This window comes from Clostridium aciditolerans, from assembly GCF_016316925.1.
In the GTDB taxonomy this organism is placed as follows: Bacteria; Bacillota; Clostridia; order Clostridiales; family Clostridiaceae; genus Clostridium_AM; species Clostridium_AM aciditolerans.
In genome coordinates, this window is sequence record NZ_JAEEGB010000017.1 from 1 (window position 1) to 115,343 (window position 115,343).

At 31.1% G+C, this 115,343-nt stretch carries 107 protein-coding genes, 3 tRNA genes, 2 pseudogenes, 2 riboswitches and 1 other annotated feature (1 of these 115 running past the window's edge); of the genes and pseudogenes, 19 read left to right on the plus strand and 93 right to left on the minus strand.

All coding sequences use genetic code 11. From position 1 onward, the window contains the following. The 3 genes from sdaAA to I6U51_RS14905 form a co-directional block, all read right to left on the minus strand. A partial coding sequence (gene sdaAA / locus I6U51_RS14895) for an L-serine ammonia-lyase, iron-sulfur-dependent, subunit alpha (RefSeq protein ID WP_211143388.1) occupies nt 1–612 on the minus strand: 612 nt, incomplete at its 3' end. Between the two features lie 3 nt (nt 613–615). Continuing rightward, nucleotides 616–1,299, minus strand: coding sequence for an L-serine ammonia-lyase, iron-sulfur-dependent subunit beta (gene sdaAB, locus I6U51_RS14900; RefSeq protein WP_211143389.1), 684 nt, complete (start codon nt 1,297–1,299; stop codon nt 616–618). Nucleotides 1,300–1,844: 545 nt separating this feature from the next. Then, nucleotides 1,845–3,500, minus strand: a complete 1,656-nt coding sequence (locus I6U51_RS14905) for a nucleoside kinase (RefSeq protein WP_211143390.1) — start codon at nt 3,498–3,500, stop codon at nt 1,845–1,847. A gap of 142 nt (nt 3,501–3,642) precedes the next feature. On the opposite strand from I6U51_RS14905, the gene I6U51_RS14910 reads away from it, so the two are divergent. From I6U51_RS14910 to fba, 3 genes are all read left to right on the plus strand, one after another. Continuing rightward, nucleotides 3,643–4,329, plus strand: coding sequence for a DUF421 domain-containing protein (locus tag I6U51_RS14910; protein ID WP_211143391.1), 687 nt, complete (start codon nt 3,643–3,645; stop codon nt 4,327–4,329). A gap of 15 nt (nt 4,330–4,344) precedes the next feature. Next, entirely contained in the window at nt 4,345–4,725 is a 381-nt protein-coding gene (locus I6U51_RS14915; protein ID WP_211143392.1) for a DUF4363 family protein, read from the plus strand. Nucleotides 4,726–4,913: 188 nt separating this feature from the next. Further along, a complete protein-coding gene (gene fba / locus I6U51_RS14920) occupies nt 4,914–5,846 on the plus strand; it encodes a class II fructose-1,6-bisphosphate aldolase (RefSeq protein ID WP_211143393.1) in 933 nt (310 codons plus the stop codon). A 29-nt stretch (nt 5,847–5,875) separates the two neighbouring features. Here fba and I6U51_RS14925 read toward each other — a convergent pair whose 3' ends face one another. The 5 genes from I6U51_RS14925 to I6U51_RS14945 all read right to left on the minus strand — a co-directional run bounded on the left by I6U51_RS14925 (nt 5,876) and on the right by I6U51_RS14945 (nt 10,714). Beyond that, a complete protein-coding gene (locus I6U51_RS14925; protein WP_211143394.1) occupies nt 5,876–6,913 on the minus strand; it encodes a nucleoid-associated protein in 1,038 nt (345 codons plus the stop codon). Between the two features lie 167 nt (nt 6,914–7,080). Next, nucleotides 7,081–7,755, minus strand: coding sequence for an ABC transporter ATP-binding protein (locus I6U51_RS14930; protein ID WP_211143395.1), 675 nt, complete (start codon nt 7,753–7,755; stop codon nt 7,081–7,083). A 3-nt stretch (nt 7,756–7,758) separates the two neighbouring features. After that, on the minus strand, nt 7,759–8,943 hold the full coding sequence (locus I6U51_RS14935; protein WP_211143396.1) for an ABC transporter permease family protein: 1,185 nt from the start codon (nt 8,941–8,943) through the stop codon (nt 7,759–7,761). A gap of 64 nt (nt 8,944–9,007) precedes the next feature. Beyond that, complete coding sequence (locus I6U51_RS14940; RefSeq protein WP_211143397.1) at nt 9,008–10,102, minus strand: ABC transporter permease; 1,095 nt, start codon at nt 10,100–10,102, stop codon at nt 9,008–9,010. A gap of 264 nt (nt 10,103–10,366) precedes the next feature. Next, a complete protein-coding gene (locus I6U51_RS14945) occupies nt 10,367–10,714 on the minus strand; it encodes a hypothetical protein (RefSeq protein WP_211143398.1) in 348 nt (115 codons plus the stop codon). 556 nt (nt 10,715–11,270) lie between these two features. Here I6U51_RS14945 and I6U51_RS14950 point away from each other — a divergent pair. Together I6U51_RS14950 and I6U51_RS14955 are read left to right on the plus strand one after the other, a co-directional pair. Next, a complete protein-coding gene (locus tag I6U51_RS14950) occupies nt 11,271–11,843 on the plus strand; it encodes an accessory gene regulator ArgB-like protein (protein WP_211143399.1) in 573 nt (190 codons plus the stop codon). Beyond that, the gene (locus I6U51_RS14955; protein ID WP_211143400.1) at nt 11,840–11,980 is read left to right on the plus strand and encodes a cyclic lactone autoinducer peptide; all 141 of its coding nucleotides are present in this window, start codon (nt 11,840–11,842) and stop codon (nt 11,978–11,980) included. The genes I6U51_RS14950 and I6U51_RS14955 overlap by 4 nt, the downstream gene beginning before the upstream one ends. Here the strand turns inward: I6U51_RS14955 and I6U51_RS14960 are convergent. Together I6U51_RS14960 and I6U51_RS14965 are read right to left on the minus strand one after the other, a co-directional pair. Next, on the minus strand, nt 11,972–13,228 hold the full coding sequence (locus I6U51_RS14960; protein WP_211143401.1) for a sensor histidine kinase: 1,257 nt from the start codon (nt 13,226–13,228) through the stop codon (nt 11,972–11,974). The two genes, I6U51_RS14955 and I6U51_RS14960, sit on opposite strands and share 9 nt — an antisense overlap. A gap of 49 nt (nt 13,229–13,277) precedes the next feature. Further along, nucleotides 13,278–14,015, minus strand: a complete 738-nt coding sequence (locus I6U51_RS14965) for a LytR/AlgR family response regulator transcription factor (protein WP_211143402.1) — start codon at nt 14,013–14,015, stop codon at nt 13,278–13,280. A gap of 483 nt (nt 14,016–14,498) precedes the next feature. Here I6U51_RS14965 and I6U51_RS14970 point away from each other — a divergent pair, with 483 nt between their 5' ends. From I6U51_RS14970 to leuS, 6 genes are all read left to right on the plus strand, one after another. After that, the gene (locus I6U51_RS14970; RefSeq protein WP_211143403.1) at nt 14,499–15,059 is read left to right on the plus strand and encodes a class IV adenylate cyclase; all 561 of its coding nucleotides are present in this window, start codon (nt 14,499–14,501) and stop codon (nt 15,057–15,059) included. A gap of 33 nt (nt 15,060–15,092) precedes the next feature. Continuing rightward, on the plus strand, nt 15,093–15,971 hold the full coding sequence (locus I6U51_RS14975) for a DUF5685 family protein (RefSeq protein WP_211143404.1): 879 nt from the start codon (nt 15,093–15,095) through the stop codon (nt 15,969–15,971). Then, nucleotides 15,955–16,563, plus strand: coding sequence for a J domain-containing protein (locus I6U51_RS14980; RefSeq protein WP_211143405.1), 609 nt, complete (start codon nt 15,955–15,957; stop codon nt 16,561–16,563). The genes I6U51_RS14975 and I6U51_RS14980 overlap by 17 nt, the downstream gene beginning before the upstream one ends. A 17-nt stretch (nt 16,564–16,580) precedes the next feature. Beyond that, on the plus strand, nt 16,581–17,096 hold the full coding sequence (locus I6U51_RS14985; RefSeq protein ID WP_246517375.1) for a hypothetical protein: 516 nt from the start codon (nt 16,581–16,583) through the stop codon (nt 17,094–17,096). A gap of 116 nt (nt 17,097–17,212) precedes the next feature. Further along, a tRNA-Gln gene (locus I6U51_RS14990) sits at nt 17,213–17,287 on the plus strand. Between the two features lie 106 nt (nt 17,288–17,393). Then, nucleotides 17,394–17,604: a binding site (T-box leader), on the plus strand. A gap of 134 nt (nt 17,605–17,738) precedes the next feature. Beyond that, nucleotides 17,739–20,177 carry a leucine--tRNA ligase gene (gene leuS, locus I6U51_RS14995; RefSeq protein ID WP_211143407.1) on the plus strand — a complete coding sequence of 813 codons (2,439 nt, stop codon included), beginning with the start codon at nt 17,739–17,741 and terminating at the stop codon, nt 20,175–20,177. Nucleotides 20,178–20,198: 21 nt separating this feature from the next. Here the strand turns inward: leuS and yjbM are convergent, their stop codons facing one another. Beyond that, the gene (gene yjbM, locus I6U51_RS15000) at nt 20,199–20,987 is read right to left on the minus strand and encodes a GTP diphosphokinase (RefSeq protein WP_211143408.1); all 789 of its coding nucleotides are present in this window, start codon (nt 20,985–20,987) and stop codon (nt 20,199–20,201) included. A 243-nt stretch (nt 20,988–21,230) separates the two neighbouring features. Between yjbM and I6U51_RS15005 the strand changes: the two genes are divergently transcribed. Further along, nucleotides 21,231–22,037: a DUF2225 domain-containing protein gene (locus tag I6U51_RS15005; RefSeq protein ID WP_246517381.1), complete on the plus strand. Its 807-nt coding sequence runs from the start codon at nt 21,231–21,233 to the stop codon at nt 22,035–22,037. A gap of 51 nt (nt 22,038–22,088) precedes the next feature. On the opposite strand, the gene I6U51_RS15010 is transcribed toward I6U51_RS15005, so the two are convergent. From I6U51_RS15010 to I6U51_RS15040, 7 genes are all read right to left on the minus strand, one after another. After that, on the minus strand, nt 22,089–24,611 hold the full coding sequence (locus tag I6U51_RS15010; RefSeq protein ID WP_211143410.1) for a DsrE/DsrF/DrsH-like family protein: 2,523 nt from the start codon (nt 24,609–24,611) through the stop codon (nt 22,089–22,091). 39 nt (nt 24,612–24,650) lie between these two features. Further along, the gene (locus I6U51_RS15015; RefSeq protein ID WP_211143411.1) at nt 24,651–24,941 is read right to left on the minus strand and encodes an ArsR/SmtB family transcription factor; all 291 of its coding nucleotides are present in this window, start codon (nt 24,939–24,941) and stop codon (nt 24,651–24,653) included. 133 nt (nt 24,942–25,074) lie between these two features. Beyond that, entirely contained in the window at nt 25,075–25,761 is a 687-nt protein-coding gene (locus I6U51_RS15020; RefSeq protein WP_211143412.1) for a metallophosphoesterase, read from the minus strand. 11 nt (nt 25,762–25,772) lie between these two features. Beyond that, the gene (locus tag I6U51_RS15025) at nt 25,773–26,036 is read right to left on the minus strand and encodes an EscU/YscU/HrcU family type III secretion system export apparatus switch protein (RefSeq protein WP_211143413.1); all 264 of its coding nucleotides are present in this window, start codon (nt 26,034–26,036) and stop codon (nt 25,773–25,775) included. 289 nt (nt 26,037–26,325) lie between these two features. After that, the gene (locus I6U51_RS15030) at nt 26,326–27,990 is read right to left on the minus strand and encodes a hypothetical protein (RefSeq protein WP_211143414.1); all 1,665 of its coding nucleotides are present in this window, start codon (nt 27,988–27,990) and stop codon (nt 26,326–26,328) included. Nucleotides 27,991–28,257: 267 nt separating this feature from the next. Continuing rightward, nucleotides 28,258–28,881, minus strand: a complete 624-nt coding sequence (locus I6U51_RS15035; protein ID WP_211143415.1) for an ECF transporter S component — start codon at nt 28,879–28,881, stop codon at nt 28,258–28,260. Nucleotides 28,882–28,998: 117 nt separating this feature from the next. Then, nucleotides 28,999–29,115: riboswitch (FMN riboswitch) on the minus strand. A 72-nt stretch (nt 29,116–29,187) separates the two neighbouring features. Continuing rightward, a complete protein-coding gene (locus I6U51_RS15040) occupies nt 29,188–31,344 on the minus strand; it encodes a Tex family protein (protein WP_211143416.1) in 2,157 nt (718 codons plus the stop codon). A 132-nt stretch (nt 31,345–31,476) separates the two neighbouring features. Between I6U51_RS15040 and I6U51_RS15045 the strand changes: the two genes are divergently transcribed. Next, nucleotides 31,477–32,826, plus strand: coding sequence for a M28 family metallopeptidase (locus I6U51_RS15045; protein ID WP_211143417.1), 1,350 nt, complete (start codon nt 31,477–31,479; stop codon nt 32,824–32,826). Nucleotides 32,827–33,074: 248 nt separating this feature from the next. Here the strand turns inward: I6U51_RS15045 and prfB are convergent. The 15 genes and pseudogenes from prfB to I6U51_RS15115 all read right to left on the minus strand — a co-directional run bounded on the left by prfB (nt 33,075) and on the right by I6U51_RS15115 (nt 51,027). Next, nucleotides 33,075–34,182 (minus strand): peptide chain release factor 2 gene (gene prfB / locus I6U51_RS15050; protein ID WP_211143418.1). Its coding sequence is split into 2 segments (ribosomal slippage): nt 33,075–34,103 and nt 34,105–34,182, totalling 1,107 coding nucleotides; the frame shifts between segments, so codons are not numbered across the junction. Nucleotides 34,183–34,333: 151 nt separating this feature from the next. Next, nucleotides 34,334–36,844 (minus strand): preprotein translocase subunit SecA, encoded by a 2,511-nt coding sequence (gene secA, locus I6U51_RS15055; RefSeq protein ID WP_211143419.1) that lies wholly within the window; start codon nt 36,842–36,844, stop codon nt 34,334–34,336. A 319-nt stretch (nt 36,845–37,163) separates the two neighbouring features. Next, a complete protein-coding gene (gene hpf, locus I6U51_RS15060; protein WP_211143420.1) occupies nt 37,164–37,697 on the minus strand; it encodes a ribosome hibernation-promoting factor, HPF/YfiA family in 534 nt (177 codons plus the stop codon). Between the two features lie 370 nt (nt 37,698–38,067). Further along, a pseudogene (locus I6U51_RS25435) lies at nt 38,068–38,178 on the minus strand (hypothetical protein); the annotation flags it as partial. A gap of 189 nt (nt 38,179–38,367) precedes the next feature. Further along, nucleotides 38,368–39,816, minus strand: a complete 1,449-nt coding sequence (locus I6U51_RS15065; RefSeq protein WP_246517377.1) for a YfcC family protein — start codon at nt 39,814–39,816, stop codon at nt 38,368–38,370. A 356-nt stretch (nt 39,817–40,172) separates the two neighbouring features. Continuing rightward, on the minus strand, nt 40,173–40,484 hold the full coding sequence (locus I6U51_RS15070; protein ID WP_343069681.1) for an amidohydrolase family protein: 312 nt from the start codon (nt 40,482–40,484) through the stop codon (nt 40,173–40,175). 353 nt (nt 40,485–40,837) lie between these two features. After that, nucleotides 40,838–42,646 carry a sigma 54-interacting transcriptional regulator gene (locus I6U51_RS15075; protein WP_211143422.1) on the minus strand — a complete coding sequence of 603 codons (1,809 nt, stop codon included), beginning with the start codon at nt 42,644–42,646 and terminating at the stop codon, nt 40,838–40,840. A gap of 170 nt (nt 42,647–42,816) precedes the next feature. Further along, a complete protein-coding gene (locus I6U51_RS15080) occupies nt 42,817–43,884 on the minus strand; it encodes a M20 family metallopeptidase (RefSeq protein WP_211143423.1) in 1,068 nt (355 codons plus the stop codon). A 491-nt stretch (nt 43,885–44,375) separates the two neighbouring features. After that, nucleotides 44,376–45,056 carry a ComF family protein gene (locus I6U51_RS15085; RefSeq protein ID WP_211143424.1) on the minus strand — a complete coding sequence of 227 codons (681 nt, stop codon included), beginning with the start codon at nt 45,054–45,056 and terminating at the stop codon, nt 44,376–44,378. Continuing rightward, on the minus strand, nt 45,029–46,054 hold the full coding sequence (locus I6U51_RS15090) for a hypothetical protein (RefSeq protein ID WP_211143425.1): 1,026 nt from the start codon (nt 46,052–46,054) through the stop codon (nt 45,029–45,031). The genes I6U51_RS15085 and I6U51_RS15090 overlap by 28 nt, the downstream gene beginning before the upstream one ends. Then, complete coding sequence (recD2, locus tag I6U51_RS15095) at nt 46,023–48,275, minus strand: SF1B family DNA helicase RecD2 (protein ID WP_211143426.1); 2,253 nt, start codon at nt 48,273–48,275, stop codon at nt 46,023–46,025. The genes I6U51_RS15090 and recD2 overlap by 32 nt, the downstream gene beginning before the upstream one ends. 115 nt (nt 48,276–48,390) lie before the next feature. Continuing rightward, nucleotides 48,391–49,566 carry a methionine adenosyltransferase gene (gene metK / locus I6U51_RS15100; RefSeq protein WP_211143427.1) on the minus strand — a complete coding sequence of 392 codons (1,176 nt, stop codon included), beginning with the start codon at nt 49,564–49,566 and terminating at the stop codon, nt 48,391–48,393. A 70-nt stretch (nt 49,567–49,636) separates the two neighbouring features. After that, nucleotides 49,637–49,736, minus strand: a riboswitch (SAM riboswitch). Between the two features lie 217 nt (nt 49,737–49,953). Next, nucleotides 49,954–50,038 (minus strand) — tRNA-Tyr (locus I6U51_RS15105). Nucleotides 50,039–50,043: 5 nt separating this feature from the next. Beyond that, nucleotides 50,044–50,119, minus strand: a tRNA-Thr gene (locus I6U51_RS15110). A gap of 209 nt (nt 50,120–50,328) precedes the next feature. Next, complete coding sequence (locus I6U51_RS15115) at nt 50,329–51,027, minus strand: hypothetical protein (RefSeq protein WP_211143428.1); 699 nt, start codon at nt 51,025–51,027, stop codon at nt 50,329–50,331. Nucleotides 51,028–51,141: 114 nt separating this feature from the next. Between I6U51_RS15115 and yyaC the strand changes: the two genes are divergently transcribed. Beyond that, nucleotides 51,142–51,678 (plus strand): spore protease YyaC, encoded by a 537-nt coding sequence (gene yyaC / locus I6U51_RS15120; RefSeq protein ID WP_211143429.1) that lies wholly within the window; start codon nt 51,142–51,144, stop codon nt 51,676–51,678. Nucleotides 51,679–51,755: 77 nt separating this feature from the next. On the opposite strand, the gene mreB is transcribed toward yyaC, so the two are convergent. The 29 genes from mreB to I6U51_RS15265 form a co-directional block, all read right to left on the minus strand. After that, nucleotides 51,756–52,787, minus strand: coding sequence for a rod shape-determining protein (gene mreB / locus I6U51_RS15125; RefSeq protein ID WP_211143430.1), 1,032 nt, complete (start codon nt 52,785–52,787; stop codon nt 51,756–51,758). Nucleotides 52,788–52,885: 98 nt separating this feature from the next. After that, nucleotides 52,886–53,140 carry a sporulation transcriptional regulator SpoIIID gene (spoIIID, locus tag I6U51_RS15130; protein ID WP_211143431.1) on the minus strand — a complete coding sequence of 85 codons (255 nt, stop codon included), beginning with the start codon at nt 53,138–53,140 and terminating at the stop codon, nt 52,886–52,888. 108 nt (nt 53,141–53,248) lie between these two features. After that, nucleotides 53,249–53,971, minus strand: coding sequence for a M23 family metallopeptidase (locus tag I6U51_RS15135; protein ID WP_211143432.1), 723 nt, complete (start codon nt 53,969–53,971; stop codon nt 53,249–53,251). A 175-nt stretch (nt 53,972–54,146) separates the two neighbouring features. Beyond that, nucleotides 54,147–55,202, minus strand: coding sequence for a stage II sporulation protein D (gene spoIID, locus I6U51_RS15140; RefSeq protein WP_246517379.1), 1,056 nt, complete (start codon nt 55,200–55,202; stop codon nt 54,147–54,149). 158 nt (nt 55,203–55,360) lie between these two features. Continuing rightward, nucleotides 55,361–56,620: a UDP-N-acetylglucosamine 1-carboxyvinyltransferase gene (gene murA / locus I6U51_RS15145; RefSeq protein WP_211143433.1), complete on the minus strand. Its 1,260-nt coding sequence runs from the start codon at nt 56,618–56,620 to the stop codon at nt 55,361–55,363. 23 nt (nt 56,621–56,643) lie between these two features. After that, nucleotides 56,644–57,363 carry a YwmB family TATA-box binding protein gene (locus I6U51_RS15150; protein WP_211143434.1) on the minus strand — a complete coding sequence of 240 codons (720 nt, stop codon included), beginning with the start codon at nt 57,361–57,363 and terminating at the stop codon, nt 56,644–56,646. A gap of 266 nt (nt 57,364–57,629) precedes the next feature. After that, on the minus strand, nt 57,630–58,031 hold the full coding sequence (locus tag I6U51_RS15155) for a F0F1 ATP synthase subunit epsilon (RefSeq protein ID WP_211143492.1): 402 nt from the start codon (nt 58,029–58,031) through the stop codon (nt 57,630–57,632). A 181-nt stretch (nt 58,032–58,212) separates the two neighbouring features. Next, nucleotides 58,213–59,607, minus strand: coding sequence for a F0F1 ATP synthase subunit beta (gene atpD, locus I6U51_RS15160; protein ID WP_211143435.1), 1,395 nt, complete (start codon nt 59,605–59,607; stop codon nt 58,213–58,215). Nucleotides 59,608–59,622: 15 nt separating this feature from the next. Next, nucleotides 59,623–60,474 (minus strand): ATP synthase F1 subunit gamma, encoded by an 852-nt coding sequence (atpG, locus tag I6U51_RS15165; protein WP_211143436.1) that lies wholly within the window; start codon nt 60,472–60,474, stop codon nt 59,623–59,625. Nucleotides 60,475–60,498: 24 nt separating this feature from the next. Further along, nucleotides 60,499–62,013: a F0F1 ATP synthase subunit alpha gene (gene atpA, locus I6U51_RS15170; protein WP_211143437.1), complete on the minus strand. Its 1,515-nt coding sequence runs from the start codon at nt 62,011–62,013 to the stop codon at nt 60,499–60,501. Nucleotides 62,014–62,023: 10 nt separating this feature from the next. After that, nucleotides 62,024–62,563 (minus strand): F0F1 ATP synthase subunit delta, encoded by a 540-nt coding sequence (locus tag I6U51_RS15175; RefSeq protein ID WP_211143438.1) that lies wholly within the window; start codon nt 62,561–62,563, stop codon nt 62,024–62,026. 2 nt (nt 62,564–62,565) lie between these two features. Then, nucleotides 62,566–63,045, minus strand: coding sequence for a F0F1 ATP synthase subunit B (locus I6U51_RS15180; protein ID WP_211143439.1), 480 nt, complete (start codon nt 63,043–63,045; stop codon nt 62,566–62,568). 61 nt (nt 63,046–63,106) lie between these two features. Next, nucleotides 63,107–63,346, minus strand: a complete 240-nt coding sequence (gene atpE, locus I6U51_RS15185) for an ATP synthase F0 subunit C (RefSeq protein WP_374119124.1) — start codon at nt 63,344–63,346, stop codon at nt 63,107–63,109. A gap of 71 nt (nt 63,347–63,417) precedes the next feature. Next, complete coding sequence (locus I6U51_RS15190) at nt 63,418–64,098, minus strand: F0F1 ATP synthase subunit A (RefSeq protein ID WP_211143440.1); 681 nt, start codon at nt 64,096–64,098, stop codon at nt 63,418–63,420. A 33-nt stretch (nt 64,099–64,131) separates the two neighbouring features. Beyond that, nucleotides 64,132–64,497 carry a hypothetical protein gene (locus I6U51_RS15195; protein WP_211143441.1) on the minus strand — a complete coding sequence of 122 codons (366 nt, stop codon included), beginning with the start codon at nt 64,495–64,497 and terminating at the stop codon, nt 64,132–64,134. A gap of 687 nt (nt 64,498–65,184) precedes the next feature. Beyond that, nucleotides 65,185–66,333, minus strand: a complete 1,149-nt coding sequence (gene wecB / locus I6U51_RS15200) for a non-hydrolyzing UDP-N-acetylglucosamine 2-epimerase (RefSeq protein WP_211143442.1) — start codon at nt 66,331–66,333, stop codon at nt 65,185–65,187. Between the two features lie 61 nt (nt 66,334–66,394). Continuing rightward, a complete protein-coding gene (locus I6U51_RS15205; RefSeq protein WP_211143443.1) occupies nt 66,395–67,423 on the minus strand; it encodes an MraY family glycosyltransferase in 1,029 nt (342 codons plus the stop codon). Between the two features lie 72 nt (nt 67,424–67,495). Continuing rightward, complete coding sequence (locus I6U51_RS15210; protein WP_211143444.1) at nt 67,496–67,984, minus strand: deoxycytidylate deaminase; 489 nt, start codon at nt 67,982–67,984, stop codon at nt 67,496–67,498. Between the two features lie 178 nt (nt 67,985–68,162). Next, nucleotides 68,163–68,792, minus strand: a complete 630-nt coding sequence (upp, locus tag I6U51_RS15215) for a uracil phosphoribosyltransferase (RefSeq protein WP_211143445.1) — start codon at nt 68,790–68,792, stop codon at nt 68,163–68,165. 92 nt (nt 68,793–68,884) lie between these two features. After that, a complete protein-coding gene (gene rpiB / locus I6U51_RS15220; protein ID WP_178906300.1) occupies nt 68,885–69,334 on the minus strand; it encodes a ribose 5-phosphate isomerase B in 450 nt (149 codons plus the stop codon). Nucleotides 69,335–69,427: 93 nt separating this feature from the next. Beyond that, on the minus strand, nt 69,428–69,886 hold the full coding sequence (locus I6U51_RS15225; protein ID WP_211143446.1) for a low molecular weight protein arginine phosphatase: 459 nt from the start codon (nt 69,884–69,886) through the stop codon (nt 69,428–69,430). A 23-nt stretch (nt 69,887–69,909) separates the two neighbouring features. Then, nucleotides 69,910–70,962, minus strand: coding sequence for an L-threonylcarbamoyladenylate synthase (locus I6U51_RS15230; protein ID WP_211143447.1), 1,053 nt, complete (start codon nt 70,960–70,962; stop codon nt 69,910–69,912). A 61-nt stretch (nt 70,963–71,023) separates the two neighbouring features. Beyond that, nucleotides 71,024–72,253, minus strand: a complete 1,230-nt coding sequence (locus I6U51_RS15235) for an NAD(P)-dependent oxidoreductase (protein ID WP_211143448.1) — start codon at nt 72,251–72,253, stop codon at nt 71,024–71,026. Nucleotides 72,254–72,578: 325 nt separating this feature from the next. Next, the gene (locus I6U51_RS15240; protein WP_425489766.1) at nt 72,579–73,289 is read right to left on the minus strand and encodes a ZIP family metal transporter; all 711 of its coding nucleotides are present in this window, start codon (nt 73,287–73,289) and stop codon (nt 72,579–72,581) included. A gap of 102 nt (nt 73,290–73,391) precedes the next feature. Continuing rightward, nucleotides 73,392–74,009: a hypothetical protein gene (locus I6U51_RS15245; RefSeq protein WP_211143450.1), complete on the minus strand. Its 618-nt coding sequence runs from the start codon at nt 74,007–74,009 to the stop codon at nt 73,392–73,394. A gap of 29 nt (nt 74,010–74,038) precedes the next feature. Next, nucleotides 74,039–75,115 carry a peptide chain release factor 1 gene (prfA, locus tag I6U51_RS15250; RefSeq protein WP_211143451.1) on the minus strand — a complete coding sequence of 359 codons (1,077 nt, stop codon included), beginning with the start codon at nt 75,113–75,115 and terminating at the stop codon, nt 74,039–74,041. Between the two features lie 62 nt (nt 75,116–75,177). Beyond that, the gene (gene prmC / locus I6U51_RS15255) at nt 75,178–76,053 is read right to left on the minus strand and encodes a peptide chain release factor N(5)-glutamine methyltransferase (protein WP_211143452.1); all 876 of its coding nucleotides are present in this window, start codon (nt 76,051–76,053) and stop codon (nt 75,178–75,180) included. Between the two features lie 15 nt (nt 76,054–76,068). After that, nucleotides 76,069–77,013 carry a DUF1385 domain-containing protein gene (locus tag I6U51_RS15260; RefSeq protein WP_211143453.1) on the minus strand — a complete coding sequence of 315 codons (945 nt, stop codon included), beginning with the start codon at nt 77,011–77,013 and terminating at the stop codon, nt 76,069–76,071. Continuing rightward, entirely contained in the window at nt 77,013–77,636 is a 624-nt protein-coding gene (locus I6U51_RS15265; RefSeq protein ID WP_211143454.1) for a thymidine kinase, read from the minus strand. The genes I6U51_RS15260 and I6U51_RS15265 overlap by 1 nt, the downstream gene beginning before the upstream one ends. Before the next feature lie 179 nt (nt 77,637–77,815). Here I6U51_RS15265 and rpmE point away from each other — a divergent pair, with 179 nt between their 5' ends. Beyond that, on the plus strand, nt 77,816–78,025 hold the full coding sequence (rpmE, locus tag I6U51_RS15270) for a 50S ribosomal protein L31 (protein WP_178906291.1): 210 nt from the start codon (nt 77,816–77,818) through the stop codon (nt 78,023–78,025). A 79-nt stretch (nt 78,026–78,104) separates the two neighbouring features. On the opposite strand, the gene rho is transcribed toward rpmE, so the two are convergent. The 7 genes from rho to ypeB form a co-directional block, all read right to left on the minus strand. Beyond that, nucleotides 78,105–79,577, minus strand: coding sequence for a transcription termination factor Rho (rho, locus tag I6U51_RS15275; RefSeq protein ID WP_211143455.1), 1,473 nt, complete (start codon nt 79,575–79,577; stop codon nt 78,105–78,107). Nucleotides 79,578–79,987: 410 nt separating this feature from the next. Continuing rightward, a complete protein-coding gene (locus I6U51_RS15280) occupies nt 79,988–80,329 on the minus strand; it encodes a hypothetical protein (RefSeq protein WP_211143456.1) in 342 nt (113 codons plus the stop codon). 176 nt (nt 80,330–80,505) lie between these two features. Further along, a complete protein-coding gene (gene pyrG / locus I6U51_RS15285) occupies nt 80,506–82,110 on the minus strand; it encodes a CTP synthase (protein ID WP_211143457.1) in 1,605 nt (534 codons plus the stop codon). A gap of 222 nt (nt 82,111–82,332) precedes the next feature. Then, the gene (locus I6U51_RS15290; RefSeq protein ID WP_178906287.1) at nt 82,333–82,641 is read right to left on the minus strand and encodes a ribose-5-phosphate isomerase; all 309 of its coding nucleotides are present in this window, start codon (nt 82,639–82,641) and stop codon (nt 82,333–82,335) included. A gap of 176 nt (nt 82,642–82,817) precedes the next feature. Next, complete coding sequence (locus tag I6U51_RS15295) at nt 82,818–83,237, minus strand: YwiB family protein (protein ID WP_211143458.1); 420 nt, start codon at nt 83,235–83,237, stop codon at nt 82,818–82,820. A gap of 203 nt (nt 83,238–83,440) precedes the next feature. Beyond that, nucleotides 83,441–84,421 (minus strand): tRNA 4-thiouridine(8) synthase ThiI, encoded by a 981-nt coding sequence (locus I6U51_RS15300; RefSeq protein WP_211143459.1) that lies wholly within the window; start codon nt 84,419–84,421, stop codon nt 83,441–83,443. A gap of 803 nt (nt 84,422–85,224) precedes the next feature. Then, the gene (gene ypeB, locus I6U51_RS15305; protein ID WP_211143460.1) at nt 85,225–86,601 is read right to left on the minus strand and encodes a germination protein YpeB; all 1,377 of its coding nucleotides are present in this window, start codon (nt 86,599–86,601) and stop codon (nt 85,225–85,227) included. Nucleotides 86,602–86,891: 290 nt separating this feature from the next. Between ypeB and I6U51_RS15310 the strand changes: the two genes are divergently transcribed. Next, entirely contained in the window at nt 86,892–88,133 is a 1,242-nt protein-coding gene (locus I6U51_RS15310; RefSeq protein WP_211143461.1) for an MGDG synthase family glycosyltransferase, read from the plus strand. A 16-nt stretch (nt 88,134–88,149) separates the two neighbouring features. On the opposite strand, the gene spoIIR is transcribed toward I6U51_RS15310, so the two are convergent. The 12 genes from spoIIR to I6U51_RS15370 form a co-directional block, all read right to left on the minus strand. Beyond that, nucleotides 88,150–88,797 (minus strand): stage II sporulation protein R, encoded by a 648-nt coding sequence (spoIIR, locus tag I6U51_RS15315; RefSeq protein WP_211143462.1) that lies wholly within the window; start codon nt 88,795–88,797, stop codon nt 88,150–88,152. Between the two features lie 81 nt (nt 88,798–88,878). Beyond that, entirely contained in the window at nt 88,879–90,054 is a 1,176-nt protein-coding gene (locus tag I6U51_RS15320) for a Ger(x)C family spore germination protein (protein ID WP_211143463.1), read from the minus strand. Between the two features lie 3 nt (nt 90,055–90,057). Then, nucleotides 90,058–91,158: a GerAB/ArcD/ProY family transporter gene (locus I6U51_RS15325; RefSeq protein WP_211143464.1), complete on the minus strand. Its 1,101-nt coding sequence runs from the start codon at nt 91,156–91,158 to the stop codon at nt 90,058–90,060. Nucleotides 91,159–91,174: 16 nt separating this feature from the next. Beyond that, nucleotides 91,175–92,635, minus strand: a complete 1,461-nt coding sequence (locus tag I6U51_RS15330; protein ID WP_211143465.1) for a spore germination protein — start codon at nt 92,633–92,635, stop codon at nt 91,175–91,177. Between the two features lie 47 nt (nt 92,636–92,682). Beyond that, nucleotides 92,683–92,874: a CLC_0170 family protein gene (locus I6U51_RS15335; protein WP_211143466.1), complete on the minus strand. Its 192-nt coding sequence runs from the start codon at nt 92,872–92,874 to the stop codon at nt 92,683–92,685. Between the two features lie 180 nt (nt 92,875–93,054). After that, nucleotides 93,055–93,897 (minus strand): 4-(cytidine 5'-diphospho)-2-C-methyl-D-erythritol kinase, encoded by an 843-nt coding sequence (gene ispE / locus I6U51_RS15340; RefSeq protein ID WP_211143467.1) that lies wholly within the window; start codon nt 93,895–93,897, stop codon nt 93,055–93,057. A gap of 115 nt (nt 93,898–94,012) precedes the next feature. Beyond that, nucleotides 94,013–96,637 (minus strand): cyanophycin synthetase, encoded by a 2,625-nt coding sequence (cphA, locus tag I6U51_RS15345; RefSeq protein ID WP_211143468.1) that lies wholly within the window; start codon nt 96,635–96,637, stop codon nt 94,013–94,015. A 26-nt stretch (nt 96,638–96,663) separates the two neighbouring features. Beyond that, entirely contained in the window at nt 96,664–97,506 is an 843-nt protein-coding gene (locus tag I6U51_RS15350) for a cyanophycinase (protein WP_211143469.1), read from the minus strand. 130 nt (nt 97,507–97,636) lie between these two features. Next, a complete protein-coding gene (locus tag I6U51_RS15355; RefSeq protein WP_211143470.1) occupies nt 97,637–99,196 on the minus strand; it encodes a DUF3794 and LysM peptidoglycan-binding domain-containing protein in 1,560 nt (519 codons plus the stop codon). A gap of 361 nt (nt 99,197–99,557) precedes the next feature. Further along, nucleotides 99,558–99,794, minus strand: coding sequence for a Veg family protein (locus I6U51_RS15360; protein WP_178906273.1), 237 nt, complete (start codon nt 99,792–99,794; stop codon nt 99,558–99,560). Nucleotides 99,795–99,995: 201 nt separating this feature from the next. Then, nucleotides 99,996–100,856, minus strand: a complete 861-nt coding sequence (gene yabG, locus I6U51_RS15365) for a sporulation peptidase YabG (protein WP_211143471.1) — start codon at nt 100,854–100,856, stop codon at nt 99,996–99,998. A 134-nt stretch (nt 100,857–100,990) separates the two neighbouring features. Then, nucleotides 100,991–101,995 (minus strand): CotS family spore coat protein, encoded by a 1,005-nt coding sequence (locus I6U51_RS15370; RefSeq protein ID WP_211143472.1) that lies wholly within the window; start codon nt 101,993–101,995, stop codon nt 100,991–100,993. A 114-nt stretch (nt 101,996–102,109) separates the two neighbouring features. On the opposite strand from I6U51_RS15370, the gene I6U51_RS15375 reads away from it, so the two are divergent. After that, nucleotides 102,110–103,243, plus strand: coding sequence for a glycosyltransferase family 4 protein (locus I6U51_RS15375; RefSeq protein ID WP_211143473.1), 1,134 nt, complete (start codon nt 102,110–102,112; stop codon nt 103,241–103,243). Nucleotides 103,244–103,542: 299 nt separating this feature from the next. Then, complete coding sequence (locus I6U51_RS15380; protein ID WP_211143474.1) at nt 103,543–104,034, plus strand: YajQ family cyclic di-GMP-binding protein; 492 nt, start codon at nt 103,543–103,545, stop codon at nt 104,032–104,034. A 56-nt stretch (nt 104,035–104,090) separates the two neighbouring features. On the opposite strand, the gene I6U51_RS15385 is transcribed toward I6U51_RS15380, so the two are convergent. From I6U51_RS15385 to I6U51_RS15400, 4 genes are read right to left on the minus strand one after another with little or no spacing between them, the layout of a single operon-like run. Next, nucleotides 104,091–105,110, minus strand: a complete 1,020-nt coding sequence (locus tag I6U51_RS15385) for a CotS family spore coat protein (RefSeq protein WP_211143475.1) — start codon at nt 105,108–105,110, stop codon at nt 104,091–104,093. A gap of 12 nt (nt 105,111–105,122) precedes the next feature. Further along, the gene (locus I6U51_RS15390) at nt 105,123–105,884 is read right to left on the minus strand and encodes a protein kinase family protein (RefSeq protein WP_211143476.1); all 762 of its coding nucleotides are present in this window, start codon (nt 105,882–105,884) and stop codon (nt 105,123–105,125) included. A gap of 22 nt (nt 105,885–105,906) precedes the next feature. Then, nucleotides 105,907–106,107, minus strand: a complete 201-nt coding sequence (locus I6U51_RS15395) for a hypothetical protein (RefSeq protein WP_211143477.1) — start codon at nt 106,105–106,107, stop codon at nt 105,907–105,909. 24 nt (nt 106,108–106,131) lie between these two features. Next, nucleotides 106,132–107,139 carry a CotS family spore coat protein gene (locus I6U51_RS15400; protein ID WP_211143478.1) on the minus strand — a complete coding sequence of 336 codons (1,008 nt, stop codon included), beginning with the start codon at nt 107,137–107,139 and terminating at the stop codon, nt 106,132–106,134. Between the two features lie 162 nt (nt 107,140–107,301). Between I6U51_RS15400 and I6U51_RS15405 the strand changes: the two genes are divergently transcribed. Further along, entirely contained in the window at nt 107,302–108,420 is a 1,119-nt protein-coding gene (locus I6U51_RS15405) for a glycosyltransferase family 4 protein (RefSeq protein ID WP_211143479.1), read from the plus strand. 147 nt (nt 108,421–108,567) lie between these two features. On the opposite strand, the gene I6U51_RS15410 is transcribed toward I6U51_RS15405, so the two are convergent. The 8 genes and pseudogenes from I6U51_RS15410 to I6U51_RS15445 all read right to left on the minus strand — a co-directional run. After that, the gene (locus tag I6U51_RS15410) at nt 108,568–109,848 is read right to left on the minus strand and encodes an ABC transporter substrate-binding protein (protein WP_211143480.1); all 1,281 of its coding nucleotides are present in this window, start codon (nt 109,846–109,848) and stop codon (nt 108,568–108,570) included. Between the two features lie 37 nt (nt 109,849–109,885). Continuing rightward, nucleotides 109,886–110,632, minus strand: coding sequence for a nickel pincer cofactor biosynthesis protein LarB (larB, locus tag I6U51_RS15415; protein ID WP_211143481.1), 747 nt, complete (start codon nt 110,630–110,632; stop codon nt 109,886–109,888). A 31-nt stretch (nt 110,633–110,663) separates the two neighbouring features. Continuing rightward, nucleotides 110,664–111,875, minus strand: coding sequence for a nickel pincer cofactor biosynthesis protein LarC (gene larC, locus I6U51_RS15420; protein WP_211143482.1), 1,212 nt, complete (start codon nt 111,873–111,875; stop codon nt 110,664–110,666). 25 nt (nt 111,876–111,900) lie between these two features. Further along, nucleotides 111,901–112,773, minus strand: a complete 873-nt coding sequence (locus tag I6U51_RS15425) for a DMT family transporter (RefSeq protein ID WP_211143483.1) — start codon at nt 112,771–112,773, stop codon at nt 111,901–111,903. 192 nt (nt 112,774–112,965) lie between these two features. After that, the gene (locus I6U51_RS15430) at nt 112,966–113,295 is read right to left on the minus strand and encodes a hypothetical protein (RefSeq protein ID WP_211143484.1); all 330 of its coding nucleotides are present in this window, start codon (nt 113,293–113,295) and stop codon (nt 112,966–112,968) included. Between the two features lie 153 nt (nt 113,296–113,448). Beyond that, on the minus strand, nt 113,449–113,778 hold the full coding sequence (locus tag I6U51_RS15435) for a hypothetical protein (RefSeq protein ID WP_211143485.1): 330 nt from the start codon (nt 113,776–113,778) through the stop codon (nt 113,449–113,451). 135 nt (nt 113,779–113,913) lie between these two features. Further along, nucleotides 113,914–114,726: pseudogene (locus I6U51_RS15440) on the minus strand (mannose-1-phosphate guanylyltransferase); the annotation flags it as partial. Between the two features lie 29 nt (nt 114,727–114,755). After that, nucleotides 114,756–115,343: the 3' portion of a recombinase family protein gene (locus I6U51_RS15445; protein ID WP_211143486.1), read on the minus strand. 954 nt of this gene lie beyond the right edge of the window; the window shows 588 of its 1,542 coding nt (coding positions 955–1,542); its start codon lies beyond the right edge, outside the window; it ends in the stop codon at nt 114,756–114,758.

Consider the following 115,343-nt stretch of genomic DNA (forward strand, 5'->3'; position numbering starts at 1 on the left):
TATATTTTTAAATACTATAGCAGCTGCATTTAGAGCCTGTTCTGGTGTTCCACCCATCATTTCTACTACACCAGCTGAAGCCATAGCTGCTGCTGAACCACATTCAGCTTGACATCCACCTTCTGCCCCTGCCATAGTAGCATTCTTAGCTATTATTATACCTACACCAGTAGCTGTAAATAATCCTTTTACCATTTCATCTTCTGTTGAATTTAACTTTTCTCCAGCACTTATTATTACTGCTGGCATTATGCCACAAGAGCCTGCTGTAGGAGCCGCCACTATTTTACCCATAGCAGCATTTACTTCTGATGAAGAAAGAGCTCTCGCCATAGCCATAACCATAAAGCTACCTGTTAACGTTTTCCCATTTTTCGCATATTCATTTAATCTGTAAGCATCTCCACCTATTAAACCGCTTACTGATGATATTTTATTGTTTAAGCCACGTTCCGCAGCAGCTTGCATTACTTGTAAGTTTTTTCTCATCTTTTCAAAAACTTGTTCAGTAGTAAGTCCTGTTGCTTTTGCTTCTTCTTCTAAAGTATATTCCCATATACTTATATTTCTTTCTTTACATACTTCTAAAAGTTCATATCCGTGATTAACCATTTTTTATGCCTCCTCTCTTACAGGGTTTATTGCTCTAGCTTTGTGTATATTAGGTATTTCGCCTATTGCATTTATTATTTCTTCTGAAATAATATCATCTACCTCAAATACCATTGCTGCTGCTGATCCCTTACCACTTGTTCTATACACTCTCATAAATGCAATGTTTATTCCATACTCATATAGTATTGCACATACTTTTGCAACCATTCCTGGTACATCAATATGATTTATTAGTATAGTTGGATATGCTCCAGTAAACTCTATTTTATCTCCATCTACTTCTGTAACAACTATATTTCCTCCGCCTATTGAAGCACCAGTTACTTCTACAATTTTTCCATCAGGCTTAGTTATTACTGTTTTAACTGTATTAGGATGTACATCTCCAAGATCAGTTGGAATGAATTCCACTTCTATATCCTTTTCTCTAGCTAATTCCATAGAATTCTTTAAATTTTCATCCCATGGGTTCATTCCTAATATTCCTGCAACTAATGCCTTATCTGTACCATGTCCCTTATAAGTTGTAGCAAAAGAACCATGAAGGAAAAATTTCACTTTTCTAATTCCATCACCTGCTATAGTTCTTGCAATTTTGCCTAATCTTGCCGCTCCTGCTGTGTGTGAACTTGATGGTCCTATCATTATAGGGCCGAGAATATCAAATGCGCTGTATTCTCTCATATTGGTGCACCAACCTTCCTTTTTTCTATATTAATACAATTCACTACATATTGTATTGTAAGACTCTTAATATCGATTTTATTATACAATAAATTTAAATAAATTGTCACTTTTTTTTTGAAAGTTTTTTGTTTAAAATTATAATTATTGCTTTTAATAATTTCTTGTAATCTTGCATATTTTTTTATATTGAATAAAATCATGCTTAATTCTTTATTTTTACATTATTTAGAGCTTCAAAGGCCGAAAGTTAACTTATACCCCGGGCTATGTTTTCAAGCTTCAGTCCGTTAAAAACTTTTAGTCAGTCTAAAGCTTATGTTTTAGACGACCTAAGAACCTTCGATAAACTCGCTATGCTCAAACACATCTAAGGTTCTAAGGTTGTCTTAAAACACTTCACTAAGACTGACACAAAGTTTTTAAATCTACCTTCAGCTTCGAAAACATATCCCTTTGTATAAATTAACTTTCTAGTTGTTTTCCCTATATAATGTTTAAAATAAAATTAAGGTACCACCCCAAGGTAGTACCTTACTGTTTTCTTAGTATTTATAGAAGCAGCTTCCCCCTATAAATTCTCTTAATATTGAGTTATCTGGTACTAAGCTTACATCGACATCTTTAAAAAAGTGTAGAAAGCTTTTAAGCCTTAAGGCTTCGTAATACACTGGACTTTGCTCATTTATCTTTTCTAATTCTTTTAACGCATGCTTTTTCAGTACACAGAGTTCATATACTAAGGTAGAGTTAAACATAACATCTGCATTTTCTTGAAATACAAATATATTTTTCTCTTCCCCTCTTTTTATAGAAGGCCACATTTTTAACGTATCTTCACTGCCATACCCTCTTGAAAGATAGTCTCTAACCGCTCTTCTTATTATTCTAACATCTGTGGTAGCTATTCTATTATGATCATCTACATTTAATTGTGTAAGAGCACTAATATATATTTTAAACTTGTTTTCTATTGGTATGGCCGATGTTAACATCTCATTTAATCCATGAATTCCTTCAACTATAAGTATTCCGTTTTCAGGGAGCTTAATTTTTTGTCCTAACCATTCCCTACTTCCAGTTTTAAAATTAAAAGTTGGAATCTCTACATCCTCACCTTTTAGTATAGACTCCAAATTTTGGTTAAATAGTTCTAGGTCCAATGCATATATAGATTCAAAATCATAATTTCCATTCTCATCCTTAGGTGTGTGTTCTCTATTTACAAAATAATCATCTAGCGATATTGGTATTGGAATTAACCCATTTACCCTTAGCTGAATTCCAAGTCTCCTCGCAAAAGTTGTTTTTCCAGAGGAAGATGGTCCAGCTATAAGAATTATCTTTGTATCTTTTCTCTCACTTATCATGTCAGCTATATAGGCTATCTTTTTCTCATGTAATGCCTCTGCTACTCTGATTATATCTACAATTTCGCCACTTTCTACCTTATCATTTAAGGATCCAACATCACCTACACCAAGTATATTTCCCCATTGTTCTGTTTCATAAAATATTTTTCTAAGCTTTTTATGTTCTATAAAGTTAGGTAACTTAGATGGATCTGATTCTAAAGGGTACCTAAGTACAAATCCAGGTTCTCTATAGCAAAGATCAAAAATTTTTAATATACCTGTTGAATACGCCATAGACCCGTAAAAGTAATCATACCTGCCATCCAATTCGTACAATTTAACAATATCACTACTTACATGCTTTAATAATCGAACTTTATCATCCATGTTATAATCTGAGAAAATTTTTATTGCATCTTCTCTTTTCATACATACTTTTTTAATAGGGATATCTTTATTTATTAATTCCGTCATTCTAGCCTTGATTTTTAATATATCATCTTCGCTTAAGGATGTATCCTTATGGATTTCTCCAAATAAGCCTTTCCCCAAAGAGTGCTCTATGGTTATTTTAGTACTTGGAAATAAATCTAAAACAGATTTTATAAGTACAAATTGGAGAGTTCTTACATAAGTCCTACTTCCTAAGTTATTTGTTATATCAACGACTTCCAGGTTTCCCTCTTCCTGTAATCTATGTGTAAGTTCATAATAAACTCCATTTACATTAGCGAGTACTACTGGAATATTTCCTTCCAGATTATTATCCTTAACTATCTTATACAGAGTTGTGCCTTTTTCTATATCTAGTTCTTTATTTCCTATTCTAAGTTTTAGTTTATTCACTCTAAACACTCCCCAAATTTTTTGTGTACTATTATTATACGTCAAATTTACTAAAAATGTTCAAATTTTACTTATATTTTTTTTTATTAATGTAAAAATATATTGAGAGGATATATAATATTAATTTTTTATGAGGTGACTTATGTTTATTGTACTGATTAGAACCGTTATTTTATATTTATTAGTAATCTTATCAATGCGCTTAATGGGTAAAAAACAAATAGGCCAATTAGAGCCTTTTGAACTTGCAATAGCTATAATGATTTCTGAGCTTGCCTCACTTCCTATGCAGGATATTCGAATACCTATAATGCATGGCGTTATTCCCATAGTAACCTTATTAGTTCTTCAAACAATATTAGCATTAATTCAGCTAAAAAGCGAAAAAATGAGGGCTATTCTAAGTGGAAAGCCAAGTGTTTTAGTTAAATCAGGTAAGATAGATATCCTTGAACTAAAAAAAGAAAAATTTAATATAAACGATTTAATGGAGGAACTGAGACTTCAAGGTTATTATAATTTAGAGGATATTGAATACGCTATATTAGAAACTAGCGGACAGCTTTCTGTCATACCTAAAACAGAACTTTCCAATGTTACTAAGTCTGACTTAAAACTTTCAGTTACTCAAGACTCTCTTCCTATAACTTTAATCTTAAACGGGAGAATAAATAAGGAGAATTTAAAAATAATAAATAAGGATGAAAACTGGATTAAGGAACAATTAAAGAAAAATAAAATTTCATCCATAAAAGATGTATTCCTAGCACTTATGGATTCTAAAGGTAAGTTTTATTATCAATGCTATGAAAACAATGATGAAAAATAGATGGAGTGTGGTGGAATGAAGAATATTATAATTTCTTTTGCTATTTTTATTGTCGTAATGTTAGGCGCACTATTTTCAATAAGATATTTAAATAGTGTTTGTATAAAATTAGAGGGTTTAAGCATGCAGATAGAGAATAATGTACAAAGTGATGAGTGGAATAAGGCATATGATAATTCATTAAAGTTCTTAAATGAATGGGATAAATATTCGAAAAAAGTTTCTGTATTTACACATCATGCAGAAATAGATAATATTAATATTGAACTTTGGAAGCTTACTCAATATACGAAGGAAAAAAATAAAGATGAATCTTTAGCCTCTGCTCATGTAATAAAGTTCCTTCTAAAGCATATAGTTGAAATGGAGAAAGTTAATCACCAAAATATATTTTAAAAAACTCTAAAAATATTTTATAATTAAACTATAGAAAATATAAACTTAATCAATTATAATATAGTTGTAATTATTTTTGTCCCAGCGGGCTCAAAAAAGTCCCTATGCAGATTTAAATGATTGTCTTGTTATAATCAGTATTACTGTTTATAATTTAAAATATTTTAATGTGGAAGGTGGAATACACAATGGCATTAGTTACTACTAAGGAAATGTTTAAAAAAGCTTATGAAGGCAAATACGCTATAGGAGCTTTTAATATCAACAATATGGAAATAATTCAAGGTGTTATCAGAGGAGCAAAGGCTAAAAATTCAGCTGTTATTCTTCAATGTTCAACAGGAGCATTAAAGTATGCTGGTGCAAAATACTTAAAAGCTATGGTTGATGCTGCTATAGAGGAAACAGGAGTTGACGTAGCTCTTCACTTAGACCACGGTCCAAGTTTTGAAGCAGTTAAAGAAGCTATCGATGCTGGCTTTACTTCAGTTATGTTCGATGGTTCACACTTTGACTACGAAGAAAACGTAGCGAAAACAAAAGAAGTTGTTGAATATGCACACGCTCGTGGAGTAGTTGTTGAAGCTGAACTTGGAGTTTTAGCTGGAGTTGAAGATGACGTTGTTGCTGCTGAGCACATATACACTGATCCAGATCAAGCTGTAGATTTCGTTAACAGAACTGGTATTGATTCATTAGCTATAGCTATAGGAACTTCACACGGAGCATTTAAGTTCCCATTAGATTTCAAACCACAATTAAGATTTGATATATTAGAAGAAATTCAAAATAAATTACCTGGATTCCCAATAGTTCTTCATGGAGCTTCTGCTGTTGACCCAGAAGCGATTGAAACTTGTAACAAGTACGGCGGAAACATAGCTGGTGCTAAAGGTATTCCAGTAGATATGTTAAGAAAAGCTTCATCAATGGCTGTATGTAAAATAAACATGGATACTGACTTAAGATTAGCTATGACTGCTGCTGTAAGAAAAACTTTTGGAGACAATCCAAAGGAATTCGACCCAAGAAAATACTGTGGAGCAGGAAGAGATGCTGTTCAAAAGGTTGTTGAAGGTAAAATAGATAACGTTCTTGGTTCAGCTAACTCTATGCAATAGAAAAAATGTGGCTTTTATGCCACATTTTTTTACTTTTCAATATAATTTTTAACATGTTTTATAACAATGTTAATGCTTCCATCTCCAACTCTTTGTATTTCAAACTTACTATTATCATGATATGCTTCTTCATTTATATAAACATCAATATCCTTATCTATTTTAAGCCTTACTCTCTTAAGCTTTTTTTCTACCCATTGTTTATCTATATCTATCTGGTCGCCTACCCCTTTTGAAGATATGTATTCCTTAAAGCTCTGCTGTATTTCAGCATTATCTCCAAACATATCCTCTGACAGTGACTGTATATCTATACTATCTTCTTCTTTTAGTTTTCTTTTTATAGAACTTCTGATCATTTCTGCAGTATCCGCATTTTCCTCAAAGCTGGTTCTGGTCCATTCTTCAGCGGCCTTAACAAAGGTTTTAGTAATATCTCTTTCGTTGTCTATAACTGTACATCCAAGATATTTTCCTATAAAATAATTTGATCCATATTCACCATCGTCTTTGCTCTTGTTTTGCTTATCTATAACCATTAAATTGAATCCTTGGTCTTCTCTTATAGGTTTTATAAATGCACATTTTTGTATCTTTTGAGCGCTTACAGGAAGCCCCGTAAACTCTGGTACGATATTTATACCTATTTTATTGTCTACGAAGTCTATAGAATGAGTATAGTTTTTTATGTAATCCATCTTTAATATTGCTAGCATAGGCCCATATTCTGTAGATATAGATACTATAACTAAATCGCAGCAAGGTATATTGCTATCAGCTTTCATTAGGATAAACATCTGCCTCGCTAGTTCCTTTGATACTTCAACAATGCTATTTGCTCCATTTAAGTACTCTTGCGATAGCTCTTTTGCTATATTTCTTTCTTTATTGAAGATTGCATATTTTAACTCTTCATCTTTTAAACATCGTTCTATGTGTTTTAGTAAAAAACCATATATTTCTTCATTAAGTTGCAGAGTATATTCATTTAAAACAGGCTCATCAGCATTATTATCTAATATATGAACTATAGCTTCATTTATATATATTTCTTTTATGTATTCCAAGTTCTACTCTCTCCTTCATCTATAGTAAACCTTAGATATAATTATAACCTGTATTCTATTTATCAAACAACCTTATTTGTATGAAGGCTATTCTAAATTATTGCCTTTCTGCAAAAGAAAAAAGCACAAGTGGTATTGGATACAACTTGTGCCTTTTGCACAATTAATTATATCGTTTCCACTATTTTACCATATTCTAATTTTATAATTCTGTTACAGTATCTTGTGATATCAAGATTATGTGTAACCATTATAATTGTTTTTCCATCTTCATTTAACTCTCTAAGTAGCTCTAAGATCTGTTCAGCTGTATCCTTGTCTAATGCCCCGGTGGGTTCGTCTGCTAATATTATATCTGGATCATTAATTATTGCTCTAGCTATAGCAACTCTTTGACATTGCCCTCCTGATAGTTCTTTTGGAGTTTTATTAACTTTATCACTTAAACCAAGTCTTTCTAAAACATTTTTAATTTTAGCCTTCCTATCTCTTGTCTTAATATTTGCATAATTTAAAGGTATTTCTATATTTTCATAAACCGTATATTCTTTTATTAATGCAAAATTTTGCACTATAAATCCAAAATATTTGTTTCTTTTTTTAGCCAAATTACATTTATTAAATTCTTCTACACTCTCGCCATTTATTAAATATTGTCCACTAGACGGGAAGTCTAAAGTTCCTAATATATTTAGTAATGTCGTTTTCCCAGAACCAGAGGGACCAATAATAGCTATAAATTCACCTTTTTTAATTTCTAAATCTATATTGTTTAAGCCTTCAACTTTTCCCTCTTCTTTTCCATAGACTTTACATACTTTATCTAAATTTAATATAACCATATTTTATTCTCCTTTAATCAATTCAGAAATTTTTAAATTGCTTATTTTTAAAATCGGAATAAATGCTATTAAACAACTTAGTATTATCATTATAAAAAAGCTCATAATTACCAAAAATTTACTTTGAGAATGTTGAAACTTAAATATGAAAGGTATACTTATAATATAAGAAACCATTAGCATAATAAATATTTCCAGATAAATTATTATAGAAATATCTTTTAATGTTGCCCCATTTAATACATGAATAATAAATTCTTGTTTTCTGTTTATAATAGAATTTAGTAAAGATATTACAATTGTAATACTTACAAAAATTATTACAATAATAGAAGTACCTAATGCTATTTTATTTTGTTCTTTAAAAATTTCTTTTTCAGCACTTACATCATCATTTAAATTTCTAAGACCTACTTTAATATCCGCATTTTTCTCAAACACATTTTTTATATTTTCTGTTGACTCCTCTATTTGTTGTTTAGTAGCCTCCTTGTTAAAAAGCATATAGTTTCCAACAAATTTTTGAAAATACATTGACTTCTCACTTTTATTTACTGAATCTGTTGTAATGATATAATTATTTAGGTTTAGATACTTTGATTCTGCGCTCATCAAATTTCCTGGAATAACTTGATTTTCTTTTATTATTCCAACTATCTTTGCTCTAGCTAATACATTTTGGTCTCTATGATAAGTTATCTCGTCTCCTATATTAAAATATTTCTTATAGTTATAGCCAACCAAAATAGGTATTGCTTTATCATTTCCGTAACTTACTTGAAATTCTTCTTGTTGAAATCCTCTTCCTTCATATAATTTGATAGGAAACTTTTCAATAGAATTTTTATCTAAAATGTAATTTTTAGCACAAAATAATTCCTTTTGATTTTCATTCATATCATAATTTGTTTCTCTAAAAGGTTCCAAGTCACCTTTGAATTTTTCTATGTACAACCCCCATTTACTAATCCCACAGAAGCTATATTCCGGAGAGCATTGTAAATAACTAAAGCATTTTTCTAAACTTTCAGTTGGCTTATCTAGAAATTTATTTGGAGAACTTACTAATTCTAATTTATAAACTTTATATTCTCCAAATATCTTTTTAAATTGATCATAATCTTTTGATACCTTGTTTGTAAAATCTAAGTTTTGATATATGCAAATAAACGCAAATACCAATTGCATAATAATTAATACTGTGAAAATGAAATTTTTAGAAATTCCTTTATATGCATATTTAAGTTTCATGTTAATTTCCTTTCAGTATATTATTAGGTGTAATTTTATTTATCTTAATCATTGAAATTGTTATAAAAAATAAAGATATAATAATTTGAAACAATATACCTGTTCCAATATTTTTAAAAGTAATTAAATAATTCTCACACCCTAGAATTTTAAAATATATTAGTATCTTTTGGATTCCAATAGCTGCTAGTATAGAAATTAAAGAAATACTTATATACCTTCCCAACATATCAAATAACAAATCTCTATCATTAGCTCCAAATGCTTTTCTTATCCCAATTTCTAATCGTATGTTATCTAACCAAAAGCATATAGATCTCACTAGAGAAAAAAATACACATCCAATTATTAATAAGGAATTATATATTAAAAAATCAGAACTTCTTAAAGCGGATTCTAATGGATTGAATTGGCCTTCCTTGTATTTAAGCAGAATACGAACGTCCTTGTGCTCCTCATTTATTCCACATAACATATCTTGCAACTTTTTTTCTTCAGTACTTAAACTATCTAAGGTCCAGTTAGTATCACTAATAATATCCTTATTGTTTAGTTCACAATTTAAATTATATAATACTAAAATATCATATCGAGTTTGTACATTTTTTTTACCTATTACTCCTATTACTTCATATTCATCTGTACCACTTAAAATATACCTTTTCCCACTTTTTACATGAGTTTTATCTAAAACTCCTTTTCCTATAACTACTATCTTTTTATCTGATTCAAAGTCACTTTTATTAAAAAACCTACCTTGCAATAAATTGTATCCATTTTTATACTCTCCATTAAAATATATACCCTCTCCCATGGTACCTGGTTCAAACCGCATTCCATATAAATGAGTTATTATTATGTCTTTATTCTTTTTTAAACTATTTATAGTATTTACTCTTTCCAAATTCTCAATGTTTTCTCCTATAGAAAAGTTAACACTATTTTTTGATTTAAAATTATTTAGTTCTAATATGCTTTTTCTTTCTTTCTCTACATAACTTGTTATTAGAGACACAAAAATAGACATTGTTACAATACATATTATTATGAATTGAGTATGTCTAAGCTTTGAAATTATACTTCTTAATTTATTCATAAACTACCTCATAAAGTTAAATTAGCCCTTTCTAAAAGCTTACAAACTTTAACCGATAAGCTTTTTATTCTCTATTAAATGATTTTCACCAAAAGTCTATCCTTATTTGTAAGCATATAAAATGTATAGTGCAAACGAGCCTTTTGCACCTCTAAATTTTTATTTTCAAACTTTTTACTCAAATATTTCGCTAAATATATGAAAAAAAGATAAAGGATTACTTTATCTTTTTTTCATTTTAAATTTTCATGAATTGTCGCTACCTTAATGTAATCCGTGGGTTTCTCTTACAACAGCCTGTGATCCTACACACATAGTCTCACTTTGAGCCCAATTTGTCCCCGTTCCAATTAAAGTTCTACCACCAACATCTACTTGGGTGAATAAATCCCTACCATTGAATCCTACATAGGAAAGACCACAAGTTCCATATTGACTTTCTCGTCTATTTATCCCAACTCGGTGTGATCCAGGAATACTATCAGAATTACATAATGTCTCATTTGTGCCAGTTTGACCTGGTCCCATATCCAATCGACTTGCAAATGTTGTTGTTGTTGCTCCCATAATTATAAGAGCGGATAAAGCTAATGTTTTAAATTTTAATTTCATTTCTATTTGCTCCTTTGCATAATGTAGTTAGCCGCTTGCCCCATATCTTATTAGTATTCAAGGCTTTACAAGCTATATCAAAAAGGATTTTCCCCACTCGACGTCGAATATATATTATGAGGTAGCCTTTATGAACAATTTAAAAAATCAAATTCATTTTTACGACATATATGAAGAAACTATACTCCATTATTCCGAAAGAACTTAAATCCTTTTGTGAAGTTTAATTGGATTAACAGAGAAAATGGACGTTCTCCGAGAGTTGAGTAGCTATGTCCTAAATCCAAAAAATTAATTTCTTTTATACTTTATATCAACTATTTCTATATTCCAATGTCTTATAGTTAGGCTGCTTTACAGTTTTTATTATAAACGCCAAAAATGTAAATTCAATACAAAATGCACAAGAGGGAAAAGTTCGAGCATAAAAAGAATATTTTCGTGTATAAATTCCTTTCATGCTCATTTTTTTCCCTCTTGCGTCATTTATATTTACATTTCTACTTTTATGTGATATTTTTCGTACTAGAAAGCTACAAAGTAAGGTGGATTAAACATGTTAAAAAGCCTATCATACAAACTAACCTCTTATATAGAAAATAATAGCGATATTAAAAGTAATGATGATTTAGAAAAAATAAACTATTCTCTTCAGGCTATCTTAAATGAAACCTTTAAGATAATAGTATTAACAATACTATTCTTATTACTTGGAAAAATAAATTACTTCTTCTTTTCAATGATAATTTTATTTTCTATAAGAATTTTCTCGGGTGGCTATCATGCGGATACTACAATAAAGTGTTTGTTATGGACAACTTTATTTTTCTTAATTACTTCACTGATAGCTCCTATGCTACCTAAGCTAAATATTTTAATTTATAATACTATATCTTTATTAAGTATTATAGTAGTCTACTTTAGAACTCCTTACCCAAATAGCAACCGACCAATTAAAAATAAGAAAAGAAGATGGCATTTAAAACTAATCTCCACCTTCTTTATAACATTTTGGGTAACTATTTTATTATTTACTACAAGCGATACAAGATATCTAAATTGCGGTTTTCTAACAATTTTGTTACAAATACTTCAATTAATCCCCATAAAGAAAGGAGTATCGATATGAAACTTAAAAAGCCTTCAAAATCATTTTTTAACAAAATAGGATTATGCTTAATTGTATTTTCAGCCATGATAGTTAATACAACTGCCTGCTATGGATTAATAGGTGAACCAGAACCACCTAAAAGCCTCTTAGAGTAATATCCTAAAACAGATATAAGAGTCATCAAAAGATAGTTGAATTGCGCCATCGCTAGATTCAACTATCTTTTTTACATTATACAATCCGTAACCCCTGTTTTTCCCACTCTTAGTTGAAAACCCTCTATTGAATATATGCTTGATATTTTTTGGATTTATTGAGCTCCCACTGTTTTTCAATTCTATTATATTTTTGTTTCCATCTTTAAATATATTTAATACAACAGTTTTTTCTGAGCTATTTTCTACCGCTTCAAATGCGTTATTTAGGAGATTAGTCACTATATCAGATAATTCGTAATCCTTTATTCTCCATTTTAATAAGTCATTATTTACAAAATACGAAAAAATTATATGTTTTTTTTCAGCCTCACATAACTTGCTGTAAATTATTGCTCTTAGTATTAAATTATCAACATATATTATATCTTCAATATTTTTAGTAAAATAACTTAAAGATTTTATATATGTTGTCAAACTCTCCTTCAATTCTTCTTCTTTAGCTACTTGTACAATTCCATTAATAGTATTTAAGTGATTTTTAAAATCATGCTGTTTTCTCCTAGTTTCTTCTATGATATTTTCAATAATAGGGCTATATTTATTATGTATCTCTATTAGTTTTTTCTCTTCATTTATTTTTAGAATATTATAACAAAGAATTAAATTTAATGTGAAAATTATTATAAGCATGCTAGTAAACATAATTATATTATTTAAAATTAAATTTTTATTATACTCCCAAACTATTTTATAAACTAATATATATCCAATAAAATTTATTATGATATAAAATACTATTTTAAAATTTATTTCAACGATGTTGTATATCTTTTTATTTGGAGCAAAATAATATATTGATACAGAAATTAAAAGTATAATTGACTGTATACTGATATCAAAAATACATGAGCCTACATATTTAGCTGAAATCAAAAAGCCAAGTACATATATTAAAATTAATTGTAAAATTATTATTAATATCAATGTTATGCAAAATCCTAATAATGATTTTAGAAATTTTTCTTTATAAAAAAATGAGATTAGACCTACCGTGGTAATATAGCTTAAAATTATAGTGCAATTACTATGAATAGGATACGTTGTAGACATTACAACTGAAGAAATAAGCGCTATAGCTATATTTTTAAGTAACATATCCTCTGTTTTTAAACTAAACTTACACCACAAAATCATAAAGGCATTCAATTCAATAAATGTATTGATAAAATCCGTAACTATTTCCATATATCTTCCCTCATTAAAACTTAATCGTAATTCAAAGAATATATTAACTTTAAATATGTTGTTCAAACTTTTCCATTACAACATCCTTAAACTTATAACTTAAAAAAGCTTTTTCTTCACGATATCTAAAATTAAGCTCCCATACCTTGCTTGAAATATTCTCAATTTTATTAATATAATTCGTATTCACTACAAAAGATTTATGACTTTGAACTATGTTGTTACAATTAATCATTTCTAAGGCTTTATTTAATGAAAGGTTTTTCACTTCATAACTGGCATTTTTAGTATGCACAGTCATTATTCTAAAATTTACCTCAATAAAAATAATTTCATCCACATTTAACTTAATGTTAATACCATTTTTCAAATCAAAAATTACATGCTTGTCTTTTTTTTCTTGTTCCCTATGTATGTGACTTCCTTCAATAAGCTCTTTAGTCATTTTTATTACTTCGTCTTTGTCATAAGGCTTTATTATATAATCATAACAATGAATTTCTTTAAAGGCATGAAGCATATATTGAATATGAGTAGTTACAAAAATTATCCAATTAAACTTATACTTCTCGATTTTTCTAATTTCAAAAGCTAACTCTAAACCGGAAGAGTTTTTTAATGAAATATCAATATAAAAGAAATTTATATAAGTTTCCTGTAAAGTTTTTATAGCCTGCTCTTTAGATTCTGCTTCGTATACATTTAAATTTTCACCTATTCCCTGTATCATCTTTACAATATTTTCTCTCTGCTTGCTATCATCCTCAACTATTAATATATTAACCAAAAGAAATCCTCCCTATTATACCACAATATATGTATATTACCTTAATATTCCTTAAAATTCAACAAAGGTTCTACAAGAAAGAAAAGATTACACTTACTTTATATTGTTTTTTTGTAAAATTATAGCTGAATCATAAGGAAGCAAACTAGAAAATCGACTTACACAAAGGGATATGTTTCCAAAGCTGAAGGTAGATTTAAAAACTTTGTGTCAGTCTTAGTGAAGAGTTTTAAGACAACCTTAGTACCTTCGAGTTGTCTGAGCGTAGCGAGTTTCTCGAAGGTTCTTAGGTCGTCTAAAACACAAGCTTTAGACTGACTAAAAGCTTTTAACGGACTGAAGTTTGGAAACTTAGCCCGGGGTGTAAGTCAATTTTCTAGTTTGAACCCTATAATAATTTCCACTGAGAAATTTATACATATACCAAATGACTTATGATATAATTCAAATTAATGATATATTACAAACAAAAGAGGTGTTACCTTGAAAGAATTTGAAACAAGAATAATTAACATCAATGTAGATCAAATAAGAGCTAAGCTTATGCAAATAAATGCGATTAAAGTGAAACAAGAAAATCAGATTAACAACATATATGATTTTGAAGATAAAAAATTATTAAACAATAAGGGATATGCTAGAATAAGAATAGTAGAGGATTTAATTAATAGTCAAAATCACTATTATATGACTACAAAAAAATTGCTGAGTCAAGATAAATATAAAGTTATGGAAGAAAATGAAACAGAAATACTAGATTCTAAAGCTGGAGAAAACATATTTAAATCATTAGGCTTAAGTCTTGTACAATCTGTAAAAAAGTATAGAGAAAGCTATAAATACAAAAATACATTAATTGAAATTGATATAAACGAAAAATCCTTTTGCCCTTTTCCTTACATAGAATTTGAAACTAGTGACGATACTGAACTTGAAGAGATAGTTAACTTACTAGGATATACTATGAATGATACTACCTCTAAAACCATATTTGAGATATTAAAAGAAGTCAATTATTCAACTAATTGTGAGCCTGGACTTTAGCTAATGCTTCTTTATTAGAAATGGAGAATTTATATGTTTGGTTACGTTACCCCCTGTAAAATGGAGCTGAAAATTAAAGACTATGAAAAATTTAAGTCTTACTATTGCGGTTTGTGCAAATCTATTAAAACAAATATAGGAAACATTCCTAGAGCAGCTCTTAATTACGATATGACTTTCCTTGCTATACTACTAGATTCGCTAGACAACAGCAAATCAACTTATACAAAACAAAGATGTGCTATACATCCACTTAAGAAAAAAATTATTCTCAAAGATAATGATTATTTAAGCTATGCTGCATTTTGCAATGTAATTTTAAGCTATTATAAGCTTTTAGATAATGTAAATGATGATAACTCTGTTAAAAGTAGACTTTTTTCTTTATTCTTTAAAAGATATTTAAAAAAGATTCCTGTTAACTTAAAACGACACCTTATATATATAGAAAATACTTTAAATACACTATATAGCATAGAAAAAAATCCTAAAGGTAAATCAATTGATAGCATCTCACATCCCTTTGCTGAGCTTACTGGTTTTATTATATCTTCCTATAAAAATGGTGAAAATAAAGATTCCTTATATTGGCTTGGCTACAACCTTGGAAAATGGATATATATAATTGATGCTTGGGATGATTTAGAAAAAGATATGTTAAACAATAAATTTAATGTCATAAATTCTTGTTTCAATGAAGATAACCTTTCTTTTGAAGAGTTTTCAAAGAAAGTAGAAAACAGAATAGACTTTATACTAGGTACTTGCGCTTCACAATGTGCATACTTTTTAAGTAAGTTGCCTTTGAAAAAAAATAAAGAGCTATTATATAATATTCTACAATATGGCCTTTTGGAAAAAATGGATAAAGTATTTAAAAGGAGTGTTTGCGATAATGAGAAATCCGTATGAAGTACTTGAAGTAAGTAAAAATGCTTCAAAAGATGAGATAAAAAGAGCCTATAGAGAATTGGCTAAAAAATATCATCCAGATCAATATGGTAACAACCCATTAAGAGAATTGGCTGAAGATAAAATGAAAGAACTTAATGAAGCTTATGATTATCTAATGAAAAATTCTTCTAATGATTCCTATTCTACTTCTAGCTATGGAAATAATACATATAATAATCAAAATAGCTCTGATATGTATCGCTCTATTGAGATGGCTATACAAAATGGCAATCTCAGATATGCAGAAGAAAATCTAAGTAGAATTACAACTAGAGATGCCGAGTGGAATTATCTTATGGGGCTGCTTAATCTAAAAAAAGGCTGGTATAATGAAGCTTACAATAATTTAAGTGTAGCGTGTAACATAGATCCACACAATGGAAAATATAGAGATGCCTTCAATAGGCTAAATAATATGAATCAATCTTATAGGGAGCCCTACTATAACAATAGAAGAAGAGATCCTGATTTGTGTAATATTTGTGCTACTTTGTATTGCTTGGATTGCTGTTGTGAATGTGGTGGCGGAGACTTCATTGGCTGTTGCTAAAAATGGAGGTGTTAATATTGGATAGAGGAACTAACAAAACTTCAAACTTATCTAAAGGCGGCCTATTTACTGCACTGGGTGTTATTTTTGTATACCTAAGCAGTATAGTACCTGTAAATAAGCTTTATTTACTAGGTATAGCATCAAGCATTATTCCTTTATCCGTTGTTACCACTAATATAAAAAATACGCTAATAGTTTACTTTGCTACATCTGTAATTTGTTTGTTTGTTTCTGGCTCAAAAATTACAGTTATATCCTATATAATATTTTTCGGATTATATGGAATAATAAAATATTATATTGAAAGAATAAGAAAAATATACATTGAGTTTATATTGAAATTAGCTTTCTTTAATGTTGTTGTACTTATAATATTTTATGCTTATAAAGCTTTTTTCCCAGGCATCATTAGTGTAAATATGCCTTTATATATACTCATAGCCGGTTCTGAAATAGTATTTTTGATATATGATTATGCGTTATCTCTATTTATAAGCTATACAAATAGATATCTTCATAAAAAAATCTAATTAATAAGGTTATATCTATTTTAAAACAAAAACTCTTCTTTAACTAAGAGTGTTGAACTAAAATGCTATTATGGTATAATAATTGGTGTAGATTTTATATTGTTCGGTTACAATATTGCCCATTCGCCAAGCGGTAAGGCACCTGACTCTGACTCAGGTATTCGGAGGTTCGAATCCTTCATGGGCAGCCATTGAATTCAAAGACTCTATAGCTTTTATAGAGTCTTTTATTATCTTACCTTTAATATAACCCTTGACAAAGAATTATTGATATTATAAAATTTACAATAAAGTTAATAATACGCTTTGAAAAGGAATAGTAATATTTTATCCTCTTAAGAGAGCTGTTGGCAGGTGAAAAACAGTGTTGATAATCTATGAACTCGCCTTGGAGCTTATCTGCAGAAAAGCAGATACGGATAAAACCGTTATTTTATTGAGTGAAACTAAAGAATGCCTTTAGTTTAATAAGAGTGGTACCGCGGAATACAGCCTTTTCGTCTCTTTATAGAGAGATGAAAAGGCTTTTTTTATTAGCTAAGACTATTGTAATATTATTGCAGAATACCTGCAATTGATTATTTAATGTAGTTTTTGCAATAATAACAACTATATAATAAAACAAAGTAAAGGAGCGATAATATGAGCTTTTACAATACTAAGATTGATGAAAAGTGGCAAAAAAAATGGGAAGATTCTAATCTTTACAAATTTGATGAGAATAATTTAGATAACAAGCTATATGTGCTTGAAATGTTCCCTTATCCATCAGGAAGTAAGCTTCATGCAGGCCATTGGTTTAACTATGGACCAGTTGACTCTTGGGCAAGAATGAAAAGAATGCAGGGGTATAATGTATTCCAACCAATGGGATTCGATGCTTTTGGTCTTCCTGCAGAAAACTTTGCTATTAAGACAGGAATTCACCCTAAGGATTCAACAGAAAAAAATATTGAAACTATGGAACAACAGCTTAAGGCCATGGGTACAATGTTTAACTGGGAAAATGAGGTAGTTACTTGTAGCCCAGAGTATTACAAATGGACTCAATGGATATTTGTAAAGTTATTTGAAAATGGCTTAGCCTATAGAAAAAATGCACCTGTTAACTGGTGCCCTAGCTGTAATACAGTTCTTGCAAATGAACAGGTTCTAGATGGTGCTTGTGAAAGATGCAGCACTGAAGTTACTAAAAAAGATCTAACTCAATGGTTCTTTAAGATTACAGACTATGCAGAACAACTACTTGAAAAATTAGATGATTTAGATTGGCCAGAAAAAACAAAAGCTATGCAAAAACATTGGATTGGCAAATCTATTGGTTCTGAAGTAACTTTTAAAGTTGCAGACTCTGATTTAGAATTCAATGTATTTACTACAAGAGTTGATACCCTATTTGGAGTTACTTATGTAGTTATAGCACCTGAAAATGAAATTGTAGACAAAATTACTACAGATGAGTTTAAAACCTTAGTAGATGAATATAAAGAAGAAGCTAAAAAGCAATCTGATATAGAAAGACAGTCAATAACTAGAGAAAAGACTGGTGTATTTACTGGAGCATATGCTATAAATCCTATAAACGGAAGAAAAGTGCCTATCTGGGTAGGTGATTACGTATTAAACACTTATGGTACTGGTTGTGTTATGGCCGTTCCTGCTCATGATGAAAGAGACTTTGCATTTGCAACAAAATACAATCTTCCAATAGAAAGAGTAATTGAGGGCGGAGATTCTCTTCCTTATGTTGAGTATGGAAAGATGATGAACAGTGATGAGTTTGACGGACTTTCTGGCGACGAAGCTAAGGCTGCTGTTGTCAAAAAGCTTGAAACTATGACACTTGGAAAAGGAAAAGTAAACTATAGATTAAGAGATTGGTTAGTTTCAAGACAGAGATACTGGGGAGCTCCTATTCCAATAATTCATTGCGATAAGTGTGGAACCGTTCCTGTTCCTGAAAAGGATCTTCCTGTAATGCTTCCATACGATGTGGAATTTTCACCAGATGGAAAATCTCCATTATCAAAATCTGAAGATTTTATAAACACAACTTGCCCTGTATGTGGTGCACCTGCTAAGAGGGATATGGATACTTTAGATACCTTTGTATGTTCATCATGGTATTACTTAAGATATCCTGATAACAAAAATAGTGATAAAGCTTTTGATAGTGAGACAATAAATAAGATGCTTCCAGTAGATATGTATGTCGGCGGACCGGAACATGCATGCATGCATCTTTTGTATGCAAGATTCTTTACTAAAGCTTTAAGAGATATGGGTTATTTGAACTTTGATGAGCCATTCTTATCATTGAGACATCAAGGATTAATTCTTGGTCCTGATGGTCTAAAGATGAGTAAATCTAAAGGAAATACTATATCTCCTGACGATTATATAAAGGAATTTGGATCTGATGTATTTAGAATGTATCTAATGTTTGGATTTGACTACACTGAAGGTGGAGCATGGAGTGATGATGGTGTTAAATCCATTGGAAGATTTGTAGACAGAATAGAGAGAATCTTAGATTCTTGCAGAGAAGAAATAAATAATCCTAAAAATAATAAAGCTACTTTAGATAAAGCAGAGAAAGAGCTTAATTATATGAGGCATCATGCAATTAAGGCTGTAAGTGAGGACACTGCTAAGTTCCAATTTAACACTTCTATAGCAAGATTAATGGAATTTACAAATGCTCTTTCAAAATATGCTGGAGAAGATATTAAAAATTCTTCTTTCTTAAAAGAGACTATACTTGACTTTATAAAACTTATAGCACCATTTGCGCCTCACTTTGCAGAGGAACAATGGGAACTTTCTGGAATGTCTTACTCAGTATTTAATGAAAAGTGGCCTACATTTGACTCTAAGGCTTTAATAAAAGATGAGGTTGAAATAGCAATTCAGGTTAATGGAAAAATAAAGGCTAAAGTAAATATAGCTACAGGATTAACTGAAGATCAAATAAAAGAAGCTGCACTTGATAACGACGATGTAAAAGCTTCTATAGAAGGAAAAGAAGTTAAAAAAGTTATAGTTGTTAAAGGTAGGCTTGTAAATATTGTTGTAAAATAAAATTTGGGGCCCTATGGCCCCTTATCTATACATCTCTAATATCTTTTCTGTGGATTTTAAAAGACTAGCAAGTTCATTTACCTCACCCTCTTCAATGAGCTTATTCAGCTGTATTTGAAGTCTTGTAGATTCCGCAAGTTTTCCCATCGAGGATAAAGTCAATATATTATTCATTATGTCTGATACTAAGCTGGATTTCACTTCAAATAATTTTTGAGCATCCTTAATTTCATCCTTAATCTCAAGCATCTGCTGATCTAATTGAAAGGCTGCATCCGCTGCGGATTTTAATTTCAACTTTATATTATCAGGTATTTCATGCTTATATTTATAATTTAGCGAATGCTCTATAGTAGCCCAAAAGTTCATTGCTAAGGTTCTTATTTGGAATTCCGCTAATATCTCCTTTTCACCATCTGCCATATTTACTGGATACTTGATAACCATATGATAACTTCTATATCCGCTGCCCTTAACATTAGTGACATAGTCCTTCTCATAGAGAATCTTCATATCTTTTCTTCCTCTAACTATCTCAACAACTTTCTCAACATCATCAACAAACTGGCACATGATCCTTAATCCTGCAATATCCTCCATTTCATAACCAATTCTATCTAGAGGTATATTAAACTTATTAGCCTTTTCTAATATACTAGATATTTCCTTCACCCTGCCTGTAACAAACTCAATAGGTGAATATTCATTTTTTCTTCTATATTCTTTTCTTATGCTTCTAAATTTTATTTTCAATTCTTCAACTGCTTGTTCATACGGTATCAGAAATGTTTTCCATTCTCCTATTGCCATAACCATTCACCCCTACATATTAGTATATGCTGTCATTTATATTATACTACACTTTTATTATAGTATATTATTTATAAATAAATAATATAATTTTATTATAATTTTTGATATAATAGGATTATTCAAGAAACTATTAATATTGAAGGTGATGTTTTAATGTCAAAGGATATATTTTCTGGTTTAGAAAATTTAGGATTCGAAGATATTGATAATGTAAATTTGTATAAAAAAGAAGATGATAAGATGAAGCAGGACGAAGAAAAAATAGGACAAAGTGAGGAATACAAGCAAAGATCACTACTGTATGATATGCAAGTTACTTGCCCAGTATGTGAGGTTAATTTTAAAGTTCGTGCTGTTAAAACTTCAGCATCCAGAATTTTGAAAAAAGATTCCGACAGCTTTATTAGATATGGTGTTATAAATCCCTATTTCTATGATGTATGGGTGTGCAATAGCTGTGGGTATTCTGCTATGAAAAATGATTTTCATAAAATTAGAAGTTTCCAAATAAATTCAGTAAAAGAAAAAATCACTTCTAGATGGCGGGGAAAGAACTACCCTGACGTATATGATATAGATATAGCTATAGAAAGATATAAACTTGCTCTTTTAAACTATGTTGTAACGGAAGCAAAGTCAAGCAAAAAGGCTATGAACTGCTTAAAGCTTGCATGGATGTATCGTCTCAAGGAAGATGCTGATAATGAGATGACGTTTTTAAAACAAGCCCTAGATGGGTTTAGTGATGCTTATTACAATGAAGATTTTCCTATATATGAAATGAACAAGTTCACCATTATGTATTTAATTGGTGAACTTAATAGAAGAGCTCAAAAACCTGAGGAAGCTTTAGTTTGGTTTAGTAAAATTATAACTGCGCCTGGTGCTCCTCAAAGGCTTAAAGATAAAACTCGAGACCAGAAAGACTTAATAGAAGAAAGCCTAAAAAAAGAATCTGCGAGTAACGAAGATTTGACAGAAGGAATTTCTTTCGACGATGAGAATAAGAAAGATAAAAAGGGATTTTTCTCTAAATTTTTCAAATAAAGAAGGCCCATTAAGGCCTTCTTTAGGTTTATATACTGCTTAGCATTCTGTTTATATAAATAAATTTACATTGGAGTCCTCTGCTTCCCCTAGGTAGTAACCTACACCACCTATTTTTACCCCATCAATTAGCTCATCCTTTTTAAGTCCCATAACATCCATAGACATTTGACATGCTACTATTTCTATTCCACTATCTATAGCAGCTTGTATTAGCTCTTCAAGTGATGTAACATTTTTATTTTTCATTACCATTCTGATCATTTTAGGTCCCATTCCAAGCATATTCATATTAGATAATTTTAATCTTTTGCTTCCTCTTGGCATCATAAATCCAAACATCTTATCCATAAAGGCTTTTGGAACACTAACTTTTTCATGCTTCCTTAGTATGTTTAGTCCCCAGAATGTAAAAAACATTGTAACTTTTTTGCCCATGGAAGCTGCACCATTAGCTATTATAAAGGATGCTATTGCTTTATCTAAATCTCCGCTGAACACTACTAAGGTCTTATTATCCTTTTGAACAATTGCACCAGCACTACAACCAGTGTTATCTAGCATTATTTGTTTTTTTTTACCCTTTTTTATAAAAGCTATAATGTTTCCCTTATCTTTTTCTCTCTCTAATAGCTCGTTATCAGTTCTTTGGCACCAAGACTTTATATCTTCGAAAAATCCCGGATCTGACGCTGTAACCTTTAATATCTCTCCTTCCTTCATGTCCTGAACACTTGCATTAACCTGCATTAATGGACCTGGGCAGCATAGTCCACAAGCATCAAGTGTCTTATCAAAGCTTCCCTTCTTATATTCAATCTCTGCCTCTTTATACTCATTAATAGTACTTTCTAAGCTAACACTAGATTCTTTTTCCCTTAAGTCTATAGAGCCACCTTCACTGCCTTTGTTCATTACTACATCTTTAGGCTTAAACTTACTCATAGTATATGTCTTATAACCGCCAGTTAGGTTCTTCACTTTAAATCCACGTGCCATTAAAATTCTCGCAGCAATATATCCTCTAAGTCCTACCTGACAATGGAGTAATATTTCCTTATTTTTATCTAGTTCACCCACTCTATTTCTCAAATCATCTACTGGTATATTTAATGAACCTTCTATATTACCGTTTTTGTATTCTATCTCAGTTCTTACATCTATAAGTTGAGTTTTTTCTTTATCTCTATTGTCTATATCTTCTGGAAGTATTACTTCATGTCTTCCAATTAGAACATTTTCAGCAACAAAACCAGCCATGTTAACAGGATCCTTAGCTGAAGAGTAAGGTGGTGCATAAGCAAGCTCTAATTCAGCCAAATCATAGACTGTTCCTCCAAGCCTCATTGTAACTGCTATATCGTCCATTCTCTTATCTACTCCAACATAACCAAAAGCTTGAGCTCCAAGTATTTTTCCCTCATCATTGAAAATTAGCTTTATTGACATTGGGGCTGCACCTGGGTAGTATCCTGCACTTGAGCTAGGATGCACATAGATAACCCTATATGATATACCTTTTGATTTTAATGTTCTTTCATTATTTCCTGTACTTGCTCCAGTTAAGCCAAATACCTTTATAATAGCTGTTCCCATAGTTCCTTTGTATTTTGAATCTAATCCACATACATTATCTGCTGCAATTCTTCCTTGTTTATTAGCAGGTCCGGCAAGAGCTATAGCTGTTTTACTTCCATTTACAAAATCAACTACTTCTATAGCATCACCAACTGCATATACGTCTTTTATATTTGTCTCCATCTTATCGTTGACTATTATGTGACCTCTTGGTCCAAACTCTATTCCTGAGTTCTTTAAAAAGGTTACATCCGGCTTTACACCTATAGCAAGTATAACTATATCTGCATATAGGCATTTTCCGCTATTTAAGATAACATTAATGCCATTGTCTTCTTCCTTAAATGCCTTTACACCATCATTTAAAACAACTCCAACTCCGTTATCTTCGAGTTCCTTTTCCGCAAAAGTTACCATATCGGAGTCAAATGGAGCTAATATATGAGGTGCTGCTTCAATTAATGCAACATTTAATCCTCTTTCTTTAAGGTTTTCAGCCATTTCAACCCCTATAAAACCTCCACCTATAACTACTGCATTTTTGATGTTTCTATTATCTACATAAGCTTTTATTTTGTCTGTATCAGGCACATTTCTCAAGGTAAATATCTTATCATTATTTATACCTTCTATTGGCGGCTTGATAGGCATTGCGCCTGGTGATAAAATCAGGTAATCATAGCTTTCTTCATATTCACCTTTGTCTTTGCTGTTAACCTTTACTTTTTTATTTTTTGTATCTACATCAATTACTTCGCTATTTACTCTTACATCTATTTTAAATCTCTCATTCATAGCCTCAGGAGTTTGTACTAGTAGTTTTTCTCTTTCCTTAATAGTTTCACCTATATAATAAGGCAATCCACAATTAGCAAAAGATATATACTCTCCTTTTTCAAACATCACTATCTCTGCATCCTCATCAAGTCTTCTAAGTCTAGCAGCAGCAGATGCTCCACCTGCAACTCCGCCAACAATTAAAACCTTTTTCCCCATTTTAAATCCTCCTCTTAATTATCACATGATTTTACATAGTTATTGATCCTCTTTGTCAAACAAAGTTTCTATTAATCTTTTAACTCTCTCATCACAAACTCTGTAGTTTATTTCTAGTCCATTTCTTTCACCTTCAATTATTCCGGCAGTTCTTAGTTTTTGTAGATGTTGTGATATAGTAGATTGAGGCATATCCAAACAGTTTTGCATATGACTTACATTACATCTTCCCTTTTCCAATAGACCTCTAACTATACACAATCTAACTGGATGTGCTAGCACTTTAAGAAACTCTGCTGTTTCATTAAATCTTTCAAAATTATTATCCATCTCATACCTCTTAATTTTTTAGAATAATTTTCAGTAAATATTTTTCACTATTATGTTTAATATATTTATTCATCACTATATCTATATATTACGATATATGAATATAATTGTCAATAAATTATCCCATAAAAACTTATAAAATTTTTATGGGATTAAAATCTAGATAATCACCTGAAGTGAGTATATATTCTATGCCATCTTTTTCGCCATTTAAAGCTTTTGTTAGCGAAGGTCCATGTAAGTGTCCATAAACTACCTTTTCAACGCTATATTCTTTAAATATTTCTACAAAACCTGATTCTACAAGCTTCTCATTCATAGGAGGATAGTGAATCATTACAATAAATTTTTTGAATCCTTCTTTTACTGCCGCATCTAATGACATTCTTAATCTAGAAAGCTCTCTTGTATATATCTTTTCATCATGGGCCTTGAAGTTCTCGCCACCTGGACAAATCCAACCTCTAGTTCCACATATAGCATAATCCTCATATACAAAGAAGTTGTTCTGAATGAATTTCATATCTTCATAAAGATTATTTAGTTTAGTAATACTCACCCACCAATAATCGTGATTACCCTTAACCATTATTTTTCTTCCTGGAAGATTGTGAATCCATTGTAAGTCATTCATCCCATCTTCTATCTTCATAGACCAGGATATATCTCCAGCTATAAGCACTGTATCTTCATCCTTGACCTTTTTTACCCAGTTATCCTTTATTTTTTTATCATGTTGAAACCAGTTCTGCCCAAATACATCCATTGGCTTATCACCGTTTAAATCTAAGTGCAAATCAGATATTGCATATAAAGCCACCTTACCACCTCTTATTTGTTTAAATTTTTATCTACATCCATTACATAAGCTATCACCTTGGCTACCGCATTATATAATTCAAAGGGTATAGCGTCTCCTACATCTACATTACTTAAAAGACTTGAAAGTTCTTCATCGTAAACTATAGGAACATTATTTTCTTCAGCTCTTTCTATTATCTTGTCGGCCACATATCCCATACCTGCCGCAGTCACCACTGGTGCTGAGTATCCATGTTCATATTTTAATGCTGCTGCCTTTTTCTTTTTATTCATTATAACACCTCTTAAAAAAATGCGAAGCATTTTTTAGAGGACAGAGGACAATTGACAGAGGACAATGAAGGAGAATTTTTCTACGTTACACTACGAAAAATCTTTGATTATATTTATAAGCCGATGTTTCACATTAGTGAAACGAGCTCAAAAATAAATTAGTTTTCTGACGTAAGGAAGAAAACTCACCTTCACTGTCCTCTGTCCTCTGTCAATTGTCCTCTAAAAAATAATGCGTCGCATAATTCTTATTTTACAATCTCCACCCTGTTTAAAGCAAGAACTAAATTTATGCCTTAACATCTATAGCACTTAGATTACTGTCCCCGAAGAACTCTGAGCAATTTGTTATATTCATTTCTTTTTCTCTCTCACTTACATTAGCATAAACATTATAACCCATTTCATGCAGATTGATCATTATCTTTTCTTTTTCATTATCTAAAACTTTAATCCACTTCTCATCACACTTTATACTTAAATCCATGTTGTTGTTGTTAACTTTTATATAAGCATCTACAACTCCCATGTTAATAGTATTTACAGATGCTGCTATTTTTACATTGGTAGAATCAATTTTCTTTCCCTTTCTTCTTTCATCTTTTATCATAAGTTTACACTCATATTCATGCTTTTCTATATTTATAGGCAAGTCCAAGTAATAATACTGGTTTGATACAGAGTTAAATATTTTAAAATCATTAATGTTTTTATCTAATGCCTGCATTACATTATTATATACCTTAGGATCCAGTTCACTTTTTTGATCAATAAATGTTTTTATAGTATTTTTCAGTTCTTCTGTTTTAGCATTTATTTGCTCTTTAATTACTTTTGATATATCTTCTATAGTATTGTGTTTAACTAGTACTGTGTTTTTATCTTTTACGCTATCACCTAGCTTTAACTCTTGAGTAATTTCTATATCTTTTTCCGATAAAACCTTAGTTACTTCTTTTGAGACTTTTGTATTATTAGATAGATCCTCATTTTCATTATTTGATCCCTTTAAGTTTGTATTATTGAATAACTCCTCACTCTCATTACTTAACTCTTTTAAAACTGTTGTTTCTACTGGCAAATTGTTTTTACCTGATTTACTTAACTTTACTAGCTCTTCTGATGTGCTGCCTAAACCTATCTTTTCTTTACCTTCATTATTAGATAGCTCTTTATTATTTTGTGTAATGCTTTCTAAGTTGCTATCTGTACCTGCAAATTCACTATCAGTAGCAATACTACCTTGAAGTTGCCCCTCAACCTGCTTAACATCTTTAAATATGGTCAAATTCTCCTTAAAGACATTATTAAAGCTTTTAATATTTTCTTCCGTTAAATCTATATTGTTTTCAAAAAATGTAAATAAATCATCTGATTCTAAACTTTTCAATTCATTAAAAAATGACTTTAAAGTATTTTTTATTTTAATACCTTCATCACTTTCCAAACTGATATTTTTACTTTGTATATACTTATCAATAAAAGTATTTTCTTCTGTGTTATCAGATTTTATCTTATTCATAAAGTCTAAAATAGTTTTTACATCTGAAATATTTTCTTTTGTAAGAGTTATATTATGCTTTACCATTTTGTTCAAAATATCGTAATCTGAATCATTTAAATTTATACTTTTCTCTTTTAAAAATGCACTAATAGAATCTTTTTCTGATGATTTTTGTTTAGTATCTGAATTTAATATTTTAAGTTGAAGTTTTCCATCTTCAAAGCCTTCAACTACAAATCTTATAAGTCCTTCTGGCAGCTTTTCCATAGGATTTTCAAGTTTCGCTGAAAACTGCCACCCATCAAGAAGCTTTAAAAGCATCTCTCCAGTTAATTTATCTAAATTTACAATTCTAGCTAAAAAGTTTTGGCCAACTTCAAAAGATAATTTTCTAGAAACCGTTCTAGTATTAACATCATAAACACTATTTATATTCCATATACCAGCCATTTAAATCACTCCTTTTATTCTGGCCTATATATACATTATCGCATGGAACTGTTCATTTATGTAGTACTTACTGAGGAATATAAAAAAATGCGAAGCATTTTTTAGAGGACAAAGGACAATTGACAGAGGACAATGAAGGAAGAAAACTCACCTTCTCTGTCCTCTGTCCTCTGTCAATTGTCCTCTTAAAAATTTTGTATCACAAAATTTTTATATTACTAATTGCTATTAAACAAAAATAATCCGGATTTTTCCGGATTATTTCTACTAGTTATTTTTAACAAGATTGCTCTCTTTTTCTCCTTCTTTATGAAGTATTGGTGATACACTTTTGTACACTAACATAGTTAATACTGATACTAATATACCTTTAATTAGATTAAAAGGCGCAATTGCCCATACCACAAAGGAATTAAGATCTGTTATACTGCTATTAATTTTGTTTCCCATTTCAACGATGGCATTTATAGGGAAGTGTAGTACTGCTTCATATAAAGGTAAGAATACAAAGTAATTGAGAACACTAGCTACTACAGTCATAATCAAAGTACCTGCAATTAGTGAAGTAACTGCTGACCCTCTGCTTTTTCTTTTGTTATATATATATCCTGATACATATACCATTACTGCACCAACAAGGAAATTTGCTAACTCTCCTACAAAAGCACTTCCTCCAACAAATATACCATGAAGTATATTTTTAAGTAACTCTATTCCTACTCCAGCTACAGGACCAAGTGCAAAAGCCCCAATCAGTGCTGGCAAGTCACTTATATCGAATTTTAAAAAAGGTGGAAAAAATGGGGTAGCAACTTCAATAAACATAAGTATGAATGCTATAACACTCAACATAGATATTTTTACTAATCTGTTTAATTTTTGATCTTTCATATATACACCCTCCTAATATAATTGTTTCATAATCTTCTGCACATATTCATATTTAGGTATAAGGTGTTAGTATAATAAAAAAACCCTGACTATAAGTCAGGGCGAATTTACATTATACTTTACCTTCTTTCATCCAGACTTTACTGTCGGCTTCGGAATCTAACCGAATCATGCCAATTAAGGCTCGCGGGCTATACCGCCGGTGGGGAATTTCACCCCGCCCTGAAGATTACTACTCTATTAAGTTTACGCTTCAATTATAGTACAAGTTTTCTAAAAATTCAATATCTAAACTAAGCAAACATATTATTTTTTCATTGTTAAAGCTATTCTTTTTCTTTTTTCATCAACCTCGAGAACTTTTACCTCAACAATATCTCCAACCTGCACTACATCAAGTGGATGTTTTATAAATCTATCTGCTAATTGACTTATATGCACCAATCCATCTTGATGAACTCCGATATCAACAAATGCTCCAAAGTCTGCAACATTTCTTACAGTTCCCATTAATGCCATACCTGGCTTTAATTGAGTTATATCTATAATTCCAGTCTTTAGTATAGGCTTAGGTAATTCTTCTCTTGGATCTCTTCCTGGTTTTTTTATTTCTTTTATTATGTCATTAAGAGTTGGAACACCAACTGATAACTTTTCTGCTAGTTTCTCTATCCCTGACTCCTTAACTCTTTCTTCTATATCTGTAAGCCTGTTGTTTTTCAAATCATCTAAAGTATATCCTAAAGTAGTTAGTAGTCCTTTTGCTGCTTCATAAGATTCTGGATGCACAGATGTATTATCTAAAGGTTCTTTACTTTCCATTACTCTCAAGAATCCAGCACACTGTTCAAATGCCTTTGCTCCTAATCTTTTTACCTTTAAAAGTTCTTTTCTGCTTTTAAACTTTCCATTCTCTTCTCTATATATAACAATATTTTGAGCAATAGTTGAGTTTATTCCTGATATATATGATAAAAGAGATGGCGTTGCTATATTTAGATCTACTCCTACACTATTTACACAGTCTTCTACTATACCGCTTAGCGATTCATCTAACTTCTTAGGGGCAACATCATGTTGGTACTGTCCGACTCCTATAGACTTAGGATCTATTTTTACAAGCTCTGCTAGTGGATCTTGAAGTCTTCTTCCAATAGATATAGCTCCTCTTAATGAAACATTGATGTCTGGATATTCTTTTGCAGCCAATTCTGACGCTGAATACACAGAAGCTCCAGCTTCTGATACTACAACATAATAAAGATCTCTATTTTGTTCTGTCTTAACCTCTTTTATAATTCTTTCAATAACCTCTTCAGATTCTCTACTAGCAGTTCCATTTCCTAGCGATATAACATCTACGTTACATTTATGAATCAGTTCTTTTAAGGTTTTTACAGCTTCTTCAACACTATTTTGAGATGAGGTAGCATAAACTGTTGCAGTATCTAATAACTTTCCTGTATCGTCAAGCACAGCTATTTTACATCCTGTTCTGAATCCAGGGTCAAAACCTAATACTATTTTTCCCTTTATTGGAGCCTGCATCAACAGCGCTTTTAAATTTGCTTTAAATATTTTTATAGCTCCTTCTTCACCTTTGTCTGTAAGATCTGATCTTATTTCTCTTTCTATAGATGGATATATTAATCTTTTTAAAGAATCTTTAATGCTATCTTCTATATATGTATCAGTATTTTTATTATCTTTTAAGCACTTTTGCTTTAAGTACTCTATAATTTTATCCATATTCGCAGTTATTTTTACTGAAAGTATTTTTTCTTTTTCCCCTCTATTAATTGCGAGAATTCTATGTGGTGGTATGCCTTTTACAGCTTCTTTATAATCATAATACATCTCATAAGGAGTTGATTCCTCGCTCTCTCCACTTGTTTCTATTAAGCCCTCATTTTGAATAAAATTTCTAATCCATTTTCTATACTCAGCCTCATCTGATATTATTTCGCTAATAATATCCATCGCTCCTTGTAAAGCTTCCTCTGCTGTCTTTACTTCTTTTTCTTCATTTATAAATTCAGCTGCATATTTCTTAATATCACTCTTAAACTCACCATTCCAAATAACCTCAGCTAAAGGCTTTAATCCCTTTTCTTCTGCAATAATCGCTCTGGTTCTTTTTTTAGGCTTATATGGTCTATATATATCTTCTACTTCTGTTAAAGTGTCACATCTCATTATAGTTATCTTTAATTCATCTGTAAGCTTTCCCTGTTCATCAATAAGTCTTATAACATCTTCTTTTCTTCCTTCTAGGTTTCTTAAGTATGTAAGTCTTTCTGAAAGGGTTCTGAGAGTTATATCACTCATCTCTCCAGTCATTTCTTTTCTATATCTAGCTATAAAAGGAACTGTATTTCCACTGTCTAAAAGGTCAACAACAGTTTCTACATGTTTTTTATTTAAATTTAATTCTTGTATTAATCTTTCAACTATATTATTCATATTTACCTCCATGCTCATTAAATTTTAAAACAACTTTTGAAATTATTGGCTAAAAATTATTATAACAGTTATATAGTATTTTGCAAATTAATATATATTTTAAAGATATATTTTTCTTGAGGGGTTGTTACTATGAAAAAACATATGACTTATCTTTTCCTAATAATATCCTTTATTTTTCTAGGCTTTAGTTTTCATGTTTACTCTAAAGTACATGTATTTAATCACAATTCAGTTAAAAAGAATATAGAATATCTATCTTCTGATAACTTTAAAGGCAGACTTGCTGGAAGTATCGAAAATGCAGCATCTATTATATATATAAAGGATTCCTTCAAAGATGCTGGATTAAAGCCCTATAATGCTAGTTATCTTCAAAGCTTTGATACAATTTATCCTCATAAAATTTCTGGAAAACCTTACTTAAGCATTACTGATAAAAATGGATTTTTGATTAAAGAATTTAACTATGGAATAGATTTTAAAGAAGATTTACTGAACTTCAGAAAAAATAATTTAAACTTTAGCAAGTACGATAAAGTGGAAATTCTTGACGGCCATATTCAAATTAAAAAGGATAATGACTACTTTTTATTTTATGTACCTCAAGATAACACACTTAACTTTAGAAGCTCTTTTATAAGTTCTTCCCCTTATAGCATGTATATTATGATTACTAAAGACACTTTTAATGAATTAAAAAACTACTTAAGCAAAGATTATAACATAAATTGCTTTATACCTTTTGAAGCTAAAAAAACATCTCTAAATAATATAACTGCATATATAGAAGGTAAAGACCCATATTCTCCTCCGATTGTTCTTTCTGCACACTTTGATCATATAGGCTCGGATCTTTCTGGGAAAGTTTACAGCGGTGCTCTAGATAATGCTTCAGGAATCGCTTTTGTAATGGAAATGAGTAAATATATAAATTCTTTAGGAAAGCCTGATAGAAATATATTATTTATCGGTTTCAACGCTGAAGAATTTGGATGTCTAGGTTCAAAAGCTTTTGCAGATAAATATAAAGACAACCTTAAGGGTGCTAAAATATTTAATTTTGATATGATAGGTGGAAATAGTTCTATACCTCTTCACATAATGGGAGGAAAGCAGGATACAGCGGATAGCCCTCTTATAAAAGAAGCTTCACTAATTTGTAAAAAGGATAAAATCAGTTTTAATTATCTATTTGAAGATGCTAGTGACCATGAATACTTTAGAAAACAAAATATTGATGCTATAACTTTGACTGATGCAGATTCATCTAAAATTCATACCCCTAATGACAAAGCTAATTTCATAAACACAGATTCCATAGACAGATGCTTTAAAGTAGCATCCAAAGAAGTGATCAAATATGGCTTTAACAACAACTTATTTATTTTATATTATAAACAAATATTTTGGGTTTCTTTAACGTGTACTATTTTAAGCTTAGTGATTTTATTTAAACCTACGAATAAAATCAAGATATAGAATTAAAAGGCCTTTACTCAATTCGTAGTTTTAAAAAAATATGAAGCATTTTTTAGAGGACAGAGGACAATTGACAAAGGACAATGAAGGAGGATTTTTCTCCGCTACGCTGCGAAAAATCTTTAATTTATACTATGAAGCAATGTTTCGCCTTAGCGAAACGAGCTTAAAAATATAATAGTTTTCTGACGTAAGGAAGAAAACTCACCTTCACTGTCCTCTGTCCTCTGTCCTCTGTCAATTGTCCTCTAATTTGTATTTTGCTTTAAATATTCATTTATAAACTCATCTATTTCTCCATTCATAACAGCATTTATATTCCCATTTTCAATGCCTGTTCTATGGTCTTTAACTAAAGTGTATGGCTGAAAAACATAGGACCTTATTTGGCTTCCCCAGCCAATATCTTTTAACTCGCCAGTTAAATCTTCAATTTTCTCCTTATGAGCTCTTTCCTTTAGCTCTACAAGCTTGGATTTTAACATTTTCATAGCCTCATCTTTGTTATGATGCTGGCTTCTTTGATTTTGGCACTGAACTACTATTCCTGTTGGTATGTGGGTTATTCTAATTGCAGATTCAGTCTTATTTACATGCTGTCCTCCAGCACCACCTGCTCTATAAGTATCGATTTTAATATCTTCCGGTCTTATTTCTATGTCTTGATTTGCTGTAAGCTCAGGCAAAACCTCCACAGAGGCAAAAGAAGTTTGTCGCTTACCATTAGCATTAAAAGGTGATATTCTAACTAGTCTATGGATTCCTTTTTCTGCCTTTAAATATCCATAAGCAAATTCTCCAACTATCCTTAAATCGGCGCTTTTAATGCCAGCATCATCTGCAGGAATCAAATCTATAGTCTCTATCTTAAATCCTTTTCCCTCAGCCCATCTTGTATACATTCTTAGAAGCATCTCTGTCCAATCTTGAGCATCAGTTCCTCCAACACCTACATGAAGAGATATTATAGCATTGTTCTTATCGTATTCCCCTGATAATAATATTTCTATCCTAAATCTATCTACATCATCCTGTAATGCCTTTACTTCCCTTAATATTTCTTTTGAGGTCGTTAGGTCCGCTTCTTCTATTGCTAGTGTAGTAAGAACCTCAATATCTTCTATTCTTTCTTCTAATTCCTTATATCTATCCAATCTATTTTTTAAGAATTTTTCTTCTCCAGTTACCTCCTGAGCTTTGTTTACATCACTCCAAAAATCAGGTTCCTGCATTTTTTTCTGGAGTTCTTCTATTTTATTTTTGCTATTTTCTATGTCAAAGTGAACCCCTAATTTCGTTAATGGCTCCTCTTAAGCCACCTATTTCATTTAAGGCTTCTTCTAGCTGAAGTAGCATTTAATCACTCTCCTCTTAATATAAAGAATAAATAATTAGAATAAGACATCCGAAACAAAATAGTATACTCATTAGTTATTTTTTCAAGATGCCTAGTATTTAATTTTAGTAAACAAATGTCGTTTTGCTTAAGCAAAACGACATTAAAATATTATTCAAATCTTCCACAACAGTTTTTGTATTTTTTCCCGCTGCCACATGGACATGGATCATTTCTTCCTGTAGTTTTTTCCTTTTTTACAGGCTGTTTCTTTACTGAATCATCATCAGCTTGATTTGTATGAGTTTCTTTTACAACTCTTTCCCTTTCAGGAGCTTTTTGAATTTGAACATGGAATAAATATTTTATAGTCTCAAGCTTAATGTTGTGTACCATTTCTTCAAACATTTCACTACCTTCAAATTGGTAGGCTTGAGCAGGATCTTGTTGTCTATATGCTCTTAAACCTATTCCTCTCTTAAGGTGATCCATATCATCTATGTGATCCATCCATTTTGTATCAACTACTCTTAAAAGAACAACTCTTTCTATTTCTCTCATTTGCTCTGGAGTAAATTCTTCTTCTTTTTGTGAATAAATTCCTTGACCTATTTCCACAAACTTTTCTTTAATCTCATCATTTAGTAAGTTTGACAATTCCTCAACTGTAACTGAATCCTTTGGCACGTATAACTCTTCCATAAAGTCTATCAGTTTAGCTAATTCATTTTCAAATTCTTCTTCTACCCCAGAGATATGTGAATCAACTGCGGAAGAAGCTATATCGTCAAGCATTTGATAGATTTGATCCTTTAAGTCTTCACCTTCTAGAACTTCTGATCTTTGTTTATACATAATTTCTCTTTGTTTATTTATAACATCATCATATTGAAGTAATGTTTTTCTTATATCAAAGTTATTTCCTTCAACTTTCTTTTGAGCATTTTCTATAGCACCACTTACCATTTTGCTTTCTATAGCTTCATCATCACCAAGGCCAAGCTTTTCAACTATATCCTTTAGTTTATCTGAGCCGAATATTCTCATTAGATCATCCTCTAATGATACATAGAATCTTGATAGTCCAGGGTCTCCTTGACGTCCAGAACGACCTCTTAACTGGTTGTCAATTCTTCTTGATTCATGTCTTTCAGTACCTATGATTTTTAATCCACCAAGTTCTACAACATCTTCTCCAAGTTTAATGTCCGTACCACGACCAGCCATGTTAGTAGCTATTGTAACAGTGCCCTTTTCACCTGCACCAGCTATTATTTCAGCTTCTTGTTCATGATATTTAGCATTAAGAACCTGATGTGGAACTCCTTTTCTCTTTAGCATATCAGAAAGCAATTCTGATTTTTCTATACTTACGGTACCAACTAAAACTGGCTGACCTTTCTTGTAAGTTTCAACTATGTCTTCAACTATAGCTTTAAATTTACCTTTAGCAGTTTTATATACTACATCTGGCATATCTTGTCTTGCTATTGGTTTGTGAGTTGGAACAACAATTACGTCTAATCCATATATTTCTCTAAATTCGTTTTCTTCTGTTAAGGCTGTACCTGTCATACCTGATAACTTATTGAACATTCTAAAGTAGTTCTGATATGTTATAGTAGCAAGAGTTTTTGATTCTCTCTCTACTTTAACTCCTTCTTTAGCTTCTATAGCTTGGTGTAAACCATCGCTATATCTTCTACCTTCCATCATTCTTCCGGTAAATTCATCTACTATCATAACTTCGCCATCTCTAACCATATAATCCTTATCTCTCTTCATCATATAGTTAGCCTTTAGCGCCTGAACTACGTGGTGTTGTATTTCCATATTCTCAGGATCAGCGTAGTTTGTTAGCTTAAAGAAATCTTCTGCCTTCTTAATACCTTCATCTGTAAGAATTACAGCATTTGCTTTTTCATCTTTTGTGAAGTCCTTTTCTTCAGATAAAGTTTTGGCAAAGTAATCTGCTATTTTATAAAACTCAGTAGATTTTTCACCTTCACCAGAAATTATAAGAGGAGTTCTAGCTTCATCTATTAATATAGAGTCAACTTCGTCTACAATTGCAAAGTTTAGTCCTCTTTGAACTCTTTCCTCTTTATATATAACCATGTTGTCTCTTAAATAATCAAATCCATATTCACTGTTAGTTCCATATGTTATATCGCATCTATAAGCCTCTTGTCTTTGTGATTGATCTAATTCATGAAGAATTACACCAACTTTAAGTCCTAAGAACTCATATACCGGTCCCATTGTGTCTCTATCTCTTTTTGCAAGGTAGTCATTAACAGTTACTATATGAACTCCTTTACCTGTCAACGCATTCAAATATGCTGGAGCAGTTGCTACAAGCGTTTTACCTTCTCCAGTTTTCATTTCTGATATTCTACCTTGATGAAGAACTATTCCTCCGATTAATTGTTCTCTATAATGCTTTAATCCTATTGTTCTCCATGCAGCTTCTCTAACTACTGCGAAGGCTTCAGGTAAAATTGAATTTAATGTCTCTCCTTTTTCCAATCTTTCTTTAAATTCATCTGTCTTAGCTCTAAGTTCTGAGTCACTTAAACTTTGCATTTGAGAGTCAAATGAATCTATTTTATTTACAATAGGAATTATTCTCTTTACTTCTTTTTCACTATATGATCCAAATATCTTTTGAAAAATACCCATATTTTTTCATCCTCACCATATTAATTTTGTAACAATGCACTTTATAGATTATATCATCTAATTAAAAGCTATTCAACTTCTATGGATAATACTTTATCATAGTTTTAAAATTTGTTACAACTTTTAAAATTTAACTATGTTACAAATAATATTTTACAATTGTTATAAAGTTTTTACAAAGTTAATTATTTACAATATCCTGTATTTTAAACATCTTATTGGAAAAGTAGCTAGAAAGTTAACTGACTGCCTTTTACTTCTATAGTCACATTGAAATAGATCTTAACTTTAAAAGAGGAAGCATTTAGCTTCCTCTTTTCTAAAATTCAGGTTCTATTAAACCATAATTTCCATCTTTTCTTTTATAAACTACATTCACTTCTCCATCATCATCATCATTCTTATATACGAAAAAGTTATGTCCTAAAAGCTCCATTTGAAGTACTGCTTCTTCCGCTGACATAGGCTTAATTGCAAATCTTTTAGTCTTTACTATTTTGCTTTCTTCTGATGGTTCCTCTGGGTTAAAGTCAGGTATATATTGGAATCTTAGTGATTCCATATGATTTCTTCTTTGAAGTTTTGTCTTCTGTTTTCTTATTTGTCCTTCTAATTTATCTACAACTATATCTATAGATGCATACATATCATCGTGTGCTTCCTCTGCCCTGAATAATATTCCTCCAACAGAGATAGTCACCTCCATGATTTGTCTATTTTTTTCCACGCTTAATGTAGCGTGTGCTTCTACATCAGGGTTGAAATACTTCTCTAGTTTTGACATCTTTTTCTCCACGGTATTTCTTAAAGCCTCAGTTACCTCAATATTTTTTCCACTTACTGTTATCCTCATATTTCCAGCCCCTTCCTTATCTTTATGAATAACTCTACTGCTTAAAATCTATACCAAAAATATATTTTTATGGATATAGATTAAACTTTTGTTAACTCTATTTTAATACTATTTGAGGAAAATTACAATAGAATTATTGCGAATTCACATAATATTACACAAAATATTAATATTATTAATTAATATTATTTATTCTTTGCTTTTTCTTTACACTAGTATTATGTTCAAAAGTCAAAAAAAAATTAAAGTTCTTAATCCCTTAAGATTAAGAACTTTATTATTAAGTCAGTTGACCTGGTCTTTGATCCCACACTCGCCTTTTGATTCTTAGTTACTTATAATTATTCGTAAATTACTATAAGCTACGTAATTACAATGTTTTGTTACATATGGAATTTATTTCAATTATTTTTAATATTCCTAAAATCTTACCAGACTCTTTAATTCTAGTTGTAACACTAATATCGTCATTTGATGGACTTGGATCTCCTTAAGGATGATTATTTCCTAAAAAAAGAAAAAAGACAGCTCCAAACTCAATCAGAACCACCTTTTTAAATAATAATTAATTTTAATATCCTTTACCATTTATAATGCCCTATGGCATATACTTAATTAGACATTTATATCTAATAGTATATTTAGTTATTTTCTTTTGATTCTTAGTAAGCTATTTATATACGAACATAGCTAAGACTAAAAATGCAAGTGTGATAATAAATATTATTGCTAAGAGCTTCCATATAAATTTTAACCATCTATCATATGGTACTCTAGCCATAGCTAATCCTGCCATAATTACAGCACATGTTGGTGCAAATAAAGATAATATTCCATTTGCAGCTTGATAAGCAGTTATTACTATATGCCTTGCCACACCTGAAAAGTCAGCTAAAGGTGCCATAATTGGCATCGTAACAGTTGCAAGACCCGATGTTGAAGGAATAAAGAATGACATAGGTAAGTAGAATAAATAAGTAAATACAGTGAATGCTGCTGAGCTCTTTCCTTTAAGGCAAACTTCACCTAAATGCAAAACTGTATCGGAAATATGTCCTGCATTCATTACAACAGTAATACCTCTTGCCAAACCTATTATTAGAGCAACTCCTAACAAATCACGTGCACCGTCTACAAAAATAGGAAGAAACTTATCCTCTTTATACCCTGCTATTATAGCTATAATTATGCTAGATACAAGAAATAGCCCTGCAAGTTCACCAAACCACCATCCTAGTGTTGGAATAACTTTAATACCCAAATCACTAAACGGAATAATTCCTATTACCATTACTACGAAAGTTAATCCAAAGACAGCAAGTATAAGTTTTCTTCTACCTGTTAATTCAGGAATATCATTTTCGTTTCTATTTCCAAGAAAATGCTTCTTGTGTTCCTCATGCAAATCGTAAACCAATGATTTAGTCGGATCTTTCTTAACCATATCAGCATATTTCATAGTCCAGAATATACCTAAAGCTACAAAAACAATAAGAAGTACTACTCTTAATCCAATTCCTTCCCCCATAGAAATGCCGGCAAATTTACATGCTATACTAACAGCAAATGGATTAGTTAAAGATGCCATAGTAGCCATTCCTGAACCTAGCTTTATAACTGCAACTGCCGTAACCGCGTCATATCCAGCCGCAATAAATACTGGAATCAGTATTGGGAAGAATGCCAGTGTTTCTTCATCCATACCGAAGGCTACTCCTCCAAGTGTGAATAATAGCATTATCAATGGTATAAGCCAACTTTCCTTTCCCTCTAGTTTTTTAACAAGTCTACCTATACCTGCATCTATCGCACCAGTCTTCATAACCGTACCTAAAAATCCACCTATTACAATAACAAATACTATAACATCTATTGCATCATAAAAACCAGTTATAGGAGCTAAAACAACATCTTTAAAACTCTGTGGGTTTGACTGAACTGTGTGATAGGTTCCTGGAATAGGCTGTAATTTAGTTGCTTTTGGATTTACGTAAGCATATTGTCCCGCTGGTACTATCCATGTAAGAATCGCTACTATTACAATTATAGCAGCCAAAATAGTGTAGGCCGTTGGCATCTTGAATTTCTTTTTCATCTTTGTATTCGTATTTATATCCATGTATTCGTCCTCCTATTTTAAATAAATTTTAAATCTGATCTACAGATATTTCTTCTTCTATAATCCTCATTAAGCCAATACTTGCTTTAACTTCACCTTCTTCTAAAAACTCTTGATCAAAACTTGTAGTTAAATCCACAAATTCTCCCAACCTTGTAAACTGAATTCCAGACTGAAAAACTTTTTCGCTTCTATTTATAAGTGTCAGAACAACCTAAGCAAGAACGTTTACAAATTCATTAAAAGTACATTGCGAAGAGCTGTAATCAGATATTGCTATCTCCCCAGCTACTATAAACTTGTCTATAAAAATAACATCTGATCTTATAGTACCAGTTATAGTATTTACCGGTATCTCATAAGAGCCTGTGTATGTATGTTGTTATACCTTCTTCATCTAACGCTCTAGCTTTAGCTAATAATCTTTTAGTATCTCTACATACACCATCTGTTCCAAGGCAGCCTACTACAGTTGTTACTCCACCTAACAATAAATCAGATAGTTGTATTTCTGGCGCTCTTGTTTTAAAGCTACCTTCACCACCCCTTCCTAATATATGAACATGAGAATCTATGAAGCCTGGTAACACCAACTTTCCACTGGCATCTATAACATTAATATCTATAAAGTCTTTTGGAATATCAATGCTTTCATAAATTCCCTCAATTTTATCACCCGCAACTACTACGGCTTTCTTTCCTAAGCATTCTGGTGAATATGCTAACCATTTTTAATAGATTGCAATCATCATTTAGCCTCCTTGCTTTAATTTTCATTAATAAATAAGAGCAAAAAACATACCAACAATAAATAAAAGCAAAAAACATACCAACAACAACAAAATAACTGTAAATTTTAAATTTACAGTTATTAATCACATGAATTCACTTTAAATATACAAACTATGGCAAATCTTTTTATTTAAATACCACATTTCCGTAATTAAAAAATTTTATTTTAAATTTTAGTTTTAAAGTTATAAGTTTGTTTTGGTTGTTTTATTGGTTCTTATTGTACAGTTTAACCATTTTGTTTTAACCATTCAATACCCCTACTTGTAATTTTAGTTCCACTTTTCCCCTTACTTTTTGTTATAAACTCTAAGTCTTGTAGGTGATTTAATTTTGTTCTAATTGTTTGTTCACTAAAATTCAAACCTTTATCTCTTAATGCTTCTGATAAAAACTTTCTACCTATTACAATATTTTTATTTTGGTACTTATATATCTCTTCTAATATAGTTTTAAGTTCATAATCTATACTTTTTTTAATAGATTTATTAGAATGCGTTCTAGAATTCTTATAGTCTATAGGCAAATGCTCTTCTTTTATATACCCACTATCACAAAATTCGTATGCATATTCTAATGTGTTTATAAGTTCTCTTACATTCCCTCTCCACTGTCTAATGTTAAAAATTTCTGCGACTTCATCTGAAACCTTCATCTTGCTTCTCTTACGTATAAAGAATTCCTTTATTATATCAGCGATGTCCTCTTTTCTATTTCTTAAAGGAGGTATAACTAAATATCCCATTTTCAATCTATAATATAAATCTTCTCTAAACTTACCTTCATCAACTAATTCAATAAGACTTTTATTAGTAGCTGCAACTATTCTTACATCTATAGGTGTTATCCTATTTCCCCCAACTCTCATAATTTCTTTTTCCTGAAGTACTCTTAATAGCCTCATTTGCACTGCTAATGAGGCATCACCTATTTCATCTAAGAATATGGTTCCTCCCTTTGCCTGTTCAAATAAACCAATTTTACCTTCCTTTTTAGCACCTGTAAAAGCTCCTGCTTCATATCCAAACAACTCACTTTCAACTAAGTTCTCAGGTAAAGCACTAAAATTTACAGCAAGGAATGGCCCATCACTCCTTGAAGAATAATTATGTATTGCAGATGCAAAGAGTTCCTTACCAGTGCCACTTTCTCCTTCAATTAGTATAGAGAGATTTGTTCCTGCAAGTTTCTTTGCTATGTTTTTTACTTCGTTTATCTCTTTGCTTTCTCCTACTATATGTTCAAAGGTATATTTAGCATAATATCTTTTTTTATAAAGGTCTTCTCTAATACCAGATTTCATATTCTCTACCAAAGCAAGACTTCTTTGGAATTGTAAAAGATTTTTATAATCTTTTATTTGAAACTTATTTAACTGCAATAATACCCTTTCTAAGCCTCTATTCAATGTAATTACTTCATTATTTGTTATTGATAATTCCTCCTCAATTTCTATCATTTTCTCAACATATTTAGATGAAATATCATTTTCTCTTTGATCATAATATCCAACAGCATTCATTATCTCTATAAGACTACTCATAGCAATAAGCCTACTGCCTAAATCTATAATGGTTTTAACCCCTTTAGGAACCATGTCAATCTCACCAGGAGTTACTGCAATCTCGTAACATTTGTATTTGTCTATCCCTGGATAATAAGGTATAAATGTTATATGCTTTATTTCTAGTTCAATTAAATCTTCTATCATGTTATCAATTGATTCTTTTAAATCATTTACTAAAAGCACTTCACTTCCCGGCTTTAAAGAGAAAAGCTTGTTTATATTAGTAAAATTAAAAGTTCTTTTTGCAATAACAAAGGGAATATGACCTATGTCTATATTTATTCTATTTACTCTATCATACGCAGTTTTACTTGAAAAAACTAAAAGATCTCCACAGATATCATTTTTGTTAATGCCTTCATCTATGGCATAACTTTTTATAAATAAAAACTCCCCTAAACATTCTTGTAGCTGGTTATGTAAAAATTTTCTTGTAACCTCAGCACCTGTAATTAAAACTATAGTTTTCAATTTTCTCACCTCTGAGTTGTTTTCTAAGATATTATTTATTATATACAATTAAATGAAAACATCACAGTTATCATACAAAAAGTTTGTTATTTTAAAATATTTCTCCTACTTATCATATTATAAAAAGCACTAGGCATACCTAGTGCTTAATATCGTAAAAATAATTTCTTTTAATTATTTTTAAGGTTTAATATTAAATCTTTAATTATGTTTTTATATTTATAAATAGAATCTATAACAACATATTCGTCGTCCCCATGCCAATTTGCTCCTGATGGTCCAAACTCTACAGCAGGTATATCATATTTAGAATAATATACTGTATCTGCTGACCCATGCTGACCGAAGACCTGAGGATTAGTATTAATAACATTTCTTATAGATTCAGAAAGTTTCCTAACATATATATTATCTACTTTAGTCTTAACAGCATCATTAACTGAATGAATGTGTACTTTTTCACCAACAACCCCTTTTATTTGTCTTAATATTTCTTCAAAATTTTGTTCTGGCAAAAACCTTATATCAAGAGACATTTTACAGTAATCTGGAACTTTATTATATACATCTCCACCCTCTAATTTAGCTAAGTTGATAGATGGGCAATCGTAAAGTTCTGATTTTTCCTTAGTAAATGGCAGTTCTAAAATCTTTTCAAAGCTTTTATAGGCTTTAATTATAGCATTGTCTCCTTGCCACGGCCTGCTTCCATGGGCTGATTTGCCGAAAAACTCCATATCTACTTGCAGTACCCCTTTTGCTTGAACTCCAATCCCAAGTTGAGTAGGCTCACCACAAATTACAAAATCACCTCTGAAGCCCATATCAGCTAAATATTTAGAGCAGTTGTTTCCTCCCGTTTCTTCATCAGTTACTAATTGAAGTTCAACCTTACATGGAAGCTTTTCATTCTTCAATTCTATCATTGCAGCTATCATTGCAGCTGCTCCTGATTTCATATCCGCACTGCCTCGGCCATATAATTTCCCGTCTTTTTCGTTAGGAGTTAGTTGTCCTTCTTTAAAAGAAACTATATCTAGATGTCCATTTAATATTATCTTTTTCTCTCCTTCTCCTATAGTACATACTAAGATTTTAAAACCATTGTTTTCAATTAACTTTATCTCTAAACCATTTTTTGAAAGCAACTCTTTACAAAAATCTATAGCTGCATTTGCACCTTCTAAATTTGAGCTATCTATTTTAATTAGCTCCTTTGTAATTTCTAAACAATCCATAATATTCATCCTCCAAAAATAATTATATATATATCAACAAGCAAGAATCGTACCAAAATAAGCTCAATGAAGTAATATTATTAATTAAATTTGAAGTCATCAATCGAAACTAAAATCTGTTAATATCTTAGAATAGCTAGTTAAAAACTAACTTTTAAGTGGTATGAAGCCCACAGAAATCATTAACTTGAATAAAAATATAACATTATAAAAAGTACAATTGGAAAATAAATATAGCAGCCTTTAAAAGACTGCTATACCGCATTATTGCTATATATTAAGTTAGTTGACCTGGTCTTTGACCCCACACTCGCCTGCTGGAGCTTTTGCTACCCAGAATTACCCTCTCACTACTTACCCTCTCGTTTTTAACGGCAGGACTTACTTCTAAGCCGCACCATGCTCATTAAACATTTTTATTCAACTTACGTGGATCGTTTCGCCTGCGACTGGCATCGACTTTCAACCACAAACCTAACTCAATATAATAATTATACCTTACTTTTGGCTCCAGTCAACACAGTAATTTCTTCCGCTCCATTTTTTATAAGTTCATAAGCACAATAGAACGTTGTAGCTCCAGTTGTTACGACATCATCAATTATTAAAATTCTTTTATTCTTTATATTAATTTTATCAATAAACTTAAAGCATTCCCGCATATTTTCCCATCTCTCATCATGATTTAGTCCTATTTGATCTTCTGTTTGATGTATCTTTTTCAAGCAATCAATTATAGGTATATTTAAGCTATCACTTACTATTCTAGCTAGATATCTACTTTGATTATATCCTCTCTTTTTCATAGCACTTTTATTCATAGGAATATATGCTATGAAATCAAATTTTAGTTTTTCTCTTTTGACTAAATCTATCATATAGTTAGCTATAGTTTCTCCTGCCCTAAAATTACTTTTATATTTAAGTTTTAGGATCAGTTCCATCATTGCCCCCGAGTAGTATGATACACTATAACTTGTAATTTTTATATTGTTAAATTTTATATCAAAAGGATCATTACAGAATTTTATTCTCTTTTCACAGTCTGCACATATGTAATTGCAGTTGTACAGTTCCTTTTCACACAAAATACATTTCTCATCACCATCATATACTACTTGGAGTACACAATCCCACATAAACTTTAAAATCTTAATAATCCCATTTCCCATGCCTCTTTATTGAAATTTCTTGTTATATCTTTTGCTCTTTCCATATCTTCTGTTTCTTCATTAGCTAAAAATATAACTTCTCCTTTCGAATCTTTCTCCCCTCGTCCTACGCTTCCACAAAAATATATTAATTTTTTATAATTAAACTCAGGGTCATTAGCGAAGTATACCATAATATTTGAATCATTTATGTTACAAACGGTTTGCTCGAAATCATTTGTAATAAGTACCGTCTTTTTCATCTTCGACAGGTTTGTAATCAATTTTTTATTTAATTTATCTTTTGCAAAACATATTATATTTCTATTTAGAGTTCGACAATAATTGTTTATATAAGAATATACATTCTCTAATTTTTCTTCATCAGGGACGCATATAACAACTCTTTTATCACAATCTAAGAACCATTTTAGATATTCATATACTACAAATGGTATATCCTTATTTATGTTTATTCTTGTTACTATCGTCCTTGGTTCCACCATTGGACTTCTATTATCTTTTACGGGTAAAATTATTTCTCTTTCATTTTTTAATACACTCTCTATTGAATAAGCTATAAATTTAGTGTCCTCTTTAGATATTCTAGATACCAAATCTAGTATTTCATACTTATTATAAGTTGGGAAGCTTCTTATATCATCATAAATAATCAAGTCAAATTTTTCATCTATAGTTGAAGCATTTATAAAATTACATACCTTTAATCTTGAATTTAACCTTGCCTTTGATTTTCTTATATAGGCATAGTCCCTAAAATCTGTACGTTTTTTTATTAATTCTAATATATTAATACTTCCTGGCTCTTCATTTGTAATATAAATTACATTTTTCCCTCTTCTAACATAGTCCTGTATTGTTTTAAGAAATATCTCTGATGAATTGTAAGGAAGTGATATTACATTTAAGAAGCGTTCATATCCTCTACTCCAGTTCAATATCAAATTCCCAATTTTTTCTTTCTCATCATCTAGATTCTTCCTCTTTAACAAGAACATTTACTTCACTCTCCATTATATCCATTATTCTAAATTTTAATAGTGAATATCTTTCAAAACTTTTATTATTATTTATCATAAATTGCATAGCTTTCATATCTCCTACTAAAACAACCAGTTGCTTAGCTCTTGTGATAGCAGTATAAAGTAAGTTTCTGTTCATTAATAAAGGTGGTCCCATAAACATAGGTATGATGACTACTGGAAATTCACTTCCCTGGCTTTTATGTATTGTTATAGCATAAGCTAAATCAATCTCATCTAAATATATACTATCATATATAACTTTTCTTTCATCATCGAATACTACTGTTATTGTATCTTTTTCTTCATCTATATCATCTATATAGCCAACATCACCATTAAATATTCCTAAGCCTTCATTCTCACCTTCTCCTGCAACTCTAACCCATTTTAGTGAGTAATTATTCTTAGTCTGCATTATCTTATCCCCAACTCTAAATACTACATCTTTAAATTCCTTTTCTTTTTTATTTTCATCTTTTTTGTTTAAAATATCCTGAAGTTTTTTATTTAAGCTAGATATTCCTAGTACACCCTTTCTCATAGGCGATAATATCTGAATATGATGCATTTTATTCCAGAGTTTATTAAAATTAGGCAATCTTTTATCTATAAGCTCTATTACAGTATCACAAATTTTGTTTGGTTCTTCGCATTTTATAAAATAGAAGTCCTTATCTTTTTTATTAATAGCAGGGATTTCTCCTGCATTAATTTTATGAGCATTTACAACTATCATGCTTTCTTGAGATTGCCTAAATATATCTTTAAGCCTTACAACCTTTATGCATTTACTTTCTATTAGATCTCTAAGCACATTTCCTGGCCCAACAGAAGGAAGCTGATCAACATCTCCTACAATTATAAGTCTAGTCCCAAGGGATACAGCCTTTAGCAGATTATGCATAAGCGTAATATCTATCATAGATGCCTCATCAATAATTATAACGTCACATTCTAGTGGAGCATCCTCACCTCTTGTGAAAAGTAAATCATCATCACCTTCACTTACTCCCATTTCTAAAAGTCTATGTATAGTCTTAGCTTCCCTTCCAGTAGCCTCAGTCATTCTTTTTGCCGCTCTTCCTGTAGGTGCCCCCATAAATACCTTTAAACTTGCTTTTTCAAATATTTCAGTTATACAGTTTATTATGGTGGTCTTGCCGGTACCTGGTCCTCCCGTTATTATCTCTATCCCATTCTTTATAGCTCCACCTATGGCTTCTTTTTGTGATGCTGCAAATTCTATGCTGTTAGACTTCTCAAACTCCTCTATTTCCTTATCTATTTCAATTCCTATATCATCATACTTACTTAAGGCTAAAGTAAGTATTTTTTTAGTAACACCAAGTTCGCAATAATAATAAGGTAGCGAAAATACACATATTTCATCCTTCATCTTTTCTAACTTTATTTTCCCATTTATAGAGCTTTCATAAATGTTTTCTTCGAGCTCATCTTTTGAGACACCAAGCGTGTCTATCCCTTCTTTGATTAACTTTTCCATAGGCATGTATGTATTTCCTAAGCTGCAAAATTGACTTACCAAGTATCTTATTCCACTTTGTATTCTAAAAGGAGAGTTTGCTTCTACTCCTAAGCTTCTTGCTATTTTATCTGCTGTCTTAAATCCTATACCAGATATTTCTTCCGTTAAAATATATGGATTTTCTCTTACAAATTTTATAGAGTCTCCACCAAATCTTTTGTGTATTTTTACACATTGATTAGGAGTAACACCATAGGTCTGCAAAAAAACCATTATATTTCTTATCTCATGTTGCTTAGAATAGGATTCATTAATCAGCGCTATTTTCTTCTCTCCAATTCCCTCTATTTCTTTAAGTCTCTCTATATTATTATCTAATATATTTAAAGTTTCTTCCCCAAACTTCTCTACAATTTTTTTAGCCGTTACAGGTCCTATTCCAGCTATTATTCCTGATGACAAATATCTTTCTATGCCTACAATTGAGCTTGGCATTATTTCTTCACATAATTGTACTTTAAATTGTTGACCAAATTGAGGATGTAAAACCCATTCACCTATAATTTTCAAATTTTGACCTTCCGCTATGTAGGGTATACAGCCTACTATCGTTATTCTTTCATTTCCTTCTTTAACTTTTGCAACTACATACCCATTTTCTTCATTTTGAAAAATTATATCTTCTACAATCCCCTGTATTTCTTGCATAAAACCTCTCCTAATTTACTTTTTATTATAATTATAGCACATGATATTAATTTTTATAAAAAAAAAGCCCTTATGCTGCAAACATAAGAACTTTTTTATCTTTAATAATTATTTATTACATAAAACTTTTAATTTCTTCAACTTTACTTAAACCTTCCCATGGAACATTTACATCAGTTCTTCCAAAATGTCCATAAGCAGCTACCTGTCTGTACATTGGCTTTTTCAGATCTAAATCCTTTATAATAGCAGCAGGTCTTAAGTCAAATACCTTATTAACTATTTCAACAATCTTATCTTCTGCTATTTTTCCTGTTCCAAATGTGTCAACTGTTATAGATACAGGTTTTGCAACACCTATAGCATAAGCAAGTTGTATCTCTAATTTGTCAGCAACTCCTGCAGCAACAAGGTTTTTAGCAACCCATCTAGCAGCATACGCAGCTGATCTGTCAACCTTAGTTGGATCCTTTCCTGAGAAAGCACCACCACCGTGTCTTCCATATCCACCATAAGTGTCAACAATGATCTTTCTTCCTGTTAAGCCTGAATCTCCTTGTGGTCCTCCCACAACGAATCTTCCTGTTGGATTTATAAAGTACTTAGTAGCTTCATCTAATAAATTAGCTGGAATAACAGGCTTTATTACATGTTCAATCATATCTTTTTCTATTTGCTCACGTGTTGTTTCTGGATCATGTTGAGTTGAAATTACAATTGCATCTACTCTAACAGGCTTATCATCTTCATACTCAACAGTAACCTGTGTTTTTCCATCTGGTCTTAAATAAGCTAATGTTTCATTTTTTCTAACTTCAGCTAATCTTCTTGAAAGTTTATGAGATAAGCTTATTGGCATAGGCATATATTCAGCTGTCTCATTTGTTGCAAAACCAAACATCATTCCTTGGTCTCCTGCACCTATTGCCTCCATCTTATCCATTTGGCCCATCTTGGATTCAAGAGCCTCATCTACTCCCATAGCTATATCTGATGATTGTTCATCTATTGAAGTCATTACTGCACATGTATCACAGTCAAAACCAAATTTAGCTCTTGTATAGCCTATCTCTTCTATAGTTTTTCTAACTAGTTTAGGAATATCTACATAACAATTAGTTGATATTTCTCCCATAACCATAACCATACCTGTTGTAACCGCAGTTTCGCAAGCTACTCTACCATTTGGATCTTGTTCTAGTATTGAATCAAGAATAGCATCAGAAATTTGATCACATATCTTATCTGGATGTCCTTCTGTAACTGATTCGGACGTAAAAAGTCTTCTCATAATCTTATCCCTCCGTTTTATAAAAAAATAAAACCTCTTCAATAAGAAGAGGTTAAATTACTTAACTACTCTCTTATCTCGCAGACTCATACTGCAGGAATTGGCACCTTAGCTATAAGCCGGTTGCCGGGTTTCATCGGGCCCTTTCCCTCCACCTCTCTTGATAAGAGTTTATGTATTTAATTACATTCGTTAATGATATTAACATAGTTAAAACATGCTGTCAATATAAAATCCATAATAAAGTTTATATATTTTATGATATTTGAAGTATTTTTATTATATAAATAATGTTATGTGATAAATGTTATTAAAATATCCTATCACTACCTATATTGTATCACAAAAATATATAAAAATAAAACACTCCTATGAGTGTTTTATTTATGGTGGAGGAAGATGGATTCGAACCATCGAAGTCACTGACAACAGATTTACAGTCTGCCCCCTTTGGCCACTCGGGAATTCCTCCATATTTGGTGCTGGTTGCAAGAATCGAACTCGCGACCTACTGATTACAAGTCAGTTGCTCTACCTGCTGAGCTAAACCAGCATACCTTGTTTTGAAGTTTTTAACCGCTTCAACATGGATTAGTATACATTGTTATTATGTTATTTTCAAATCCAATTATAGCCTATTATGCGAATTTATAAGCACAATTCTCTATATATTTACGTTTTTCTCTATATTACTCTATAATTCAAATGCAAATTCTAGTTATGTGATTATACATTAAATATTACTTTTTACTCTCTTATTTCTTACTGCTCTACAACGTCCATATTAATGAATTTCTCTGCTACCAATTTAACCTTTTCATAGTCTTTATCAGATAACCTACTTTTGAGCAATTTTATAGTGTTTTTTATATCTTCATCACTTCCATTTTGAAGATATGTATTGATTTTTTCGTAATCTACAGCTGACAACTTTGCTGCTATAGATAACAGTTTCTCCTTGTCTGACAATGTAAGCTTATCCTTTATTTTCGACTTAGAAACCTTAAATACTGGAGTGCTGTCACTAGAATAATTAGCAGAATCTTTCTTTACATTTTCACTGGCAGTATCTTCTGAACTAATCTTTTTAGAGTTTTCTTTATCTTCAACTTTTTTAGCCTCTACAGCTTTGTCACTTTCTTCAAAAAATACCTTTTTATCCTGTTGAATTTTTTCACTTATTTCATTCATTTTGAAACTTTTATATGCGTCTGTTACTGCAATAGAATTTGCTTGATTGGTTTCATTTTTACCTTTATTCTCATCTTTACTTGCTTCTTTTTTTATATTGAAGTTTTGTTTTATGTTGTCATTTTGTTTTGAAGTATTATTATCGTTTATTACTTCTATTTTATCCTTATATATTTCTCCCTTTGTTCCTATTTTATCTGCAAATACCATTATTAAAACACAAACAGCCGTACACAAAATCGCTATAAAAGATAATATTGTTTTCTTCATAATATATACGCCCTCCTTGCACCTATATTATTATCTCTTTTTTTTCTTTTTTTATTCCTTTTTCTTAATATTTCTTAAGATAATTTCATATAAATTACTAAGGAGGTGTAGCTATTGAAAAGAGTGAAAGCTAACTATAAAAATCCGCTATCATACTATGATATTGCTTATTTTTTGAAAGATTATATTGATAAGAATACAATTGTAGTATGTATTGGCACTGATAGATGTATAGGAGACTGCCTTGGCCCTTTAGTTGGTACATTGCTTAAAGAGTCTAACTTTCCATTACCTGTATATGGCACAATCTCAGAGCCGATACATGCTTTAAATATTGATAAAAGACTAGATGAAATTAAACAGCTTCATCCTAATAACCATATAATAGGTATCGATGCCTGCTTAGGAGACTCTGATAGCATAGGAGAAATTCAAGCAAGGGATTACCCTGTTCATCCTGGAAAAGGTGTCGGTAAATCACTACCTAATGTAGGCGAAACCTCTATAATAGGTATAGTTGATTCTAACGATAATGATGAAATATTTAATAGTACTAGTATAAGACTAAGTTTAATTTTCAGTATGGCAAAGGTTGTAAGGGATTCATTAATTCATGCTTATTATCTATATAACAATGAAATAATAGTATAAAATAAAAAGCAAAATCTAGAGATTTTGCTTTTTATTTTATACTATTTATTTATATTCATTTAGAATAATTTTCTTCGCTAATCTATTAATGTTATGTCATCACCAGTAAAGGTAACTTCCATTTTATCTAAGTACTCCAATACCTTACCTGTTCCTAGAGCCACACAGGAAACAGCCTCTTCCGCAACATATACTGGAACCTTAGTTACTTCCTGTATTAGGCTACTGAGACCATTTAATAATGCTCCTCCACCAGTCATAACTATTCCTTTATCAGCTATATCTGCTGCTAATTCTGGAGGAGTTTTCTCTAACACTGAGTGAGTTGTTTCTGCTATTGCATTTACAGTTTCTCTTAATGCTTCCCTCATTTCATCTGAGGATACAGCTATATTTTTAGGAAGTCCAGTAATTAAATCTCTTCCTCTTATCTCCATAGTGACTTTTTCTTCTCTCTCAAATGCAGATCCTATATTTATCTTTAAATCTTCTGCAGTTCTTTCTCCAATCATAAGCTTGTGCTCTTTTCTTATATATCTCATTATAGCCTCATCGAACTTGTCTCCTGCAACCTTAATTGAAGCCCTTACAACGATTCCGCCTAAAGAAATAACTGCTACGTCTGTTGTACCTCCACCTATATCTATAACCATGTTTCCACTTGCCTTAGTTATATCAAGGCCTGCACCAATTGCAGCCGCCAAAGGCTCTTCTATTAAGAACACCTTTTTAGCACCTGCATTTTTAGCTGCATCAATTACAGCTCTTTTCTCTACTTCTGTAGCTTCACAAGGAACACAAACTACTACCCTTGGTGCTGACATTCTTTTTTTCCCACAAGCTTTAGTTATAAAATATTTTAACATTTTTTCAGTTATATCATAATCTGATATAACCCCATCCCTCAATGGACGAATCGCCACGATATTACCTGGCGTTCTACCTATCATTTGCCACGCTTCCTCGCCTACTGCTAAAACTTTATTTTTGCTTTTATCTATAGCAACTACTGAAGGTTCTTTTAATATTACTCCCCTTCCTTTAATATAAACGAGCACCGTAGCTGTACCTAAATCAATTCCCATATCGGTTCCTATACTGAAAAACATTCCTTAATTCACTCCTACTCTTCCCCAGAAATTTATCATTTTAATGACAAATTTGTCTATTTTATTATATCTTCATATTAATTATAATCGGAATGTTTTTAACCTTCAATAGCTTTATACTTCATTTTAGTTGCTTTTCCACCTCTTATATGTCTTTCGGCTTTATTATAATCTAATATAATTTTAGCCTCTTCAGCAATTTGAGGATTTATTTTAGGTAACCTTTCAGTCATATCTTTGTGTATTGTACTTTTGCTTACTCCAAAGACTTTAGCTGTTTTTCTTATTGTAGCTTTTGACCCTATAATATACCTTGCAACTTCTAAAACTCTTTCTTCAATGTAATCTTTCAAAGGTGGTACCTCCTTAACCCTTCTATATTTATAAATATGCTAATTTACATTTTTAAATTCATTGTATGGGCCATTTTCCGATAAACTCCTCGGAAAATGGCTAGAATTTTAATACTTTAAATACTTACTTGGATCAACAAAATCTTTTCCTTTTAAAACTGCAAAGTGTAAGTGATCACCATATTTTTCATAAGCTGCTCTTAGTGTACTCTTACCAACTACACCTATAGCTGTACCTTTTGTTACCGTCTGTCCTTTAGTAACCTTTACTTTTGGATCTAAATTTGAATAGACAGTTTTTATACCATTTTGATGGTTTATGATAACTTCCACTCCATCTTGTGTTGCACTGTTAACTTGCTCTACTTTTCCATCAGCAACAGCAAGAACCGGTTTTCCTAATTCTGCTTTTATATCATACCCAAGGTTAGGTCTATAACTTCCTGTAGAATCCCAAAATACAGGATCTTCGGAATAAGCTCTTGCTAAACTTCCTTCTACTGGTTTTTGAAATGCTACATTCACTGAATTGGAAACTCCTTGTGATTTAGTATCATTCTTAGGTACAACTATTTCTGGCTTAGTCTCTTTCTTTACCTGTAGAGCATTATCGTAATTTAAAGAAGGCTCATTTCCAGCCTTAGCTGTCTCCTTGTTTTGTTTTTGTTGTACTGAATTACTTTGTTGCACTGGCGTATTATCTGTATGTTTATTATTTCTAGCTGTTAAAGCAGCCACTGTAGCGACAATACACAAACAAACAAATAGTATTACGTAAAAGCCCTCTTTCTTTAAAAAGTTTAATGTTTTGTTGAAAAATTTTTTATCCATACGAACACCTCCTTTTTGTAGTTTGTCCAGACAATAGAAAAAAATACATATTTTTCATAAATTTTTTTCTATTATTTTCTATATTTTTTTACATTTTTTTCAAGACAAAAAGAAATAAAACAGATTAGAATCCTTATTAACTCTAATCTGCTTTTTAATAGCATTTTTATAAGTATTATTTCATTTTTGTAATTTCCACACCGCTATAATAGTGCTGTAATATTTCTTTATAGTTCTTGCCTTGTTTTGCCATTGCATTAGCTCCCCACTGACTCATTCCTACTCCGTGTCCATAGCCAGTGCAACTTATCTCCACATTGCTGGAGTTAAATTTAATTTTAAAGTTAGTAGAATTTAGTCCCATAATAGTTCTGAACTTCACCCCTGATATTGTTGTTTTACCGAGTCTGATTTCTTTTACAGATCCACTTTCGTTCCTGCTTTTTATTTCTATTTGATTTCTAACATTTAATAAGCTTATATCAGTGTTAGAATACTCCGCATTAATTTTTTTTATGAACTCTAAATAAGACATTTTTACAACACTTTTAAACTTTGGCGCAGCTTCTTCCCCAGGGCTTTCTACACTTTTCAAATAAGGCTTGTTATCTTTAAAAACATCTAATGCATTTTCTGTTTTGCCCCCACTTACTGCAAAGAAAAGAGGCTCATCTATAATCCTTCCATCATATACCAAAGCCTCTCCTGAAGTATCCTTTACGGCTTCAGTTATCTTATTCCAATATTCTTCTCTCTTACTTGCAGGCCATGTTTTTAACCTATCATCTTTATTTGTAAATACTTGACACTGCACTGTATCGCATACATTAGCACCTGTATTGCTTTTGTATTTTTTGCCTCCATACTCTTCCATATGTGCTAGTGCGAAGGTCCTAGCTGCTACAGCTTGTGCCTTTAGTGCCTCAATTTCAAATTCAACAGGCACTTCTGCAGCAACAACACCTCTAACATATTCTTCAAGATACATTTCAACTACTCTATTCTCTTTAGTTATATATACCTTTATCTTCGGTACTCCCACATTATTTTCGTTAAATGCTATGTCATTAGATTTCATTAAAAATCTAGGTATAATAGATTTCACTACATTGCCGCTTCCCTCTCCGAATCCTACTAATGCTAATGAAAGAATTATGATAAAACTTGTACTTATTAATATTAGCAAAAAAAATCTTTTCAAATGTATTGGAATACTCATGCCTCTTCTCATATATGTATCTCCTTACTTTTGTAAAATATAACATTATATTTTTATTACTTACATTTGAAAATTATTACTATATTTCATCTCTTAAATATTGGTAATAAAAAAGAGAAGATATTCGTTCTAATCTTCTCTTTTATCTCATATATTAATACCGTGGGAATTTACATCTTTGCTCTCTCAATGTCAGCACCTAACCCCTTCAGTTTTTTCTCTATGTTAACATACCCTCTATCTACATGGTATATATCTGTAACTTCTGTTTCTCCTTCTGCAGCTAATCCGCAAAGTACTAGCGCTGCACCTGCTCTTAAATCTGTCGCTCTAACTTCTGCGCCAGTTAATCTATCAACGCCTTCTATGACAGCACTTCTACCATCAATTTTAATATTAGCTCCCATTCTTTTCATTTCTGATGCATGCATAAATCTATTTTCAAAAATTGTTTCTGTTATAATGCTAGTTCCATGTACTGTACATAAAAGCCCTGAAAGTTGTGACTGCATATCCGTTGGAAATCCCGGATAAGGCATGGTCTTAATATCGATCGGCTTCAAGTCCCTATCTCCATCTATTACCATGCTATTCCCCTCTATTTTAATATTAACTCCTGCTTCTGTTAACTTAGCAATTACAGGTTTTAAATGGCGCTCATCTATCCCATTTATTTTAATTTTACTCCTAGTTATTGCAGCAGCAGTCATAAATGTTCCAGCTTCTATTCTATCGTATATTGGTTTATGTGTTGTTCCTTTTAAATTTTTTACTCCAATAATATGGATAGTACCTGATCCTGCTCCAATAATATTTGCTCCCATACTGTTCAAAAACTTTGCTAAGTCCTCAATTTCCGGCTCCTCAGCTGCGTTTTCTATAGTAGTTTCACCTTCTGCCATTACTGCTGCCATCATAATGTTCTCAGTGGCCCCTACTGAAGGAAAATCCAAGTAAATTTTGTTTCCTATAAGTTTTTTAGCCTGAGCTTCAACATAACCATGCCCAACGCTCACTTCTGCACCTAATGCACTGAATCCTTTCAAGTGCAAATCTATAGGCCTTGTTCCTATATTACAACCTCCTGGAAGTGATAATCTAAACTTGCCAAACCTCGAAATCATAGCTCCCATAATCAAAAAAGATGCCCTCATTTTCTTTACCAGCTCACTAGAAGCTTCGCAATCTTTAATATTTGATGAATCGATTAAGATTCTATTTGTTTTACTATCTATATCTATTTCTGTTGAAATAGTTCTAAGCACATCGCTAATAACAAAAACATCCTCAAGCATTGGAGCTGATTCTATTATACACTTATCACCACTTAGTATACTAGCTGCTATAATTGGTAATACAGAATTCTTAGCAGTACTTATGTTTACCTCACCCTCTAGCCTTTTTCCTCCTCTAACTATTATCTTATCCATAACTATCCTCCATTCTACAATTGCTAATATGTTACAATTATTTCCGGTGTTCCAATAATTATATAGCTACCTGAAGAGTATTTACAGACAGCATAATTAAAATCTATTGATTTACCATCACTTTGTGTAGAATCATAATTTCTTGTATATGCTGTTGTACTATATCCATTTTCTAATTCAATAGTATTTATGTTAGATGCCTTATATTTTTTTAAAAGCATTAATATTTCTTTATTTGCATCTGCTATGTTATCACTTGGAATTTTTGCTTTTAAATACTGAAAATATTTAGCATGAATTTGCTTATTCTTAAGACAATCGTGAATTTTATTTTTTAAATCCTCTAAATCATTTTTATCATCTTTTTTCACAATATTTACTGTTACAAAATTATGATTTTCATATGTAGTAGTTTCTATGTACCCACTTACATCATTTTTTTCAAATTCTACACAGTAAACCTTTCCGTTTTTCAATATGCTTTTATTCAATCCGTCATAGAAGTTTAGGCTCCGCAATATATAATCTGAGATTTCCTCACCATTTTCCTCTGTTGTAAAATTTGAAGTTATACCATACTCTACAGTTTTACCCTTAACCCTCATCAAAGACTCTTCAAATAGATTAGTATCTTTGCTTGCCATTGGAAAATCAGCAGAAGAAAATATAACTCCTACTATTGCAAGTATGATTATTAAAATAATCTTCTTTCTCATTATATTTGCTCTTAGGATAATACCCATAGAGCGCACCCCCCTTTTGTGTTATACCTAAATTATGTACAACTAACTAGAGGGTTATTCAATTACATTTAATTATTAACAATTTTTACATAAAACAAAGCAAATTTATCTATGGTCTACAAAATCAATAAAATCATACCTAAAGTTCGTCTTATTTTAATATATTATCAATATATAGAATTCTATAAAAAAATGTGCAAAAATTAAAAATACTTTATCGCAAAAATAACACGAAACAAATGTTTCGTGTTATTCAAATAGTTATCCTATTGCAACTTTAATCTAGCAAGAGCTCTTGATAAAGCTAACTCAGCTCTTCTTATATCAAGATTATCGTGGTTTTTATCTTTTAATCTTTCTTCTGCTCTTTTTCTAGCTTCTTCAGCTCTTTTAAAGTCAATTTCCTCAGGCCATTCGCATACATCACATAGAATTCTGACTTCATTATCTTTTACTTCCATAATTCCAGTTGAAGTGAATACTTTAATTTGCTTTCCACCTTTTTCAGTAATTTCTGTAACACCTGGTCTTAATGTTGTTACTAAAGGCATGTGATCAGCAAGTATCCCTACACGGCCTTGAGTGCTGTCTGTTATTATTTCTATAACTTCACCAGTATAAAATTCCTTTTCAGGAGTAAGGATATTTAACTTTAAAGCATCTGCCATATTAATCTCCTTCTCACAAGTAATGTGAACAACTCCAAAACTAGAGCTTCCTGTTTCTAAGAACATACACTTAAAACAAGACTATATTGTTCTCCACAGGCTTCAATTCGGGCAGTTCCTACCCTACTACACATATACATAAAGTTAGACAGTATATACTGTCTAACTTTATAATTAAATATTAACTTTCCATCATAGCCTTTGCTTTTTCTGCTACTTCTTCTATAGTTCCTGCAAATAAGAATGCTGCTTCTGGTAAATTATCGTATTTACCATCAAGTATTTCTCTAAATCCTCTTACAGTTTCTTTTATAGGAACATATGCACCCTTCATTCCTGTAAACTGTTCAGCAACAGTAAATGGTTGGGATAAGAATCTTTGAATTCTTCTAGCTCTTATAACTACTAATCTATCTGTTTCTGAAAGTTCATCTACACCAAGAATTGCTATTATATCTTGTAATTCTCTGTATCTCTGAAGTATATGCTTAACATCTGAAGCTACAGCATAATGTTCATCTCCAACTATTCTTGGATCAAGAATTCTTGAACTTGACTCTAGTGGGTCAACTGCAGGGTATATTCCAAGTTCAGATATAGCTCTTGAAAGAACTGTTGTAGCATCAAGGTGAGAGAATGTAGTTGCTGGTGCTGGGTCAGTCAAGTCATCGGCAGGTACATATACAGCCTGAACGGATGTAATAGAACCTTGCTTTGTTGAAGTTATTCTTTCTTGAAGAGCACCCATTTCAGTTGCAAGTGTTGGTTGATATCCAACGGCACTTGGTATTCTTCCAAGTAGAGCTGAAACCTCTGAACCAGCTTGTGTAAATCTGAATATGTTATCTATAAATAGAAGCACATCCTGACCTTGATCTCTGAAATATTCAGCCATAGTAAGACCTGTTAGAGCAACTCTCATTCTAGCTCCAGGCGGCTCATTCATCTGACCAAATACCAATGCAGTTTTATCGATAACTCCAGATTCCTTCATTTCATAATAAAGGTCATTACCTTCTCTTGTTCTTTCTCCAACACCTGTAAATACTGATAGACCACCGTGTTGTTTTGCTATGTTATTTATTAATTCCTGAATAAGAACTGTTTTACCAACTCCTGCACCACCAAATAGTCCTATTTTTCCACCTCTTTGGTATGGTGCAAGAAGATCTATAACCTTAATACCAGTTTCAAACATCTCTGGTTCTACAGATTGATCTTCGAAACTTGGTGCTGGTCTATGAATAGGATAAAATGTATTCGCAACAACTTCTCCCGCTTCATCAATTGGCTGTCCTAATAAGTTGAAAAGTCTTCCTAAAACTGGTTCTCCAACTGGTACAGATATAGGTGCTCCCGTATCAACAGCCTCCATATCCCTCTTTAAACCATCTGTTGCTTCCATAGATATTGTTCTAACGATATCGTCTCCAACATGCTGAGCTACTTCTGCTATAAGTTTTTTATCGCCTACATTTATCTCTATGGAGTTATATATGTTAGGAAGGTTTTCTGTGCTAAACTTTATATCTACTACAGGTCCTATAACCTGAACAACTTTGCCTACGTTTGGCATTAGTAGTGTCCCTCCTTACTTTTGAGCCTCTGCTCCTCCGACTATTTCGGATATTTCTTGAGTTATAGCACTTTGTCTTTCTCTATTGTATTTAAGGTTAAGTGCATCTAATAACTCATTAGCATTCTTTGTTGCTCCATCCATTGCAGTCATTCTTGAACCTTGCTCACTTGCCTTCGAATGAAGCATAAAGTTTAATATTTGTTGTTTTAATTGCATAACTATTACTTCATCTATCATTTCATCAATAGATGGTTCAAACTTAACAAAACGTTTTTTTACTTCTGAATCTTTACTTTCTAAAGGAAGTATTTTCTCTACAGTAACCACCTGTTTTACAGTAGAATAAAACTTCGTATATATTACATAAACCTCTCCAACTTCAGAATTGCGATACATATCTAACACTTTATATGTAATAGCACTTGCCTCTTGTAGTGTAGGAACATCCGGTATATCTACATACTCTGCGGTAGTTTTAAAGTTCAACCTATTAAAGTACATTCTTCCCTTTTGACCTACTGAAAGTAATAAAGAGTTTTCTTTATCTTTTGCTATTGTTTCTGCTGCTTTATTTACAACATTGGCATTAAATCCTCCGCAAAGTCCTGTGTCTGAGTTTAGTGTAATATAAAGCTTTTTTCTACCTTTATTACCATGTATATAAATACTGTTTTCCTCAGCACCGTTTACAAATTGACTAATAACAGCACTAAAGGATTGAGAGTATTTATCATTTAACTCAAGCTTATTTCTAACCTTTCTGAGTTTAGAGGTGGCAATAAGTCCCATGGCTTTTGTTATTTTCTGGGTACTGGTTATTGATTTAATTCTTCTCTTAATTGCAACAAGTCCTGCCCCTGCCATACTTCACCTCCCGCAAAGGAAAAATTATGCCTCTGCTAAAAATATTTTTTTATATTCTTCTATAGCATCACTAAGTCTTTTGCTTAAGTCATCAGATAGAACTTTCTTTTCTACTATTTCCTGACCTATTTCTTTATAGTGTGTATCCATATATTCTATGAAGCCTTTTTCAAATTCGCCAATTTTATCAACTGGAACATCCATTAGGTGTTCTTTAACACCTGCATAAAGAATCATTATTTGCTTTTCTACTGGTACAGGCTTGTATTGTGGTTGTTTTAATATTTCTGTAAGCCTTTTACCTTTTTCAAGTCTTCTCTTTGATTCTTTATCAAGGTCTGAACCAAATTGAGCAAAAGCAGCAAGTTCTCTATATTGTGCAAGGTCAAGTCTTAATGATCCTGCAACCTGTTTCATAGCTTTTATTTGAGCGTTACCACCAACTCTGGATACGGATATACCAGCATTAACAGCTGGTCTTTGTCCTGCGTAGAATAACTCGGACTCAAGGAATATCTGTCCATCTGTTATAGAAATAACGTTAGTTGGTATATATGCTGTAACGTCTCCTGCAAGAGTTTCTATTATAGGAAGCGCTGTAAGCGATCCTCCACCAAGCTTATCTGAAAGCTTTGCTGCTCTTTCAAGAAGTCTTGAGTGTACATAGAATACGTCTCCAGGATATGCTTCTCTTCCTGGTGGTCTACGAAGTAATAATGACATTGTTCTATAAGCAACAGCGTGCTTAGACAAATCATCATATACTATAAGTACATCTTTCCCTTGACCCATGAAATGTTCACCCATTGTACAACCAGCATATGGTGAAAGATATTGCAATGGAGCTGATTCTGATGCAGTAGCTGATACAACTATTGTATAGTCCATAGCGCCCATTTCTGTAAGGTTATTAACTATATGTGCAACAGTTGACTGCTTTTGTCCTATAGCAACATATATACATATAACGTCTTTACCTTTTTGGTTTATTATTGTATCTGTAGCTATCGCAGTTTTACCTGTCTGTCTGTCTCCTATTATAAGTTCTCTTTGACCTTTTCCAATTGGTATCATTGAGTCTATAGCTTTTAAACCTGTTTGCAATGGCTGTTTAACAGACTGTCTTGTTATAACTCCAGGAGCTATAAGTTCAACTGGTCTTGTCTCTGTTGTTTTTATTGGTCCTTTTCCATCTATAGGCTGTCCTAATGCGTTTACAACCCTACCAATAATTGCATCGCCAACTGGCACTTCAACAACTTTTCCAGTCCTCTTAACTATATCTCCTTCTTTTATACCTTTTTCAGAACCCAAAAGAACGCAACCAACGTTGTCCTGTTCAAGGTTTAGAGCCATACCATAAACATCATTTGGGAACTCTAAAAGTTCTCCTGCCATACATTCACTAAGACCATAAACTCTGGCTATACCATCACCTACTTGAATTATTGTACCTGAATCAACTGTCTCGATTTTCTTTTCATATTTTTGAATTTCTTGTTTGATAATTGAAGTTATTTCTTCAGGTTTTATGTTCATAGGCTCACCTCTATTCTCTCTTAAGCATTAATTTTTTCATTTCATCAATCTTAGATTTTACTGTTCCATCTATTACTTCATTGTTAACCTGAACATAGACGCCTCCAAGTATACTTGGATCCAACTCTTCTTCCAGTAAAATCTTCTTATCGAATTTTTTTTCAAGTTTTTCGATTAGACTATTCTTCTCATCATCTTGCAGTGAAACAACTGTTTTAACCTTAGCTATAACAGTATTATTTCTCTCAAGATTTATTTTTTCCATTTCCCTAAGTTTACCTTCGAGCTCTAAGATTCTGCCTTTATCTATTAATACAAGTAAAAAAGATAGTAAATCCTCATCTATTTTACCTTTAAATATATCAGAAAATAGTTTCTTTTTGCTTGAAGTACTAACTTGAGGATGTCTGATGAGCTCCATAAAGTCTCCATCATTATTCATAAGGGCTACAATATTTTTTAAGTCTTCTAAATACTGTTCTACTTTTCCTTTTTCCTCTGCAACTTTATAAAGTGCAAGAGCGTATCTCCTATCTAAATATTCATGCATAGTTAGATACCTACCTTAGCTATAAAATCCTTTATAAGTCTCCTGTGTTGTTCTTCATCAATAGATTCTTCTAAAGCTTTTGAAGATATTAAAACAGCTAAGTCTACAACCTGACCCTTTATTTCGTCAGCAGCTTTGTCTTTTTCTCTACCTGCTTCCGTTCTTGCTCTCTCGATTATAGTTGCAGCTTCTTCACGAGCTTCATTTAGTAATTCTGAGGAAACTTTTTCGGCTTTTATTTTATATTCTTCTACTATAGTCTTACCCTGTTCTCTAGCTTGTTTTAAGTTAGTTTCATTTTCTATTCTTAGCTCTTCAGCTTTTTTCATATCTTCTTCAGTTTTATTGATTTTATTAATTATTTCATTTTGTCTGCCATTAATAGTGTCATTAACTCTATTGAATAGAAAATGCCTTAGGATAAGGAATAGTATTCCAAAGTTTATTATAGTAGCAATAAGTTGAGGAATATGTATCTCCATACTATTATAAAAGCCTCCCTTCAGGCATAGATTTAAATAGTGCCCTGAGCACTATTTATTATTATGATTTAAATATTAATAATAATGCAACTAGTAACGCATAGATAGATGTTGCTTCTGAGAATGCAGCACCTATAACCATTGTACTAATTATTTTACCACTTGCTTCTGGCTGTCTTGAAACACCTTCAACTGCTTTTCCTGCAGCATTACCTGTTCCAATTCCTCCACCTAAACAACCTATTGCAGCTAATCCTGCACCTATAGCTGCCATTCCTGATATAAATGCTTTTGGATCAATGTTACCCATTTTTCTTCCTCCTTAAAAATTGTTTAAATTATGTTATATTAAATTAAATTGATAACTATAAATTAGTGATCTGCTATAATCTTTATGTTAACCATTGTTAACATCATGAATATAACCATTTGAATTGTACCATCAAACACATCAAAATATGCATGAAGAGGTACTGGTATACCAAGTTGTGCTACCCATCCTAGGTGTCCTAATGCTCCATAAACCATTTCCATAACAACAAATGCTGCTGTCATGTTACCAAAAAGTCTCAGTGTAAGTGATATAGGAAGCATAAATCTTTCTACAAGGTTTAATGGAAGCAATGCTGCGAATGGTTTGAAATACCCTCCAAAGTAATGTCCCATACCTATTTTTTTAATAGCATTCACTTGTACAACCACAAATGATATTAGTGCGAGTCCTGCAACTACACTAAAATCTAGTGTAGGTGGTTTAAGACCGAATAAGCCTAATAAATTCATAGATAAAAGAAAAATTGCTAGGGTTCCTATATATGGAACAAAAGCTGAATAACCTTCACCCATGTTTTCCCTGACAAGTGAATTAAATGTTTCCACGACGATTTCTACAACACTTTGTTTTCTATTTGGAACTTTATTTAAGTTCCTAGTGGAAATTATAGCTATTATACTAATTATGACTATTAATATCCACTGAAATAATAAACTTTCAGTGACACCGAATTTATATCCTAATAAATTCAGATAAAACAAAGGTTCGAACTTTTCCAAATAATCACTCCCTTTCATAAAATTATTAATAAATTATTGATTTTTTAGGTTTATTCCATATAATGTTAGAGATATAAAATGAGAACTATATCCCAACATATAAGCAATCACATTAAGTTTATTTTGATTGAATAATATTACCGCTATACCAGAAATGGTTACTATTTTTATTATATAAGATATAAGCGCAACTGTTTTATACTTACCAGTCTTTTTTAAAAGTATGTACTCAGTTATTATTCCATTTAAAACAAAACTTATGACAGCTAAACTTAAACCAAAAAGAACTACAAACACATAATTCTTAAAAAAATAATAGGTTGTACCGCCCAAAATTAAGGCTAGTATTATGTCAAAAAGTATAACTTTTCTGAACATATATTGAAGGTCATTTTGCACTTTCAATTCCTCCAGAATATTTACATGATAATCTATTATATAATCTTAGGAAATATAAATAAAATCCTGCATTCTCTCTATAATCTTAATATTTGGCCTTAATAGTCGATTTTTTAACAATATAATTCCATTTTATCTTCATTACTTTAAATTTATTTAGTTTACTTCAATTAACAAATATCACTCATTATCGATTCATTTTTCTAAAAATATTGAAAATTTTTAATATTAAGCTCAAACACTTTAATTCCTTTACTTATTTAATATTGCAATTATCTAAATAATTTAACTTTTTTGACACATTATTTGTATATACATGCATTATAAATGATATTTTTTCATAAAATTTAATAAATAAAATTACTTTTTCTTTAATTAGACTACTCTTTTTACATTTTTTACGTTATTTATCATTTACACTGTAGATTTATAAGTCATTTAAAAGAAGAATTTATACTTATTTAATATAATAACTCCTTTTTCCATAGGTTTCAATTAGAATTTTTATACTTAATATATATTTTTTATTTATAATATATCATAAAATTACAACAATATACTGCAAAATTATAATAATATGTCATAAAATTAAAACAATTCATCATAATGTTAGAATTAACACATAATAAAATTGAAATAATATGTCACAAAATTGCAATAAAAAAAAGAATAGCTAGAAATTACTTTCTAGCTAAATTCCTCATATTTCATTTTTTGAATCCCAAAATAGTTTAGTATTGCATGCACAATTCTTTCTGAAGCTTTACCATCACCATAAGGATTTATAGCTCTACTCATTTTATCATATTCTGCTGAATTTCTTATTAATTCATTAGCTGTATTTAGTATAGTAGTTACATCTGTTCCAACAAGCTTAACAGTGCCTGCCTTTACAGCCTCTGGTCTTTCAGTAACATCTCTTAAAACCAACACTGGCTTTCCTAAGTGCGGCGCCTCCTCCTGAAGCCCACCAGAGTCTGTCATAACCATAAAACATTTATTCATTAGATTATGAGTTTCCTTTGTATCTAATGGTGGTAATAAGTGCACTCTTGGTACTCCACCTAGAATTCTATAAACAACATCTTTAACTACTGGATTTAGATGAACTAAATATACTATCTCTACATCATTGTTCTCTTCAACAATTCTTTTTAAAGCATTACATATGTTTTCGATTCCATCTCCCCAATTTTCTCTTCTGTGTGCTGTAACCATTATTACTTTCTTTTTATTATATTCTATACCATTAAGCTCCACATTGTTAAATACATAACTATTCTCTACTGTAAATTCCATAGCATCAATAACAGTATTTCCAGTAACAAATATATCTTTTTCATCAATTCCTTCTCTCAAAAGATTACTCTTTGAACCTGCTGTTGGTGCAAAATGCAAATCTGCCATTGAACCTGTAAGTTTTCTATTCATCTCCTCAGGAAATGGAAAATACTTATCAAAGGTTCTGAGCCCTGCTTCCACATGTCCAACTTTTATTTTTTGGTAGAATGCTGCTAAAGCGCCAGCAAAAGTTGTTGTGGTATCTCCATGCACAAGAACTAGATTAGGATTTTCTTTTTCAAATATATCTTCGAGTCCCTCTAGTACTCTTGTAGTTATACCTGTGAGGGTTTGCTTACTTTGCATAATGTTCAAGTCAAAATCAGGAGTAATATTAAATAAATCTAATACTTGATCCAGCATCTGCCTGTGTTGTGCTGTTACACAAACCTTATTTTCTATATTTGGGTTTTTCTCAAGCTCCTTGACCAAAGGCGCCATTTTTATTGCTTCAGGTCTTGTTCCAAATATCGTAATAACCTTAACTTTTTCCATAAATATACCTCCATTTTAGCTCCAAGGCAACTATTCTTTGTTACTGTTACCTAGATACCAATTATTCTCTATGTTCAAAAAAACCAAATTTCCAAGCTATTATTACTAGAACCACCATGACAACAGCAAGAAGGAAATAGGCTCTCTGAGTGCTTATCTGCATTGCTATTATTGCAAAACTACCTAGTACAGCACTTATTAGGTACATGATTATAACTGCCTGCCTTTGATTAAGTCCCATGTCTAATAATCTATGATGCAGATGTCCTTTATCTGCCTGCATTATAGGCTTCCCGTTTATCTTCCTCCTAATCATAGCAAAAAGCGTATCATATATCGGTATTCCAAGTGCAAGAAGAGGTACAGCAATTGCAAAAGCTGTTGCAGACTTTATAGCTCCTTTTATAGATATAGCTGCTAATAAAAACCCTAATAATTGCGCCCCCGTATCTCCCATAAATATAGAAGCTGGATTAAAATTATAAGGTAAGAAACCTAGTATAGCTCCAGCTAATATTACAGTTAGTACCGCCGCTTCACCTCTACCATTTAGAAAAGCTATGATAAAAATAGTGACTGCAGAAATAAAAGCAACTCCTGCTGCCAAACCATCTAGACCATCTATTAAATTTAGAGCATTAGTAATACCAACCACCCAAATTATAGTAAGCGGAATTGAAAATAATCCTATGCTCATAGAAAGTTCTGCACTGCTTATTGGATTTGTTATATAAACTATTTTAACTCCATATATGGTTAATACCAATGCAGCAGTTATCTGAAATAAAAGCTTTTGCCACGGCCTTATTTCGAATTTATCATCCAGGAAACCACCTAAGGCTATAATCGTAGCACCTATTAGTATTCCCATTTCTGATTCAGATAACTTTCCTGTTTTCAACACTAAAGTTAATACAAAAGAAAAGTATATTGCTAATCCACCTAGAAGTGGTATAGGTTTTTTATGTACTCTTCTGTTATCCTTTGGAATATCTATAACTTTTATCTTTACTGCAAATTTTTTAATAACTGGTGTAAGCATAGCAGAGATTATTATTGAAACCAATGCTAAAACATATAATTTATTCATAAGTTAACCTTCCTTAATTTATATTAAGCAATATTTAGCTAGATTGAATAGACACAGTATTGTTGCTGCCACTTAATAACATCCATCGCCTTCTAGAGAATCGTCATTTTCAATCCATTCATCTACAATTATTTCTCTATAAGCTGTCTTAGTATCACGTATTATAACTTTCTCAATTCCTGAATTAATTATAAACCTTTTACACAGTGAACAAGGAGAAGCATTATGTACATATTCTCCTGAACTACATTCCCTGCCAACTAAATACATAGTTGAGCCTATCATATCTTGTCTTCTAGCAGATATAATAGCATTTTGCTCTGCATGAACGGATCTACATAATTCATAGCGTGTACCTCTTGGTACATTTAATTGCTCTCTTTTACAGTAACCTAAATCACAGCAGTTTTTTCTTCCTCTAGGCGCTCCTGTATATCCTGTCGACATAATCTCATCATTTTTGACTATTATAGCCGCAAAGTTACGCCTTAAGCAAGTTCCTCTCTCTAATACAGTCTCACATATATCTAAATAATAGTTATTTTTATCAATTCTATTCATAACTTCCTCCAACAGTTGCTGTTATTAATCCTCATTTTATTCTATAATAAAAATGATGTAATTAAAAGTATTCATTAAGATTATATATGAAAATTTAATATTATCCAGTTAACTTTTCGACTTGGTAATCTATATAATAAAAAGCAGTGAATTATTTCACTGCTTTTTATTATATAGATTATTTAGTTCCGTATAATCTGTCTCCTGCATCTCCAAGACCAGGTACAATATATCCCTTTTCATTTAATTTTTCATCTATAGATGCAATATATATATCTATATCTGGGTGAGCATCCATAACAGCTTTTATTCCTTCTGGTGCAGCTATAAGACACATTAATCTTATATTTTTGGCACCTTTTTGTTTTAAAAGAGTAATAGCATCTACTGCTGAACCACCTGTTGCAAGCATAGGATCCGTAACGATTACATCTCTCTCTCCTATATCCTGTGGAAGCTTACAGAAATATTCTACTGGCTTTAATGTTTCTTCATCTCTATACAGTCCTATATGTCCAACTTTTGCTGCTGGTATAAGTTTTGTCATACCACCAACCATACCAAGACCTGCTCTAAGTATTGGAACTATAGCTACTTTCTTTCCTGCAAGCATTTTACATTTTGCCTTACATATTGGCGTTTCTATTTCTACTACTTCAAGCTGTAAATCACGAGTTACTTCATATGCCATAAGCATAGCTACTTCTTCAACAAGCTCTCTAAAATCCTTTGAACCTGTGTTCTTATCTCTTATTAGAGATAACTTATGTAATATTAATGGATGTGCTATTTGTGTTACTTTACTCATTTATTTTATTCCTCCTATATAACACACAGAAATTAAGAATAAATTTTACTCTAAATTTCTGCTTTATACTTAATTTAAAAAACTATTATATACTATTTGCTATACTTTTTTTCAATTTCAGAAATTCCATCTATTCTTCTTTGGTGTCTACCACCTTCAAATTCAGTTTTTATAAATGTATCTACTATGTCAAGAGCAAGTCCTGATCCAACAACTCTCTGACCTAATGCAAGTATATTAGCATCATTATGCTCCCTGCAAGCATGAGCGCTGAAAGTATCACCACATAATGCAGCTCTCACTCCCGGAACTTTATTAGCAGCTATACTTATTCCTATACCAGTACCACAAACTAATATTCCAAGTTCATATTTCTTCCCTGCTACTTCTTCAGCAACTTTTAATGCAAATTCAGGATAGTCACAGGACTCTTCAGTATATGCACCAAAATCCTTAATTTCTACTCCTTTTGCCTCTAAATGTTTTATTATTTCATTTTTTAGCGGTAATCCCGCATGATCGCTTCCTAACGCAATCTTCATGTTAAAACACCTCCAAGATATAGTGTTATTATAATTAAATAATTTATTTTAATAAATTATAAACTATCAGATTACAAAAAAAAGATAATAGCATTATACAATGCCTATATCTTCTTTTAATTTGTTTAATAGCAATACAATACTGCTTTCTAATTGTCTATATGTATGTCTATAAGTTTCTATGTCACCACCAAATGGGTCGACTATATCCTTCTCCATAGAAATATACTCGTTTAATGTATAGATTTTGTGATTAAATCCCGGAAACTTGCCCCTTAAAAGATCTCTTATATATGTTGTCATAGTTAAAACAAGTTCTGAATTTTCTAACATGTCCTCAGTAAGCTGGACTGCATTTCTATTACTTAAATCTATGTTAATACTTTCCTTTGTAACAATTGCAGAGTTTTTTGAGGTTTTACTATTGTTTAATACAGCTATGCCCGCAGAAATAGCTTTAATATTATCTATATCACACTTATTATTAAAAATAGCTTCTGCCATACAACTTCTACAAGTGTTTCCTGTACAAACAAATAGTATATTTTTCATAACTAACCTCCTAAAACATAGAATTACACTTTAATAATATCAAATCCAGCAGATTTTTTAAGTCTATTCATAACAGCTACACCTACACCCTTTTCTTCAAAGGCTTCAGCAATGATTATATCAACTTCTTTATCATCAAACATTCTAAGTGTTTCAAATAAACTCTGAGATACACTTATCATATTTTTTCTACTTCCTAAAGATATTACTATGCCATTCTTATAATAATTTGCTGTTTCGTCTGTAGCCATTATTCCAACAACTTTATTTTCATCTATATAATTTTGCACTATTTCGTTGATTTTTTCAATAGTTTTTTTCAAATCTCCTTGAACTATTTTTACAGGAGCCTTTGGAGCATAATGCCTATATTTCATTCCTGGCGCTTTAGGCTTAAAATCTTTTTCTGGTTTTTTCATTATTGCTGGATCTATATATGTATCTTCGTCTACTTCTCTTAACATCTCTAAAGTTATTCCTCCTGGTCTTAAAACACAGGTAGGTTCAGTAGTGCAATCAATAACCGTCGACTCAAGTCCAATATCACACATATTACCGCCAATGATATAATCTACCTTTCCGCTTAAGTCTTCTATGCACCTTTGTACATCTGTAGGGCTAGGTTTTCCTGAAATATTAGCAGAAGGCGCAGCAATTGGAACTCCCGCTGCTCTTATAATTTCTCTAGCAACATTATTAGAAGGCATTCTAATTCCTACGCATGGTAGTGCTGCACTTGTCTCATCTGGTATGATTGAAGATTTAGGTAATATTATTGTCATAGGACCTGGCCAAAATCTTTCCATAAATCTTTTAGCCATTTCTGGGATTTCCGAAACTAAAGGCTTTATCTCTTCAATATCCGCAATATGAACTATTAGAGGGTTGTCCTGCGGCCTTCCTTTAGCTTCAAATATTTTTTTCACCGCCTCTGGATCTAATGCATTAGCGCCAAGTCCATAGACAGTTTCTGTTGGAAAGACTACTAGTCCACCCTGTCTTAAGACCGCCCCAGCCTCCTGCATGATGTTTTTGTCAAAGTTATTCTCATCAAGCATAATTATTTTTGTATCCATTTTATTTTATACCACCTTTTTGTTTATTACTAAATTATATCAAGTAGTTTTTCATACCTTATTACTTACATTTTTCAGTAACATACTCATCAATTGCTTGTGCCACCATTTTTGATAGCTCTACAGCCTTAACTACTGTTTTAGCCCCTGTTACTACATCTCCGGATGCAAACACACCTTCTCTTGTGGTTCTTCCAAATTCATCAGTGGCAACTAAGCCTTTATCCTTTAGCTCTATTCCCTTTGTACTTGATACTATATTTGCTCTAGGTCCTTGACCCACAGCTATGATAACAGAATCAGCTTTGAATATCTCCTCCATCCCCTCTATTGGCACTACCTTTTCTTTACCTTCTTCATCTTCTACTACTTTATTATTCACATATTTAATGCCTTCATCAACTATCTCTACAGGGGATTTATAAAATTCAAATTTAACTCCATCAATTTTTGCATATTCAACTTCAGCTCTCTCAGCTTGAATATTTTCTGGCCCCCTTCTGCACATTACATAGACTTCTCTTGATCCGTTTCTTAATGCAGTTCTTGCAACGTCCATTGCAACATTGCCAGCTCCTATTATGCATACCTTCTTCCCTAAGTCATATACATTAGGATTTTTTAGGTAATCTATTGCATAATGAACATGCCCTAAGCTCTCGCCTTTTATTCCAAGGGCACCAGACTTCCACACTCCTGTACCTATAAATATAGCTTTGTAGCCATCTCTAAAGAGATCATCAATTGTTATAACTGACCCAATTAAAGTATTAGGTCTTATTTTTATTCCCATGCTTATTAATTTATCTTTTAACTTTTCCAAAATATCCTTAGGTAATCTAAACTCTGGAATACCATATCGTAAAACTCCACCTATTTTATCATGAGCTTCAAATATGGTTATATCATAGCCCTTAGAAGCTAGGATAATTGCTATAGTAATTCCAGCTGGTCCAGACCCTATTATAGCTACTTTTTTATTAGTGTCTTTTACTACCTCTGGAGTTATAGAATTCAAATAATAATCCGATATATAATTTTCTATCGAACTTATCTTAACAGGACTATTCTTCTTTCCCATTACACAATGGCCTTCGCATTGCTTCTCATGAGGACATACAAGCGAGCACACTACAGAAAGCGGATTATTGTTAAAAAGCTTTTCTCCCGCTTCATTAATATTTCCCTCTAAAAATAACTTTATAACTTCATTAACTGGACATCCTTCTTTGCACATAGGTTTCTTACATTGAAGGCATCTTTTAGCTTCTTCTATTACAAATTGTCCCATTGCATTATTCCTCCTATATCTTAATGTTACAATGCTTATAGCAACGTTTTATTCTAATAACTTATTTTAACCTATAGAACAAATTTTACTAGTACTTTAAAATTAATAAATTATTTTCTAATATACAATATAATAAACTAATCAAATATACAAAATGTTAACTATACAAGTGTTATATATAATATACTATATTTCTATAAGCGAATACTATATTTTAATTGTTAATTATAGTTTAATATAAACAATATTTCAAGTTTTCCTACTAAGGCTAAAAACATAAAAAGACTGTAGATCAAATTAAACTCTCTACAGTCTAAAATTAGCACTATAACATTCTTACCATAAAAAGTCCCATCATAATTCCGCCTAGAACCCCAATAGTACTTGTTATCCCATCCCAAAGTTTTGATGACTCAGGTATCATTTCCCCACAGACTACATATAACATTATTCCAGATGCAAAGGACAGACATGCACCAAGAACATTTACCGATATATTTGCTATGTAAGCTCCAATCCATGTGCCAATGGCAGTAGGAAAAGCTGTTATAAAAGTATAGAATAATATCTTAGATATTCTAACTCTAGAAGCTATGAGTGGCGCTGATACTGCTATCCCTTCAGGAATATCGTGAATTGCTATTATTATACTCATTTTTATTCCTAAAGTACCTCCAGCAGCAAAGCCACACCCCATTATTATTCCCTCTGGAAAATTATGAATCATAAGTCCTAGTGCTGCCATAAAAGCAACTTTTGCATGCTTGTCCATGCTATTTATATTTATTTTGTTATCTATTATGGCTATAATTATAATTCCTAAGATACAAAAAACTAGAGTACCAGCGAAATTCCATTTTGTAAGAGCCTCTGGAATCAAATCAAACACTACTACTGCTAGCATCAGTCCTCCTGCAAAACCAATTATTCCTCCCAGCAGCTTATTAGAAGGCCTTTTTACTATAACTCCTAGTAAGGCCCCGGTCATTGTACCTATTAAAGATACTACACTACCAATTAATACAATAAGAATCATATTTTTACTCAAAACATCACCTTTATTTTAAATTACTTCTATATCATATGTATTTATATTGTAATGCATATATTCCAAAACTTTAGGAATGGATTTTAAGAATTATTTATTCCTATAATATTGAGAATTTTGACGATAAAATTTTATTTTTTCAATACATTCTTCTGTAAAGTGCGAATAGACACAGTTTTTGTATATAACATCCAACAAAGGATACTTATTAAGCTTCCCCCTTTTTATTATAGTATAGTAATATTGTTCCTCTGGGTGTATAATTTTTAACCTATTATATTGGTGAGCTACATATGGATGATTTTTTAAGAAATTTAAGTTCACAGAAATCATTCTTTCACTTCTAAACTTTGATGTTGCTAGAATAATTATTTTAAATTCACTTATATCATCTTCATCAGATAGAATCTCTTCAACATGAACTAATGAAACTTTTTCACAATTTATATTTATAGTTTTCTTTCTTATTCCAAGTGATATTTTTAATTTACTTCCAATACAAGCAAATCTCAATGTCTCCTTATCAATTCTTATTATTACAGCTATAAATATAAGCACTTCTATAATTACTAAATATGATATGTAAAATAAACTTAGTTTTTTAGATAAAAACAAAGCGATAGGTAAAACAAAAAAAATAAAGCACATAGATAGCAGAAATCTTTTATAAGATTTTTTTTGCTTTCTAATGGCTTTATCTATATTCATTCCTTACCCTCTTTTCTTGAATTAAATAATTAGTCGTTACTTCCAATAGCTTTCATTTTTTCTGCCTGTTCAGCAGTTATTAAAGCATCTAGAACTTCGTCTATATCTCCATCAAGATATGAATCTAATTTGTATAGAGTTAATCCTATTCTATGATCTGTAACTCTTCCCTGAGGATAGTTATATGTCCTTATTCTTTCACTTCTGTCTCCTGTTCCTACCTGACTCTTTCTATCTTCAGCTATACTCGCCGATCTTTCTGCTTCCGCTTTTTCAAATAGTCTGGATTTAAGAACTTTCATAGCTTTTTCCTTGTTTTTAAGCTGTGATTTTTCATCTTGACAAGATACTACTATTCCACTTGGCAAGTGAGTTATTCTTACCGCAGAGTCTGTAGTGTTAACACACTGTCCTCCATGTCCTGATGCTCTAAACACGTCTATTCTTATATCATTTGCATTAATTTCAATTTCAACGTCGTCAACTTCTGGTAATACTGCAACAGTAGCAGTAGATGTGTGGATTCTTCCACTTGATTCAGTGTCTGGAACTCTTTGAACTCTATGCGCTCCACTTTCGTATTTTAATCTGCTATAGGCTCCAGCTCCCTTTAGCATGAATACAATTTCTTTAAATCCACCTATATCAGTTGCATTAATGCTTATCGTTTCAATCTTCCAGCCTTTACGTTCAGCATATCTTGTGTACATTCTTGTTAAGTTCGCTGCAAATAAAGCTGCTTCTTCTCCACCAGCACCTGCTCTTATTTCAACAAATACATCTTTGTCATCATTAGGATCTTTAGGTAGAAGTAGTATTTTTAACTCTTGATGTTTTTCTTCTATAACTCCTGTAAGTTCCCTTATTTCTTCCTGAGCCATCTCTCTTAGTTCTTTGTCTGATTCCTCTTGCAACATTTCCTTAGCAGACTCTAAATCCTCTTCAGCCTTTTTATATTCTCTATATTTCATTACAACTGTCTCTAAATCTGCATGCTCTTTACATAATTTTCGCCATTCTTTTTGATCCGCCATAACTGTCGGATCACTTATTTTTATAGATAGTTCTTCGTATTTATTTTCTATAAAGTTAAGTCTTTCTAACATACTTTTTCTCACTCCGTATAAATATTTTCACAATAAATAATTATATCACAATTCTTTTAACACTAGCAACAAATTTCGATTTTTCCTTTTATAACCCTGTCTTTTCCAGCTAAGTCCTTTAAACACTCTACTTCAACAAATCCGTTTTCCTTTAATAGATTACTTACAGAGTCCTTTTGATCATATCCTATTTCAAATAATAACATTCCTCCATTGTTTAACAATTTCAAACTTTGAGAGGTTATTTCTCGGTAAAAATCCAGTCCATCTTCACCTCCGCATAACGCTTCATAAGGCTCAAAGTTTTTAACATCTTCCATTAATGTTCCTATAACATTCTTTTTAATGTATGGAGGATTTGACACTATCACATCAAATCTGTCCTTATTTTCTATAAACTTGCTTAGTAAATCACTTTCTACAACTTGAACTCTTTCACCTACATCCAGTCTTTTAATATTTTCCCCAGTCACCTCATAGGCAGTATGTGAAATATCAGAAGATTTAACATTTACGTCCTTTAATAGTTTTGCAATTGTAATACCTATTATTCCACTTCCACAACACACATCACAAATATCCTTAAACTTATTTTTTTTAATTTCCTCCATTGCACACTCTACTAAAATCTCTGTATCTGGTCTCGGAATCAATACGCCTTCTCTTATATAAAAAGATAGTCCCATGAATTCGCATTCACCAAGCATATACTTTATAGGCATTTTATTTTTTCTAAGCGTCAATAATCTATAAAACTCTTCTATTTCTTTATCATTTAATTCGTAATCTCTGTTGAGTAGTAAAAAAAGTCTGTCTTTTTTCACTACCTTGCCCAATAAAAGATCACAATCTAAAGCGTAACTCTCAATTCCTTCTTCTTTTAAAATTTGATAGCCTTCTTTTAAAAGCTCTCCAATTTTTGATTTATAATTTTTCATTAAAACTGCTCCATTCTAATATAAGGTATTACTAGTATCCTGTGATTCCTTTTCTTCAATACCTTCCGCATATTTAAGCGCTGTTATTGCAACTTGAATTTGATCATAATCCGGCTCTCTTGTGGTAAGCTTTTGAAGCATTAAGCCAGGATAAGCAGTAATTTTCGATACAGCACTATTACTTTTTCCCATCCATTTTATAAGTTCATAAGTCAATCCAGATACTATAGGTAAAAGTAATATTCTATATAATATTCTCTGCCATAAAGAACTCCAACCAGTTAAAGAAAATAATATTATACTTACTATCATAACCAAAAATAAAAAATTTGTACCACATCGAGGATGAAACCTCTCAAACTTCTGTGCATTTTCTGCAGTAAGTTCTACTTCATTTTCATAACAGAATATAGTTTTATGCTCTGCTCCATGATACTGGAAAACTCTATTTATATCCTCCATCTTTCCTATAAGTAAAACATATAGCAAAAATATCCCTACTCTAATGATTCCCTCTACTATATTTAACCCTATAGTATTATGAATTCCTATTCTCTTGAATACATTTGCAGCAAATGTAGGAAATATAAAAAATAACATTGTTGCTATTCCTAAAGATATGATAATGGCAATGGCCATTAATACATCCTCACTTTTATCTTTAAATACCTTTTCAAACCATTTATCAAATTTTGAAGGCTCACCATCCTCATCTTCAAAAAATGATGCGGAATAATTTAACGTTTTTATTCCAATAACTAATGATTCTATTAAAGAGACAAAGCCTCTAATAACAGGAAGCCCCAAAAGTTTGTTTCTTTTAGAATAAGGTATACTTTCTTTTCTATCTACAACAATTTCACCATCAGCCTTTCTAACAGCAGTAGCAACTCCGCTGGACCCTCTCATCATTACACCTTCAATTACAGCTTGACCTCCAACTGAAGTATTTCTTCCCATTACTCCACCTCATCTTTTTCCCTATTTTTTCTTACTTTATATGTTTCCCTAAACTCAAAGTAACACTTTGGACATAGTGATTCATATTCAATATCATCTTCTTTATCTATAGCAATCTGCTTTCCTTCAAAGATAAAATCTCCATTTACTTTTCTTCCATTTAACAATGCCTTTTTGCCACACTTACAAATAGTCTTCAATTCTTCTAAACTATGCGCCAACAATAGTAGTCTTTGACTGCCCTCAAATCCATTCATTTGAAAATCAGTTCGAAGCCCATAGCAAATTGTCGGTATGTCCATTATTACAGCTATTTTAAATAGTTGATCTATTTGTTCCTCTTTAAAAAATTGAGATTCATCTGCTAGTATGCAATCTATTTGTCCATTTTTCTCTATCCAACTCTTTGTTTCCTCATAAATATTCTGACTTTGATCTATAAGAATGTCAACTTCCCTTGTTACCCCTAATCTTGAAAGCACTTTATTTCCACCTTTTGTATCTGTTTTAGGTTTTATAATAATAACTTTCATCCCTCTTTCTTCATAGTTGTATGCAACCTGCAATAGGTTTGTTGACTTCCCACAGTTCATAGCTCCATATCTGAAATATAACTTACTCATCTTTCCTACCTCACCATTTGAATTATAAATCAATTAAACAAATACATTTTATCAAACCTTATGCATATATTAAAGACCTGTTTTTATTTACCTTATTTATTGACTTTAACTTGCCTGCTATGTTATAATACAGTAGTTAAAATCGAGGTATATCCTTAAATTCGAAAGAGGTGAAAAACATGAAACAAGGCATACATCCAGAATACCATCATGATGCGGTAGTTAAGTGTGCATGTGGAAACACTTTTACAACAGGTTCTACAGAAAAAGAACTTAAAGTGGAAATATGCTCTAAGTGCCATCCATTCTACACAGGAAAACAGAAGATAATTGACGTTGGCGGTAGAGTAGATAAGTTCATGAAGAAGTTCAACTTAAAATCAGAATAATAAATAAGTTTAAATATTTTTTTATTTGTTCTAAAACTTATTATAAAACCTGTCCTTTGATATCAAAGGACAGGTTTTATTATTTTTCTCCATTTTTACTAATGTCTTTTTTAATAACAAAATTAACAAACTCATCGTTATTTCTAGTTTTCGATAGCATGCTTATTAGCTGTTCAGTAATATTCTGAGTATTATTTTCATCATACAATACTCTTCTTATATTAAAGGCCGCTTCTTTTTCTACTTGGTTCTTAAATAACAAGTCATCTCTTCTAGTACCTGACTTATAAACGTCTATAGCAGGGAATATTCTTCTTTCTTGAAGTCTTCTATCTAAGTGTACTTCCATGTTTCCAGTACCCTTAAACTCCTCAAATATCATATCATCCATTCTACTTCCAGTTTCCACAAGAGCTGTAGCAAGTATAGTAAGACTTCCTCCTTCTTCTATATTTCTCGCAGCTCCAAAAAATTTCTTTGGCATTATTAGTGCTCCTGGATCAAGTCCTCCTGAAAGAGTTCTTCCTGTCGGGGTAATAGTTAGATTATACGCTCTAGAAAGTCTAGTAATACTATCTAAAAGTATAACTACATCCTGTCCCTGCTCTACCATTCTTTTTGCTCTTTCAAGCACCATGTAAGCAACCTTAGTGTGATGTTCAGGTTCTTCATCAAAAGTTGAGTATATTACTTCACCTTTGATTGATCTTTGCATATCTGTAACTTCTTCTGGTCTTTCATCTATTAAAACAACTATAAGTTTTGTTTCTGGGTGATTTTGAGATATACTTTGAGCTATTTTTTTTAGAAGAGTAGTTTTACCTGCTTTAGGAGGTGCGACTATAATCCCTCTTTGACCTTTACCTATAGGTGATATTATATCCATAAGTCTGGTAGATAAATCTGACTGTGTAGTTTCGAGTCTTAATCTTTGCTCTGGATATATAGGAGTAAGCTTCTCAAATGGTTTTCTACCTACTGCTCTTTCTGGATTTTCTCCATTTACTCTTTCTACATAGAGAAGTGCTTTAAATTTTTCACCTTCTTTTGGTGTTCTTACTTTACCTCGTACTTCATCCCCTGTTTTTAAATTAAATCTTCTTATTTGAGATGGAGATACATATATATCTTCTGGTCCTGTTAAATAATTTTTTCCTCTTAAGAATCCATAATTATTACTCTCTATTATTTCAAGTACTCCTATAGCTGTACCTGATTCATTTATCATCTCTTTAAGCTTTTCTCTTTTTTCCTCTTCAGATACCTTTTCATCCTCATTTTTTTCATTTTGAGTTTTTTCTTCTACAGATTTCTTTTCTTCAACTCTTACATTTTCAGTAGTTTCTTCTTTTTCACTATGTATAGCTTCACTCTTAGGACTTATTTTTTCTCTAAGTATGACTCCGTCTTTTTCGATTGAAACTGGAGAAACTTTTTTTATCTCTTCAATTAGCTGAGTTTTTTTATATTTAGATATATTTTTTAAGCCTAAGTTCTTGGCTATTTCTTTTAACTCAGCAACGGTCAAGTTATCCATATCTTTGTTTATCAAAAAATAACACCTCGCATTATTTAATTTTCATAATTATATTTAACCTCTTGGGAATAATCAAAAGATTTTTTCCATTTATTATCCGTAATGATACCAAACATTTAGGTATGCTTAACAGATTTCTGCGCTTTAAAATGAAATTATTAGGCTACTGCTGAAAAACTTCACCCTAAGCAAAGAAATTTTTATTTGAAAGGCTACACTGTAAAATAAATTATAACCCTTTTTCATATTTTAATCCACATTTTTATAATATTTTTTTCTTTAATGTAAGTTTGAATAAAATAACAAACCAAATGTGCTTAAGTTATTTAAAATTATATCTATATATTTTTATTTTATCAAATAACATTATTTTTATTAATCAATTGCAAAATAAAAGGATAAAAGCATTCTTTTATCCTTAAAAGTTATATCATAGCGTACAATTGCTTATTTATATTATTATATCTACTGACTCTTTTATTCACCTTATTATAATCTCCCATATAAAATAAAGGAAATCCTAGAATTTCACATCCTCCAACTATTAGATCCTTTTTTATAAATTCATTTATACTGTATTTGTAACTATGATACTTTCCGCAATGAGGACATCTAACTTTAAATGAAATCATCTTATTACAGTTTTTTATTTCTAAAGAGGTGAAACTTTCACTAATCTTATTTGTTTCAAAAATAGAAAATGTCTCTAAGTCGTAGAATCCTTGAAAATTTTTAAGAGCAATACTTATATCAGTATTAAACAACATATTATTCACCCCTCCTATAGAATTAAATCTGGTATATTTATAATTCTATAAATATTATTAAAATCCTTCATAAATCTCTTCATTTAATACATTATAAATTTATTTTTTTCGACAAAACAAATTCTGGTATACATGAATTATAATAATAATTCATGTATACCAGAATAATTACAATCCTAATACTCCTTATCTAAAGACGCTTTTATAAAATCTCTAAATAACGGATGTGGTCTGTTTGGTCTTGATTTTAGTTCAGGGTGAAATTGAACTGCCACAAACCATGGATGATCTTTTAACTCAACTATTTCTACTAACCTAGAATCTGGGCTAGTTCCTGATAAAATAAGTCCAGCTTCAGTTAATGCTTTTCTATATTCATTATTGAACTCATATCTATGTCTATGTCTTTCATATATAATTTCTTCACCATAAGCTGCAAAGGCATTTGTATCCTTTTCCAACTTACATGGATATAAACCTAATCTCATAGTACCGCCTTTTTCATCTACATCTTTTTGATCAGGCATTAAATCAATTACTGGGTGTTCTGTATCTGGTAATATTTCTGAGCTATGAGCATCGTAATATCCTAATACATTTCTTGCAAATTCTATTACTACACATTGCATTCCTAAACATATTCCAAGGAAAGGAACCTTATTTTGTCTTGCCCACTTTATAGCTTCAATTTTTCCTTCTACCCCTCTATCGCCAAATCCACCTGGAACTAAAATTCCATCTACATCCTTCAGATATTCAGACGCGTTTTCTTTAGTAATATCCATAGCATTTATCCATTTTATATTTATCTTGGCATCATTTGCATAACCACCATGATTTAAAGATTCTACTACTGATATATACGCATCATGCAATTCAACATATTTCCCTACAAGTGCAATAGTAACGCTTCTTGATAGGTTTTTTATGTTATTTACCATGTTAGACCATTCAGCATTATCTATTTCTTTGCATGGTAAACTTAACTTTTCGCAAACTAAAGTGTCCAATCCTTCTTTGTGAAGCATCAATGGAACTTCATATAGATTTTCTGCATCCAAGTTTTGAATTACAGAATTTCCATCTACATTACAAAATAATCCTATTTTTTCTTTTAAATCATCTGGAATAGATTTCTCAGAACGGCATACTATTATATCTGGTTGAATTCCTATACCTCTTAGCTCTTTTACTGAGTGTTGTGTAGGCTTTGTTTTAAGCTCTCCTGACTTTCCTAGATAAGGCACAAGAGTTACATGTATAAAGCATACATTCTCTCTACCAACTTCATACTTTATCTGTCTTATGGATTCCAAAAATGGTAAAGATTCTATATCACCAATTGTTCCGCCTATTTCAGTTATAACTACATCAACATCTCTTTCTTTAGCTACTCTGTAAACTCTTGATTTGATTTCATTAGTGATGTGAGGAATTACTTGAACAGTTCCACCTAAGTAATCTCCTTTTCTTTCTTTTGTTATTACAGACCAATATACCTTTCCTGTAGTAACATTACTGTTTTTACTCAAATTTTCATCTATAAATCTTTCATAGTGACCTAAATCTAAGTCAGTTTCTGCTCCATCATCTGTTACAAAAACTTCACCATGTTGATATGGACTCATAGTTCCTGGATCTATGTTTATATATGGATCAAATTTTTGAATTGATACCTTCAGTCCTCTATTTTTTAAAAGCCTTCCTAGTGAAGCCGCTGTTATTCCTTTTCCTAATGAGGATACTACTCCTCCAGTAACAAATATATATTTTGTACTCATAAGTTTCCTGCTATATTAAGCAGAGTTCACCCCCGTTTTCTATAATAGTATAAAATTTATATTGAAAATATAACAATTGCATATTGACAAAGTATCACTTGGGTTGTATAATAAAAATTATCCTATAAGTTAAAGTGGGATATTATGTTCTAAAACATATCTAATATATTAGCATATATTTTTTTAATATGCTACTGTTTTTTGTTTTTTGTCGAAAAAATATTATTTTGCTTTTTCGATAATGTCTTCTGCTTCAAAATACATATCTCTTATTTTTCTATTAAGTAAAAGTTTCTCTTCTGCTTTTCTAAAATTTAATCCTATATTATTTTTATTTACTGATGGAAAGTCTTTTTGAAGCATTCCTATATCATCACAACCATATTTTCTAATAAGCAAAAAAAATAGATATCTGCATTCCCTATCCTTTAAAATTTTAAATAATTCTTCTCTACTTAGACCTTTATATTTACATAGAAGTTCTAGTATTCTTTCATATTTTTCTTCTTTATCAATAAAATATTTATTCACAACATTCACTTCCTTTTATCCACAATGTTGGTAACTTAATGAGTATATCTCTTTTTAAATTTTAAACAATAACTGAATAAAATATACACATAAATAAAGACACAGGCAATATATTTATCACTTAATATCTGTTTTCCCACCTTTAAATTAGGGAAAACAGATATTAAGTACTTTCTTTATTCCTGTGCCTTTATATTTATTTTTAGTTGTGTATTGTGAGGTGTCTGACCACTTACGGTTAAGTTATAATTTACTTGTATGTCTCCACCTTTTTCACCAACATTCACACTCAAGGTCTTAGTCTCTATTTTTAATTCTAATGTTCCATAAGGGGTATTATACATTGATACACTTTTAGCTTTCTTATCAAATTCCATTTTAGCGCTTGTACTTCCCATTCTTATAATAGAAAATTTATCGTCAGATATTTTTAATGTAGTTGTGGTTCCTTCCATACCTGATATCTCGGTTTCCTTATATACGGCATAATATGATCCATCTTTTTCATAGAAATCACCAGGAGTAACAACTTCTATAAGATCATTTTCATCACTTTTTTGTTTACTTGATACAGAAATAATAGCTCTTTTTTTCATAGACTTTGCTCCTTTTCATTTAATTCACTATTAATTAACCCTTAGGCATCTTCAAAAAAATAACTAGTCAGTATGTTAGTCTATTTTTCGTCATACTGCGTCGGCAGAACCCTTAGATAGTGCTGACTATCTGCGGAACCCACCTCCTTGTCTGACACAAAATATCCGTCGCATCTTTGACCTGTTATTTTCTTTCAGATGCCTTAGATAAGAAATTTTTCTATTTCATCATCCGTAGCTGCTTTAACCTCTATAAACTTATCCATAGGGTTTTTAAAATATCCATATTTAATTTTTATTTTATCCTCATCTTTTCCCTTACAGTATCTAGCTGTTACTTTAGCTGCAAATTCTACATCTTCTTCTGTAGGTTTTCCAGTTATTATTATCATAGAACCTTTAAATGTATCTGCCAAAAATATTACATCCTTTGTACTTAGATAATTTTTTATTTCCTTCGCTTCCTCACCAGTTCTTGTTGATATAATTTTAGCATCCTGTGAAACTCTAAAATGTCTTCCAAATTTTAGCATTTCCAGATCATTTTCATCTGGCCTATCCTTATATTCTAATAGCTCCTTTAATCTTTTAGCATAATTAGGTTCTGTAAGCTTACATCCCCCTGCTGGAGAAGGATAGTCTTTAATATTCCACTTCTCGGCTAATTCCATTTGAACTTTTCTGCTTCTTCCTAATATATCCATAAGCTTTTCTCTATCTACTAATCCCTCTAACTCCATCTTAGTAGGATTAAGATTTTTGGCACATAGGGGCCTTAAAATCTTATCACTGAATCCTGATTCCTTTTTTACTATATCCAATGAAATTCTGTTTTGAGACATAGGTCTCTGATTCAATACTTCTCCAGTAATTATAAAATCTGCATTATACTTTTCTAATAGTTTTCCTGTATAATTTAACATCATGGCATGGCAATCAATACAGGGATTTATATTCTTTCCATAACCATGCTTAGGATTTTTAACTAAATCAAAATGCTCTTCGGAAAAATCAACTACTTCTAGCGGAATGCCTACTTGTTTTGTCATTTTAATAGCATTACCTGGTCCAAAAAAGTAAGATTTAAAACATATACCTATAACCTCTATACCTTGATCTTTAATAAGTTTTGCTGCTAATATACTATCCAATCCACCGGAAACCATTGCGAGTGCTCTTGTCATTATTATCACCTTTCTCAAATCAAAATTAACTTTTTTTGCCTATGAACTATAATAAATATATTAAAGGTTCACTACAAAAACTTCTAAATAATAGTTTAGTTAATTTTCATTAGTTTATCAACAGGTATTCTTATAATAAAAATAATACGACGTATTATTTTTTAGAGGACAGAGGACAATTGACAGAGGACAGTGATTGTTGCTTTTCCTCCGTTACACTATGGAAAAGCTTTAATTATTTTTCAGCAATAGGCGACTTTGTCGCAAGCCGTTAGGCTGTATCAATTTATCAATACTCTGTTTCAGATGCTTATTTAATAGCTATATTCAAAGGTTAAAAATTACAGGCTGCGCCAAACTAATATCAGAAAAGCTATAAAGGCTTTTTTAAGAAAGAAATTTTAGTGAACTTATTTATAAAATTCTACGTAAAAAGTTAATGGCACAAGTGCGCCCTTTCGGGCTGCGGGCGAAGCCATTTGGGAATAAAAATTTAAACTGAATTATAATGAAAAATTTCAAAAAACAAATTGCCAACTAGAACTTAACACAAGCTATTTTTGAGACTAGTTTCACTAATCTCAAAAATAGTCTCATAATATAATTAAAGATTTTTCGTAACATAGTGGAGAAAAATCCTCCTTCACTGTCCTCTGTCCTCTGTCAATTGTCCTCTAAAAATTGCGTCGCAAAATTTTTATACTACGTATTAAAGTGCATACATATTTACTAGTAATTTCTTTAAAGCTGCTTTAAACCCAAAATAAAAACTTTCACCAAAACCGTGAAAGTTTTTATTTTAACTACATTGTAAGCTGCCCGTTAGGGGTATTTATAATTTGCAGTATTCTTTGTTCATATCCAGTTTGAGCATCTATATATACTTTATAATTATCTCCCTTATAGTCTCCTGAAAATTCATAGCATAAGATTTCTTTATTAGTTTCTGTAGGAATTAATGCAAGTCTTACATTTGTAATATTGAGCTTTTTCCCTACCCTTTGCTTTGCTTGCTCAGCAGTTACTTTTGGAGACGGTATACTCCTATTTTCTTGATGTGCTACAAGATATTTTTCGGATTCAATACCTACTATACTTCCGTCATCTAGTGCAATTTTTAGTTTTAACTGATCAGGATAAACTATAACATTTTGCTGCATATACACATAATTTATTACTGCAACATTTCCATAGTTTAAAGTATATGTAGGTACCATATTGCTATAACCTATATTTTTTAGATAATTTGACCCAATAACAGTAGCCTTAGCGGCATCAATGCTTGCTTTTCCAACCGCCCTATCATTTAGCAAATATAATATTTTTCCACCCTTTTTAGTTACTTCACATACTACTCTTTCATTTTTATTTTTTCTCCCTTTCATCGCCGCAGAAAACCTATATACATCTACTCTTCTTCCTGTACCTTCAACAGGTAAGGTCTCCAGCGTTTCAATTTTATCCTTTCCAATTATACTTCTAGCAACATCTTCTGCTTGACTCTTAGTTACCTCCTTCTGGGAGTTAATTCTAGGATTAATTTGAAGTGAATTGTCAGAAAAAGGTCCATCATAAATTAGTGCTGGATATTGAGCTACCTGCTTTTGTATAGATCCAAATTTATCAGCTAACATTTCGCCCTTGTTTCCACTAGCGAATACACCAGTAATCTTCTTTCTTATTTCTCCCCATTTCACTTTTCCTTCATTAACATCAGATGAAACTTTTTTCAGCTGTTGTTCTAGTGTAAATGATTGATTCTTCAACTTATCTATAGTAGCATAATCTGCATCACTTAATTGTTTTCCTTCCGATGAAGATCTTTCAAGAGTATAACAAAAATCTCCTACTTGGGATAAAAATTTACTAGTATCACCTATAACTTCTTGTGCTACGGGAAGAGAATGTATTTTATCATTTGCCATAGATGCATATCTGAATATCTCAGAAAATACAGCCATTTCTTGTTCTCTGGATCCTACTATAGCGGATTTACCCAAATTTACTCTTATGTTTTGCACAGAATCTATTAAGTCATACATACTTTTACTATAGTCTCCTTGCAAATAGTTTCTATAGTCATTTCTTTCAAGGGTCATAAGAATTGCAAATGTACTTGAAAAAACTACTATTAAAGTCACTATAGCAGTATATATCATTCTTTTCTTAGCTATTTTCATAATAACTCCTCCTAGCTTTTATGTATAATGTAACTACGTTATATTTGAATTTGTGCTATTATATTAAGAAATTTATATTTCATATTATCTGTATTTAGCTAATTGTTATTCGTCTTATACAAATTTCTTTAAAAAATTAATAATGATTTGCAAATTTTGCTGGTATATGAGTATACTATTAAGGGAAACTTAATAAATATAAATTTTTTCTTAATTGTTTTTTAAATTAGTTTATTATTACTCATACATCCTTTATAATGTTATTACATACTTAACCAGAAGGTGATTAGATGAAAGTATTAATTCTTTCGGTTTCTGCTGGCGGTGGTCATGGCCATGCAGCAGGTGCTATAAGAGATTACATAAAATTAAATGATTCATCATCAGACGTAAAAATTGTTGATACATTAAAATATATAAACCCAATAATAGATAAGGTAGTAATAGGGAGTTATTTAAAAACCATAAAAATAACTCCTTCACTTTATGGCAAACTTTATTCTCATTCTGAAGAAGATTATGGGTTAGCTACTACCATAAGTTCAAAGTTTATTGAAATTATGGCATATAAATTGCTACCTTTATTAGATGAGTATAATCCTGATGTTTTAATATGTACTCATCCATTTTCAACAGAAATGATATCTGTAATGAGAAGTAAATATAAAGTAGTTATTCCAGCTATTTCAGTAATTACAGATTACTATTCCCATAGTTCTTGGCTTCATCCTCATATAGATGCATATGTTGTTTCTAATTGCGATATGGTTGAGGATATAGTTAATAAAGGCATTTCAAGAAATGCTATACATGACTTGGGTATACCTGTTAAACCTTGTTTTATTGAAAAATATGATAAGAGTGATACATTAAAAGAGCTAGGTCTTGCTGAAGATAAAACCACCATTCTTGTTATGGGTGGAAGTTTAGGAATGGGAAAAATTACAGATCTATATGAAAAATTGGTTACCGTTAAAAAAGATATCCAAATAATCGTGGTAACAGGTAATAATAAAAAATTATATCAAGACCTTACAAAATTAAAAGAATTTTCACCAAAAGAAACACGAATTATAGGTTTTACTAACAAGGTTAACAAGTATATGCAAGCTTGTGATCTACTTTTAACTAAACCTGGTGGACTTACCATAACAGAAGCCTTGATATGTGAAATTCCTTTGGGACTCTTCTCCCCTATTCCAGGTCAGGAGGAAAAAAACGCACAATTTCTTCTAAAACACGATTTAGCAGTTAACCTTACAGATATAAACAACTGTAATGAGATAATTGAAGATTTATTATGTTCTCATGAAAAGTTAGAATTAATGAAGAAAAATTGCAGAAAATTTTCTAAGCCTCACTCTGGAAATGATATTTATAAACTAATAAAACTACTTATAGAAAATAACAATATAAATAACAATGTAAAGATTCCTGAAAAAATTTTCGAAAAAGATAGCCCTAGTAAAACATTTCTTAAATCTGTAGAGAAATATTTCATGAAAACAGCCAGCAAATTATTTTGTTGGTAATTTAAAAATCCAGCTTTTATCGAGCTGGATTTTTCTTATCTTTTAGTGCTTCTAATATTTTAAATTTTATCTTTATATCATTCTCTTTTGTTTTATCTGTTTCGTTATTTACTATTTTATACTCTTCTGGAGTCAGTACCATTTTCATCTCAGCTTCTGTTTCTTTATAGGAAACCTCACCTTTTGTGATATCAACAAAGCATAGAGGCGGAAACATTACACACCACCAATTTTGACCTCTACCCTCACCTATAATTATCCTATAAGCCTCATATTTACCTTGTGGCAATGTAATATTACCGTATGTTTTTATAGGAAAATTTTCATTAGATAAAGTAGTTTTTACAGAGTAACTATATCCATTATCCTTTATGGTCTTATTTGCTATATCTATTATTTGTTTATCATTTTCTTTAATAATTCTTCTTGATTCTTCTATACTTTTTGATTTTTTAAGCTTAGGTTGAATATATTCTAAAACTTTGTCTCTTACTTTTAATTTTAAAGCTTGGTCACTTTTTGAATCACTATTAGCAATTACATGAAATCTTATAATCTTAGATGCTATATCCTGCTGTACCGACTCACTCTTAACTTGTATTTTATTTGAATTTAAAGTGAATATAGCTAAAATACAAACAATAATTACTAAAATCTTTTTCATTATTAACATCCCCCATTATCTTCTTAATTACTATTCATATTATAGACAAGTATTATAGTTATATTCACTTTAAAAAAATAATTATTTAACTACACCTATTCTTCTTATATTACTATTAACAATTACATTGATAGTTGCACTGCTATATACCTCGGACCAATTATTTTTAATTTGTTTCCATAGTGATGGATGATACTTCTCAATGTATTCCCTTATTCCTATAGGATCAACTCCAAGTTCTCTTTGAGTAATTTGAACTACCTGCGCACATTCCTGCTTTACAGAATTATTTAGATTTTGTTGTAATGATTGAAGCATATCCTTAGAAAATACTTCACCACCAACATAATAATCTTTTAATTCACCTTCAATGTCTAAATAAATATTAAATGTAAGCTTTCCTTGTTGGTTATCCATTGATATCTTTCTTCCTGCACTATCAATTACAACATCTATAGGGTGGCCGTTCTTATATATTGTTTTTCTTCCACCTTTTAACTTTCCTCTTAGCATCTCTAAATTTGCTGTTTCTATAGCGGATAAATCTCCCTTGTATTTATAGTCTTTAATTATCCCTACACCTGATATTCCTAACTCATTTTTATCCTTTTCTATAGTCATACGAGGAAGCATTGCATTTCCATTTTCACTTAATAAAATTAAAAATTCATTTAGAGTTACTGGTAATATAGAAGTACTCCTAGTAGTATTTTCTATAAGCCCACTTATATAATTTTCAATATTCTTTTCCATTCTAGGTTTATGTTTTATATATTCTTCCGCTTTTCCATCAGATATTACAACATACATATTTCTATTTAAAGAAGGCTCTCTTTGAAGATAATCTACAATTTCTTTTAGAATTTCAGGATATGTTGTTAAATCTTTACTCAACACTAAAAGTTTTATATGACTAAAGCTTATATCTCTACTGCTTTTTAGTGCTGCTTTATTCACTGCATCCTGCATTGAATAGGCATCGGTTGTTATATACATATCCTTTGCTGTTCCACCTTTATCAGGCCCTAACTGGCTTATATCTGGAGCACCAAAAGTTACCTTTAGCTTTTTTAGGTCCATACCCGTGAATGGTTCGTCAGGGCTTAAGTTTTTTAATTCTTTTTCCTTACCAGCCTGCTCACCTATATCAACGCTTATAATTGATATAAGGCTCCTTCTGTCTATTTCAACTTTGTCCCAGCACCCACTTAACAAAATACATGATAATATAATAATTATAACTTTTTTATATTTCATACTCTAATATCCACCCTCCTTTAAGTCTTTTTTCGAGGGTTTTTTAATAAAAAGTAGCAAAGGAAGTATGACCAAGCTAAAGATTGATAAATAAGGTAATACACTATTGCTAACATCATAAACTTCAGCTATGTTCTCAGGGTATAAAGCTATTGCATATATAAAAGGCATTATTAAAGCTGATGAAAGCTTTATGTCATGTAACTTAAACATATCTTTAAGTACATCTGCAGACAAATAATATGAGTTTATGAAAGTAGTAAAATAAAATATTGCCCACAATGCCATTACTACTCCTTCCCATCTTTCTATAAAGGTTCCAGGTATATCTATAGACTTTATAAGAGTAATAGTAGGCCACAGTAGAGTTTTTGTTTGCTCCTTAGCAAAGACAGCCAAACAAAATACCACTATAACTGCATAAAATATTGTTATAAAGACAATACTTTTCACAGCAATTTTAGGTATAGACTTTTTATTCTTCATAAATGGGAGGATCAAATAAACTATTCCAATTCCTCCAAAGCTATAGACAGTTGTACTTAACGCTTTTACATATTCATTTGGAGTGCTATTAAGTATTGGAAAAATATTAGTAAAGTCTGCTTTGTTTAAAGTAAGCAAAAGTACAAGAATAATAGGAATAAACATTATCCAAAAAGCAAGTTCATTAAATTTCACTAAGTTTCCTACTTCTCCCCTTATTATGTATATGCCAGTAAGTATTGTAACTAAAGTCAAAAATTCTGTAGGAGTCCTTTGAAGTAAATACATCTTTATTACTTCTATAAAAACTCTCATACCTATAGATACAGCAAAAATATTATATGCAATAAAAATTAGTGCTAATATAGAACCTATTAGCCCGCCAAAGTTAAATCTTAGAATATAATATAACTTACCATAATTATTGTTTTTTATTGCCTTTATGGCAATAAAAATTAGTAAATAGCTTATGGCTCCACTAACTAATGTTATAATCCAGCCATCAGTACCAGCATTTGCTGTCACATCTCTAGGGAAGGAAAAAACGCCCACCCCTATAACAGTTACTACAATAGTTGCAAACAAGCCATAAGGTGTAATAAATTCTTTATCATTCATAAAAGATATACCACCTCTACTTCTGTCTTACTTTATCTCCTGTATTCATAAATCCAGGTCTCTTTTTATAAAATCTAATAGGGAATCTCATAAATGAGTCTTTAAAGTCATCAATATCTGGATTGACTACCGGAGCTAAATAAGGTATATTAAAGCTCTTTAATCTTACTAAGTGTATTAATATCAGAATTATTCCAATCATAATTCCATAAAGCCCTATAACTGCAGCAAATATTATTAATATAAACCTTAGTATTCTAAAAGCAGATGCCATTTCGTAATTTGGGGTTGTAAAACTTGTAATAGCTGTTACAGAAACTATAATTATCATTATAGGACTTACAATTCCGGCTGTTACTGCAGCCTGACCTATGATAAGTCCTCCTACTATCCCTACTGTAGATCCAATAGCCTTAGGAAGTCTAGCTGTTGATTCAATTAAAAATGCAAGGCTAAATTCCATAATTAATGCTTCTACAAAAGCTGGAAACGGCACACCCTCTCTTGATGCAGCAATAAAATATGCTAATTTTGTGGGAATTATAGCGGGATGAAAAGAGGTAACAGCAACATAAAGAGCAGGAAGCATTAGTGCTGCAAAAATGGATAAAAACCTTACAAGTCTTATAATAGACCCGTATATCCATCTCTGATAATAATCATCAGGAGATTGAAACATTGCAGACATTGTAGCTGGTACAATAAGAGCAAAGGGTGAGTTATCTACAAGTATGGTAATTCTCCCTTCATATAAAGCTGCCGCCACCACATCTGGCCTCTCTGTACTTTGTACTTGCGGGAAAAAGGACCACTTATTATCTTCTATAAATTGCTCTACATATCCACTATCCAAAACAGCATCTATATCTATTTTTTCTAATCTACTAAAAAGCTCTTCTAGAATTTTTTTATTTACAATGTCATCAATGTACATAATAGCTAAATCACTCTTAGATCTTACTCCTAAAGTTTTAGATTCCACTTTAAGCCTTGTATCTTTTATTCTTCTCCTCACTAAAGCAGTGTTAAACCTTATTGTTTCTGTAAAGCCATCTCTACCACCTCTAATTACCGTTTCACCTGATGGCTCCGACACTCCTCTTGCAGGCCATGAACGGGTTGCAATGACATAGCCTACTTCAAGACCGTCAATAAACATTAATGTGTCTCCAGAGAGCATTGCATTAATGCCTTCACTAAGTTTTTTTACTTCTCTCATATCCGAAACAGTAAGTATTTTATCCTTTATTTCTTCTACTTCTGTTATATCTGGCCCTATTACCATTAAAGTTTCTAATACATAGTCATCTAATAATCTCTTATCTGCCATTCCATCTACATATATTAATGCAGCATTAAGCTTTCCTATGTAAAATTCCCTGAATACTATATCTGAATTGTTTTTCAATAAATCCTTGGTATAAGATAGGTTTTCTTTAGCTTTTAGAGATATTTTATCTCTTATTTCTTCTTTCAAAAATCATCACTTCCTTATTATCATGTTAAAATATGTTACTAACCACCTTATGCAATATACATTGTTACTAAATACAGCATAATTCCAATTATTATAATACTCATTCCTATAGATTTTGCTTTTCTAGCAGTATCTTTCATATTCCATTTCAAAAAATTTTTTGAATCTATAATTAATATGAATCCTTGTATGATCATGAGTGCTAAAAAATACTTATCATATAAACCTAATACTCTCACAACATTCACCCCTAATACTTTTGGTAACCTTAAATTATTTTTAGCTTCTAAAAAGATATTTATTCATTCTAAGGAAATATAAAAAAGATGGAACTAAATTATTCATAGCTTAGTTCCATCTTCTTATATTTGCCTTTAGGCATCTTCAAAAAAATAACTAGTTATTTTCTTTCAGATACTTTAAATTGTTCTTGTTATAAAAACTTCCTTATACTTCTTTTTAATCTTATCATAACAAATCTGCGCTTTTAGAATATCCTCGAAGAATGCAAATACTGTAGGGCCGCTGCCACTCATAAGTGCACCCATTGCCCCCATATCTAAAAGTTCTTTCTTAATGTTCTTTATTATTATGTGCTTTCTTAAAGTAACATTTTCTAAGACATTCTTCATATTCTTACTTACTTTAAATAAGTTCTCTTCTTCCATACTTCTTATTAGAAGTTCAGTTTCTGGATGTTTATTTATTTTACTAATATCTAAATTTTTATACACTTCTTTAGTCGATACACCAAAAGATGGTTTAACCACTATTAGTATATGATTTTTAAATGTTGGAAGCCTAGTTATCTTTTCCCCTATACCTTCACAAAGAGCGGTTCCCCCTACTATACAATAAGGAACATCTGCACCTATCTTTAATCCTAATTTCATAATTTCATCATCTGATATCTCTGGCTTATATAGGTTTCTCATAGCTTTCAATACCGCTGCTGCATCTGTACTACCACCTGCAAGTCCTGCCGCTACAGGTATATTCTTTTTAAGATATATTTCTACCCCGCCATCTATGTCATAGGTATTTATAAAAAGATCTGCTGCTTTATAAGCTAGATTTCTTTCATCAGTTGGCACGTATGCTTTATTACAGGCTATCTTTATACCATTATCGTATTTTTTAATGTTTATATAATCATATAAATCTATAGTCTGCATTATCATTTTTAAAAGATGATATCCATCTTCTCTTTTTCCTACAACATCTAAGGATATATTAATCTTTGCATAAGCTTTTATTAACATCTTAGCCCTCCGGGAATGTATTTAATGATACTAAATAGTATAATACAACCTTAAAATTAAAGCTATACTTTTAAGGTTGTAAATCTTAAAAGTATAGCTTCAATTTCAAAAAATCTTATATCATTACTACTGATTGTTCTTTATCTATTTGGGCATTGGTCTTCTTCTTAACTAATTGTACTAATGGCTCTAAGTCCTCAAAAAATATTATAATTAAATCTCCAGGTCTGGAGGTATCAATAGCTTTTTCTAGTGCTTCTGCTTCATCCAATATCACTTCTATCCTTTTCTTGTCAAATCCGGATTCCATAACTCCTTTTTCAAGAATAGACGCAATCTCTCCTACTTTTCTACCTCTCCTATCTTTATCTTCTTTTATATATATATAATCAAAATTTTCTCCCGCTATTTTACCTAGCTCCTTTACGCTGCTATCAGTCCTATCTCCTGGTACTCCTATTATTCCCACCAGTCTATTGTGGTTTATATTTTTGGCGCCCTTTAAAACAGCTTTGTAACCCTCTATGTTATGTCCATAATCTAATACAACTAACGCTCCATTTATTTTATACATATTAAATCTTCCCGGATTGAATTCTTCATCACCATAAAAACTTGTTATTCCTTCTCTTATAGAAGAGTAACTTATATTTAATCCAATGAGTGCTGCACAAGAAGCCATAGCATTTTCTATATTATAAATCAGCCTTCCTCCTATAGTAATTTTTATATCTGTAACTTTTACCAAAGGTGTTAGCTCATCGCTTTTTTCAACATATATAACACCCTCATGAGTATATACTCCATATCCTCCTTTTTTTATATTGCTTCTGAGTACGGAGTTATATTTATCTTTAGAAAACATAATAATATTACTTTTTATTCTTTTTATAATACTTACACTAACAGGATCATCAGCATTCAATACAACATATCCTTCATCTTTTACAGCTTCTCCGACTAAGGCCTTTACGTAAGCCAGATCATCCATTGTATTTATATCGTCTAATCCTAAATGATCTTCTGTTATATTTGTAATGACTCCTACATCTACCATATCATAGGCTAGGCCTTTTCTAATAATTCCACCTCTTGCTGTTTCTAAAACTGCAGCATCAACTTCCTTATTCATTAATACTGATTTAGCACTATAATATCCAGTAGTATCTCCTTTATGAATACATTTATTGTTTATATATATTCCACCAGTTGTAGTCATTCCTACGTTGTATCCAGCTTTAGTTAGTACATGACCAATTAATCTTGTAGTCGTGGTTTTTCCATTGGTTCCAGTAATAGATACTACAGGTATAGTTTTAGGAGTATCTTTAAATAACATATCCACTATAGCACCCGCAACATTTCTGCTCTTTCCTTCACTAGGGTAATGATGCATTCTGATACCTGGTGCAGCATTTATTTCTATTATTGCGCCATCCTTTGTAATTGGTTTACTTATATCTGAACAGCATACATCTATACCACATACATCAAGCCCCACTGCTTTGGCTGCTCTTTCACATATATTAATATTTTCATCGCAAATTATATCTGTACAATCTATTGCCTTTCCACCTGTAGATAAGTTTGCATTTTCCCTAAGTAAAATCTTTTCTCCTTCGGCCAAAATAGAACTTAAATTATACCCACTTTTACCAATATATGCATTAAGCTCATCATTGATCTTAATTTTTGTTAAAGGTTTTTCGTGGCCTTCTCCTCGCCTATTATCTTGGTTTATTACATTTATAAGTTCTTTTATGCTACTTACGCCATCTCCAACTATATATGGAGGTATTCTTTCAGCTACAGCTACAACTTTACCATCCACTACACACACTCTATAATCTCTACCAACTATATTTTTTTCAACAATTATATCGCTATAATCTTTTGATAATATGTTGTAAGCACTAAGAGCTTCTTTTTCATTCTTTATATTAACAAAGACCCCTTTTCCCTGGTTACCACATCTAGGCTTTATAACTATAGGGTATCCTATTTTATCAGCTTTGAATAATAATTCTAAACTATTTCTTACTATATACCCATCTGCAACAGGTAAACACTGATTGTAAAGTATTTCTTTAGTTAATAATTTATCGCAAGCTATATCTACAGAAATAGCTTTAGTATTGTGTGAAATCGTTGCTTCAACAATTTTGCTATACTTTCCATAACCTAATTGAAGCATGCTTCCTTCGCTTATTCTCATTACAGGTATTTTTCTCTTTTTTACTTCCTCTAATATTGCACTAGTACTAGGACCTAGTTCTTCAGTCCTAAGTATAGTTTGTAGTGATTCCATCGCAACAGTAAAATTATACGGTTTTTTATTTATAAGGCTGTTAATAAATTCTACTGCTATTTTACCAGCTTCTATGCCTGTATTTCTATAACCGTATTCATATATAATATAATATTTATTTCCCTTGATCTCTCTAGACTTTCCATAAGCCGCATCTATTCCTAGAATATTTTGAATTGCTATGATTATGTGCTCACATACATGAGCAAGATAAGTGCCCTCTTTAAGCCTTTTTTGGAAACCACAATCTTCATCTATCCCACACCTATGTTCAAATAGCTGGGGTATGCTCTTTAATAAGTTTTCATTAAAACCGTCTATATCCTTAGTTGGAATATCACTATACCCCTCTAAATCTACACACATCTTTATACATTTTCTATGAGAGTATATATTTCTTCCTTCAAAAACTCTAACTTCATCAATCTTCATCTTTGTGTATATTGTCCTCCTCTTTCCTAGCTATGACTCTCTACATTTTTATAGCTTAATTGTTCTCCGTTATACGGTATTTTATTATTCAAATCAAATTTATCCCCATTTTTTAAGACGTGCAATTTTACATTGAAAATAGATAGTATTTCATCTTGATATTGCTCTGATACATTACTGTAATTTATATTACTTCCATCTATTATATACACTGCACCAGACCCTATTACTTTTAATTCACCTTCTTCATTTACAACTATAGCAGTATCCTCATCTATTCCAATTCCTAAACTTTGAGGGTTCTCAGCTATTCCAACTAGTAATCTTCCAATTCTTCCTCTTTGGGCAAAATGCTGATCTATTATTACTCCTTTAATCAGCCCTAATCCTGGTGCCATTTTTAATGTGCACTTTTTAGGCGATTCTTCGTCTGGCCCTGTTACTACCATAGTGTCACTCATAACAGATGCTCCTGCAGAGGTTCCAACAAAAATACATTCTTTCTCATAAACATCCTTCATACCTAAATATAAGGGAGTTCCTCCTATTAAGCTTGTTATTCTCAGCTGGTCTCCCCCTGTGAAGAAAACTAATGATGCCTCTTCTATCATTTGAATATTACTTGAATCATAAGCATCTTTTCTTTCTCTTATGTTCAATATTTTAATATTTTGAACTCCAAGATTTTCAAATATACTTTTATATTCATTTCCTAATTCCTCTGGGAGCTGTGATGCAATCGTTGCTACAACAAGCATATCTTCTTCCTTGTTAAGCTTACTGCATACTTCTTTAAGTATGCTTTTTTCACCTTTTTTATCTTCTGCTCCTCCAATTATTATCAAATTACCTTGTAACTTTTCTTCCAAGACAATACACCCCTTCTTGTGGATATTTTATATTTTTTCCACATTTAAAATAGTTATACATAAATAAAACTTCAGCAGACTTGCTACTGAAGTTAATAATAATTTTTATTATATTTCCCTTTAATTCAAACTAAATTATGGATCTCCCGGGAATAATTAATTTATCGCCAACCTTTATAATCTCTGGACTTTCCATACTATTCAACTTAACTAAATCATCTATAGTTGTATAATATTTCTTAGCTATCTTCCATAAGGTGTCTCCATGTTGAACTACATATATTGTCATACTTGCTTTCTTTTTTGGAAGTTCCCCCTCTACCGGAGCCATGTCTACTAAAAATTCCTTATGTGTAACATAATTCACTCTGCCATATACCTCTACTACAGCCTTTATCGCTATAGTATTTGCCTCTATCGATGCATCAATATTTTCTAAACAAGCTTTAGCTATACATTGCATATCAATTTTACATCCTGGTATTTCTACAGTACAGCTAAATGGCAACTCTTCATTAACAGTGTGTACGTATTTTTCTTCATCAAAAGTTCTATACAATACCTCTGTATTTAATACTCCATCAACAATAATCTTATCTTCCACTAACTTTTTATCTGTTATACAAACTTCTCCACAGCACATTATTATTTTAGATGCTCTTGGTCTGTCTTCTAATTCAATGCTTGATTTAACTATGCTTTGATTAGTTGAATGTCCATGCATTACGTTTAATTCATAATCCTTTCTATCCATTTTCATAAGTACTGAAGGTGAGTATGCATCTTCTATAATATCAATCTCTTCCTTATACATAACTTTAGTATTAGATTTGACTAGAGCTTCTATATCGACAATTCTATTTTCCCCTAAATCGTCTTCTTTAATATCATATTCTATAGCATCCACCTTAAATTCTGTATAATTATCCATAGTAGGATTTACTCCATCAAGGCTTACTTCTTTGCTTATTGGAACATTGTCTTCTACGTAAACTATATCTTTAGTATCTTTTCCTCTATACAATAATGTTATTATCGCATTAGCATCTATTAATGCTCTACCTTCCATAATCTTAACATCTTTTTTATTAACCTTAACATCACACTTTAATATGGTTCCAATTTGTGGATTTTCCATAGGAATCTGCATATGACTTTTCGCTATTAAGTCACCTGAAACAGTTCCTACTATTTTATCTACAGTAGCAGGATTTTTAAGCATTTGAACATCCTGTGAACCTGTTACATCTTTTATTACTTCAAATTCATAATTTTTATATACCTCGGATTTTAATTTTATAATACCTTCAACAGCTATTTTTCTTTCATTGACAATGCCACATTCCATATGTTCAATATAGCAACCTGAGTCACTTAGCATTCTATGCTCTGCTCCAGGAATTTCTACATAATTCGAAAACTTTCCAGTATAGTTTGTACTATAAACTCCTGTACTTTCTTCCTCTCTTGCTAAATAAAGTATAGTGTATTCTATTTGTCCTTCTACAAACACTTTATCCTGCATAACTTCGGTATTTGTAATACACGGCTTAACATTAAGCGATAATATTTCACCAACATCCGGATGAGTATCAGGTATTACGTATTCACCTTTCACTACAGTATCACTAAAATTTTCACCAAGCAATTGTTCGCACTCTATATTTTCTTTAACCAGCTCTATAGCCATATTATATCTCCCTCCCATTAAACCTACTATTTATTTATACAAACATTGATAAAGAAATATGATAAAATTTCATATATTTTTATAATAAATATTAGATTGGAAGAAAATTTTTTACTACAATATTCATCATTTTTTGGGGTATTTTTCGCATTTCCTACGCTAATAAGTATTATATATATTGACATTTGCTGAATTTTGGCGTAATATTAGAAATGGTTGTTGACCATATAACCTCTCATAAATTCTCAATACCCTTTTATACCATAGTTGAAAGATGGAAACCCACCATCTTTCTTTTTGTTTGAATAAACCTTATTGTTTTTAAGATAAAAAAAATCGGTACTATGAGTTAGTACCGATTCTATACAGCAAAAACCAGTTGAACTGTTTTGGTTAAAACATCTGAATAACTATAAGTCACTTTCCTTTGGGTGTCATTTTCTAATCTAATCACAAATATGCTAGGGTAGGCTTTCTCTATAACTCCACTATTTACGAAAACCTTTCTTCTTCCTCCATTGGCTTTTAATGTTACTCTATCGCCAACATGTTCTTCAATATTTTTCCTTATTGAAGCCAATACATTTGCTTTTTCCATATTAAACACCCTCTTTCCACATTGTATATTATATATCTCAATGTATATAATGTCAAATAAACTATTTATTTTATCAGTTAACAATCTGTTTTGTCAATATTAATTTTTTGTAAACACTCTCAAATATTTAAATTTTCACTACCTTAAGTATTGTTCCCTCAAGTTTATTCATATATACACTATATTTTAAAATTAAAAAATTTATATATAAGGTGACTTAGGAAATCCCTCTCTATACTTTCCTCTCGTTTGAAGCCCGCCAATACCTTTAGTACCAGTTATAGTGTTTTCTAAAGCATTTTGAATAGAAACTACTTTTTCTATATTGGTATATGCAATTCTTTCACACAAAAATACTGGGTCTAAGCAATGTATCAATATTCTATTAGGCGAACTGGCAAAATTTGCACCTGCATCTAGAATAGCCTCATAGCAAGATTGACATGCGCCTGCAAAAATCACTAAATCATCATAACTTGATTCATAATTTCTTAATTCTATTACAGATTCTACAAAATACTTTGAGTTCTTATAGTTGTTTAAATCAGTATAATTGTTAGTGCCTTTAGCTATAGAATCATGTCCTGTAATTACAACAATATCAGGCTTTACTTGTTTTACTAAGTCCAATATAGCCTTAGGCTGCTCTTTTTCTGCTATATTTTTCCCAACTACATCTAACATTAATTGTTTATACACCTTTAAACATACATCTAGATATTCTGGATCTCCATCTATATGAAGAATCTTTCCCGGTCTTCCAAATGCAAGTTCATTAGTTGGGTTTGGCTTTATTGATCTGACTTCGCTGCGAAAGCCTCCTCTACTTAATAGAATATTTCTAATTGAGCTGTTAACCTTTCTGCTAAATGTTCTTTCTCGTTCTGTTGAAGAATTATCTGAAACTAATTCCAAGTCATCTTCTGGTGAATCTGCAATAATTCTTAAATCTATTCCCTTTAGCGAGTATATTATACCCTCATTTACCTCTTTAATCTCTATAATCTTAAATGTAATATCCTTTCCATAAGACTTTCTTACTACTATATCCCCTATATTCATACTAACATCTCCAAAATATAAAATTCTATTATATATAATATGTTTTATTAAACTTTAAGTGAATAATAAAAATAAACACATAGACATAAAAGTCTAAGACTTCTTGTCTATGTGTTTACATCAGCTTAACACTACTATTCTTTTTGATTGTAAAGCATTTTAAAATTATCGATAAATTTGGTGTATATTTCTTGCTCAGAAATCAAATCCTCCAATTTATTGTTAAAAGTGTTTGAAGGCCAATTTACTTCATTATAATAATACCTATTGGAAAGCCTCCAAAAACGTTGAGGAAATAGCAAAAATGCGAATAACACTCTATATTCCTCTTCTTTCAGTGGACTAACATCATTATAAGAGTCAATAATTAATTGTGCATGTTCAATATCCCAATTCACTCTTTTTAAGACTTTAATCATAAATGCAGATATATCATAAGCTCTTATCTCTCGTTTACAATAGTCAAAGTCTATCACATTAACATTATCCTCTTTATCCATTATTATATTGTGATATGTGAAATCGTGATGACAGAAACCTTTTTCCTCCTCTGTAATTCTGCATAAATTCATATACATTGAACTATCCAGTACATTTATAGCTCTTTTGCCTAAGTCTTTATAGAATTGAACTGTCTTTGTATAATTCAAATCGAAGCTACCTTTATTTCCCTTTTTTCTTCCCATATCTCTCATCTTATCGAGAGATCTTACTCTTTTTTCCATAAGACTGGGCCATCTTCCTAAGTCAGTTTTTAACTTGCTATTTTCTGGAGGTTCATATCCCTTAGATGCAATATGCATGTGGGCTAGACTTTTAGCAGCTTTAACCAGATCATCTTTGCTTTTAAAGTCACACTCTCTTCCATCTATCCATCCAGAAAGAGTATAAATATCTTCGTTTACAAGGGCATAAGGGTTACCTTCAGTGTTAACACAATATCTATCTACCCTTGGAAATCCATTCTTCATTAGGTGCTCTTTTGCTCCATAGACAAATAGGAGTTTTTGTGTTCCATAATTTATCTTCTTTAAACATTTTAATCCTTTATCTGTTTTTAAAAGGTATACTCCTTTATTTGGTTTGATGTTTTCAATTTTAATATCAAATTGTCTTTCTATTTCAAATTCTCTCATCATGTTAATCACCCCTATATAATTTATATGAATAATACATTTAATTTAGAAGAGTATTAACACTTTTGAGACAACATTAATATAATAAATTATAGCAAATTCGAAAGGATTAATCTTATGAGAATAGGAATCGACGGACGCGCGGCAAAATGGTATAGAGGAACAGGAATAGGTACCTATACTTATCAGTTAATTAACTGTTTAAATAAAATTGATAACATAAATAATTACTTGCTTTTTATGCCCGAAAACTGCGAAGCTGATTTGTCTTTTAAGGATAATTTTCATTTAAATAATATTAGTGAAGGTAACAATAATAGCTTTTGGGATGAGGTAAATATACCTAATATATTAAAAGGTTCAGATATAGAGCTATATCATGTACCTCAAAACGGAGTTGGACTTCCTGAAAATAAAGAATGTAATTTTATGATTACTCTTCATGATGTAATTCCTTATAAGATGCCAGAAACAGTAAGTGATAGATACCTAAAAATTTTCCATGAGCATATCCCCAAGGTTGTGTCAGCATGCGATGGAATAATTACCGTCTCTGACTATTCTAAAAAAGATATCATGGAAGCTTTTAATTTTCCTGAGAATAAAATATTTGTTACGCCTTTAGCCAGCGAAGATATTTATAAACCTTTAAATAGAGATTTAAGCAAAAAAATTGCGAAGAAGTACTATTCTATAGATAAAGATTTTATACTCTATGTTGGCGGTTTCAGCCCCAGAAAAAATATAATTGGTCTTATAGAAAGCTTCAGTAAGCTTTTGTCTATCTATAAAAAAGATATAAGTCTTGTAATAGCCGGCAAAAAAGGAAAGTCATATGACTCTTATAAAAAAAGAGCAGAGGAGCTTGGTATATCTGATAAAGTAATATTTCCAGGGTTTATACCTATCGAACACCTGCCATATATATATAATGCAGCTAAATTATTTGCTTATCCCTCTTTTTACGAGGGGTTTGGTCTTCCACCTATTGAAGCAATGTCTTGTGGAGTGCCTGTAGTAGCTTCTAATGCTACTTCTGTTCCTGAAGTAGTAGGCAATGGCGGATTACTAATTAACCCTAATGATGTAGATGATTTATGTTACTCAATGTTTAGAGTATTGTTAGATGATGATCTGCGCGAAAGATTAATCTTATCCGGTATTGTTAAAGCATCAGAACTAAGCTGGCAAAAAACTGCACATCAAACTATCAATGCCTATAATAAAATTAGCAATGGATGGGGGGCATAATAAAAATTTTGCAAGGCAAAATTTTTATAGAGGACAGAGGACAATTGACAGAGGACAATGAAGGTGAGTTTTCTTCCTGACGTCAGAAAACTAATTTATTTTGAGACTCGTTTTACTAATGTGAAACGTCGATTTATAAATTAAAGATTTTTCGTAGTGTAACGAAGAAAAATCCTCTTTCACTGTCCTCTGTCCTCTGTCAATTGTCCTCTAAAAAAATGCTTTGCATTTTTTAGTTTACTGATATATCCACTTATTGTATAATATCACTTAGGAATTTATGAAAGGTGGTACTTATAATGGCAAAAGATAGTTCATTTGATATTGTATCAGATGTAAATATGCAAGAGATGGATAACTCAGTTAATCAGGCGATGAAAGAGATAGAGCAACGTTACGATTTTAAAGGAAGTAAAGCTCAAATAGTTTTAGAAAAGGATTCTTTAAAATTAAATGCCGAAGACGATTACAAGATCAATGCTATGCTTGATATTCTGAGAGGAAAAATGATTAAACGAGGTGTATCAATAAAATGCTTAAATCCTGGTAAAATCGAAAATGCCTTTTCTGGAACATTAAAGCAAGATGTAGAAATCCAAAAGGGTCTTAGCAAAGAAAAAGCTAAGGAAGTTGCTGCATACATAAAAGAACTTAAACTTAAAGTTCAGGCTCAAATAATGGATGATAAGGTACGTGTCTCCAGTGCTAAAAAGGATGACCTTCAGTTAGTGATTCAAAATTTAAAATCAAAAGACTTTGGTGTAGACTTACAATTTATAAACTTAAGATAATCGGATAAGACGTAAAAACGTGGCTTTAGGGCCACGTTTTCTGTTTTGAATATAACTTATATACGATTGTCTTTAAATTTCTCTAAAAATTCTTGCCTATCTTCTTTATAATTTGACTTTCTTTTTAATCTATCTAGAAATACTGACTCATCCCAATCCTTTCTCCTTGTGTAGTAGTCCTTGGATATTGTATAAAAATCCTCCGGGAAAGTTAGCATTGCATGAAGTACCTCTAATTCTCTATTACTTAAATTATTTTTAGTACAATAATTTTCTATTATAATATTAAACTTTTCTATATCAAAGGCAAAGTTTTTTAGAACCTTGTTTATAAAGTTACATAAATCATGTACCTTTAAATCGATTATTGCATAGTCAAAATCTATAAAGTACGCCTCCTCATTGTTTATCAATATGTTATGATAAGCTAAATCGTGGTGACATACTACTATTTTATCTTCCTCACTACAAAGCTTATAATAAAAGGATTCTTCCAGCATACTAACACTCTTTTTAATTTCATCAATGTAGTAATCTACATTATTAAGAAATATAGAATCAAATTCGCTTTTTTTCTCATGAATACTAGCTATATTCTTGAAAAACTCCATTTCTTGTATTCTTCTTTTAAAAGTATCTATTAATTTTCCGGTGTTGTATTTATTGTATAAAGAGGTCTTAAACCCCTCTGATGCACTATGAAGTTCTGCTAAACCCCTAGATGTAATACTAAGATCTATAGGGTTATTGAAGTTACACTCCTTTCCTTCAACCATATCCATAATGCAGTACATATTTCCATTCCATATAGTATAGATTTCTCCGTTGACATCTTTTATAAAATCAACTACTCTGCTGTATTTGTTTTTTATATAAGTTAATACATTATATATAAACTTTAATTCTTCTTTTGTATACTCCACTCTTTTTAAAACTTTATCACCCTTGTCTGTTGATACAATATAAACTCCTCTTACTGGTATCACATCATAAACAGTTAAATTAAATCTATTGAATAGTTCAATACATAGATCATATTTGGTTAGATATTCTTTTTCTTTATACCTATCAAACATTTCAACACCTCTTTAAACTAGGTTATCTCCATCAGCTATAATAGCTTTTTGTAATTTTTCTGTGTATTGTTCTACTGTCCAATTTTTTGTTCCCTCCCTGTATCTATTACAACACCTAATAAATTCGTAAGGATAAGATATAATAGACAGAATAAACATATGACTATTTTTATCTAGTGATTCTAGCTCACAAAAATCCTTTATTAAACTGCGGAAATTTATATCTATATTTTTTCTTTTAATTTTTCCTAGAAAATAAGCTAAATCCATCTCGACCATGTTATAACAACATTCATCAACATCAATTATCTCTAAATTCTTTACCTTTCTCAAATTATTAAAATATGTGTTACCTAAGCACATTTCCGTTCTTTTCATACTACGCAATATTAAGCTTATATAGTTGCTGTTGTATATGGTATTTATACATTTATTTGCTCTCTCTAAATATATATCACCATATTTAAAAAGCAGATTTTCAAACTCATTATTGACTTCATTTTTCTTTAAATTATTTATCTGCTTAGAAAGTCGCTTTATATAAATCTTATATTGCTCTACTGTTTTGCCTATATTATTATCTAATCTCTTATTCATATATCCTGTATATCCAAGAGTCTTTATATGAAATTCACTAATATTATATATTTGATTCTTTATCTCTGATGCCGTTAGAGATTCAAAATTAATATTATCATCAAAATGCTCTACACATTTAACACCCTTGGATTCTAAATACTTTTTAAAGCTTTGAGTAAGGTTATCACAATACACTTCCAAACCTCCCCGTTAATCTTTACTTATGTCCTTTCTTCATTTCTTTTAAAATCTTCTTTCTTTTCTTCTCTAGTTTCATAATTTCCTTCTTTCTTTTGCTTATTTTTTCTAGCTCTTTTACCGACCTTTTTAAACCTTCTACTTTATTCTCATAAGACTTTACATCATCATTATTTATTCCATCTTTATAATTATCATATTTATTTTTGTGGTGTCCCATAAACAGATCTCCTTTCTTATATTTTTAGTTATATTTTACAAATCTAAATTCATCTATAAAGTCTTGCTTTTCACCTCTATCCTCAAGTGTCTTTTTTAATTTTTTTAAAAAGAACTCTTCTTCCCAAGGCTGTTTTTCCCAGTAATACTGTATTCCTATTTGCCAGTAATCCTGTGGGAACTCCATAAAAGCAGCCATAACAGGAATATCCTCTCTTTTCACGTTGTTAACTGAATTATATGCATCTATAATAAATACACAGTTGTTTATACTCCACTTCCCATTCTTCATACGTCTCAAGAGCAAACTAGCTAAATCATGAAGATGAGTATCTAACATACAGTAATCAAAGTCTATAATATTTACTTCTCCGCTTGTACCTATTAATACATTATGGTTCGCATAATCATGATGGCAAAACCCTTTTTTTGATATTTCTTTATTCATTATTTCAAGGTAATTGCTTCTCATTAAGTTTTCTATAGACCGTTCAGCTCTATCTAGTTCTTCTTCCATCGCATTTAAATAAATTTTATCAAACTCTGTTTTTTTATCTTTTTTATCTATTCTTTTTTTAAAATCTAAAATCTCGCTTTTTCTAGTGTTAAAAATTTCTGGCCATTTAAACCAACCTATTCTCGGATTCATATTTTCTGTTACATCAAATCCATGACTTTTTTTATGAAGTTCAGCTAACTTTGATGCCGCTATCAACACATCTACGGGATTGTCATAATTACATTGACGTGAGGTAATCCAATTAGTTAAGTATGCATAATATCCTTGTATATTCATATAATCTGTGCCATCCTTGGTTCTAATCATCCTAGGTATATGCTTAAATTTATTGTTTTGAAGATGTTTTATTGCAGAAAGAATAAATAAGAAATGACCCAAATCGTATCTAATTACTTTTAAACAGTATTCTTTATTGTCGGAGGAAATTTTGTATACATTTTTTATTTTTTCTATATATTGAATTTGGAGTCCATAAGTATCTTGAACGGACTTCCTTACATCGCATATCTCCAAGCTTCTGCCTCCAAAATATTACTATATTATGTAGTATATGAATTAACCTATATGTATGTGCTAAGTGACACATTTTTCGAATAATATTAATACTATATACTACATAGGTTTTTGCAATTGACAAGTTATATAGGCCAATTGTAATTGGAGGTAGATAATTGTATGAAAATTGCTATTGATGCAAGGGGTATTAATTGGTATAAGGGCACTGGTATAGGAACTTATACTGATAAGATTTTAAGATATATGATTAAAACTCATAGAGAGATTTTTTATCAAATTTATTGGTCTGGCGGAAATTATGATGAGTTTGAAAATGACAATACAAAAATACTAATGGCTTCTAAAAGGCATCATAGATTTTTTGAACAGCATTATTTTCCTCATAATTTAACAAATGATAATATAGATATCTATCACATACCTCAAAACGGAATAGGAATTTCTGAAAGAATACCTTGCAAAACCGTAGTTACTATCCATGACTTAATACCATATATTTTACCTGAGACAGTAGGTAAGGGATATTTAGGAAAGTTTTTGCAAGAAATGCCTAGAATTGTAGATTTATCTTCTGGGATTATTACCGTATCAGAATGTTCTAAGAGAGATATTTTAAAATTTTTCCCTATTGATGAAAATAAGGTTTTTGTAACTCCACTAGCAGCTGATGATAAATATAAGCCATTAGATAAAAAAAAATGCGAATCAATAATAAAGGAAAATTATAATATTGATAAACCTTTCATACTTTATATAGGTGGTTTTAGTCCAAGAAAAAATGTAAAGTCTTTAATTCTTGCCTTTTCCAAGATATACATGAATTTAAAGAAAGAATATAACTTAGTTATAGTTGGAGCAAATAAAGATGATAGGAACCTTTTGAAAGATCTCAGTATTGACTTAAATGTAGAGTCACGTGTGAAATTTACTGGTTTTGTTGATGAAAATCTTTTACCTGTTTTATATAACGCCTGTGATGTTTTTGTCTATCCATCTTTGTATGAAGGTTTCGGTCTTCCACCTTTGGAAGCTATGAGTTGTGGCACTCCTGTGATTACTTCCGATATATCTTCTATACCTGAAGTAGTCGGTGATGGTGGTATTTTAATAGATCCTTTTAATATAGATAGCCTAATGAGTTCATTAGAAAATCTGTTAAATAGTGAGTCTGCAAGAAGCTCCCTCAGTGCTAAGGCATTGCAAAGAGCATCTAACTTCTCTTGGGAGAAAACCTCCGAAAAAACCGTTGAAGCATATAAAAATATTTTAAGCACTTGAAATAAAATAAGATAAAACCTCCTGACTGCATTCCGCTCTCAATCAGGAGGTTTTATCTTTATATCTTAGAAAATTCCCTATGATTAACCCCTTTACTAAAGATATTATATATCATAATTGAATCTTTGTAAACGTTTTATAATAAAATTATTTCTGTAAAATTTTATTCTCACAATCTTTTTCAAGAGAATCTAATATTAGTTTAGGATCCTTTTCTTTTATGTTGGATTGTGTCAAAGCATTTTTTGCAGCATCTTTTATGATTGGGAAATACTTAGTGTAATTGATTATATATGATCCCTTTTCTGCACTTGCAAATACGTTCCATACTTTTGCATGAAAATAATCTACTATATTATTAAAGTTTATAAGAGTATACATATATGGATTAGCAGGGAAAGTTCCGTAATTATTAAGCAAATCCATCTGAGCAATCTCATCAGTAGCCATAAATTCAACGAACCCTTTTACTGCGGTTGCATTACTTGAATTCTTATTTATTATTAAATTAGCCCCACCCACTGACGAATCTCTATTTCCTCCGGCTTCAAAAGCAGGTAGTTTCATTATGCTCCATTTGCCCTTATCCTCTGGTATGTTCTTCATAAGTTCACTTATATATGAAGGATCTGCTATAATTGAAATTACTGACCCCTGTTTTGCAAGGCTAATAAATTCGTTTTTGGAACTTATATCAACCATTAGCTCTTGTGAATACAGTAACTTAGCTGTTTCTACAGTCTTTAGCCACTCCTTAGAATTAAAGTCTAATTTACCATCTCTGTTGAAATATGATGTACCTAACTGATTAGCTAAAACTATATTAAAATTATTACTTTCATCTTGAAGATTAACTAGGAACTTCTTCCCTGTATCTTTGCTGATCCTTTTACCTACAGACACATAGTCATTCCAAGTCTTTATATCATCAACATTTATTTTTTCATTTAAAAACACATCGATTCTATACAGAATCACCTTTGGCGAAGTGTTCCACGGTATTCCATATATCTTATTTTTTACAGCTAGATTATCTAATTTATTTTTTGGTATTTTATCCTTATATGAACTAACTGCGTCTGTTACATCTAATGCGAACTCTGGGGATTTATCTATAAAGTATTGAACATTTTGATCTTCTATATTTATTATATCTACAGCATTTTCTTGATTATTTGATTTATCTATAACTTTATCTTTTACATTATTGTCAACTTTTATTTCTATATTTACTTTCGGATGAATTTTCTTAAATTTATCTGCTGTGATTTTCAATTGCTCTGCATATTTTTCTTCTGTTGCTATTTTAATTTCACCTTTTAATGTATCTTCTTGCTTTGTTACATTATTATTTTTACTACAAGAAACTGTTAAAATCAGCATACTGATTAAAATAAATACTAAAAACTTTTTAGTGTTTCTACTCATAGGAACTACACTCCTATCATATTTATTTGAATGTACCTTATAACTTATTTATCATACTAGCGAGGTAACCAGCTCCAAATCCGTTATCTATGTTTACTACACTAATACCGCTCGCACAACTATTAAGCATACATAGTAAGGCAGAAAGCCCCCCGAAATTAGCACCATATCCCACACTTGTAGGCACTGCTATTACTGGCTTATCGACTAACCCTCCAATGACACTAGCCAATGCGCCTTCCATACCTGCTGCCACAATAACAATCTTTGCACCTCTTATTAAGTCGATTTTATCAAATAATCTATGTATTCCGGCAACTCCTACATCATATATTCTTTCTACCTTATTTCCAAAGATCTCAGCTGTTACTGCTGCTTCTTCTGCTACTGGTATATCTGATGTTCCTGCAGTGACTATAGAAATATATGTATTTGTTGTTTCCGGTTCTTTATTTTTTATAGTTATAGTCCTTGCCATTTTGCTATATTCAGCTTTAGGACAGATTTCTTTAACTAATTTATAAGCCTCCTCTGATGCCCTAGTTCCTAATATATCGCTTCCTCTAGCCAGCATAATTTCCACTATTCCTCTTATTTGTTCTGGGGTTTTTCCCTCGCAATATATAACTTCAGGATATCCAACTCTTAACTCTCTATGATTATCAACTTTTGCATATCCTAGGTCTTTAAATGGTAAATCCTTTAAATCTTCTAAGGCTTTATCTATAGCTAAGGATCCATTCTTTACATTTTCTAATAACTCTCTAGTTTCATTAATATTCATACTATCATCCTTCTTTCGGGTATCAATGCTGCTAGATTTTTTGATTTATTTCTTTGTAAATTTCGTTTATACTAACATTATTTTCTAATGCAGCCTTTTTACATTCATCGTATTCAGCCTTGTATTTTACTCGTTTTTCACCATAGTAAGAATTTTTTATAGTAAATTCTCCATATTTAGTTTGAATTTTATTGAATTCTCTCCTTAGCATATTTCTTTGGACCTTATATTTTCTAAATCCTAAAGTAGTAGTTTCAGTTAATATTATCTTCTCAATTTCTTTTTCTTGTTCCTTGCTATATACTACGCTTAATTTAATCCCCGGTCTTCCTTTTTTCATAATTATTGGAGTCAAATAAACATCTAAAGCTCCTTCTTTAAATAACAATTCCATAATATATTCATACATTTCCGGATTCATATCGTCTATATTACATTCTAAAACCTCTGCCTCACCTTGTAAAAATTCTTCATTTGGCCTGTCAGTTTTTTGATCTAATTCCTCTGCTAAGAATACTCTTAAAACATTTGGAATATCCTTATTATCTTTGTTTCCTATACCATAACCTATTTTGTTTATTTTGAAATTCTTATTATCTCTAAATTCATCAGTCAAATAAGCTATAATAGCAGCTCCAGTTGGTGTAGTAGCTTCAAAAGGTATATTAGATTTTAGCGGTATATTTTTTAGTATTTCTACAGTAGCTGGTGCTGGAACCGGCAGCAGACCATGGGCACACTTTACAAAACCACTTCCAGCTTCTACAGTAGAACTTATAACCTTATCGACTTTTAGATGAGCAAAGCAAATAGCCGCGCCTACAATATCCACTATAGAGTCCACTGCTCCAACTTCATGGAAATGCACTTCTTCTATACTTTTGTTATGCACTTTTGCTTCTGCCTCAGCAACCTTTTTAAAGATACTTAGACTTATATGTTTTATATTGCTGTCTAAATCACTTGAGTTTATTATGTTTTCTATATCTTTTAAGTTTCTATGATGATGTTCATGATGATGGTGGCTATGTTCGTCATGATGATGGTGATTTAAAATAACATCTACTTTTGTACCGCTAATTCCGTTTTTAACTGTCTTTTCTACTGATATTTTATACCCATCAATATTTAGCTTAGAAAGCTCATTTATTAAGTGATTCTTATCTATCCCTAGATCAATTAAAGCCCCTAAATTCATATCTCCACTTATGCCTGAAAAGCAATCATAATAAAGTATTTTCATATTTATCTATCTCCCATATGTTATTTTAGTTTTCTAATATCTCACTTGAACTATTGTTCTTTATATTAATTATAATCATTCCCAATAAAATCAATGCGCATCCAGCTAAAGTCTTACCAGTAAGTTTGTCGCCAAAGATCATAGAAAATATGGCCCCAAAAACTGGCTCCCCTAAAAATATTATTGCCGCATGAGTCGGATTTGTATATGGCTGCATTTTATTTTGTATCATATAGGCCCCTATGGTACAAAACAGCACCATGAAAATCATACAAAATATAAAAGTAAGATTTATTGTAAAACTTAAATTTTCAACAACAACTGCTGGAATAAATCCTAAAATACCTGCTACAAGCGTTTCTATACAAGTTACAAGTATTATATCTACATCTTTAATATATTTATCTACCAATATTATTTGAAATGCAAAGGCTATTGCACACAGTAACGTAAGAAAGTCTCCTGGATTTATCTTCAATGTACTATCTATAGATATAACACCAAGACCAATTAAAGCAAATATTATACCCATTGTAGTCTTAACATCTGGTATAACCTTATACATAACAGCCATTATTATAGGTACAACAACAACATAAAGCCCTGTAATAAATCCGGATTTACTCGGAGTGGTATAAACCAACCCTACAACTTGAAAAACAGACCCTAAAAACAATGCTATACCAATAATTACTGCTGCGTTAACTGTCTTTTTATTAATATGCTTAAACCTTTTATGAAATATTATTGCAAGTATTGCTCCAGATAGAAAATATCTGATTGCTATAAATGAATATGGATGAATATATTTAAGGGTTAAACTTATTATCGGGAAGCTTGCCCCCCATACAACTGTGACTAATAACAGGCTTAAATCTGCTTTTAACTCTTTTGTCATATAATTCTTCCTTTCTTCCCAAACCTTATTTAATATTCTACCATATGTTCTTATAATATTTAATTCAAAAGTATAAAATTTATTTTTACTATATCTTATTTACTTTTAAGTATGTATACAATAATTTTAAGCCCTAGGCGCTTTAATACTGCTCCTAGGGCTTCTTTATATTATAAATATCTTACCTAAGCTTTAGTAATTATTTTTCATTAACCAATTTTGAAGACCTTCAGTTGTTTTAAATATAGGTGCATCATAAAATAATTCATCTCTGTATTTTTTAAAATCCTCTAGTGTAACTGGGTGAAATGAAACTCTTAAACCATTTGTATCTATAAACTCAAATAATCTTTCTTCATCTTTAATAAGTTTGTCCAATTGGAAAATTTTGCTGCAATCTTTTTGCCAGAAAGCTATCGTTTTATCTTTAGGATAATACGAAACTCCTAATGCAACATTAGCAATTTGATTATCATCCGGTCCAACAGTAAATATATAAGCAGTATTTTTGTAAAATTTCATAATATTCACCCCTTTCTAATTATTATTGTAGTATTCTACAAAAAGTTTAATTTTCCTTCTTGCATTTTTAAATTATGATAAATTATATACGAAATATTTAATAAAAGCTGCAGACATATTGTCGGCAGCTTTATCTATAAGTTTATATAATTTTTAATAACCATTACCCATTAACCAATTTTGTAATCCTTCACTTGTTTTAAATGTAGGTGCGTTGTGAAATAAACTATGTCCATACTTCTTTAAATCTTCAAGTGTTACTGGGTGAAATGAGACTCTTAATAAATTTGTATCAATAAACTCAAATAATCTTTCTTCATCTTTTACTACCTTATCTACCTTGAAGCTTCTACTTCTGCCCTTAAACCAAAAAGCTACAGTCTTATCTCTAGGGTCATATGCTGCCCCTAAAGCAAGATGTGGAGTTTGTTCATCACCTGAACCAATTATAAAAATATAAGCGGTATTTTTATAAAATTTCATAACCCCCAACTCCTTTTAAGTATTTAGTGAACTCTTATTAAAAATAATTTCTTTTCTCCTTTTCTTAAAAATCATGCTAATGCCTTATATAATGTTTAACAAAAGCTGCCAACCCATTGTTGACAGCTTGCTCTACTATAAAAATTCTTCCTTATTTTCTTCATTTTTTAATTGATTAACAAGATACTTTATTTCTTGATCTTTATTTTTATCCATAACTAGTACTACATCTTCAGAATCTACTATAATTAAGTCTTTTACTCCAAAAACTATAATAAGTCTATCTCTTCCAAATACAATACAATTTTCGCTTGCTTCTAAGAAAGTATTTTCTGTTATATTGTTTCCTTTATAATTTTTTAAGAACCTCCCTAATGAAGCAAATGTTCCTATGTCATCCCATAAGAATTCACTTTTTATTACATATGCCTTTCTAGTTTTTTGCATGATTCCAAAATCTACGGAAATTCCGTCTATAACCTCATATTGTTCTTTTACATTCTCTTCCTCTTTTTCTGTTTCTAAGCTCTGATATATAGCCATCATGCTTTTATGCATTTTAGGCAAATACTTTTGCATTTCTCTTAGATAAACATCTGCTCTCCATACAAACATTCCGCTATTCCAAAGATAAGTTCCTTTAAGCAAAAGATCTTTAGCAACCTCAACGTTAGGTTTTTCTAGAAATCTCTCTACCTTAAAGCTTGCAATGTCACCGCCTATTCTTTCACCCATCTCTATATAGCCATATCCAGTTTCAGGCCTTGTAGGCATTATCCCTATAGTTACAAGACCTCTCCGTTTTTCTGCAATCTCTTTTGCTTGTGACAGAGTATCTATAAATAATTTTTCATTTTCTATATAATGATCTGACGGTAAAATTATCATAGTAGCGTCGCTGTCTTTTTTTAATAGTTTTACCGCAGAGAGCCCTATGCAGGTGGCGGTCCCTTAAATCTCATTATAGGTCATATAAACTATTGAGCATTAAATTTATAAAAAATCTGTATATGCTTTTCTTTTACATCTTTATCTTCAAAAACAATTATTTTCTCCACTAGTTCCTCTAAATCGTTTCTTTTAAGTTCATTAAAGCTTAATATATGATCAATTTTACTGCATATTAAACCAAGCATATGTTCTCTATTATTATTTATTTCATTTTCTATTTGATCTTTTCTTTTTTCTAGTCGGCCCTGTTCATCTTGAATTTCCTTTAAAATCATTTTAAAGTTTTTTTCATTTACTATGTTTTTTAACCTATCTTCATATATTCGCTTAATATTTATATCTATATCTTTAAGGTTGCTATTTATGCTTTTTAGCTCTTCAATATGATTATTGCTTTTGATAATTTCTTTTAGTTCATCATAAAATATTTCCTTATTTAAATCTTTTGTGTAATTTATCAAATCATTTATGATAATTTGCTTTATATATTCTTCCTTTATGGAGTGAGCAGTACACTTTTTTTTACCAGTTTGACTATTTGTACACTTATATCCGTTATATTTCTTTCTATAGCACATGCTTCCACCGCAGTCACCGCACTTAAGTACCCCTGA

What these genes read in the sequence shown, in the direction of transcription:
- I6U51_RS15175 (WP_211143438.1), bottom strand. Translation starts at nt 62,563, where the DNA reads ATGCATGAATATTTAGATAGGAGATACGCTCTTGCACTTTATAAAGTT.
- fba (WP_211143393.1), top strand. Translation starts at nt 4,914, where the DNA reads ATGGCATTAGTTACTACTAAGGAAATGTTTAAAAAAGCTTATGAAGGC.
- I6U51_RS15280 (WP_211143456.1), bottom strand. Translation starts at nt 80,329, where the DNA reads ATGTTGTTTAATACTGATATAAGTATTGCTCTTAAAAATTTTCAAGGA.
- I6U51_RS15025 (WP_211143413.1), bottom strand. Translation starts at nt 26,036, where the DNA reads ATGAATAAAAAGAAAAAGGCAGCAGCATTAAAATATGAACATGGATAC.
- I6U51_RS14935 (WP_211143396.1), bottom strand. Translation starts at nt 8,943, where the DNA reads ATGCAATTGGTATTTGCGTTTATTTGCATATATCAAAACTTAGATTTT.
- larC (WP_211143482.1), bottom strand. Translation starts at nt 111,875, where the DNA reads ATGAAAATACTTTATTATGATTGCTTTTCAGGCATAAGTGGAGATATG.
- I6U51_RS15370 (WP_211143472.1), bottom strand. Translation starts at nt 101,995, where the DNA reads ATGATGAGAGAATTTGAAATAGAAAGACAATTTGATATTAAAATTGAA.
- I6U51_RS15205 (WP_211143443.1), bottom strand. Translation starts at nt 67,423, where the DNA reads ATGAATAAATTATATGTTTTAGCATTGGTTTCAATAATAATCTCTGCT.
- I6U51_RS15245 (WP_211143450.1), bottom strand. Translation starts at nt 74,009, where the DNA reads ATGAATATAGATAAAGCCATTAGAAAGCAAAAAAAATCTTATAAAAGA.
- atpG (WP_211143436.1), bottom strand. Translation starts at nt 60,474, where the DNA reads ATGGCAGGGGCAGGACTTGTTGCAATTAAGAGAAGAATTAAATCAATA.
- rpiB (WP_178906300.1), bottom strand. Translation starts at nt 69,334, where the DNA reads ATGAAGATTGCGTTAGGAAGCGATCATGCGGGATTACCGCTAAAAAAT.
- prmC (WP_211143452.1), bottom strand. Translation starts at nt 76,053, where the DNA reads ATGAAAAATTATAAATCAAAAATTGGAGAGCTTTTAAAAGAAGGCTAT.
- I6U51_RS15030 (WP_211143414.1), bottom strand. Translation starts at nt 27,990, where the DNA reads ATGGCTGGTATATGGAATATAAATAGTGTTTATGATGTTAATACTAGA.
- I6U51_RS15260 (WP_211143453.1), bottom strand. Translation starts at nt 77,013, where the DNA reads ATGGGAAGAAATACTTCAGTTGGAGGTCAAGCTGTAATTGAAGGTGTA.
- rpmE (WP_178906291.1), top strand. Translation starts at nt 77,816, where the DNA reads ATGAAACAAGGCATACATCCAGAATACCATCATGATGCGGTAGTTAAG.
- I6U51_RS15135 (WP_211143432.1), bottom strand. Translation starts at nt 53,971, where the DNA reads ATGGATAAAAAATTTTTCAACAAAACATTAAACTTTTTAAAGAAAGAG.
- recD2 (WP_211143426.1), bottom strand. Translation starts at nt 48,275, where the DNA reads ATGCAAGAAATACAGGGGATTGTAGAAGATATAATTTTTCAAAATGAA.
- I6U51_RS15035 (WP_211143415.1), bottom strand. Translation starts at nt 28,881, where the DNA reads ATGAAAGATCAAAAATTAAACAGATTAGTAAAAATATCTATGTTGAGT.
- I6U51_RS15355 (WP_211143470.1), bottom strand. Translation starts at nt 99,196, where the DNA reads ATGGCTATAGAGCTGGTTAAAGAAAATATAGAGTGCGAACAATTGCTT.
- sdaAB (WP_211143389.1), bottom strand. Translation starts at nt 1,299, where the DNA reads ATGAGAGAATACAGCGCATTTGATATTCTCGGCCCTATAATGATAGGA.
- ispE (WP_211143467.1), bottom strand. Translation starts at nt 93,897, where the DNA reads ATGTTAATAAAAGCTTATGCAAAGATTAATATATCCTTAGATGTTGTA.
- I6U51_RS15395 (WP_211143477.1), bottom strand. Translation starts at nt 106,107, where the DNA reads ATGGGACACCACAAAAATAAATATGATAATTATAAAGATGGAATAAAT.
- I6U51_RS15115 (WP_211143428.1), bottom strand. Translation starts at nt 51,027, where the DNA reads ATGAAGAAAACAATATTATCTTTTATAGCGATTTTGTGTACGGCTGTT.
- cphA (WP_211143468.1), bottom strand. Translation starts at nt 96,637, where the DNA reads ATGAAGATTGATGAAGTTAGAGTTTTTGAAGGAAGAAATATATACTCT.
- I6U51_RS15385 (WP_211143475.1), bottom strand. Translation starts at nt 105,110, where the DNA reads ATGTTTGATAGGTATAAAGAAAAAGAATATCTAACCAAATATGATCTA.
- I6U51_RS15325 (WP_211143464.1), bottom strand. Translation starts at nt 91,158, where the DNA reads ATGAATGATAAAGAATTTATTACACCTTATGGCTTGTTTGCAACTATT.
- I6U51_RS15425 (WP_211143483.1), bottom strand. Translation starts at nt 112,773, where the DNA reads ATGACAAAAGAGTTAAAAGCAGATTTAAGCCTGTTATTAGTCACAGTT.
- I6U51_RS14945 (WP_211143398.1), bottom strand. Translation starts at nt 10,714, where the DNA reads ATGAAATTAAAATTTAAAACATTAGCTTTATCCGCTCTTATAATTATG.
- metK (WP_211143427.1), bottom strand. Translation starts at nt 49,566, where the DNA reads ATGAGAAGACTTTTTACGTCCGAATCAGTTACAGAAGGACATCCAGAT.
- I6U51_RS14940 (WP_211143397.1), bottom strand. Translation starts at nt 10,102, where the DNA reads ATGAATAAATTAAGAAGTATAATTTCAAAGCTTAGACATACTCAATTC.
- I6U51_RS14960 (WP_211143401.1), bottom strand. Translation starts at nt 13,228, where the DNA reads ATGGAAATAGTTACGGATTTTATCAATACATTTATTGAATTGAATGCC.
- yabG (WP_211143471.1), bottom strand. Translation starts at nt 100,856, where the DNA reads ATGAATATAGGGGATATAGTAGTAAGAAAGTCTTATGGAAAGGATATT.
- I6U51_RS15010 (WP_211143410.1), bottom strand. Translation starts at nt 24,611, where the DNA reads ATGGGGAAAAAGGTTTTAATTGTTGGCGGAGTTGCAGGTGGAGCATCT.
- wecB (WP_211143442.1), bottom strand. Translation starts at nt 66,333, where the DNA reads ATGGAAAAAGTTAAGGTTATTACGATATTTGGAACAAGACCTGAAGCA.
- ypeB (WP_211143460.1), bottom strand. Translation starts at nt 86,601, where the DNA reads ATGAAAATAGCTAAGAAAAGAATGATATATACTGCTATAGTGACTTTA.
- I6U51_RS15090 (WP_211143425.1), bottom strand. Translation starts at nt 46,054, where the DNA reads ATGTTCTTGTTAAAGAGGAAGAATCTAGATGATGAGAAAGAAAAAATT.
- I6U51_RS14910 (WP_211143391.1), top strand. Translation starts at nt 3,643, where the DNA reads ATGTTTATTGTACTGATTAGAACCGTTATTTTATATTTATTAGTAATC.
- I6U51_RS14975 (WP_211143404.1), top strand. Translation starts at nt 15,093, where the DNA reads ATGTTTGGTTACGTTACCCCCTGTAAAATGGAGCTGAAAATTAAAGAC.
- I6U51_RS15265 (WP_211143454.1), bottom strand. Translation starts at nt 77,636, where the DNA reads ATGAGTAAGTTATATTTCAGATATGGAGCTATGAACTGTGGGAAGTCA.
- I6U51_RS15300 (WP_211143459.1), bottom strand. Translation starts at nt 84,421, where the DNA reads ATGACAAGAGCACTCGCAATGGTTTCCGGTGGATTGGATAGTATATTA.
- I6U51_RS15005 (WP_246517381.1), top strand. Translation starts at nt 21,231, where the DNA reads ATGAAGCAGGACGAAGAAAAAATAGGACAAAGTGAGGAATACAAGCAA.
- I6U51_RS15410 (WP_211143480.1), bottom strand. Translation starts at nt 109,848, where the DNA reads ATGAGTAGAAACACTAAAAAGTTTTTAGTATTTATTTTAATCAGTATG.
- I6U51_RS15150 (WP_211143434.1), bottom strand. Translation starts at nt 57,363, where the DNA reads ATGGGTATTATCCTAAGAGCAAATATAATGAGAAAGAAGATTATTTTA.
- I6U51_RS14955 (WP_211143400.1), top strand. Translation starts at nt 11,840, where the DNA reads ATGAAACTTAAAAAGCCTTCAAAATCATTTTTTAACAAAATAGGATTA.
- I6U51_RS15380 (WP_211143474.1), top strand. Translation starts at nt 103,543, where the DNA reads ATGGCAAAAGATAGTTCATTTGATATTGTATCAGATGTAAATATGCAA.
- I6U51_RS15015 (WP_211143411.1), bottom strand. Translation starts at nt 24,941, where the DNA reads ATGGATAATAATTTTGAAAGATTTAATGAAACAGCAGAGTTTCTTAAA.
- secA (WP_211143419.1), bottom strand. Translation starts at nt 36,844, where the DNA reads ATGGGTATTTTTCAAAAGATATTTGGATCATATAGTGAAAAAGAAGTA.
- I6U51_RS15065 (WP_246517377.1), bottom strand. Translation starts at nt 39,816, where the DNA reads ATGGATATAAATACGAATACAAAGATGAAAAAGAAATTCAAGATGCCA.
- I6U51_RS15045 (WP_211143417.1), top strand. Translation starts at nt 31,477, where the DNA reads ATGAAAAAACATATGACTTATCTTTTCCTAATAATATCCTTTATTTTT.
- I6U51_RS14980 (WP_211143405.1), top strand. Translation starts at nt 15,955, where the DNA reads ATGAGAAATCCGTATGAAGTACTTGAAGTAAGTAAAAATGCTTCAAAA.
- I6U51_RS15240 (WP_425489766.1), bottom strand. Translation starts at nt 73,289, where the DNA reads ATGATTCTTATTGTATTAATTGGTAGTGTAGTATCTTTAATAGGTACA.
- murA (WP_211143433.1), bottom strand. Translation starts at nt 56,620, where the DNA reads ATGGATAAGATAATAGTTAGAGGAGGAAAAAGGCTAGAGGGTGAGGTA.
- I6U51_RS15225 (WP_211143446.1), bottom strand. Translation starts at nt 69,886, where the DNA reads ATGAAAAATATACTATTTGTTTGTACAGGAAACACTTGTAGAAGTTGT.
- I6U51_RS15155 (WP_211143492.1), bottom strand. Translation starts at nt 58,031, where the DNA reads ATGGCAGATGCTTTAAAGTTAAATATCCTTACTCCTGAAAAGGAATTT.
- I6U51_RS15310 (WP_211143461.1), top strand. Translation starts at nt 86,892, where the DNA reads ATGAAAGTATTAATTCTTTCGGTTTCTGCTGGCGGTGGTCATGGCCAT.
- I6U51_RS15180 (WP_211143439.1), bottom strand. Translation starts at nt 63,045, where the DNA reads ATGGAGATACATATTCCTCAACTTATTGCTACTATAATAAACTTTGGA.
- I6U51_RS14915 (WP_211143392.1), top strand. Translation starts at nt 4,345, where the DNA reads ATGAAGAATATTATAATTTCTTTTGCTATTTTTATTGTCGTAATGTTA.
- yjbM (WP_211143408.1), bottom strand. Translation starts at nt 20,987, where the DNA reads ATGGCAATAGGAGAATGGAAAACATTTCTGATACCGTATGAACAAGCA.
- spoIIR (WP_211143462.1), bottom strand. Translation starts at nt 88,797, where the DNA reads ATGAAAAAGATTTTAGTAATTATTGTTTGTATTTTAGCTATATTCACT.
- I6U51_RS15085 (WP_211143424.1), bottom strand. Translation starts at nt 45,056, where the DNA reads ATGGGAAATGGGATTATTAAGATTTTAAAGTTTATGTGGGATTGTGTA.
- hpf (WP_211143420.1), bottom strand. Translation starts at nt 37,697, where the DNA reads ATGAGGATAACAGTAAGTGGAAAAAATATTGAGGTAACTGAGGCTTTA.
- I6U51_RS15080 (WP_211143423.1), bottom strand. Translation starts at nt 43,884, where the DNA reads ATGGATTGTTTAGAAATTACAAAGGAGCTAATTAAAATAGATAGCTCA.
- pyrG (WP_211143457.1), bottom strand. Translation starts at nt 82,110, where the DNA reads ATGAGTACAAAATATATATTTGTTACTGGAGGAGTAGTATCCTCATTA.
- larB (WP_211143481.1), bottom strand. Translation starts at nt 110,632, where the DNA reads ATGAATATTAATGAAACTAGAGAGTTATTAGAAAATGTAAAGAATGGA.
- upp (WP_211143445.1), bottom strand. Translation starts at nt 68,792, where the DNA reads ATGAGTAAAGTAACACAAATAGCACATCCATTAATATTACATAAGTTA.
- I6U51_RS14930 (WP_211143395.1), bottom strand. Translation starts at nt 7,755, where the DNA reads ATGGTTATATTAAATTTAGATAAAGTATGTAAAGTCTATGGAAAAGAA.
- I6U51_RS15435 (WP_211143485.1), bottom strand. Translation starts at nt 113,778, where the DNA reads ATGAAATTTTATAAAAATACCGCTTATATTTTTATAATTGGTTCAGGT.
- I6U51_RS15375 (WP_211143473.1), top strand. Translation starts at nt 102,110, where the DNA reads ATGAGAATAGGAATCGACGGACGCGCGGCAAAATGGTATAGAGGAACA.
- I6U51_RS15405 (WP_211143479.1), top strand. Translation starts at nt 107,302, where the DNA reads ATGAAAATTGCTATTGATGCAAGGGGTATTAATTGGTATAAGGGCACT.
- I6U51_RS15295 (WP_211143458.1), bottom strand. Translation starts at nt 83,237, where the DNA reads ATGAAAAAAAGAGCTATTATTTCTGTATCAAGTAAACAAAAAAGTGAT.
- I6U51_RS15430 (WP_211143484.1), bottom strand. Translation starts at nt 113,295, where the DNA reads ATGAAATTTTACAAAAATACTGCTTATATATTTACTGTTGGACCGGAT.
- I6U51_RS15040 (WP_211143416.1), bottom strand. Translation starts at nt 31,344, where the DNA reads ATGAATAATATAGTTGAAAGATTAATACAAGAATTAAATTTAAATAAA.
- atpA (WP_211143437.1), bottom strand. Translation starts at nt 62,013, where the DNA reads ATGAACATAAAACCTGAAGAAATAACTTCAATTATCAAACAAGAAATT.
- prfA (WP_211143451.1), bottom strand. Translation starts at nt 75,115, where the DNA reads ATGTTAGAAAGACTTAACTTTATAGAAAATAAATACGAAGAACTATCT.
- I6U51_RS15210 (WP_211143444.1), bottom strand. Translation starts at nt 67,984, where the DNA reads ATGAATAGAATTGATAAAAATAACTATTATTTAGATATATGTGAGACT.
- I6U51_RS15235 (WP_211143448.1), bottom strand. Translation starts at nt 72,253, where the DNA reads ATGGGACAATTTGTAATAGAAGAAGCTAAAAGATGCCTTCAATGTAAG.
- mreB (WP_211143430.1), bottom strand. Translation starts at nt 52,787, where the DNA reads ATGTTTTTCAGTATAGGAACCGATATGGGAATTGATTTAGGTACAGCT.
- spoIID (WP_246517379.1), bottom strand. Translation starts at nt 55,202, where the DNA reads ATGAGAAGAGGCATGAGTATTCCAATACATTTGAAAAGATTTTTTTTG.
- leuS (WP_211143407.1), top strand. Translation starts at nt 17,739, where the DNA reads ATGAGCTTTTACAATACTAAGATTGATGAAAAGTGGCAAAAAAAATGG.
- I6U51_RS14950 (WP_211143399.1), top strand. Translation starts at nt 11,271, where the DNA reads ATGTTAAAAAGCCTATCATACAAACTAACCTCTTATATAGAAAATAAT.
- atpD (WP_211143435.1), bottom strand. Translation starts at nt 59,607, where the DNA reads ATGCCAAACGTAGGCAAAGTTGTTCAGGTTATAGGACCTGTAGTAGAT.
- I6U51_RS15230 (WP_211143447.1), bottom strand. Translation starts at nt 70,962, where the DNA reads ATGGATACAAAAATAATTATGCTTGATGAGAATAACTTTGACAAAAAC.
- I6U51_RS15320 (WP_211143463.1), bottom strand. Translation starts at nt 90,054, where the DNA reads ATGAAATATAAAAAAGTTATAATTATTATATTATCATGTATTTTGTTA.
- I6U51_RS15360 (WP_178906273.1), bottom strand. Translation starts at nt 99,794, where the DNA reads ATGGAAAAAGCAAATGTATTGGCTTCAATAAGGAAAAATATTGAAGAA.